Genomic DNA, 113,749 nt, shown 5'->3' with positions numbered 1-113,749 from the left:
TGAGTATTCGCAGCGGTTCGCGAGGGTCTACGGCTCCATTCCCGACCGGACAAACGTGCTCGACGCGCTTGTTGTCTTTCAACGGTCGCTGATCACGCCCGATGCCCGTTTCGACCGCTATCTCAAGGGCGAACGCGAAGCCATCACGACCGACGAAGAGCACGGCTATCAACTGTTCAAAGCGTATGGCTGCGTCGCCTGCCACCAGGGCGCCAACGTAGGCGGCAATCTGTTTCAGAAATTCGGCATCTTCCAGGATCCCTTCGCTCGCCAGAAGACCCTGACCAAGGCGGATCTCGGCCGCTTCGCCGTTACCGGCGCCGAGAGCGACCGCCATGTGTTCCGCGTTCCCAGCCTGCGCAACGTCGCGGTGACGGCGCCGTATTTTCACGATGGCCGCACCGCATCGCTCGCAGACGCGGTGAAGATCATGGCGCGCAACCAACTCGGCCGGGAGCTCGACCAGCGCGATGCCGATCTCATCGTCGAATTCCTCGGGACACTGACGGGCGAGTATCGCGGCCGGCCGTTGACCAGCGCAGCCGATCGTCTGCAGCAATGAAGTCGCTACGCATCCTGGCGCCGATCGTTGCCTGCCTGCTCATCGCCTTGACCTACCTCCTGGTGCAGGGCACGGCTCCCGATGCGGCGCGTCACGAACACACGCTCGATGCGCTCAGGACCGTCATCCTCTATAACGCCGCACTCCAACGCGATGTTTTAAGGGCACGCGCGGGACTGCTGCGCAGCTACGATCCGCTTGTGCGGTCGATCGAGAACCTGGATGAGGCGACGCAGACGCTGCCGGCTGCCCGCGACGTAGCAAGCGGCGAAACACGGGCGGATATCGACAAGCTGATCGCCCAAGTCATCGCCGCGATCCGCGACGAGGAAGCGCTCGTCGAGAGGTTCAAGTCCGATAACGCGCTGCTGCAGAACTCGCTGAACTTTTTCAACTATATGAGCGGTCGTCTCACGAGCGAGGGTGACGGCCTTCGAGCGGTCGAGATAGGAGCCCTGATGGTCGCAATGTCGCGGTTTATCAGCGATCCCCAGCCGGATGCGGCAAAAGCAGTAACCGCCGCACTCGACCGGCTGGCAAGGCCCTCCGTCGATGCCGTGCCTGCAAGCGATGTGCTCTCGCTCGTCTCCCACGGCCGGCTTATCGTCACCAGGCTTCCGGCGGTCGACGATCTCGTCGCCCGCCTGCAGACCGCGCCGACGAGCGAGCGGGCTCGCGCGCTGCAGGACGTCTATCTCGGTGCGCATGGGCGGGCCGCGGCGCGGGCCGAACTGTTCCAGACGCTGCTTTATGTCGCCGCGTTGGGCCTCGTCGGCTATGTCGCCTACCTGTTCGCCCGCCTGCGCCGCAACGCGCGGATCCTGCGCGAGCGGCTGGAATTCGAGGACCTGATCGCCTCGATCTCCACGCAGTTCATCAATCTGCCGCGTGACCGCATCCGCGCCGGCATCAGCAAGGGCCTCGCGCGCCTGGTCGAACATGCCGGGCTCGACGGCGCCCAGATTTTCGTCAGCCACATCGCCGATCCTTCCGGCGGCTACTTCTATCGCCGTCCGGGCGGGAGCAGGCCGGCCCGCCTGTCGAAGGACATGATCGAGCTGGCTTCACGCTGGACGCTGGCCGACCACGAGCGGCAGGGCTGCATCGACGTTCCCCGCGTCGGCGAGCTTCCCGAGGGGCGGGAGAAGGCATCCCTGCAGGCGCACCAGTTTCGATCGTGGCTGTGCATACCGATGTGGCATGCCGGCGAGCGGTTGGGTTTTCTGGCTCTCGATACCGTCACGCACGAAAAGCATTGGGCCGACGACGACATTGCACTGCTGCGCACCGCGGCCGAGATTTTCGCCAATGCCATCGTGCGCGAGCACAACGAACGCGAGCGTGAGGCACTGCAGGCGCGGCTCAATCAGTCGCAACGGCTGGAAGCGATCGGGACGCTCGCCGGCGGCATAGCGCACGAGTTCAACAACATCCTCGGTGCCGTCCTTGGTTACAGCGAGATGGCGCTGGCGGTGCTGCTGAAGGAGTCGCGCGCGCGGCGCTACGTCCAGCAGATCATGCAGGCCGGCAGGCGGGCGCAGGACGTCACCGAGCAGATCCTCGCCTTCGGCCGTCGTCACGAGCGGCAGCATCACGCGCTGCGGGCTGAAGCCGTGGTTTCCGAAGCGATCGACCTGCTGCGCGCCTCGTTCCCCGCCACGCTTTCAGTGCAGACGCGTCTTGCAGCCGCGGATGCGGCGATGATGGGCGATCCGACCGAGCTTCAGCAGGTGGTGATGAACCTCGGCACCAACGCGGCGCAGGCGATGAACAACCGCGGCGCATTGGAAATCGGTCTCGACACGACGGAATTCGTCGAGGCGCGGATGCTATCGCACGGCAACCTGCCTGCCGGGCGCTACCTCCGCCTTGCCGTCAGGGACACCGGCAGCGGCATGGATCAGGCGACGCTCGAGCGTATCTTCGAGCCGTTCTTCACGACCAAGCCGGCAGGGCAAGGCACCGGGCTCGGCCTGTCGACGGTGCACGGCATCGTCATAGCGCACAGAGGCGCGGTCGACGTGAACAGCAAGCCCGGCGAAGGCACGACCTTCGAGATCTATTTTCCGCGGATCGAGGCCGCCGAAGCAACCCAGAACGAGGACGAGAGCGACGCCGCCGAGGTGCCGGTCAAGCATGGCAACGGCGAGACGATCCTCATCGTCGACGACGACACGCCGCTGATGCAACTTGCGGAGGAAATGCTCGCCGCGCTCGGCTACGAGCCGGTCGGGTTCGACCGCAGCCCCGCGGCTCTCAGCGCATTTCGCACCGATCCGGAACGCTTCGACCTGGTGCTGACGGACGAGGTCATGCCCGACATCACAGGGATCGAATTCTCCGGCCGGTTGCACAAGATCCGGCCCGACCTTCCGGTCGTGCTGATGACCGGTTACGGCCGTCAGCTGCGGTCGCGCCAACTGACGGCGGCCGGCATAAGCGAAGTCATCAAGAAGCCGCTGCTGTCGGCCGCCGTCGCACAATGTCTTGCCCGCCATCTGCATTCAGGCTGATCACGGCCGGCCGGATTTCTTCGTTACAACCGTAACCAAAATCCCAGCTGGCTGAAATCGACCCGTAGCCGGGCCAGTCGATGGTCCTCCCGCGCCCAGACCATGATCCCAAAAAACCGGGAACCGGTTTTTTGGGAGGTCATGGTCTCTTGAGGAAGGAGAAATCTTATGGACGCAACCATCACCGAGGTAACGAAACAGGCGAATGACGTCGCAGAACTGTCGCCCGAAAGCCTTATGCAACTCGGCCTCGGCTTCTGGGCATCGAAGACGTTGCTGAGCGCCGTCGAACTTGACCTTTTCACGGAGTTGGCGGCCGGACCCCTCGAAGGGGAAACACTGAGAAACCGGCTCGGACTGCATGAGCGGGGAGCGCAGGATTTCTTCGACGCGCTTGTTGCGCTGCGCATGCTTGAGCGCGAGGGCAACGTCTACTGCAACACGCCCGTGACTGACCGCTACCTTGACCGCAACAAGTCGACCTATGTTGGCGGGATGCTCGCCAGGGCCGGTCAGCTGCTTTACGCGAACTGGGGCTCGCTCACCGACGCGCTCAGGACGGGCAAACCGCAAAACGGCACCCAGGACGGCGAAGATCTGTTCGACATGCTGTTTTCGGACCCGGACAAGGTAAAGATGTTCGCGCAGGCGATGACCGGCGGCAGCCTCCAGGTGGCGGAGGCGCTCGCCCGGCATTTTCCCTGGGCGGACTATTGTACCTTCATCGATATCGGCACAGCCGAAGGCAGGCTTCCGGTCGAGGTCGGCCGCGCCCATCCGCATCTCACCGGCGGCGGTTTCGACCTGCCGCCGATGCGGCCGGTGTTCGAGGCCTATGTGGAGCGGCACGCACTTGCAGACCGGCTTCGGTTTTATCCCGGCGACTTCCTTGCCGAGCCGCTGCCTTCCGCCGACGTGCTGGTGATGGGTCATATCCTGCACGACTGGAACCTGGAGGTGAAGCGCGCGCTGCTGGCAAAGGCCCATTCCGCGCTGCCGAAGCAAGGCGTGCTCATCGTCTACGACCAGATCATCGATGACGAGCGACGGGACAACGCTGCGGGTCTGCTGATGAGCCTCAACATGCTGGTCAACACCAATGGCGGGTTCGACTACACGCGCGCCGACGGCATGGGCTGGATGCGGGAGGCGGGCTTTGCGGAGGTCCGCTGCGAGCATCTCGCCGGGCCTCACTCGATGATCGTCGGCATCAAATAGCAGCGGAGAAGCTGATGACACGAAGAGCTCTCATCGCAATTGCCGCCCTTGGCCTGGCCGCAGCATTCACCGCCGCAACGCTCAACCAGGGTGAGGTCGGCGCGGCGTCCGCGACCGCTTCGATCGAGCACGGTCGATACCTGGTGAAAATCGGCGGCTGCAACGACTGCCACACGCCAGGGTACCTGGAGAAGGCCGGCAACGTTCCGCAGGATCGATGGCTGATCGGCGATTCGCTCGGCTTCAACGGGCCGTGGGGTACGACTTACCCGACCAATCTTCGCCAATTTTTGCGGACCATGGACGAGGACGACTGGGTACAGTTCGCGCGCACGATCGAGACGCGCCCGCCCATGCCATGGTTCAACCTGCGTGCCATGAGCGAGCCCGACCTGCGCGCCATCCACCGATATGTGCTTTCGCTCCCGGCAGACGATACGCCGGTTCCGGACTATGTGCCGCCCGGTCGTCCGCCGAAGACGCCGCATATCGTGTTCGTTCCGCGGGCGCCGAAATCATAGTGGCGTCCGAACGCCGGGCGCAGGGTGGTTCTCCGCTTGCGCGGTACCCCAGGCACGGCGCCTGTTTCAGTCGTAACGCAATTCCCGATTCCGGAAATCACGTTGTAGCACCGATCTCCGATGGTGACGGTCGGGCCCCGGGCGGTCATCAGGCTGCCCAGCGGTCACAAATCCCGGATAAATCGATCATGGAGTCAAACATGTACAATCTGCTTGCCGAACATGCGCCGAAGACCGGCCGTGATCAGAGCCCCATGGATCCGCGTCCCTATGCGTTGGGTTACACGCAAAGCGAATTCAAGCGCCTGGAGCTGCAGGGAGCGCTCATTCACGACCTTACCGAGCATGTCCTGCGCAGTGCGGGCATAGGACCCGGCATGCGCGTGCTCGACATTGGCTGCGGCGTAGGTGATGTCTCCTTGCTGGCCGGAAGGCTGGTCGGACCGGCGGGAAGCGTGCTTGGTGTCGATCGCTCGGCAGAGGCTGTGGACATTGCCGAGCGGCGCGCCACTGAATCCGGCCAGTGTTACTGGACACGTTTCACGACGGCCGAGCTTGATACATTCTCGCCCGACGGGAGCTTCGATGCGGTGATCGGCAGGCTTGTCCTGATGTATCTGCCCGACCCGGCCGCAACCCTGCGCAGGCTTGCCGGTTTCCTGCGGCCTGGCGGCATCGTCGCCGTCCAGGAAATGGCGATGCCGCTCACCCGCAGTTTTCCAGAGGCGCCGCTGTTCGGCAAATGCCGCGGCTGGATCATCGACACGATCGAGCGCGCGGGTTTCGAGGTCGACATGGGTGGCAGGCTGCCCATGGTGTTCGCCGGCGCAGGGCTGCCGGCGCCGCGGATGAACTCCGCCGGCCTCGCCGGCAGCGGACCCGACTCGCCGATCTACGACTATATTGCCGGCACGTTGCGCAGCCTGTTGCCGATGGCCGAGGCAGTCGGTACCGCAACCGCCGCCGAGGTGGAAGTCGATACCCTCGCCGAGCGGCTGCGCAACGAGGCTGTCGAGCAGCAGACGTGCATCATGCTGCCGCCCTTTGTCGGCGCATGGGCGAACACACTGGCATAGAACCGAAGGAAGGACACACGATGCTCGATGCTGCCATCGGCGAGCGCGCGGGACATCTCGTCGACCTGCAACATCGATTTCGCCTGGGAGCCCGACGAGATGCTGGTCTGGCTCAGGGACGAATGAAGCCCGATCGCAGCGCCCGACCGATCTCCTCGGCCACAAGTTCCTGCAACTGCCAGAGATTGCGGTCGCGGATGCCGCAGGCGTCGAGATGGCGAATGGTCTCGAACAGATATTCGGCGCCCGAACCCCAATGGCCGACGGCCGTGGCCAGGGTCGCCGCTATCGCTCGCTTTTCGAGCTTGCCAGCGTAGCGTGGATTGGCGGGATCGACAACGAAACCAAGCGCTTGGCCCGTGCCGTCGCCTGTCCTGACCTGCAGCCAGCGCGGCACGTTGACGGCCGGCAGGATGGTCATCTCGCGGCGCAGCAGCGTTTCGAGATTGGCCGCCACGGGCTCGGCGACCTCGAACACCATGCCCTGGCATTGGCCGCCGCGGTCGAGCGCCATCATCAGGCCGGGCTGCTCGATCGTGCCCCTGAAGCGCTGCACTGTAAAACAGAACGAACGGTGCCAGCCCGTCGCCACGGCCCGTTCGCCACCCCTGACCTCGCCGGCCGGCTTCCACAGCAGCGAGCCATAGGCGAACAGCTTCACCGGCCCGCCCGGCGCGGCGGCCAGCACCTCGTCGCGAATGCGCCCGTAATCGGCATCGGTCATGTAGACCATGCCCGGCGTCGGCCCGGCATCCTCGACCGCCCGCAAGGTGCGGGCGACCAGCGCCTCGGTCAGCGCCATCGGTGTCTTGCGCGGCGAACGCCGTGATGCGGCGGAAATGACCTTGCTCATCCTCATGCTCTCAGCCTTGCCGCCATGTTGCCGAAGGCTGAAGGATTCTCAAGGGCCGAGTACACCAGCGCGGTATCAGGATTCGAACTGTCGTGTACAACAGCTTGACTGGCTTAGTGCGGAGGCTGATCTGGCCGGACGGTGTCGTTGCAGCCGTCAACATAGGGATGGACCGACCACCGGGAGCCGGGCCGGGCCTGTTGCGCCTTGGTGAGCGGATCCTGGGACTGCGCGTAGCCGTCCTGGTAGCCTCGAACGATTTCGTCGATATCGTCGGGCCAGTCGCCGTCCCATGGCCGTCCCAGAATCTGGGCCTGTTGGACCGGATGCAGTTCGTTGTGGCCTTCATGAAAGCTGTCGTGGATGTGTCCGGCATCATAGACCCACCGGCCGGTCACCCCCAGGATTGTCGCTCCGGTTCCGTCGCCCTTGTTGGTCTCGATGCTAGGCAGGCCGGCATCGCTCGGACTAGCGGTGTCCGAACTGCTGAAGGCCGCGCCGAGCAGCGAAGCGAGCAAGGCGAGAAGCGCCAATACGTAGGCGACGACCGCGCCGACGCCCGACATGCATAGCGCCAGCGCTGCCAGGGCGGCGATCAGGGCGAGGATGTTGACGGTCTGCAGGTCATGGATCGATGCCCCTTCGAACTCCACATGCAGCGCCTCTGACTTTACTCCGGTCACCTTGTCCTCCGCCGGGTTCCCCGTGAACAGAAAGCCGTGCGAGGAGGTGATTGCGTTTTCGGCCATCAGATAGCCGAACGGGGCACTGGCGGCGGCAACGGCCTGGGAGACGCCCACCGGGTTGTTCGGCAGCAGCAAATTGAGGCTGTAGTCGGAGTCCAGGCTTCCTGGCCAGGTCTTTTCCGACGGCGGCTCGATGCTGATGACCATGCCGACGATACTCACCGGCTCGCCCAGGCAAACCAGCCGTTTGTTGAGCCACCAGTCGCAATAAGCGAGAATCCACACAATCTCAGTCACCACCAGCGCGATCGGTATGCACCACGGCTCGCCCATCGCGACCACCACCACGACCATCACGGCTGCGAATATGCCGCTGGTAATCGCCGCGCTGATGTACTGGTTGACCGAAATCACCTCGTCGGCGGTCGTGCACTTGGTCCAGGATTTGTCGTCGGTGGCCATCACGGCTCCAAGCTGCTGAGGACGGTCAAGGTGACGCCGCCGCTGGCGCGGTCACCCTCGTCAAACGCATTCAGATTGAGGGCCTGCCGGCCGGTCCAGCCGTCCGGCGGCGTAGCGACCGCCGTGATCGTCACCTGTTCGCCCGGCGCCAGCGACGGCAGGTCAGGCGAAATCTCGACCTTCCAGCCCGGCGGCAGGGGATGAGCTGACGGCAAGTGTGCCGCCAACCGGCGCTTTTGCTCCGCCTTGGCGGTCTCTTCCGTTGGCTGCCGGTCGTCGCGACAGGGGCCGAGCGGCGGAATGGTGTAGGCATCGACGGTGAACCGGTACCGCTGCGGCCGACGGGTAGCGTTGCGCAACTCGAACTGAAATGTTGCTGGCGACTGGGCCAGTCCGACATCGGTATTTTCTTGCCCGAGATTGTTGGCGAAGTTGGCGTCATCGGCCGGGTCGAGCAAAGCTTGCAGGCAATAGTGACCTGCTTGCCGCGGCGTATGCCAGTCGAAGGAGACGAACCCAGGCTGGCTGGCGGATCCGATCACCCCGACCGAGACCGGCCTGGTGGCTATCGGATTCGACACGGTTCCGATGCCAAACGACAGATAGGACAGATGGACCGGCATCTTGACGACGACGGCATCCGGGGAGGCGTTCCAGACGCGAACCCGCACCTCGTAGTCGGTATCCGCCTGCAACCTGCCGGCGGGAACGGGCACACCACCCTGGCGTAGCTCGATATCGGGATTATCCCAGGTGACCGCGAGACCAAGGCCGGTCAGGTAATACTGATCGTAGATCAGCGGGTCAGGCCGGCAGAAAGCAGGGTGATCGATCGGTACGCAATGCGCCCGGGACCCTTTCTGGTCGACCCGGCGGTCGCCCCCTAGCCGCCACCGGCGACAGAAACGGCGAGCCATCTCGATCAGTGCCGGAATCCAGGCGGAGAACAGTGCTCGCAGGATTGCCGCTATTCCTCGCATCGACTTCCCCTCTGAAGCTAACGCAGGGCAACGCTCTGATAACAACGGGATTCGCGCGGCAACAGTGAATTGGCGTGTCAGACGACTGGTGCCGTTTGTACTCTGGTCAGACGAATAAAGCTGGGCTCGAACGGTACGCGGGCTATTTCCGCGCGAAGAAACCGCGCGCGAACTGCACGATGTGCTTGTGGAATGCGAGCTCCAATATTGCGACAACGGCAAGTATGTAGAGAGCTTCGGTCGATCCGTCGCCGCCGTCAGGGGAAATACCAAACCAACTCTCGATGAAATCCATGAACAGATTCCCTCCGCGCAAACTTGCGACCGATGTTCAGCATAGCTCTTCAGCTTGTCCCGGTGTCAAGTAGGGATGCATTGCCATCCACATAAATCCAGTAAAGACCGTTGTGCCGAATTGTCTGCTGCCGAATTGTCTGCTGTTTGTCGATAAACCTGAGAATTTGCCTAAAGATTGCTAAAAAATTGTCGCGGCTTATTGATGCACAACTGAAGGAAAGCTTTGTATCTCGGTCATTTCCGGGTCATTTTGTCGATCATGTGCGAACGATCCAGTCAATGATGGGGTGTCGCCAAACAGGTCCGGACTTGTGCATGGACAGTACGCGGCCCACCACGATCAGAAACGCGGGGTAGCCTGAAAAGCAGCCCGGCATGGCTCATTGGACGCCATTCGGCGGTCGTCTGGCCTGGTTTCAAATGTAGTCAGCTCTCGAACGTGCCCCGCGGAGTCGTCACGCTGTCGGCTGTTGACAGGAAAGAGGCGTTTGAAAAATCACCGGCGGTCGAGGCAGCAAAAGTCACCATGCCGTATTTCGCCCGGGACACCACGATTCCGGCGAGATGCTGGTCTGGATCAGAGCGTCCTGACCGGCAAGCTATCGTACCGGCCGGGCCTTAGCTGGGCCGGCCGGTACGCTTGCCGGTCTGACGAGGGCCGCCGTCAAGCAGCCGGTCGAATGTTTTGGTTCACCCGGAAGAGGTTGTTCGGGTCGTATTTCTTCTTCAGCGTAGCCAGGCGCTCATAGTTGTCGCCATAAGCCGCCTTGAGCCTTGCATCGCCCTCGTCATCCATCATGAAGTTCAGGTAGGCGCCACCCAGATCGAATGGATGCACGGCCTCCCAGTAGGCCTTGGTCCAGCGCGTCACCGGGCCCGCTTTCTGTGGGTCCGGATCGATCCCGGCGATGACCATCGACCAGGTCGCATCACGGTAATTCCAGGGTGTCTCGTCTTTGCCGACGCGATGGACCGCACCATCGATCGGGTAGAGATGCATGAGCGATAGCTCGCTCGGCGTCTTCGCCGCCTGCTCGAGATGGGCGTCGATCGCCTCGTCGGACAGCGTCTTGACGAAATCGCCCCGCCAGTACCACTGCATTCCCTTCGGGTAGAGCCCATCGAACATGCTCTGCACCGCGGGATAGGGCATCGTTCCCATCCAGTTGAACCAGGGCGCGGGCAGCGCATCGAGCAGCGGGGCCAGCGCCTCTCTGCCCTTTTCCTCCGGGCCGTTGTAGCAGCACATCAGCAGACACATCCGCTTTCCCCAAAACTCTTCCGGGAAGGGTGCGCTCGACAGGACGGTCTTGAGCCCGAGGAAGATCCCGAGTTCTTCGGGCGCGTTCGGCAGGAACTCGCGATAATGCTGCATGATGGTGCGGGCGTGGCGCTGATCCCATGCGATCGGCCCCGCAAAGACCATGCTGACCCGGTGGAGCCTGAACACAAAGCTGGTAACGATGCCGAAATTGCCGCCGCCGCCGCGAAGCGCCCAGAACAGGTTGGGGTTCCGTTCCTTGCTGGCGGTGACGAAGCTTCCGTCGGCAAGCACGACATCGGCCTCGACCAGATTATCGATGGTCAGGCCATATTTGCGCGTCAGATAGCCATGGCCGCCGCTCAGCGTCAGTCCGGCGACCCCGGTGGTCGAGATGATGCCCGCCGGTACGGCCAGGCCAAAGGCATGGGTGGCATGGTCGAGGTCGCCCTGAGTGCAGCCCGGGCCTACCCGCGCCGTGCGGGCATCCGGATCGACGCGCACGCCGTTCATCGCCGACAGGTCGATCACCAGACCGTCGTCGCAGCTCCCCAATCCTGGTCCATTATGGCCGCCGCCACGTACCGCAACCAGCAAATTGTTGTCGCGGCCGAAATTCACCGCTGTGATTACGTCGGCGACGTCGACACAGCGGGCGATGATCAGCGGCCGCTTGTCGATCATGCCGTTGTAGAGCTTGCGGGCCTCGTCATAGCGGGCGTCGCCGGCGCGGATGACTTCGCCTCGCAGGCTTGCTGCGAATTTGGTGATGTCTTCATCGTTCATGACATTCCTCCCTGTTATTGGACCTGTCGGCCGGCCGATGAAACGCTAATCCCGTCCGCTGTTCCCGCAAATGTCACATCGTCCATTTCTGTTGCCCGATCGTTCAGAGTAGGATTAGACCGGATGGATAGTTGCTCGGGCGGCCATATTGCCGGATAGTTCGAGATGCCTGGCGGAAAAACTCGTTGTCAAAGGGAGTAGCCGATCGTTTCCGGAGGTGTAGTGCATGGATGTCCTTTCCGATGTGCTCCGAGCCGTTCGCCTCACCGGGGCGATCTATTTCGACGTCGACGCCAGCTCTCCCTGGGTTGGCGAGTCGCCGGGCACGGCCGACATTGCCGCCGCCGTCATGCCGGAGGCAGAGCACATCATTTCCTTTCATGCCGTGATGTCGGGCTCGTGCTGGGCCGCGCTGGGAGACGATTCGGTGCCGCCGGTGCTCGTGAACGCCGGTGATGTCGTTGTCTTCCCCGGTGGTGTTCCGAACGTGTTGAGCTCCTCGCCGGGGGCGCGGGGCGAACCCAATATGGCGATGTATTATCGGCCGATAGACGAGAGCCTGCCGTTCGCGGTGATCCATGGCGGCGGCGGAGACGAGCGGACCCGGTTCATTTGCGGGTATCTTGGCTGCGATGCACGTCCCTTCAATCCTCTCCTGGCCGCATTGCCGGCCATCCTGTGTGCCCGCAAGCCCGCCGATGGAAGCAGCTGGGTTATCGACCTTTTTCGGCTGGCGCTGGCCGAAGGTGGCAGTGGGCGGGCGGGCTGTGAGACGATACTCGCCAAGCTGAGCGAGCTGATGTTTGTCGAGATCATCCGCCGCCATCTCGAGACCCTGCCCGACGATTCGCGCGGCTGGCTGTCAGGCCTACGGGATCCACATGTCGGCGAGGCGCTCCGGCTCATCCACGCTCGCCCCGGGGAGGAATGGACATTGGACCGGCTCGCCCGCGAAGTAGGGCTCTCGCGCACGGCGTTTGCGAGCCGCTTTACCCACTATGTCGAGGTCTCTCCCATGCACTATCTTGCTCGCTGGCGTCTGCAACTGGCAGGACGCTTGCTCGAACGCCCCGAAATGAGCATCGCGCAAGCGGGTGCCGAGGTCGGCTACGAGTCGGAAGCCGCCTTCAATCGCGCCTTCAAAAAGTTCGTCGGCATTCCACCTGGCACCTGGCGAAAGGGACGGTCGGCGTTGCTCGAGGCTCAGAGATTGCCCGCTGGCGTCGTGCAATAGGAAAGAACTGGCAGGGCGTTGACGCTTCGGTCCGCGTAAAGCGTCCCAATGCTCGAAAGCCCCTGCCACAAAGCGGTTGACGATGACCGGCAGCCTCGACGCGTTCGGCGAGGCGTTTCAGGCCTCGCGCCTCAATCCTTCGCGCGCTCGACATAGGCGCCATCGGCGGTCATCACCACCACGCGGGTGCCAGCGCTGATGTGTGGCGGCACCAGGGTACGCACGCCGTTGGACAGCGTTGCCGGCTTGTAGGACGAGGACGCCGTCTGGCCCTTGGTCACCGGCTCGGTCTCGACCACCTCGAAAGTGGCGCGCTGCGGCAGTACCAGCGAGATGGCGATGTTGTTGTATTGCGAGATCTGCACCGGCATGCCTTCCACCAGATAGGGCGCCATGTCGCCGACCACGCTTTCCGGCACCGCGACCTGGTCGTAAGTCTCCGGATTCATGAAGTGAAAGCCTTCGCCGTCACGGTAGAGGAACGTGTGCTCGCGCTCCTCGACATAGGCGCGCTCGACCTGCTCGGTGGTGCGGTAACGCTCGGAAACCTTTACCCCGTCGGAGATACGCCGCATGTCGAGCTGGGTGACCGGCGTACCCTTGCCAGGATGAATGTTTTCGGCAAAGAGGATCACATAAAGCTTGCCGTCCTTTTCGACGACGTTGCCTTTGCGTAAGGAGCTGGCGATGACCTTCACGGGTTTCCATCCTGATAAAATTTGTTGGCGCAAATCGGCTGGAGAGGCCGTTGCGTGCGGCCTAGCGCATCTTGGCCGCAATCGCCAGCCCTCTGTGCAACTCCCCTGAAGCCGATGACCGCCGCCTCGCCGTGGTGGACGCCGCATGTCCACGCCGACCGCCGGCCGCGGCTAATCCTGCGCAATGCCATTGCCGCCGGGATGCGCGACTGGTTCGCCCGCCGCGACTTCGTCGAGGTGGATACATCGGCCCTGCAGGTCTCGCCCGGCAATGAAGCGCACCTGTCGGCCTTTGCCACCGAGGCGATCGGGCCGGACGGGCAGCGCCAGCCGCTCTACCTCCACACGTCGCCGGAATTCGCCTGCAAGAAGCTGCTTGCCGCCGGCGAGGAGCGCATCTTCAGCCTCGGGGCTGTCTGGCGCAACCGCGAGCGCGGCCCCTTGCACCATCCTGAGTTCACCATGCTCGAATGGTACCGTGTCGGCGAGACCTATGAGAGCCTGATGCGCGATTGCGCCGAGCTCGTAGCGCTGGCGGCCGAACGGGCCGGAGCGAAGCGTTTTAGCTTCCGCGGCCGCGAGGCCGATCCGTTCGCCGGGCCGGAACGGTTGAGCGTCGCCGAAGCCTTCATGCGCCATGCCGGCATCGATCTGCTGGCGACGGTTGCAGCCGATGGCAGCACCGACCGCGCGGGGTTGCATGCCGCCCTGGTCCAGGCCGGATTGCGGACCGCGCCCGACGACAATTGGGCCGACCTGTTTAGCCGGGTGATGGTCGAAAAAATCGAGCCAGCGCTGGGGCAGGGGCGCGCTACCATTCTTTTCGGATATCCGATCTCGGAGGCGGCATTGGCCCGGCCGAGCGCCGACGATCCACGCACCGCCGAGCGCTTCGAGCTCTATTGCTGCGGCGTCGAGCTCGCCAACGCCTTTGGCGAATTGACCGATCCGGCCGAGCAGCGCCGGCGCTTTGCCGCCGAAATGGATGAGAAGCAGCGCGTCTATGGCGAACGCTACCCGATCGACGAGGATTTCCTCGCCGCGCTCGCCATCATGCCGCAGGCGAGCGGCGCGGCGCTAGGCTTCGACCGGCTGGTGATGCTCGCCACCGGCGCGCTCAGGATCGACGACGTGATCTGGACGCCGGTGGCTGGTCCCTGAGGAAGGTTGGACAAGCCGATCTCGCCGGGCTTGAAAGCCAGCATTAGATGGTCGGTCCAGGCCGCCGCCGGCTCCGTCGAGCCAGAAGATTGGCGACGACCAGGAGGATTATCGACAGCCCCATCATCAGCGTGGCGGCGGCGCTATTGCCGGGGAGAGCTTTTCGCGCAAGCCGATGAACATTTCGAGCGGCATGGTGCGTTGGTTGGCGCTGGCCAGGAACTGCACCGCGACGACCTCGTCATGTGCGAGACGCTGCAACCGTTCCGTGTGTTGCCACGATCATGGTGGGCCGGCATAGTGCTGGCGGGGTTCTCGGCGCCGCGGAGCTATCGGCCGTCGTACTCAGAATGGCCTTCGGCACGATGCCAGACAAAAACGCGCTGAACGCAAAACATAGCAGCGAATGGACAATGTCCTGGCGCCTGGTCATACTTGCGGCCGTGGCGATTAATGTTGTGATGCTCTTGGCCGCGCTGTTCGTCGCGCAAACTCTTGGTCTGGACGCTACAATCTTCTATCGAGATCCATCTGCAGCCGCGGATGTCGGCTTCTATACGGGGTGGATTTCGTCCCTAGGTGCTTCACTGTGGATCGGCACCGGCGCAGCGACCCTGTTTGCCGGTCTGCTCACGCACCGATGGGATTGCACGTTTCTCGGCGGCCTTACCTTGGTCATGGGCCTCGATGACCTGTTGTTGATCCATGAGGACGTGCTGCCGTTTGTCGCGATACCAGAGATTGTTACGATGATTGCCTACGCCGTCGCCGGGTTGTTCTGGTTCTTTCGGCTGCGACGGAAGACATTCGACGGCTCGATCGTATTTGTGGCCGCAGGCTTCCTACTCGCGATGTCAGCAGCGATCGACCAGCTGGGAGAGCTGTTTCCTAGCCCGGGTTCGGCGGTCGACATCGCGGAAGACGCTGTCAAAGAGCTTGGCATCTTCCTTTGGGCGGCAGGTGCCGTCGGGTACGCGGCGATGGTGACACGGTTGGGCCGCCCGTGGGTGGATCCAGCCGATCCCAACTCTACAGGCTGACGGTCGCACACGCCGCATCTTCGACTCGTCGCCGGCAGCGGTGCCGCCGTCGCGGCTTTCGGTCACGGCCACCTCGGATCTAAGCCGTCCTTTGTGCGTCTGGAAGGACGCACCATCTCTGGGTCGGTCGCGCCGACCTGGGGCTAGATGCCTCCTGATTGTCCGCTTCTCCCATTGCAGAAGCGGCATCGGGACAATAGATGGTGCAGCAGCGGCTGCCCTTCAGCCGGCCGGAAATAACAGGATCATGCGCATGACCGATACGCTCGACGCAGCGAAACTGACCGATCGCGTCGCGGCCCTGGTCGAGGCTGCCAAACGGGCCGGCGCCGATGCCGCCGATGCCGTTGCGGTACGCGGCCGCTCGACCGGCGTGTCGGTGCGGCTTGGCAAGGTCGAAGGCACAGAGGCGTCCGAGAGCGAGGACGTCTCGCTGCGCGTCTTCGTCGGCAAGCGGGTAGCCAGCGTTTCGGCAACAGCGGCATCCGACCCCAATATGCTGGCCGAGCGCGCGGTCGCCATGGCCAAGGTGTCCCCCGAGGATCCCTATCAGGGCCTCGCCGACCCGGCCTTGCTGGTCAAGAAACCGCGCGACCTCGATCTGTTCGACGCCACCGAGGTGTCGGCGGACCAGTTGAAGGAAGCAGCGCTTGCCGCCGAAGCGGCGGCGCTTGCCGTCAAGGGCGTCACCAATTCGGCCGGCAGTGGCGCCAGTGCCGGGCTTGGCGGCCTGGTGCTCGCCACCTCGCACGGCTTCGTCGGCCACTACGTCGCCTCGCGTTTTTCGCGCTCGACCAGCGTGATCGCCGGCGAGGGCACCGGCATGGAGCGCGACTACGAATTCTCCTCGCGCCAGCATTTTTCCGATCTCGACGCGCCGGAAGACATCGGCCGCAAGGCCGGTGAGCGCGCTGTACGCCGCATTGGCGCGCGCAAGGCGGCGACCGGGCCTGTCGACGTGGTGTTCGATCCGCGTGTGGCGCGCGGCATTGCCGGCCACCTTGCCGGTGCCATCAATGGCGCCGCGGTGGCGCGCAAGACCAGCTTTCTCCGCGACATGATGGGCAAGAAGGTGGCTTCGGCCGCAATCACCGTCACCGACGAGCCGCTCCGGCGCCGTGGACAGGCCTCGCGCCCGTTCGACGGCGAAGGCGTCGAGGGCGAAAAACTGTTCATGGTCGACAAGGGCGTGCTCAACCACTGGTTCCTGTCGACTTCGGCGGCTCGGGAACTTGGCCTCGTCACCAATGGGCGCGGCTCGCGCAGCGGCTCGTCGGTCTCGCCGTCGTCGACCAATCTCGCCATCGAGCCCGGGGAAAATACGCCGGAAGAGCTGATCAAGTCGCTCAAGACCGGCTTCTACGTCACCGAAGTGTTCGGCCAGGGCGTCGACATGGTGACCGGCGAATATAGCCGCGGCGCTTCCGGCTTCTGGATCGAAAATGGCGAGCTGGCCTATCCCGTCGCCGAGGTGACCATCGCCTCCAATCTGAAGACGATGTTCCTCAACATGGTTCCGGCGAGCGATCTCGACCGCAATTTCGGCACCGCCGCGCCCACGCTTTTGATCGAAGGAATGACCCTTGCCGGAGCTTGACCCGGCCGTCTCAGCCGGCGCTACTGAAGACCTGCAGCTGTTGCGCGATGCCGCCCGCGAGGCGGGGCTCATCGCCATGCAATACTTCAACAACAATCCGCAAGTGTGGATGAAGGGCGGCACCTCGCCGGTCAGCGAAGCCGATCACGCCGCCGACAAATATCTGCGCGAGACCTTGCTGGCGGCCCGGCCGGATTATGGCTGGCTGTCGGAGGAAACCGTCGACGACCCGGTAAGGCTTGTCGCGCGCCGCACCTTCGTCGTCGATCCGATCGACGGCACGCGCGGCTTCCTCGAGGGCCTGCCCACATGGTGCGTCAGCGTCGCTGTGGTCGAGAACGGCCGAACGCTTGCCGGCGTACTCGACTGCCCGGCGAAGGGCGAAATCTATTGGGCGCTGCCGGGCGTGGGCGCGTTCCTGAACGGCAGGCGCATCAGCGTGCGTCCGCCGGCGGAAACGGCCGAAATCGCCGGACCGAAGGCGATGATCGACCTGATGCCGGCGAAATGGCACAAACGGCTGAAGCGCGTGCCCTATATTCCTTCGCTCGCCTACCGGCTGGCGATGATCGCCGGCGGCCAGCTCGATGCCACCTTCGTCAAGGCCAACGCACATGACTGGGACATCGCCGCGGCCGATCTCATCCTGCGCGAGGCAGGCGGCGCCTTGCTCGATCGGCATGGCCGCGCGCCGCTCTATGCCGGCGAAGTGATCCGTCACGGACCGCTCGCCGCCGGCAGCGGCGAACTCCTCGCCGTGCTCGCCGGCGTCATCGCCGGGCTGACAATTGACCACTATCAATAGTTCCAAAGTCGGCGGCTTTGGTCTAGACCTGTCCCAAACTCACGATATGTGAAGGATCGACATGGCCGCTGAAGACGGAAAGAAGCAGCTTTTGCACCTGGTGTTCGGCGGCGAACTCAAGAAGCTGGGCGGCACCGAATTCCGCGATCTCGACGCGCTCGATATTGTCGGCATTTATCCGGATTACCAATCGGCGCACGCCGTCTGGAAGGCCAAGGCGCAAGCTAGCGTCGACAATGCCCATATGCGCTATTTCGTCGTTCACCTGCACCGCCTCCTCGACCCCGAAAACAAGGCTGTCGGTTGACATCGATGAACCATGAAGCGGTCAAGCGATCAGCCCCGCGGTCGGCGGTCAGACGTCGCAAGCCGAAGACGTTCTGGCGCAAGATCCGCGAACCGCTGGCGCAGTCGCGATTCGTCAAGAATGCGCTTGCCGCGCTGTTTGCGTATTTCGTCCGCCTTGTCCGCTTGACCAACCGCATGGTTGACGGATCGGCCAAGTTTTCCGGCGGCGCCTATGCGCAGCTCGAGCCTGGCATCATCGCGCTCTGGCACGGCCAGCACCTGCTGACCCCGGCCTACTATCCCAAGGGACGGCCGCTGGTTGCCATGGTATCGCGCAGCGCCGATGCCGAGCTCAACGCGCTGATGGTCGAGAAATTCGGCATCGAGGCGGTGCGCGGCTCTGGCGGGCGCGAAAGCGCAAGGCATCTCGACAAGGGCGGGGCCAAGGCGCTCATCGCCCTCAAAAAGTCGCTCGCCACCGGCAAGAATGTCGCCATGATTGCTGATATTCCCCACGGCACGCCGCGCGATGCGGGGCTCGGCGTCGTCCTTCTGGCGCGGCTGTCCGGCCGGCCGATCCTGCCTGCCGCGATAGCCACCAGCCGCCGCAAGGTGATCGAGGGCAGCTGGGACAAGACGACGATCAACCTGCCCTTCGGCCGCTCCTCGATCGTCGTCGGCACGCCTGTCTTCGTGCCGGCCAACGCCGACGCCGCCGAAATGGAACGCAAGCGCCAGGAGGTCACGGCCTCGCTTAATGCCGCGACCGCCGAGGCCTATCGCCTTGTGGACGGTTCGAAATGAGTGTGCGCTGGGCGCGCGCCTTCCTGACCGCATACCGTTTCGCGGGGGCCGCCGCCTACCCGTTGGCCGGGCCTTATGTCGCCTGGCGCACTTCCAGAGGCAAGGAGGATCGCATTCGCCGGCGCGAACGCTACGGCGTCGCTGGACGCGAGCGCCCCGAAGGCCCGGTGATCTGGATCCATGCAGCCAGCGTCGGCGAGACCATCGCCGTCGTGCCGCTGGTCGAGAGCATTCTCGATTACGGCGTCAACATCGTGCTGACGACGGGCACGGTCACCTCGGCGCAGGTCGCCGAAGAACGGCTGGGCGACCGCATCATCCACCAATATGTGCCGCTCGACCTCAAGCCGGCGGTCAGTCGCTTCCTCGATCATTGGCAGCCGGACCTGGCGATCATCGCCGAATCGGAGATCTGGCCGATGACCATCCTGGAACTCGGCGCCCGCCGCGTGCCGCAGGTTCTGGTCAACGGCAGGCTGTCCGACCGCTCTTTCAAGTCCTGGAAGAAGCGCGCCAACATTGCCGAAGCATTGTTCGAAAATCTCGCCCATGTCGTCGCCCAGTCGGATCTCGATGGCGAGCGCTTCCTTTCGCTCGGCGCCCGGCCGGTCACTGTATCCGGCAATCTCAAGGTCGACACCGCGCCGCCGCCGGCCGACGAGCGGGCACTGGCGGCGCTGAAACGCCAGATCGGCGGCCGCCCGACCTGGGCGGCGATCTCGACCCATGACGGCGAAGAGGCGGTCGCCGCCGAAGTTCACGCCATGCTGCACAAGCGCCACCACGGGCTTTTAACGATCATCGTGCCGCGCCATCCCGATCGCGCCGGGCAGCTGGCCGCCCAGATTTCCGGCATGGGCCTGAAGCTGGCGCAGCGCAGCAAGGGCGACAGGATCACCGCCGACACCGATATTCTGCTCGGCGACACGATCGGCGAGATGGGGCTTTATCTGAGGCTGACGGAAATTGCCTTTGTCGGCCGTTCGCTGACTTCCGAGGGCGGCCAGAACCCGCTGGAACCAGCCATGCTGGAGACAGCGGTGCTTGCCGGCCGCAACGTCCAGAATTTTCGCGAGGCCTATCAGCGCCTGCTCGATAGCGGCGGCGCCAAGCTGGTGCGCGACCGCGATATGCTGGCCGGCGCCGTTAATTTCCTTTTGACCAACGAGGCGGCCCGCCATGAGATGATGGCGGCGGGTGCGGCGACGGTCGACGAGATGCGCGGTGCGCTGGCGCATACGCTCAGGTCGCTCGAGCCCTATATCCAGCCGCTGGTCGTCAAGTCGCGCCTGAAGGGCGCGAACGGGCGCTGACGTGACCTCGGAAGCGCCGCCCTTCTGGTGGGAAGAGCCGGACTGGCGGGTCACGGCGCTGTCGCCGCTCTCCGCCGTCTATGCGCTTGTCGCCGGTCGCCGCATGCGGCACGCGCCGCGTGAAAAGGTCGAGGCGCCGGTGCTCTGCGTCGGCAACTTCACCGTCGGCGGCACCGGCAAGACGCCGGTGGCGATCGCGCTGGCCGAGCAGGCCAGGCGCATGCAGCTTAATCCGGGTTTCCTGTCGCGTGGCCATGGCGGCTCCTTCGCGCAGCCGCATATCGTCGATCCGCACCACGATGCCGCCAAGCATGTCGGCGACGAGCCGCTGCTTCTGGCCGAACACGCCCCGGTCGCGGTGACGCCGAACCGGGCCGCCGGCGCCAGGCTTCTGCTGGAGAAGCTCGGCTGCGATTTCCTGATCATGGATGACGGTTTTCAGAGCGCGCGCATCCACATCGACTATGCGCTCGTCGTCGTCGACGCGCGACATGGCATCGGCAATGGCCGCGTCATCCCCGGCGGGCCGCTGCGGGCAAAGATCGTCGACCAATTGGTCTTCACCAGCGCCTTGCTGAAGATGGGCGAGGGCACCGCGGCCGACACGGTCGTGCGCCAGGCAGCGCGCGCCGGCAGGCCGATCTTCGAGGCGCACACTGCCCCGAGCAGCAAGGTGACGCTGGCCGGCAGGCGTTTCCTGGCGTTCGCCGGCATTGGCCATCCCGACAGGTTTTTCGACACTGTCCGCGAGGCCGGCGGCGAGCTTGCGCTGACCAAATCGTTTCCTGACCATCATTTCTATGGGGAGGACGAACTTGCCGAATTGGCGGCGACGGCGCGTAAAGCCGGGCTTGGCCTCATTACCACCGCCAAGGACGCTGCCCGCCTGCGTCACGGCGCGGCGCCGCCGGAATTCCTCGACGGGCTCGATGTGCTGGAGATCGACACCGTCTTCGAGCTCGACCATGTGCCGCAACGCATCATCGACGAGACGCTGGACGCCTGGCGGCAGCGCCGGCTTAAAGGCTGACCAGAAGCTTGAGCACCGAGGCAATGCGGGACTGGAATTTGCAGCTTTCCGCCGGTCGAACGTATTTTGTTCTTGCTTTGTGCCGGCAGCTATGCTAGTAATTTGGGTATGGTGATGATTCGCCGGTGACCCGCCCTCGAGGCGGGTTTTTTATTTCAAGATAGCCTCTAAGGTTTCGGTGTTGCCGGCCTGACGCCGCGGCAGAGGGCGCAGGATCGCAACGGGGCGGCTTCCATTTGCGCTGGACTAGCGTCGGCGGCGCAGTTCCGGATGCGCTTCGATCTCGCGGCGCAGCGAGGCGGCGGCGTTCACATAGGGTTCCTGCCTGGCGACACTCCAGTATTTGAGCTCGTCGAGCGGGATGCTCTCGCCGGTCACCGCGCAGCGCACGAAGGCGCCGGGGCTGGTCACCTGGAAGTCGCCGTCGAGATAGCGGATGCGGGCTTCCTTGCCGCCGGGTCCTTCGAAACGGTTCATCATGGGGTGGTGCCGAAATTCATGACGATGTCATCGCCACAAATTGCGGCGAGGTCAAGCTTGACGTTGATGACGGCCGATCTCCCCCACAAGGGGGGAGATCAGCGCTTGTCCGTCGCTCCTAGCTCTCTACCTCAAGGAACGCTTCGATCTTCTCCGCTGGCAGCCCTGCCTGGACGGCGATGCGCCGGGCAAGCTCGGCGGCGGCGGCGCGCGGGCGCCCCAGCGGCCGGTCGAGCCAGTAGGATATCGGGCTTAGCGCACTGCGCTCGTCTACGGCGACGATGCGGCCCGATTTCAATTGGTCCACCGTCAACGGCGGACGTGCCAGCGCAATACCGAGCCCGTGCGCGGCGGCGTCGAGCACGAGGTTGTAGTCCTCGAAACGGCGGTCGTGCGGCCGCGGCCGATAGTCCATCTCCTGCGCCGCAAACCAGGCGCGCCACGCCGAAGCGTCGGAATCATTGATCACCGGAAATTCGAGCAGCCGGGCAGGATCTCCGCGGCCGATCTCCCTGGCCAGTCCCGGCGAGGCGACCGGGAACACATATTCTTCGAAAAGCTGCACCGAGATCCGGCCCGGAATGCGGCCGCGCCCGCAGCGGATCGACAGGTCGATGCCCTCGTCGGCAAGATCGCCCTGGCGGATGTCGACGTCGAGCACGATACGCAGCTTGGACGGGTGGTTCTCCAGCGCCGCCATGCGCGGCATCAGCCACAGCCCGCTGACCGAAGGGATCGAGGTCAGCCGCACCACCGCCGTGCCGCGCGGCTCGACCCAGCGATCCGAATTGCTGGCGATCAGGGCAAAGGCTTCGGTGGTGCGTAGATGCAGGCGGTTGCCTTCGACGGTCAGCGAGACGCCGCGCGCGCCGCGATCGAAGACTTTCAGCCCGAGCCAACCCTCGAGCTTGGCGATCTGCCGGCTGACGGCGCCGTGAGTGATGTTGAGCTTCTCGGCCGCCGCCGAAAAGCTGCCGGTCCGAGCCGCGGCGTCGAAGGCGCGCAGCGTTTCGAGCGGCAGCATCGGGTCTAAGCTGTGATCCATAGTCACAGGTGATCCTCGATTTGTTCGTTTGTCAACCGACCCGCAATAGCGTTTCTCTACTTCATGGCATTGGATCGCGAGGACACCCAGATGAGCGCTTACACCGGCACGTTGAATACGACACAGCGCATGGATGCCACGGCTGCCATCGCGGTGGCGCTGACGGTGGTCGGCTGGGCCTCCGCCTTTCCGGCGATCCGCGCCGGCCTTGCCGCCTTCGGGCCGCTGGAACTTGGCGCGCTGCGTTTTGCCATCGCCGCGGTTCCGGCGGCGATCTTCCTCGCGGTCAAGCGGCCGGCACTGCCCAGGCTCGATGAACTCTGGCGCTTTGTCTTCGGTGGTGCCGTCTTCGTCGCACTCTACACCGTGATGCTCAATTTCGGCGAGCTGACCGTTTCGGCCGGTGCGGCCGGCTTCATCATCAATGTCAGCCCGATCTTCACCGCCATCATGGCCATGGCGCTGCTCGGCGAACGCTTCTCGGGCCTGGCCTGGGCCGGCACATTCCTGTCCTTCGCCGGTATCGGGATCATCGCCATGGGCGAGGGGCAAGGGCTGCATTTCAACAGCGGTGCGCTGCTTGTCCTCGGCTCGGCGCTGTGCTCGGCCGTCAACACCATCGTCCAGAAGCCGCTGTTTGCCCGCCATCACCCGCTGACGATCTCGGCCTCGAACATGGTGCTTGGCGCGCTCTGCCTGTCGCCGTTCCTGCCGAGCGGTCTGGCGCAGGCGGCGGTCGCCGACACCGCCGGGCTCGGCGCCGTCATCTTTCTCGGCATCGTACCCAGCCTGATCGCCTACGCTGCCTGGGCAACAGCGCTTTCCCGCCTGCCCGCGGCGCGTGCCTCGAACTTCCTCTATCTGGTGTCGCCGATGGCGACGCTGATCGGCTTCTTCTGGCTGGGCGAGGTGCCGACGCTGCTTGGCATCTTCGGCGGCGCGCTGGCGCTGGGCGGCGTCATCGTGGTGAATTTGAAGAGGTGAGCAAAGGGTTTGGGGCTGTGCCTGACTCGAAAAGAGCCGCTGTACAGCGGCTCTTTTCGTACCCCCCACCCCGCTGCTTCGCAGCGACTCTCCCCACAAGGGGGAGGGTAAGCTCCTCGCGAGGCGTCGGCGGGTAGGGCTCCCTACCTCCCCCTTGTGGGGAGGTCGGACCGAAGGTCCGGGTGGGGGCTGCGCCCTGCGAGTTTCTTATCGCCGCCCGAACAATCTCTCGATATCCGCCAGCTTGAGTTCGATATAGGTCGGGCGGCCGTGGTTGCAGGTGCCGGAGCCGGGCGTCGCCTCCATCTGGCGCAGCAGCGCGTTCATCTCTTCCGGTTTGAGCAGGCGGCCGGAACGTACCGAGCCGTGGCAGGCCATGGTCGCGGCTATTCTGTCCAGCCGCTCCTTCAGCGTGTCGACCGTGTCGTTGTCCGCGATCTCGTCGGCGAGATCGCGCACCAGCTGCTGGACGTTGGTCTCCCCGAGCATCGATGGCGTCTCGCGCACCGCGACGGCACCGGGGCCGAAGCGCTCGATGCCGAGGCCGAAGCGGGCCAGCGTCTCGGAATGCCTGGCAAGCCGCTCGGCATCCTCTTCCGACAGATCGACAATCTCGGGCAACAGCAGCATCTGCGACGGCACCGCGCGTGAGTGGAGGGCGTTCTTCAAGGCCTCGTAGACCAGCCGCTCATGCGCCGCGTGCTGGTCGACGATGACCAGCGAATCCCTGGTCTGGGCGACGATATAATTCTCATGCACTTGCGCGCGCGCGGCGCCCAGCGCCGTGCCGAGCAGCGTTTCCGCCGCTTCGTTTTGCCCGGCGCGCGCATCGGCGCTGTGCAGCGGCCCGGCGTCGAAGGCCGCCTGCTCGTCCTCGCCGAACCCGTCGCCCATATCGAGCGGCCGCTGTGGCGAACGGCCAGGATCGAACCCGGCAAAGCCCGATGCCCGATAGGCGGCCTCGTAGCTGCGGTGACCGTTGGCCGGGCCGCCATGCGCATAGGATGCGGCGCCTGGCCGGAACGCCGCCATCATGCCGGCGGCCCCGGTGGTGGCGGGGCGGATGCCGGCATTGGCCAGCGCTTCGCGAATGGCGCCGACGATCAGCCCGCGCACCAGCCCCGGGTCGCGGAAGCGCACGTCTGCCTTGGCCGGATGGACGTTGACGTCGACGATCGCCGGATCGAGCGTCAGGAACAGCACGGTGACGGCATGGCGGTCGCGCGGCAGCACGTCGGCGAAGGCGCCACGAATGGCGCCGGCGATCAGTTTGTCACGCACCGGACGGCCGTTGACATAGGCGTATTGCTGCAGCGCGTTGGCGCGGGTGAAGGAGGGGACCGAGACATGGCCGGCGAGATGCACGCCGTCCCGCATCGCGTCGATGGCGATCGCATTGTCCGGAAAGTCGGCGCCCATCACCTGCGCCACCCGGCGCAGCCGGCCTTCCGGGCTGTCGTCGGTCGCCGGCAGTTCCAGCGTCGAGCGGTCCGGGCCGGCCAGGGTGAAGCGCACGGCGGGAAAGGCGATGGCGATGCGCTTGACCACGTCGCCGATGGCCGTGCTTTCGGCGCGCTCGCCCTTCATGAATTTGAGCCTTGCGGGCGTGGCGAAGAACAGGTCGCGCACCTCGACCGTGGTTCCGCGATTGGCCGCCGCCGGCCTGACCGCGGAGACGCGGCCGCCGTCGATGCCGATCTCGGCGGCGTTTTCACTGGACGCGGTGCGCGAGCGGATCGACAGCCGCGCCACCGAGCCGATCGAGGGCAAAGCCTCGCCGCGAAAGCCGAGCGAGCGGATGTCGTGAATGTCGTCGGCGAGCTTGGAGGTGCAATGGCGCGCAATCGCCAGCGCCAGTTCCTTTTCCGGAATGCCCGAGCCGTCGTCACTGACGCGGATCAGGTTCAGCCCGCCGCCGGCGGTGACGATCTCGACTCTCGCAGCACCGGCATCGAGCGCGTTCTCGACCAGTTCCTTGACCACGCTTGCCGGACGCTCGATGACTTCGCCGGCGGCGATCTGGTTGATCATCGTTTCGGAAAGCTGGCGGATCGGCATGGGGCACTATAGGCGGATTCGTGGTCGATGCGGGAGGGCGGAATTGAGGAAATCCACGCAGCTGATCGCGACTGGCCGCTCGTGCACTTCAACTCATGAGCTTGGGCAGCGCTGCCGCCAGTGCATCGACGGCAAGGCGGACTTTCATCGGCAGATGAGGCGTCTGCAACCAAAGGGCATGAACGTCGTAGAGAAACCGGGATTGTTCCGGCAATAGCAGGACAAGCGCGCCCACCTGGATGCGCTGGCGAACCAGCCAGTATGGCAGCCAGGCGAGCCCCATGCCGGCGGCCGCGGCATCGGCGATGGCATCGAGGTCGTCGAGCCGCAATCTGCTGACTGGCCTGACCTCAATCGCGGGGTGGCCGTTGCGCGGAAACAGCCACGGCTGAACGGCACGCCCGGAACGGCGGTAGATGATCGCGTGATGGCTGCCGAGGTCATCTATTTCCTGCGGCTGGCCGTGCCGGTCGAGATAGGGCGGCGACGCGCAGACGACCATGTGCTGGCGCGCGATGCGAAGCGCCATCACCCCGGCCTGGTCCTCCAGGTCGCCGGTTCTAATGGCAAGATCGCAGCCGTCCTCGGCGAGGTCGGCGATGGCATCACTGAACGACAGGTCAAGTTCCAGTGCCGGATATTGCTGCGCAAGCCCGAACAGGATCGGGGCAACGCAGCGCCGGCCGAAATGCACCGGCATCAGGACACGCAGCTTTCCGCGCGGTTCGGCAAGCTGGTCGGCGGCGAGTGCATCCGCGGCCTCCGCTTCGGCAAGCACCAGCCGGCAGCGTTCATAATAGGCGCGCCCGAAATCGGTCAGGCTTTGGCGGCGCGTGGTCCGGTTGATGAGGCGCACGCTCAGACGCTCCTCGAGAAACCGGACATGCTTGCCGACCATCGGCCCGGACAGATCGAGAGCCGCCGCAGCGGCTGCGAACGAGCCCAGGTCGACGGCTTTGACGAACACGGCCATGCTCGTAAGGCGATCCATATTCAAAACCTACAGTTTCTGCTGATCTACTCAAGTGGCTATTTATCCGCCTGATGAGCGCTGGCATAGCTGATTCAGTTCAAATATTTTGGAGTTTTGACCGATGGCACGTGTCGTTCGCTTTCATGAACTCGGTGGTCCCGAGGTCCTGCGCATCGAGAATGTTGACACGCCTGCGCCCGCGAGCGGTGAGATTCAGATCCGCGTCAAGGCGTTGGGTATAAACCGCGCCGAGGCGCTGCTGCGTTCGGGGACCTACATCCAGACCGCGCCGTTGCCTTCCGGTCTTGGGCTCGAGGCCGCGGGTATAGTCGAGATGGTCGGCGAAGGCGTGGACGGGTTTGCGCCTGGCGATGCCGTCAGCATCGTGCCGCCATTATCGATGGCCCGCTGGCCTGCCTATGGTGAGATTGCCACATATCCGGCCGAGCTCGTCGTCAAGCATCCACCATCGCTGAGCTGGGAAGAAGCCGCCGCAGCGTGGATGCAATATCTCACCGCCTACGGTGCGCTGATCGACATTGCCAACCTCCAAAGCGAGGACTTTGTTGTCATTACCGCGGCCTCGAGCAGCGTCGGACTTGCCGCGATCCAGATCGCCAACATGATTGGCGCGACCCCGATCGCGGTCACACGGACGTCCGCCAAGAAGCGGGCTTTGCTTGAGTTCGGCGCGGCCCACGTCATCGCCTCGGCAGAGGAGGACCTGGAAGCCAGGCTGAAGCGAATCGCCGGCCCGGACGGCGTGCGCGTGGTGTTCGATGCCGTCAGCGGCCCGATTTTCAAGCCTCTGACGGCAGCGATGGCACCGGGCGGCATTCTCATCGAATATGGCGGCTTGAGCCTCGACCCGACACCCTTTCCGCTACCTGCAGTGCTGGCAAAGACACTGACGCTGCGCGGTTATCTCGTCCATGAGATCGTGCGCGATCCGGTCCGGCTGCAGGCCGCCAAGGCGTTCATCCTCGACGGACTGAGCTCGGGTTCGCTGAAGCCGGCAATCGCCAGAACCTTTCCGTTCGACCAGATCGTCGAGGCGCACCGCTATCTCGAATCGAACGAACAGTTCGGCAAGATCGTCGTGACCGTTTGACCGGGCGTTTATCGGCCTCACGCCTGCGCCGCCAGCCAGTCCCGCACCTTGCGGGCGTTGTCGCTGAGTTCGCGGTTCCTCGACCAGATGACATGAAAGCCCTTGCCGGTCGTCATCGTGTGGCCGGTGACGCGCACCAGCAGCCCTGATGCCAGCAGCCGCTCCGCGAGGTGACCCCAGCCGAGCGCGATGCCTTGTCCTTCCATGACGGCCTGGATCACCAGCGCATAGTCGTTGATGCGCAAGCCGCGTCCGGCATCGGCGATGTCGACACCGGCTGAGGCGAACCATTCGTCCCAGCTCGCGGCCTCGCGAAACGGCTCTTCAAGATGAATAAGGCGGTGCGATTGAAGGTCCGCGACACGCTCCGGCAGCCCGAACCGTGCCACATAACTAACGCCGGCAACGGGGAATATCACCTCATCGGCCAGCGGCAGCGAATGATAATCCGTCCATTCCCTGGGCTCGCCGCCGCGGACGCCGAGCGGGATGTCTTCGGCGATGATGTCGAGATCGCGGTCGGCGGTCTGGATGCGCAGGTCGATGCCCGGCAATTCGTCGCGAAACTGCTGCAGGCGCGGCATCATCCAGAACGAGGCAAAGGCGGTCGAGGCGGCGAGTGTCACATGCGCGCCGACGGCGATCTGGCGCAGATCCTCCGCCGACTTGCGAATGTGCGACAGGCCGAGCGAGACGTCGGCATGGAAGCGGTCGCCGGCCTCGGTCAGGCTGACTTGCCGGTGGCGGCGCTGGAAGAGTTTGGCGCCGAGCTGCTCTTCGAGCCCACGGATCGCATAGGAGACGGCAGCCTGCGTCATGCCGAGCTCGCGCCCGGCGGCGGTAAAGCTCGACAGCCGCCCGGCGGCCTCGAAAACGATCAGGCTGCCGGCCGACGGCAGCAGGTGGCGCAAGCTTCGCATAAGCTGAGCTTATACAAGAGATCAGGATTTTCCAGCGTCACAGCCGCATTTTGTCTGGCTAGATTGGTCGAGACAGGAAGATGGAGCCTTCATGAACGCACCGGCCGTTGAAGTGAGCGAACACACCAACCGCCGCAGCGGCGGCCGCCTGGGGCGCAAGGCGCTGCGGGGCGCACCCATAGCGTCGTTTCCAACCCTGGTCCGTCAGATTCCCGTCTATCAGATGGTCCCGGACGAGGCGGTTGAGCTGATCCACCAGGAGTCGCTCTCCATCCTCGAAGAAGTCGGATGCGAGTTCCGCGACGACGAGGCGATCGCAATGTGGAAGGCGGCGGGCGCCGATGTCTCGGAGACAAGGGTCCGGATCGACCGCGCTCTGCTGATGGAGCTCATCTCGAAGGTCCCGTCGGAGTTCACGCTCAATGCGAGGAATCCCCAGCGTTCCGTACGTGTGGGTGGAAACAACTCCATCTTCGTGCCGATGTACGGGGCGCCTTACGTGCGCGACCTCGACAACAACAGGCGCTACGGCACACTCGCCGACCTCAACAATTTCCACAAGCTCGCCTACATGGCGCCGGCGCTGCACTCGTCGAGCTCGATCATCTGCGAGCCGATGGAAATCGCGGTGCCGAAACGTCATCTCCACATCATCCATTCGGCGCTGAAGCACTCCGACAAGCCGTTCATGGGCATCGTGACCTCCAGGGATCGAGCCGAAGACACGATGGCGATGGCAGGCATCGTGTTCGGCGAGGACTATGTCCGCGACAACCCGGTCCTGGTGTCGATCACCAACTGCAATTCGCCGCTGGTGTGGGACGCCACCATGCTGGACGCGATGAAAGTCTATGCGCGCCACAACCAGCCGCTGATCCTCGCCCCCTTCGCCCTTTGCGGCGCCTCGACTTCGGCCTCTGCCGTCGGTGCGGTCGCGCAGGTCAATGCCGAAGCGCTGGCGGGCGTCGCGTTCACACAGCTCCTGCGTCCGGGTTCGCCGCAGATCTACGGACAGTTCATGGTGACGGTCGACATGAAGACCGGCGCTCCCATGGGCGGCACGCCGGAGGCGGCCCAGATGATGTATCTCATGGGCGCGCTGGCGCGGAAGTATCGTCTGCCGTGGCGCACGTCCGGTTTCCATGTCGGCTCGAAGCTGAACGACGCCCAGGCGGGCTACGAGGCGAACATGCTGATGCATGCCGCCATCCTTGCCGGCGCCAACTACATCTGGCACTCTGCCGGTTGGCTCGAGGCCGGCCTGACCTGCGGCTATTCGAAATTTGCCACCGACTGCGAGCAGCTTGTCGGCTGGTACAAATATGCTGGCGGGCTGCCATTCGACGATTTCAAGGAGGCTATGGCGGCTATCCGCGAGGTCGGACCACAGGGCCATTTCCTCGGCACCCAGCACACGCTTGAACATTTCGAGTCCGCCTTCTTCATACCGAGCATCATGGACTTCAATTCGTTCGAACAGTGGAAGGCGGAAGGAGCAAAGGACCACGACACCCGCGGCCGCGAGAAAGCGCGCAACATGCTCGCCGATTATGAGGAGCCGAAGCTCGATGAGGGCATCGCCGATGGTCTCAAAGATTTGATTGCGCGGCGCGAGGAGAAACTGCCGGACAGCGTTAGTTGATCACGGGCGAAGACCCGATGCGAACCATAAGGGAGGAAAAAATGACACTCTTCAGAAGCAACGGCGATCGCGTACCGAGCGCCATCGAAGCAATGGCCAGCGAGGCGCGCGCCGGTCGCGTCGACCGGCGGGAGTTTCTGGCCCTGGCAAGCGCTTTCGGCGCATCAACGGCCCTTGCCTACGGCATGATTGGACTTGCCGTGCCGGAGCGGGCTTTGGCTGAAGAGCCGAAGAAAGGCGGAACGCTGCACGTTTCGATGTCGGTGAAGGCGCAAAAGGACACGCGCACCTACGACTGGGTGGAACTTGCGAACATTTCACGCTGCTGGCTCGAGCCGCTTGTCCGCTACACTCGCCAGTTCACATTCGAGCCGGTTCTGCTCGAAGGCTGGGAGGTCAACGACGACGCCACCGAATACGTGCTGCATGTGCGCAAGGGCATCGCCTGGAACAACGGCGATGCTTTCAACGCCGATGACGTAGCCTACAATCTGACGCGCTGGTGCGAGAAGGCTGCCGCCGGCAATTCGATGGCCGCGCGCGTCGGTGCGCTGATCGATGCAAAGACCGGCAAGGCCAGGGAAGGGGCGATCACCAAGGTCGACGACAACACGGTGAAGCTGAAGCTGAACGAACCGGACATCTCGCTGATCCCGAACTTCACCGACTATCCGGCGCTGGTGGTCCATCGCAACTTCGACGCCGACGGCGCCAATCCGATTGAGAAGCCGATTGGCACCGGGCCGTTCGAACTGGTGTCTTATGCGGTCGGCCAGAAAGCGGTCGTCAAGCGTCGTGAGAATGGCAAATGGTGGGGCGGTGAAGCGCTTCTCGACGGCGTCGAATTCATCGACTACGGAACCGATTTCAACGCCTCGATAAATGCATTCGACTCCGGCGAAATCGACCTCAACTTCGAGACGCCGGCCGACTTCATAGACATCCTCGACAAGATGGGGCTGGTCAAATCGGAGGTCGCGACAGCGACCACGCTCGTCGCCCGGACCAACATCACGAACAAGCCCTATGACGACAAGCGGGTTCGCAACGCCCTCCAGATGGCCGTCGACAACAAAGCGGTGCTCGAACTTGGCTACGCCGGGCGAGGCACTGTTGGTGAAAACCACCACGTCAGCCCGATTCATCCGGAATACTACGCGCTGCCCAAGAAGACACGCGACGCCGCGGGCGCCAGGAAGCTTATGGCCGATGCCGGGCAGGACGACTTCGAGCATGAACTGATCACCGTCGAGGACGATTGGCAAAAGAACACCGGCGACGCTATTGCCGGCCAGTTGCGCGATGCCGGGATCAAGGTGAAGCGCACCGTGCTGCCGGGGTCGACCTTCTGGAACGACTGGACGAAATACCCCTATTCGATGACCATCTGGTACATGCGCCCGCTTGGCGTACAGGTGTTGGCGCTCGGCTATCGCACCGGCGAGGCCTGGAACGAAACCGGCTACTCGAACCCTGATTTCGACGCCAAGCTCAAGCAGGCTCTTTCGCTCATCGACGTGGAAAAGCGCCGCGAGGTCATGAAGGACATCGAGCAGATCCTGCAGGATTCGGGCGTCATCATTCAGCCGTTTTGGCAGAAGCTGTTCAGCCACATGAATGAGAAGGTGAAGAACTACGGTGTCCACCAAACCTTCGAGATGGATCTCCAGGATGTCTGGCTGAACGCCTGAGTTGCCAGCAGACGAGACGTTGCAGGATTTCATGGACCGCAAGAAAGCCGACGGGCAAGATGCGTGGTACTGATAGCTTCCGTCAGTGAACAATCGGGGACACCCATGAAACTGCCACTTTTTGTTGCCGCGCTTTCGATGGCCGTGCCGGCGGCCGCGTTTGCCGGCCCTGCTGCCAACGCCGTGAAGTTCTTTTATGTCCCGTCGGTCAAATTCGAGGCCGATGCGCAATATCGCGACCGCTTCACCGCACCGGTGACGAAACTGTTCGAACTGAACGACAATGCCGCAAAGAACCATCCGGATGAAGTTCCCTGCATCGACTTCGCCCCTGGTCTCGATGCGCAGGACTATGACGAGAAGACCGTGGCCAAGACGCTGACGCTGGCCGAAACGCTGGATGGCGACAGCGCCGAGGTGACGGCGACGTTCAACCTTTTTCCGGAAGGCGATGGTTCCAAACGCGAAATGGTCTGGTCGTTGAAGAAGATCGACGGCCAGTGGAAGGTCGCCGACATTACCTCGAAGACCAGCGGCTGGACCCTGAGTGCGCTCGAATGCCTGGCCGGACAGTCGCCGGAGTGATGCCGTGCTTCGCTGCCGTCCCTGGATTTTGGCGACTGCGTGCCTGCTGGCCGGATTGAGCAGCGCCGCCGCTCAGGGCCTATTCGGCGCGCCGCCCGCAAACGCGCCGGCCGACAGTGCGGCACCTCCGCCGGCAGTTTCGCCGCCGGCAGAAAACGCGCCGGCCGCAGCCGTGCAGCCGGGCTCGCCGACCGCGGTGGTGAAGCCGTTCTACGAGCATGCCGGGCTCGAGGTCGATCCGGCTCAGCGGGGCCATTTCACCGACCCGGCAAAGTCGGTGCTGGACAAGAGCGATGCGCTGCGGAAATCGGGGCAGGGCGAGTGCCTCGATCCCAACATGGCGCTCGACAATTCCGAATACGACAAGGCGGAGATCGACAAGAGCCTGAAAACCATCGAAGCGGTCAAGGGCGACGAGGCCAAGGTCGTCGTCGCTTTTGTCGTCTCCGGCAATCCGCACCGGCTGGAATGGAAGTTCAAAAAGATCGATGGCGACTGGAAGATATCGGACCTGCTCTCGGTGACCGGCGAATGGGCGCTAAGCCAATACCAGTGTGAGTGAGAACGGAACCGATGAAGATCACCAACATCCGCGTCACCCACGTCAACGTCCCGCTCGATGCTCCGTTCTGGTGGACGGCTGGTCTCTACGGCGGCGCCTCGAAATCGATCATCGAGGTCGAGACGGACGAAGGCGTGGTCGGACTGGGCGAGGCGCCATGGTGGCATTTCGGCGAGGTGATCAAGGCCGAGATCGCGCCGGCGCTGATTGGCGCCGATCCGCTCGACATCGCCGACTGCGAGGCGCGCTGCGTGCCGCCCTGGCAGATTACCGCCAACACCGGCGAGAATGCAGCCACGGTGGCGTTCGGCGCCGTCGAACTGGCGCTGTGGGATATAAGAGGCAAGGTCTTCGGCATGCCGCTCTACAAGCTGCTCGGCGGCGCGGTGCGCAAGGACATTCCGTTTTCGGAATATTTCGCCTTTCGCCCCGCTCACGGCGGAGCCGGCGGCGAGATGACCGCCGAAGCGATCGTCGACTACTGTCTCGGCATGCGAGAACAGCACGGCTCGACGATTTTCGAGGGCAAGCTGATCATGGGCGATCCCGAGCTCGAGATCAGGACAGTGCGCATGCTGCGCGAGGCGCTTGGCGATAAAGCCCAGATCAAACTCGATTCCAACATGCAGTGGTCGCTGACCACAGCGCGCTGGGTGCTGCGCGAGATCGAGCCGTTCAACATCCGCAACTACGAGGATCCGGTCGCGACCTTCGAGGAGATGGCTGCGCTGCGCCAGCATTCGCGCATTCCGTTCTCGACGCACATCCCGGATCTCAGACGGGCAGTCGCGCTCGGTGCGCCGGATTACTTCGTCTGCAATTTCGCAGCACTCGGCGGATTGTCGAAAACTCTGAAATTCATCGCCGCCTGTGAGGCGATGGGCAAGGGGTTCTGGTGCTATTCGAACGATCTCGGCATCATGACATCGGCTTATCTGCACGTCGTGGCGGCGACACCGTGGATCACCGAGGCGTCGCAGTCGTTGTTTCGCTGGCAGATCGGCGATGTCATCAAGGACGGTCCTTTTCGCCAGACGGGCAATACGGTGCGCGTGCCGGAGGGTGACGGGCTGGGCGTCGAACTCGATCCGGCGGCAATGAAACGCTGGTCAGCGCACTTTGCCGAACACGGGCCGATGCACCATTTCAGCGACCCGAACAGCCCCAGCCGCTACCGGCGGCTGCCGCTCAACTGATGCGAAGTGCACGTGACCGATCGATGAGAAGAGGTCCTGTCGTGGTTGCTTTATTCGCGGCGGTTTGCGTCCTGGCCTGCGCTGTCACCTGGGAGGCAGGAAGCCACGCGGTGGCCCGCGTGCCTCAGCAAAGCTTCACGCTGCCTGTGGGGTTACCGGTGGAGCGCATCGTTCTGAAGCGGGAGGGCGCGCCCGACCTTGCCGGTTGGGTGGCGGATCGGCAGGACAGTTGCGGAACAATCGTGCTGTTACACGGACGTGGTTCAAACAAGCTGGCCATGGTTCCAAGAGCGAAGCTGCTTTTCGAAAGCGGCTACTCGATCGTGCTGTTCGATCTGTCGGGACATGGCGAAAGCGGCGGCGATATCAGAGGCTTTGGTTACATCGAACGGCAGGACGCCAGCCGCATCCTCGCCTTTGCGCGGCAACGCTTCGCCGGTCGCAAGGTGGCGGCCATCGGCTCGTCGCTCGGTGCGGCTGCTTTTGTATTTGGCGCTCAGCAGGAGCATGCCGACGCCTATGTCCTGGAGCAGCTCTACGCGACTTTGCTGGAAACCACGGCGTTGCGAGCGCCCTTGCCTATGTTGCGCGACGTACAGGCGACCATCCTCTTGGCGCAGATGCAGCTCCGCCTTGGCTTCGGGGTAGATGATGTCAGGCCGGTCGATCGCATCGGCGCGATTGATCGGCCGATATTGCTGCTAGCAGGCAATTCGGATCCGTTTGTCGCTCGCAGCCAGACACTGGCGTTGAAAGATGCGGCAGGCGCTGACGCAAAGCTGGTCTGGTTCGACGGCGCGCGGCATGTTGATCTCTATCGCTATGACCAACAGCGGTACCGCGACGCGGTGATGCCTTTCCTGGAGACCAACCTGTGCCGGACCGGGATCAGGTGAGCCGCTCCGTCCGATCAGCCGCGCCCGCGATAGGGGGCGACGCCGGTGTCGGGCAGCCACACACCTTCCGGCGGCGCGCCGGTTTGCCAGAACACGTCGATCGGAATGCCACCGCGCGGATACCAGTAGCCGCCGATGCGCAACCACAATGGCTTGGTCGCGGCGATGATGCGGCGGCCGATCATGACGGTGCATTCTTCGTGGAAGGCGCCATGGTTGCGAAACGAGGTCATGAACAGCTTGAGCGACTTCGATTCCACCAGCAGCGCATCGGGTGCGTAGTCGATGACGATATGGGCGAAGTCCGGCTGGCCGGTGACCGGGCAGAGCGAAGTGAATTCCGGGCAGGTGAAGCGAACGATGGCCGGCGGGCCGTCGCCGCGCGAAAACGGCACGGTTTCCAGGACTGCCGCTTCAGGGCTCTGTGGCGCCTCGACGTTGGTGCCGAGCTGGGTGAGGTTTTTCGTATCGGTCATGAGCAGGTTCCTTGCTGCATGTCGCCCAAAACTGCGCAGCGATTTTGGGACAGCGACATGCGTAAAAACAAAATTTGCCGCTCATTAGCACAATTTGAAACAGCAGGAAGACGATGACCAGCAACGACCCGCTCCTCCAGCCCTATCAGCTCAAGCATCTGATGCTGAAGAACCGGGTGATGTCGACCAGCCATGAGCCGGCCTATTCTGAGGACGGCATGCCGAAGGAACGCTACCGGCTCTACCATGCCGAAAAGGCCAAGGGCGGCATGGCGCTGACCATGACCGCCGGTTCGGCGATCGTCTCGCGCGACAGCCCGGCCGCTTTTGGCAATCTGCATGTCTATGACGACCGCATCGTGCCGTGGCTCGCCGAGCTTACCGATGCCTGCCACGAGCACGATTGCAAGGTGATGATACAGATCACCCATCTCGGCCGCCGCACCGGTTGGAACAAGGCCGACTGGCTGCCCGTGCTGTCGGCTTCGCCGGTGCGCGAACCGGCCCATCGCGCCTTTCCCAAGACTATCGAGGACTGGGATATCGAGCGCATCGTAGCCGACTATGCGGCGGCCGCGCAGCGCTGCCAGGCTGCCGGCCTCGACGGCATCGAGTTCGAAGCCTACGGCCATCTGATGGACGGTTTCTGGTCGCCGGCCACCAACCAGCGCGACGACGATTTCGGCGGCTCGCTCGACAACCGGCTGCGCTTCACCGGAATGGTGCTCGACGCGGTGCGTGCCGCGGTCGGCGAAAAGTTCGTCGTCGGCATCCGCATGGTCGCCGACGAGGATTTCGAGAAAGGCCTGTCGAAACAGGAGGGCGTCGAAATCGCCAGGCGGCTGGCCGGCTCCGGCAAGGTCGATTTCCTCAACATCATCCGTGGCTCGATCGAGACCGATGCGGCGCTGACCAAGGTCATCCCGGTGACCGGCATGCGGTCGTCGCCGCATCTCGACTTTGCCGGCGAGATCAGGGCAGCGACGAAATTCCCGACCTTCCATGCGGCGCGGATTTCCGACGTCGCCACCGCGCGTCACGCCATCGCCACCGGCAAGCTGGACATGGTCGGCATGACGCGCGCCCACATTGCCGACCCGCATATCGTCAAAAAAGTGATGGAGGGCCGCGAGCACGAGATCCGCCCTTGCGTCGGCGCCACCTATTGCCTCGACCGCATCTATGAGGGCGGCGAGGCGCTGTGCATCCACAATGCGGCGACGGGCCGCGAGGCTGATATCCCCCATATTATTCCGAAAACCGAGGGACCGAAGCGGAAGGTGGTCGTCGTCGGTGCCGGCGCCGGCGGGCTGGAGGCGGCGCGCGTCGCCGCCGAGCGCGGGCACCAGGTGACGGTGCTGGAAGCATCGAGCCAGGCCGGCGGCCAGGTGCGGCTGGCAACGCAAAACCCGCGCCGCAAGGAATTGATCGGCATCATCGACTGGCGCCTGGCCGAACTCGACCGGCTGGGCGTCGAGATCCGCTACGACAAATGGGCGGAGACGGACGACGTGCTGGCGCTGTCGCCCGACGTGGTGGTGGTCGCCACCGGCGGCCTGCCGCAGAACCCGCCTCTGACGGCGGGCGACGATCTCGTCACCTCGAGCTGGGACATCATGGCCGGCAGCGTCAAGCCGGCCGAGAACGTGCTGCTCTATGACGACAATGGCGGCCATCAGGGCATGGGTGCCGCCGAACTGATCGCCAATAGCGGCGCCAGGCTGGAGCTGGTTTCACCAGAGCGCTTCTTCGCCCCGGAAATGGGCGGCATGAATCATGTGCCCTACATGCGCGCCTTCCAGGAAAAGGGTGTCACGGTGACCATCAACACACGGCTACGTTCTGTGCGGCGTGAAGGCAACCAGCTGATCGCCGAGCTCGCCTCCGACTTCGCCGATGGCTGGCGCGGCGAGCGGCGGGTCGACCAGGTGGTGGTCGAGCACGGCACGCTGCCGCTCGACGATCTCTACCTGGCGCTGAAGCCGCTGTCGAAGAACGCCGGTGCGATCGATTACGAAAAACTGATCAATGGCGGCGACATCTTTCCTGCGCGCAATCCGCAAGGCGGTTTCGTCGTCTTTCGCATCGGCGACGCGGTAGCTTCACGCAATATCCACGCTGCGATCTATGACGGCATCAGGTTCGGCTTGCGAATCTGAGGAATATTTTGGATTGATTGGTGGCGCGCAGCCGAACCTCCGTACGGAGAGCCACCACGGTACGTCGGTCCGGTCTGCGCGCCGCGCACGCCGCCGGCCATCGCCGGGCACCGTACGATCTTGCGATTGCGGCAGGACGTTCAAAACATCCTGGCGGTGGCCATGCAGAACACGGTGATGACCAGCAGGCCGCCGGCGATGCGTTCGCCCTTTGTCATCTTGGCGCGCAACTGGGTTTGCTTCGCCGCATCAGCGCCGGCCAACTGCCTGCTGGCGGAACCCACCAGCGCGCCCTGAACCCCGGCGGCGATTAACGCCGTCAAGATGCCGAGCGCCAAGACCTTCTCCATCGAGCCGAAAGAGCCGTTGTGGAAGAAATACCACAGCAGCAAGCCGGTGAGGAAAACCACGCCGGCTGCGCCCATTTGCGGCCGGAAGAAACGTTCCGCCCTGATCTCCGGTTCGCGCGCAACCGCGATAGTGGTGCCGGCCCAGAACACACCCGCCATGACGTGAAGGCCGAGGACGATGATGTAGACATATTGCATGACCGCATTTCCTCTCTTGCCCACCGCCAGGCATATCGATAGATATCAAATGATTAGATGTCAACGCATAAGCTCGAGCCGGTTCCATAGGCTTTGCCCTTGTTCTAGTGTCGGATCATGACGCCCTTTGACCGCCCGCCGATCGGGATGAATCTCGCGCGCACCGCCAAGCTGGTTGCGCAGGCTTTCGACGCTGCCTTGGTCGAGGCAGGCGGCACGCTGCCGGTCTGGGTCACGTTGCTGTCGGTCAAGTCGCGGGAGCTGGCCAATCAACGCGAGCTCGCCGGCATGATCGGCATCCGGGGCGCAACGCTGACCCACCACCTCAACGCCATGGAGACGCAAGGCCTGCTGATGCGCCGCCGCGATCCCGAGAACCGCCGGGTTCACCAGGTGGAGCTGACCCAAGCCGGAGAAGCGCTGTTCCTGCAATTGCGCACCGCCGCGTTAGCCTTCGACAAGCGGCTGCGGAAAGGACTGTCCGACGACAGGCTGGCAGAGTTTGCACAGGTGCTGGCCGCGTTGCGGGCCAATGTCAGTTGATACCGATTGGACCGCAACCCTTGTTCCAAGCCGTCTGCAATGTTATATGACCATGGTAGTCATATGCGAGGGTGGCAACATGCGCGAAATTCAGTTGAAAGACGCCAAGGCGACGCTTTCGGCAGTCGTCGATCAGGCAGTTGCAGGAGAGCCTGCCATTATCACACGCCACGGTCGGAAGCAGGCCGTCATCCTGTCGTTCGAAGATTATCAGCGGCTGTCTCGGGTGCCGAGCTTCGGGCGGCTGCTGGCGGCTTTTCCCGGGGACAAGGACGACATTCCGCCTCGTTCCCGTAAGCCGGCTCGCAAGGTTGCGTTGTAGCGCGGCGACCAGCCCTGATGTTTCTGCTGGACACCAACATCATCTCGGCAATGGCTCCAGCCAGGAAGGTTGATCGGGCGGCGCTGATGGCATGGCTCGATATGGCGAGCGAATACCTGTTCCTATCCGTTGTGACTGCGTCCGAAATCGCGGCGGGGATAGCGAAGGCGGAGCGCGACGGCGCGACCACAAAGGCCGCGCTGCTACGCGACTGGTGGCAGGCAGTCGAGCACCTTTACGGGGCAAGGATTCTGCCCTTCGATTTGCGAGCCGCGCATGCCGCGGGTTCTATTCTTGATCGCGCAAGGGCTCATCGGCCGGGATTTGAAGATATAGCGATTGCTGCTACGGCCGAGGTTCACGGCCTGGTGATACTGACGGATAACGAGCGTCATTTCGCACCACTTGGGGTGCCGATGCTCAATCCGCTGAGAAACCTGCCGCCATTGCAGTAGTTCCGACTTTCCTACGCCCGGCAGCCCTGCAGCACCGTCAGCCTGGCCTTCTTGGGCGTTCGCGCCACCAGCCATTCGCGCACGCTGTCCGGCGGCATCGGGAAAGCGATGGAATAGCCTTGCACCTGGTCGCAGCCGATCGCCATCAGCGAGTCGAGCTCGGCTTCGGTTTCGGCGCCCTCGGCAACGATCGAGATGCCGAGACCGCGGGCGAGCTCGGTGAGGGCACGCACGATCTTGGTGTTGCCGCTGTTCTCGTTGATGTTCTGGACGAACCGGCGGTCGATCTTCAGCCGATCGATCTCGTTTGGATTGACATGGCTGAGCGATGCGTAGCCGGTGCCAAAATCATCGAGCTCGAGATGGATGCCGGCGGCGCGAATGTGCCGCAGCTTTGCCGCGATACCGGTCTTCTCGTCGTCGAGGATGACGGATTCGACGATCTCCAGCGACAGTTTGTGCGCTGGCAGGCCAGCCCTCTCCAGCATGTCGAACAGGAAGACTTCGAAATCTGTCTCGCGCAGCTCCGAGCCGGATACATTGACGGCGATCCGTCCGAAGGCGATGCCTGCGCGGTTCCATTCGGCTGCTTCGTCGATCGCCTTGGCGATGACGATGCGGCCGATCTCGGGCATGAGACCGCATTTTTCCGCTATCGGAATGAACTCGCCCGGCGCGATCATGCCGCGCTCGGCATGTCTCCAGCGAACCAGAGCCTCGATGCCGCTGATGGCGCCGTCCGACAGCGAGACTTGCGGCTGGAAATAGACTTCGAACGCCTTCTCCGAGATAGCGGTCCTGATATCGAGCTCGAGCTGCTTGCGATAATCGAGTTCGTGCCTCAGCTCCTCGGAGAAGAACGACAAGCTGCCGCCGCCCTGCTTCTTGGCGGAATACAGCGCCAGATCGGCATGGACGAGCAGATCCTGCGCATTGTCGGCGTCGACAGGGTAGACCGCAATCCCGGCACTTACGCCCGGATGGATTGTCGTGCCTCGAAAGACGATCGGCTTGTTGAGCTTGGTCAGGATGCGCCGGGCGACGGTATCGATGTCCTCGGTGCTGCCGGCACCGTTGAGAATCATGACGAATTCATCGCCGCCGAGCCGCACGTTGAGATCCGACGTACGGCACGAATCACGCATGCGCTGCGCAGCCGCCACCAGCACATAATCGCCGGCGGCGTGGCCGAACGTGTCGTTGATCTGCTTGAACCGGTCGAGATCGAACTGCACCACGGCAACCCGTTCACGCCGTCGCCGCGCGGCATTGATCAGCGTATCGAAATGCTCGGTCAAAAAGGTGCGGTTGTGCAGGCCGGTTAGCCCGTCATGCACGGCGATAAAGGCCATGGAATTGCGCGCATCGACCAGCTCGCGCGTCCTGCGCAGGATGGCATTCGACATTGGCCTGAAAATGAAAAGCGCCACCAGCACGATGACGCCGATGGTCGAGTAGAACAATGTGCGGTTAAGATCGAGAAGTGTTTCGGATCGCTGGTCTGCAAAGGCACTGATGCGCTGGCCAAGTGCGGCATAGCCCGACAATGTTGCGTTGGCAATGGAAGCGTTCAGGTTGACGCGCTCCTCTCCGCCTTTGTAGCCACCATTGCCGGCCATGTTGAGCCGCGATTCGAATGACGAGATCAGGCGTTCGCCGTTGGCGATAAGCCCGACCGAGAAATAGTCGAGATGGTACGGCTTGGCGAAAAGTACGCTCTCGATCGATCTCGGATCGAACCTTGCCGGCGACGCCGGATCGGCGGCGGTCCGTTCGAGCAGCAGATCGTAGTTCTCCTCGAACTCCACCGTCGCTTGCTTGAGCGCGCTAACCAGGGCCGGCTGCTGGTCGCGTGAGGCGGTACCGGTGGCGCCGGCAAGGAAGACGATGCGCTGCGATAGGGCTTTTTGTGTGCTGACCACATCGAGCAGTGCCTGGTTGTGCTGCTGGGCCGCCATCATCTGCTGCAGCAGGATGAAGGAGGCCACGACCATGGCGGCGATGATCAGCAGAGCCAGCCAGTAGCCGGATTTGATCAGGAGTATGAGCCTGCCCGAAACGGCGTGCACCGGCTGCTGTGACATTTTCTGAGGCGGCCCTCTCGCCAACGAATTCTTGTGCGACAACCTTTGGCTTCAAAGTGTTAACAGGTTTGGGACGGCAGCATGCCGGCGGCGGCGACCGTGGCGAGAAACCCGCAAAGTGGTTATTGCAATCTTTCGCGGCGCCTCCGCATTTGAACATCGTGGCCTCTGCCGTGCCATTGCCGCCACCGAAGCGGTCGCTTTTGCGATGGATTTTTCGTCCGCGCGGCGCGACAGTCCTCATCGATCTCAACAGGGCCTGATCATGACCGAAGCATTCCTTTCCCACATCGACAGCGAGCTTGAAGGACTGAAATCGGCCGGCCTTTACAAATCCGAACGGGTGATAACCTCGACCCAATCGGCCGAGATCGAGGTCGGCGGCGAGAAGGTGCTGAATTTCTGCGCCAACAATTATCTCGGCCTCGCCGACAGCGCCGAACTGCGCGAGGCGGCCAAGCAGGCGCTCGACCGGTACGGCTACGGCATGGCATCCGTGCGCTTCATCTGCGGCACGCAGGAAGAACACAAGCAGCTCGAGGCGACCATTTCTGACTTCCTCGGCATGGAGGACACCATCCTCTACGGCTCCTGCTTCGACGCCAATGGCGGCCTGTTCGAGACGCTGCTCGGCGAGGAGGATGCGGTCATCTCCGATGCGCTGAACCACGCCTCGATCATCGACGGGGTACGGCTGTCGAAGGCAAAGCGCTTCCGCTACGCCAACAACGACATGGCCGATCTGGAAGCGCGGTTGAAAGAGGCGCGCGACTGTCGGTTCCGGCTGATCGCCACCGACGGCGTGTTCTCGATGGATGGCATCATCGCCAATCTGAAAGGCGTCTGCGACCTCGCCGACAAATACGATGCGATGGTCATGGTCGACGACAGCCATGCTGTTGGCTTCGTCGGCAGGAACGGCCGTGGCTCGGCCGAACATTGCGGCGTCGAGGGCAGGGTGGACATCATCACCGGTACGCTGGGCAAGGCATTGGGTGGCGCGTCCGGCGGCTACACGTCGGGCAGGAAGCAGGTGGTCGACTGGCTGCGCCAGCGCTCGCGCCCCTATCTGTTTTCCAACACGCTGATGCCGGCGATCGCTGGCGCTTCGATCCGGGTTTTCGAGATGATCCGCAATGGCGATGCATTGCGCCAGCGCCTATATGCCAATGCGGCGCGGTTTCGCTCCGAGATGGGCAAGCTCGGTTTTACTCTGGCCGGCGCTGACCATCCGATCATCCCGGTGATGCTGGGCGACGCGACGCTGGCGCAGGAAGTGGCGGCGCGGATGCTGAAGCGCGGCATCTATGTCATCGGCTTCTCGTTCCCGGTGGTGCCGAAGGGCCAGGCGCGCATCCGCACGCAGATGTCGGCCGCCCATTCCGGCGCCGACATCGAACGCGCGGTTGAGGCGTTCGCCGCAGTCGGTCGCGAACTCGGCGTGATTTCCTGAGCGGCCGGATCAAGAGATTCAAGCGACTAAGGTTCTGGGGACAAAAGAATGTCGAACATGATGAAGGCGCTGGTCAAGGCCAAGGCCGAGCCGGGCATCTGGATGGAAGAAGTGCCGGTGCCGGAAATCGGTCCGAACGACGTGCTGATCAAGATCAGGAAGACGGCGATCTGCGGCACCGACGTACACATCTACAATTGGGACCAGTGGGCGCAAAAGACCGTGCCGGTGCCGATGGTAACCGGCCACGAATTCGTCGGAACCGTCGCCGATTTCGGCACGGCGGTGACCGAGTACAAACTCGGCCAGCGGGTTTCCGGAGAAGGCCATATCGTCTGCGGCCATTGCCGCAACTGCCGGGCGGGCAGGGGGCATCTGTGCCGCAACACGCTCGGCGTCGGCGTCAACCGGCCGGGCGCCTTTGGCGAATACCTTGCGATCCCGCAGCACAATGTCGTGCCCATCCCCGACGATGTGCCGGACGAGATCGCCGCCATCTTCGATCCCCTGGGCAATGCCGTCCACACGGCCTTGTCTTTCGATCTGGTCGGCGAGGACGTGCTGGTCACCGGCGCCGGGCCGATCGGCATCATGGGTGCACTGGTGGCGCAGTGCGTCGGCGCGCGAAAAGTGGTCATCACCGACATCAACCCGGTGCGCCTGGCACTGGCGAAAAAGCTCGGCGTCCAGCATGTCGTCGATGCGTCGAAGGAAAAGCTGCGCGACGTCATGCCGGCGCTCGGGATGACCGAGGGTTTTGACGTCGGCCTCGAAATGTCGGGTGCCGCACCTGCCTTCCGCGACATGATCGACACCATGAACAATGGCGGCAAGATTGCCATTCTCGGCATCGCGCCGACCGGCTTCGAGATCGACTGGAACAAGGTCATCTTCAAGATGCTGCATCTGAAAGGCATCTACGGCCGCGAGATGTTCGAGACCTGGTACAAGATGATCGCGCTGGTGCAGGGTCCTCTCGATGTCAGCGGCCTGATCACCCACCGCATCGGCATCGACGACTATATTTCGGGATTTGAGGCGATGAAGAGTGGCAATTCCGGCAAGGTGGTGATGGATTGGTGAGGCATATAGGGGTGCAAGATGGCGGATAGTGAGCACGGTCGCATCATTGCCTCGCAGGCAAAGATCGTACTGAAGCCCGCCGGATTTCAACGCAAAGGGAAGTCTCGAATCTGGATCGCCGATCGCGGCTTCTGGCTAAGTGTAGTCGAGTTCCAGCCCAGCTCTTGGTCCAAAGGCACTTACCTTAACGTAGCAGTCCACTGGCTCTGGGGTTCGCTCCCTGAAACAGTTACCTTCGATCGTCCTCAGCGCATTGGACAGTTCGTTCCGTTCGAGAGCCCGGCACAGTTTCTGCTCGCGGTTGATCAAATGGCCAAGAAGGCCGTCGAAATCGATCGGGTTCACCGATCAATGTTCCCTTCCGTGCAGGCGACAGCGACAATCCTCGTGAATGAATTGCAGCCGGGCGCCTACGGCGAGTGGGCGGCCTTCCACGCCGGGGTGGCGGCCGGTTTGGCTGGTGATTTTGAAACGGCAAGGCGGCTGTTTGAAAGCGCTCAGAGACATGCGGCTTCGCAGGCGCAGCTTCTCTTGGGCTACATCGATGGTCCGATAGCATTTCGAAGCCGTGTCAGAGGCTTCATTGTAGCCGAACGCGCCTACTACGGTCTAGGAGCGTTACCTGCCGCAATAGCGATCTGATTTCTACGACGGTCAAACCCATGGAGGATTTCAACCCACTGTGAGTTTTGCCTCCAGCGCCGCTACCCCACTGACAATCGCCGCCCGCTCTTCCGCACCAAGCCTCTCCAGCAGCTCCCGCTCGAACTCCTTCGCCAGCGGCACCATTTCGCGATAGGCGGCAAGCCCCGCTTTGGTCAGCGTCAGATGCTCGACGCGACGGTCTTTCTCGTCTGGCGTGCGGGTCAGCCAGCGGCGCCGCTCGAGTTCGGCGACCGCGCGCGAAACCTTGGTCTTGTGCATGGCCGATTGCTCGCCGAGCGCCGTCGCCGTCATCGTGCCGTGCTGTCCAAGTCCCGCAAGCGTGCGCCATTCGGGCCGGGTCAGGCCGTGGCGGTCCTTGTATATCCTTGAGAATTCGCGGCTGACGGCATCGGCAAGCCGATAGAGCCGGTAAGGCAGGAAGGATTCCAGCTCGAGGATTTCCATGGTTGGCCCTGACTGGCATGCTGGCGGCTCATGCCGAAATCACCGTTGATGGTTACATTTTCAATGGTTACAAATGAAACCGGTATGGTCAACTCGGAGCATCCTTGCGGATGCGCAAACGATGCTCCGAGACCATGAATTCGGGAGGATTCCATGGCCTATTCCTACATGCCGGGTTTCGGCAACGACTTCGAGACCGAGACTCTGCCGGGCTCGCTGCCGCAAGGGCGAAACTCGCCGCAGCGGCCGGCCTACGGCCTCTATGCCGAGCAGCTTTCGGGCTCTCCTTTCACCGCGCCGCGCGGCACCAATGAGCGCTCCTGGCTTTATCGGATAAGGCCGAGCGTCAGGCACACCGGTCGCTTCAAAGCGGCGAATTATCCGCTTTGGAAAAGCGCGCCGAACGTCGGCGACCATCAGCTCGCACTCGGCCAGTATCGCTGGAGCCCCGTGCCGATGCCGAAGGAACCGACCGATTTCATCGCCGGCATGCGCTCGATCACCACCGCCGGCGACGTGCTCGGCCAGACCGGCATGGCGGCACACGTCTATGTCGCCAATCGCTCGATGGTCGACGATCATTTCTTCAACGCCGACGGCGAGTTGCTGGTCGTGCCCCAGGTTGGAGCCTTGCGCTTCGTCACCGAGATGGGTGTTATCGAACTCAGGCCGGGCGAGATTGCCGTGCTGCCGCGCGGCCTGGTGTTCAAGGTCGAACTGGTCGATCCGCAAGTGCGCGGCTATGTCTGCGAAAATTACGGCGCCAAGCTGACGCTGCCGGATCGCGGCCCGATCGGCGCCAATTGCCTGGCCAATCCGCGCGATTTCAAGACGCCCTGCGCCTGGTTCGAGGACAAGGACACGCCCTGTCGGCTGATCGCGAAATGGTGTGGCCAGTTCCATGTCACCGAAATCGACCATTCGCCGCTGGATGTGGTGGCGTGGCACGGCAATTATTCGCCCTACAAATATGATCTTGCGACCTTTTCGCCGGTCGGTGCGATCCTGTTCGACCACCCCGATCCGTCGATCTTCACCGTGCTGACCGCGCCGAGCGGCGAGGAAGGCACCGCCAATATCGATTTCGTCATCTTCCCGCCGCGCTGGCTTGTGGCGGAAAACACTTTCCGCCCGCCCTGGTATCACCGCAACATCATGAGCGAGTTCATGGGCCTGATTCATGGTCAGTACGATGCCAAGGAAGAGGGCTTCGTGCCGGGCGGCATCAGCCTGCACAACATGATGCTGGCTCACGGACCCGATGCGTCTGGCTTCGAAAAAGCCTCGCGCGCGGAGCTGAAACCGGTCAAGCTCGACAACACCATGGCCTTCATGTTCGAGACACGCTTTCCGCAGATGGTGACCCGCTATGGCGCCGAGCTCGAAACCCGGCAGGACAACTACATCGACTGCTGGGCCGGCCTGAAGAAGCGCTTCAACGGCACGCCAGAGGGCGACTGGTCTTGAGCGCCGTCGTATGACGGATCGTCTGGTGCTTCTGGGTTCGAAGGGTGGCCCGGCGCTGCGGCCGGGCGGCCCGTGGCCGAGTTCGTCGCTGCTGGAGATTGGCGGCCGCACCATCGTCGTCGATTGCGGGCTGGGCGTAACGCGCGGGCTGACCGATGCCGGCATCAGCCTGAAGGCGCTCGACCTGATCTTCATCACGCATTTGCACTCCGACCATGTTCTGGAACTCGGACCTCTCATCCACACCGCCTGGACCGCCGGCCTGGCGGCGCCCGTCACTTTGTTCGGCCCGCCCGGCATCGGCCATTATTGGCAGCGCTTTTGCCAGGCAATGGAATTCGATATCGAGATCCGCATCGCCGATGAAGGCAGGCCGGATCTCCGCGACCAGGTTTCGATCGTCGAATTTGGTGAAGGCCAGGTGGCCGAAGAGCGCGGTCTCAAAATATCGGCGCTGCGCGTCGACCACCCGCCGGTGACGGATTGCTTTGCGCTGCGCTTCGATCATGCGGGGCAAGGCATCGTCTTTTCGTCGGATACGGCGTTCTTTCCGCCATTGGCGGATTTCGCCGAGGGCGCCGACATTCTGGTCCACGAGGCCATGCTGGAAGTGGGTATCGAGCGGCTGGTCGCGAAGACCGGCAACGGCGCAAGGCTGAGGGAACACCTGCTTGCCAGCCACAGCTTTGCCGAGGAGGCGGGCCGCATCGCCAGCGACGCAGGCGTCAAAAGACTGGTCGTCAACCACCTCATTCCGGCCGACGATCCCGAGATCGGCGAAGCCGACTGGATTGCCGCCGTCAGGAAAACATGGGCCGGCGACTTGACGATCGCCCGCGACGGCCTTGTTGTGGGGCTTGGGAGTGAGACGTGACCAAAGACAAGCTTTGGGAAGAGGTGGGCAAATCCGAGGAGACATCCTGGGCGCAGCTCTCCTTGTTTCTCGACAGAGTGGAAGACTTGCCGTCTTTTGTCCGGTTCCTCGATGCGTTGAGGAGGGATCGGGAAGACGCCGACCGCAAGGAGACTGCGATGCCGGGACCATCCGATCCCGGCTGGAACGGTTGGTACAACGGCTCGATCAGCACCTTTCTCGAATCGGCAGTCGCCTGGGCCGTCACCTGGACCGAAGACAGTCGGCGCGGCGACCCGGCGTTGCTGGCAAATGACAATCCCTGGAGAGCCGCGGCCAGAATTATCTATGCCGGCAAATACTACGAATAAACGCATAGGGAGGACGCATGAAGCTTGCCACATTGAAGGACGGAACGCGCGATGGAAAGCTCGTCGTCGTCTCGCGCGACCTGACGCGGTTTACCGATGCTTCGTTCCTGGTGCGCACGCTGCAGGCCGCACTCGACGACTGGCATCGCATCGCCCCCCATCTCGCTGCGATGGCCGAATCGCTGGAGAATAATGCGGTGCCGTCCGCCCGCTTTCACGAGCACGACGCCCATTCGCCGCTGCCGCGGGCCTATCAATGGGCTGACGGCTCGGCCTATGTGAACCACGTCGAACTGGTGCGAAAGGCGCGCGGCGTCGAGATGCCGCCAAGCTTCTGGACCGACCCGCTGATCTACCAGGGCGGCTCAGACTCCTTTCTCGCACCGCGCGACCCGATCCGGATGGCCGACGAGGCCTTGGGCATCGATATGGAAGGAGAGGTCGCGGTCATAATCGACGATGTGCCGATGGGCGCAAGCCTCGACGAGGCGAGGGCGGCGATCCGGCTGGTCTTGCTGGTCAACGACGTGACGCTGCGCGGCCTCACCGCACCTGAACTCGCCAAGGGGTTCGGTTTCTTCCAGTCGAAACCGTCATCGGCCTTTTCGCCGGTTGCGGTGACGCCGGACGAGCTGGGCGATGCCTGGGACGGCGGCAAGGTCAGCCTGCCGCTGCTGGTCGATCTCAACGGCAAGCCGTTCGGCCGGGCGAACGCCGGCATCGACATGACCTTCGACTTTCCGGCGCTGATTGTTCACGCCGCAAAAACGCGGCCGCTGGCCACCGGCACCATCGTCGGTTCGGGCACCGTCTCCAACAAGCTCGACGGCGGGCCGGGCAAGCCTGTCTCGGCGGGCGGCGCCGGCTATTCCTGCGTCGCCGAGCTGCGTATGATCGAGACCATCGAAACCGGCGAACCGAAAACGCCGTTCCTGCGCTTTGGCGATAGCGTGCGCATCGAGATGAAGGACAGGGGTGGGCATTCGATCTTCGGCGCCATCGAGCAGAGGGTCGAGAAGTACGAGGGGGCAAGAGAATGACGGGCGAGACATTCTATCTGCTGTGCGGTGTCTGGGCCCTTGTCATGCTGGCGATCTTCATCCTGGCGATCCGCCTGAGCTATCGCATCGAGGCGCGCTCGCCAGGCCTGACCAACCGCAGCGGCTTTCCGCGCAAGGCGATGATGTTTCACACCGTCACCAACACGAATGTCGCGCTGGACCAGGAAACGCAAGCCATGCGGCGGCACATGATCGGGCTGCTGCTGATTGTTTTGGCTGGGTTTGCGCTTCTATGGGCGGGTGTGTCGCTATTCCGGGTCGCGCCGTGAAGTCATGGACCTGCTGAACCATTTCCGGCGCATGGCAGCCAACAATCTGTGGTCCAACGACCGGCTCTACCGCGCCGTGCTGCAGCTTGGGCCCGGCGAATTCGAAGCCGAACGGACGAGCTTCTTTCCGTCGATCAAGGCAACGCTGAACCACATCCTGGCGGTCGATCACCTCTATCTCGATTTTCTCGAAGAGGGCGGCGTCGGCGCCGCGGTCTACGATGAGTTCTTGCTCTTCGACGAAGCGGACGCGCTCTTTGGCAAGCGGACGGAGGCCGACCGGCGGCTGATCGCCTTTTGCGACCGTCTGTCGGCGGACGATCTCGAGCGCCGCGTCGTCACCGATCGGCGCGAGGACGGCATGATACCGGAACGGATCGGCGACCTGCTCGCCCATCTCTTCATCCACGACATCCATCATCGCGGCCAGGTGCACGCGATGCTGTCCGGCACCTCGGTGAAACCGCCGCAACTCGACGAGTTTTTCCTCGATTATGATCTGAAACTCAGGAAAGCCGAGGTCGAGAGGTTGGTGCTCGAAGGTCGCAATTAGTTGTAGTTACGAAAATTATTGACTTAATTATTGTAGGTACATAAATTCTGATGAAGATCGTTTGGGACGAACCAAAACGGTTGGCCAACATTGACAGGCACGGCTTGGATTTTGCGGCGCTTGGTGACGAGTTTTTTCTTGCCTCGACAATCCGCACTGCCAAGGCCGGACGTCTCACGGCAATTGGCGGGATCATCGATGGCATCGTTGCGGTGGTTGCCCGGCTCGGTTCCGAGGGCATCTCGATAATTTCGGTGCGCCCGGCAAGTCCCGCGGAAAGGAGATTGTTCAATGGCAAAGCGTAAGGTGCGCACCGAGTTCGAAGCTGGTCGCGGCTACAGCAAAGAAGATTGGGAAGCCGTTTCGGAGAATCCGGAATGGACAGAGGAGGATTTTCGAAACGCTCGTCCTTTCGCCGAAGCGTTCCCTGAGCTTGCCGAAAGCATTCGCCGTTCGCGCGGCCGGCCGGCTCTCGATAATCCGAAGAAGCAGGTAACACTCCGTCTCGACAGTGACGTAGTCGCCCGCTTTCGTGCCGGCGGCCCCGGCTGGCAGAGCCGCATCAACGAGATTCTGCGCAAAGCCGCCGGCCTCGCCAAATAGACGTTTGCCTGTGACAGCGTCATTTGGCATACCCGTCCCATTCGGGACCGAGTTCGTCAAAATCGTCGGCAATCCTGATTTTGCCCTTCATGGCGCCGACACGAGGCAGGGACTCGGGCACGGCTAACGGCACGAGGCGCGCCGCAACCTTGCCGCGACGGGTAATCACAATCTCTTCGCCAGCTTCCGCGCGGCTGACGAGTTCCGACAGTCTTGCCTTGGCCTCTGCGATAGCAATGTTCATGGCCAGAGTCTGAGCTACTACTGACCGAATCGCAAGAAGTCCGGTGCAGCCTTACTCCGCCGCCTGCACCTTCAGCACGCCGCGCTTGATCTGGTCCTGCTCGATCGATTCGAACAAAGCGCGGAAATTGCCCTCGCCAAAGCCTTCGTCGCCCTTTCTCTGGATGAACTCGAAGAAGATCGGGCCGATCACCGTCCTGGAAAAGATCTGCAGCAGGATCTTGGTCGTGCCGCCGTCGACGACGCCTTCGCCGTCGATCAGGATGCCGTGGTTTTTCATACGTTCGATCGGCTCTTCATGGCCGTTCACGCGGGCATAAGACATGTCGTAATAGGTCTCCGGCGGGCCCGGCATGAACTTCAGGCCGTTGGCGGCCAGCCTGTCGGTGGCGCCGTAGATGTCGTCGGTGCCGACGGCGATGTGCTGGATGCCCTCGCCATTATACTTCTTCAGATATTCGGCGATCTGGCTGGTCTCGTCCTTGGACTCGTTGAGCGGAATGCGGATCTTGCCGCAGGGCGAGGTGATGGCGCGGCTGACCAGGCCGGTGATCTTGCCGTCGATGTCGAAGAAATGGATCTGCTTGAAGCCGAACAGGTCGCGATAGAAATCCCACCATTTGTCCATCTGGCCGCGATAGACATTGTGGGTGAGGTGGTCGAGGTAATAGAAGCCGACGCCTTCCGGCCTGGGGTCACGCTCGCCCAGCCAGTCGAACTCGGCATCATAGGCCGAGCCCTTCTCGCCGTAGGTTTCGATGAAATAGAGCAGCGATCCGCCGATACCGACGATCGCCGGCACATCGAGCGTCTTATCGTTGCCTTCATAGGGCGTCGCGCCCTTGACCACCGCGTGATCGAAGGCATGCCTTGCATCGACCACCCGCCACGCCATCGAGGCGGCGCAAGGGCCGTGCTTGTCGACGAATTTCATGGCATGCGAGCCGGGTTCGGCATTGACGACATAGTTGATGTCGCCCTGTCGCCAGACGGTGATGTCCTTGCTGCGGTGCTTGGCCACCGGCACATAGCCCATGCGGGTGAACAACTCGGCGAGCTTTTCCGGCTCGGCATGCGCGAATTCGACGAACTCGAAGCCGTCGGTACCGGCGGGATTGGTTTTGCTGATCGTGGCGGGCGGTGCGTCGTGCGGGAAGGGACCCATGGCAGTGTCCTCCAAAGCTGTTGTTGGCCGGGAAAAGCCATCTCAACACAATGATAACGCGGACGCGGTGCATGGTGCTTGCATTCAAACGCTTGAAATGATCAGATAATGCGTGAATTGTGCATATGTTTGGAAAAATCCATGGATGACGCGCGCATCGACCAGTTTGACCGCAAGATAATGGCTCTGTTGCAGGGCGATGCACGGCTGACCAACAACGATCTGTCGGAACGGGTGAACCTGTCAGCGTCGCAATGCTCGCGCCGTCGCCAGCGGCTGGAGGAGGACGGTTATATCAAGGGCTACCGGGCGGTGCTCGACCGCGACAAACTCGGCTTTTCCCTGGTCAACGTCATTTCGGTGACGCTCGCCACCCACAACCGCGACAATGCGCGGCGTTTCGGCGAACTGGTGGCGCGGCTGCCGCAAGTGCAGGAAGCGCACGCGCTGACCGGCGAGATGGACTACATATTGAAAGTCGTGACGCCCGATCTCAAATCATTGTCGGAGTTCGTCAACGGCGTGCTGCTGCCGCACGAATCGGTGCAGCATGTGAAGACGGCGATCGTGCTCGAGACATTGAAGGAAACCGGCGCGCTGCCGATTTAGCCCAGACGGCTTTTCGTTAGATATGGCGGAGGGACAGCACCCAGGACAGCACCCCCCTCTGGCCTGCCGGCCATCTCCCCCTCAAATGGGGAGATTGGCAGCTCTGACCTCGCTGCCCACTCCGCAACGCTGAAAATTGGCGAAAGCCAACGCGACATCCAATCTCCCCACTTGAGGGGGAGATGTCCGGCAGGACAGAGGGGGGTGTGAAGGATCGCCACAGTGCGGAACTTGACTTCTTCCGCTCGGAACGTGAGGCCGTTCACCCCTTCGACTGCTTGATCAGCCCATAGAGATTGGTGCAGCGGGCGCCGGAGCGGCAATAGGCGAAGACCGGGCTTTCGAGTTCGTCAAGCGCCTCGGCCTGGTCTTCGACATTCTCGGCGGTGATCTGGCCGCTGATGACAGGGATGTAGCGGAAGGCGAGCCCGGCGCCCTCGACCGCCGCTTTGACGGTGTCGGCCGATGGCTGGCCGGGCTGCTCGTCGTCCGGCCGGTTGCAGATCACGCTCTTGAAGCCGGCGGCCTTGATGGTCGCGACATCCTCGGGCTGGATCTGGCCCGAGACCGAATAGTCCTCGCTGATCTGACGGTATTCCATGGCGGTGTCCTCGCAATCTGGTTAGCGGCAGTCTTGCCACTCCCTGACCCGGTCGGCAACCGCCATTAGATAGAAATCCGGCCGGGCGATTTCAGCCCGACCGGATGGAGTCACTAGACAGCTCAGCTGCCGAGGATCGCGCCTTTGATCTGGGCGATGTTGTTGTGCATCAGGTCGATATAGGTCGCGGCCGGGCCGTCGGGCTGCGACAACGCATCGGAATAGAGCGTGCCGCCCACCTTGATGCCGGTCTCGCTGGCGATCTGCTCGATCAGCCGCGGGTTGGTGATGTTCTCGACGAAGATCGCCGCCGCCTTGTCCTGCTTCACCTGGCTGACCAGCTTGGCGACGTCGGCGGCGGAGGGCTCCGACTCGGTCGACACGCCTTCCGGGGCCAGGAACGTCAAGCCGTAGGCCTGCTCGAAATAGCCGAAGGCGTCATGCGAGGTGATGACGACGCGCTTCTCCTGCGGGATCGACTGGATCGCCGCCTGCACTTCGCCCTCAAGCGCCTCGAGCTTTTGCGTATAGGCGGCTGCATTGGCCTTGTAGCTGTCGCAACCCGCAGCGTCGGCCGTGCAAAAGGCGTCGGCGATGTTCTTCACATAGATCTTGGCATTGGCGATCGACTGGAAGGCATGCGGATCGGTGACCGTCTTGCCGCCATCGGTTTCCGCGCCTTCGGCGGCATCGGCCTCGGCGAATTCGGGTTTGAAATTGATCGGCGTGACCCCCTTGGTCAGCACGGCAATCGAAGCCTTGGTGGCGCTGGCGTCGACCAGGCGCTGCAGAAAACCTTCGAAATGCAGGCCGTTGACCAGCACGATGTCGGCCTTGGCCATCGTCACAGCATCGGCGGGGCTCGGCTCGTAGACGTGGGCGTCGCCGTCAGGCCCGACGATGGTGGTCAGATCGATGCGGTCGCCGCCGACATTCTTGGCGAAATCGGCGATGATCGTGAAGCTGGCGACCACCTTCAAAGGCTCTGCGAAGGCCGAAGATGCGCCAAAGGCGGTTAATGTTATAACGCTCACGGCCAAAGCGGCGCGGATCGATTTCAGCATGGACTAGGTTCTCCTTTGTTGGGATCAGGCAGTTCTGTGGCGGTGATGGACGATGCGGGCGCGCAGGATGCCGCGCGTGCCGAACAGGATCGAGGCGAAATAGACGACGCCGGCGGACAGGATGATGGCCGGGCCGGACGGCAATGACGCATGGTAGGACAACAGCAGCCCGGCAATGCAGGAGGCAAAGCCGATTACTGTGGCCAGCACGCACATCGGCTCGACGCGCGAGGTCCAGAAGCGGGCCGCCGCCGCCGGCAGCATCATCAGCCCGACCGACAGCAAGGTGCCGAGCGCCTGGAAGCCGCCGACGAGGTTGAGCACGACGAGGCCGAGAAAGATGAAATGCACCGGGCTGCCCATCCGGCTGACCGAGCGCAGGAACAAAGGGTCGAGGCATTCGGCGACCAGCGCCCGCCAGAAGATGGCGAGGCTGACCAGCGTCACCACAACGATGCCGCCGATCAGCGTCAGCGCCTCGTTGTTGAGCGCCAGCACGGTGCCGAAGAGCACATGCATGAGATCGACGCTGGAGCCGCGGATCGACACCATGAGCACGCCGATGGCCAGCGAAATCAGATAGAAGGCTGCCATGGAGGCGTCCTCGCGCTGGATGGTGAAGCGCGAGACGGCGCCGGCGCCGAGCGCCACGATGATGCCGGCGATCAGTCCGCCGATGGTCATCGGCAGGATCTCCAGGCCATAGAACAGGAAGCCGGCGGCGGCACCCGGCAGGATGGCATGCGCCATGGCATCGCCGGACAGGCTCATGCGCCGCAGCATCAGGAACACGCCGACCGGGCAGGCGCCGAGCGACAGCATCATCGAACCGGCAAGCGCCCGCTGCATGAAGGCGTAGTCGGCGAAAGGAGCGACGAACAGACCGTAAAGCACCTCCATCATGCCGCCCTCGGCCCGGAGCCGTGATAATGGTCGTGGTCATGGCCGTGCTCGTGGCCACTGTGCTCGTGATCATGCTCGCCGGGCTCACACCATGGCGCGTTGTCCTCCCAGGCTTCGTGGAAGCGGCGCGCGCGCAACAGATTCTCCGGCTGCAGCGTCTCCCTGGTCTCGCCCCAGGCGATCGGCTGGCGCGCCAGGAGCAGTGTTTCGGGGAAATTCTGCCGCACCAGATCGAGATCGTGGACCACAACCATGATCGTGCGTTCCTCGCCGTGCCAGCGCTTGATCAGCGCGATCAGGTCGCCGACCGTCTTGGCATCGACGGCGTTGAACGGCTCGTCGAGCAGGATGAGCTCGGCATCCTGCAACAGCACGCGGGCAAACAGCGTGCGCTGCAGCTGGCCCCCCGACAGTGTGTCGATCGGCCGCTTCTCGAAGCCGCCGAGGCCGACGGCCATCAGCGCCTTGCTGACCGAGTCGCGGTCTTCCCTCGTATAACGGCCGAGCATGCCGCGCCGCGGCCACAGGCCAAGCGAAACCAGGTCGACGACCCGGGCCGGAAAGGAGCGGTCGAGCTCCGATTGCTGCGGCAGATAGGCGGCGCGTACGCCGGGCGCCCGGATCACCGCGCCGGCCATCGGCTTCAGGACGCCGACAATGCCCTTCATCAGCGTCGACTTGCCGGAGCCGTTGGCGCCGACGACCGCCGTCAGCGATCCCTTGCGGATCGTACCATTGAGGTGGTGGACCGCAGGATGGCTATTGTAGCCCAGCGTCAGGTCGCGGAAGGTCAGGCAGGTTTGGCTCATGTGACGATCCATGGGGCGATGATCGGTACTGCAGGGGCGGATTCGATATGTGATGTTATTACATTAGTCAACAAGCCAATCGGGCGGAATTGCGGCCGGGCCGTCTTGTTGTGTGCTTTGGCTTGGCTCAAGAAGTTCCGCTCGAGCGGCCTTGCCCCCGGCGAACCCGGCCCCTAAACAGGCGCAGCGACAAGGGGAGAAGGAATATCCAATGAGCATTCGTCGTATCGATGTAGGCCCGCGCATGAGCCAGATCGTCATCCACGGCAACACCGTCTATCTGGCCGGTCAGGTCGGCAAGCCGGGCGGAAACGTCGGTGCCCAGACCAGGGACATTCTGGCGGCGATCGACGAATTGCTGGCCAAGGCCGGCACCGACAAGACCAAGATCCTGCAGGCGATCATCTGGCTGGCCGACATGAGCACCTTTGCCGAGATGAACGCGGAGTGGGACAAATGGGTACCGCAAGGCAACACGCCGGCCCGCGCCACCGGCGAAGCCAAGCTTGCCGGACCGGAATATCTGGTCGAGATTATTGTTACCGCGGCGATTTGAGAGACGGCTCCTAACCCTCCCCCTCGAGGGCAGGGGAATCGCATATGGCGATTTGGGGGTTGAGTTTAGGCTGAGAAAGGATTCTTTGGAGAGGCAGTTGAGCGAAGGAGCGACTGCCATTTCCTGCCTTGAGAGCTACTTTGGCGCGGTGCCTGATCCACGCGCGCCCAACGCCACACACCGGCTTGGCGACCTGATCGTGATGATGATCGCAGCAAGCCTGTGCGGCGCCAGCAATGCGACGGAATTTGCCCTGTTCGCGCAGGAGCGCAAGCAGGCGCTGTCGCGGCTGATCGACTATGACGCAGCTCCCAGCCACGACACCTTCTCGCGGCTGCTGCATCTGCTCGACCCGGAGGCCTTTGGTCGCGCCTTTGCTGCCTTTGCCGCAGCTTTCGCCCGAGCCAGCCGAGAGACGCCCGAGGTGGTGTCGCTTGACGGCAAGGCTTTGCGGCGAGCCTACGAGAAGGGCTTGGCAGCCAGTCCGCCGTTGACGGTGTCGGCCTTCGCCGCCGAGACCCGGCTGTGCCTGGCGGCAGTCTCGCCGAGCGATGGTGAGAACGAAGTCGAGGCCGCGCTCAAAGTCGTCGAACTCATTGATCTTACGGGCAGATTGGTCACCGCCGACGCGCTCCACTGCCACACCCGCATGGCTGCGGCCATTACCCAAAGAGGTGGCGATTACCTGCTTGCGCTGAAGGGCAACCGTCGTCATTGGCTGCGCCGTGCCAACCTGCAACTGGCCGACGCCACCCCTTCCATTGCCGAGCGGACCGAGACCAGCCACGGCCGCAACGAGTGGCGGCAGGCCGAGATCGTGGCGGCGGCCGAGCCGCTGATGCCCGGCCACCTGGCCTTCATCCGCATCACCAGCCGACGCGATCAGGCCAAGCCGTTGATGCGCCTGTTCATGGCCTCCACGCTCATGTCGCCGCAGCGGGCGCTCGACCTCACTAGAGCTCATTGGCAGATCGAGAACGGCCTGCATTGGATGCTCGATGTCCATCTCGATGAGGATCTCAGCCGTGCCCGCAAGGACAATGCCCCCGCCAACACGGCCCTTCTCAATCGCCTCGCCAGAAACATCCTTCAGGCCGCCGATGCTGCCAAAGTTCCCATCAGCCATCGCATCAAGAAATGCGCCTGGAACGACGACTATCTCATCAATGCCATCACTCATATGCGATAGCCCTGCCCTCGAGGGGAGGGTCGGCGAGTGGTCGGAGCGAAGCGGAGACTGCGAGACGGGGTGGCGTCGGCGAGGTTGCACCGACCCCACCCCGCGTCACAAAATGCCGCCATGCGGCAATTTGCTCCGCGACCCTCCCCTCGAGGGGGAGGGTTACCCCCTTGACGGCGTGAACCGCGCCACCAGCGTGTGGTTCTCTGCCGCATAGGTGAAGCGGACATGGGTGACGGGGTGCTCGGCGCTCCATGTCCGCCGCTCGATCACCAGGCACGGCGCACCGGTCTGGATGTCGAGCGCCGCCGCGATGTGCTTTTCGGCGGCAACCGCGCGAATGCGATGCTCGGCGGCACTCCACGGCACGCGCCCGATCAGCCACGGACCGGGCGCCGTGTCGAAAAACGCCTCTTCGGCAGCCTCCGGCACGGCGGCCAGGTTGATCAGCCGCTGCTCGTGGGCGAACGGCCGCTTGCCGGCGAAATGCCGGCATTCCAGCACCAGCACCGGCCCGGCGACGTCGAGTTCCAGCAGGGCGCGGTCGTCGGCGCTGCTGCGCCTTCTGTTTCGCGCCATGCGCTCGTAGCGGTAGGGCAGGCCAAGTGCCTCGACCTCGATCCGGATGTCGTGGATTTCGAGAACGGCTGCCTGCGACTGCGGCTGGCGGACAAAACTGCCGGAGCGACGCCGGCGCTCGATCAGCCCGGCCTTGGCCAGTTGCGACAGTGCCTTGTTCACTGTCATGCGCGAACATCTGTATTCGGCCGTCAGTTCATGCTCGAACGGGATGCGGTGGCCGGGCGCCCAGGCACCCGACAGGATCCGTTCGCTGATGTCCGACAGGATGCGCTGGTGCAGCGAAAGAACCTCGCCGCCGTCCGCGCTTCCGGAATCCGCGCTTATTGTCCCGATTATGCTCATGCCGAAAGCGCCGTCATCACCTTGCGGAAGCGCTCGGCGATGGCATCGCGCCTGGCATGCCTGCCGCCGCTGACCAGTTTCTTGCCATGCACCCAGACGCAATCGACCTTGGTGCCGCTGGCAAAAATCCAGGCATCAAGGATTGCATCGCCCGTCTTGCCGGCCAGCGATGGATGCTTGCCGTCGAGCGAGACGAAATCGGCCGAGGCACCTGCTGCGATCTGCGAGAGGCCGGCGCCCAGCGCGGCACTGCCACCATCGAGCGCTGCATCGAATAAAGCACGGCCGGTCGAGCCGCCGGCCACCGCCAGCACGTTGCGGGCGCGGTGGGCGAGGCGCTGCGAATACTCGAGCTGTCGCAACTCGTCCGGCAGGCCGATCAGTACGTTTGAATCCGAGCCGATGCCGAAGCGGCCGCCATGCTGCATGAACAAGGACGCGGCAAAGGTGCCGTCGCCGAGATTGGCCTCGGTGATCGGGCAGAGGCCGGCAACGGCGCCGCTTTTCGCCAAATCGGTCGTCTCGATGTCGGTCATGTGGGTGGCGTGGATGAGGCACCAGCGCTGGTCGACCTTGGCATTGGCAAGCAGCCATTCGACCGGCCGCGCCCCGGACCAGGCAAGGCAGTCCTCGACCTCCTTCATCTGCTCGGCGATGTGGATGTGGATGGGCCCCTCTGGTGCGATCACCATGATGTTTTCCAGTTCCTCCGGTGTCACGGCACGCAGGCTGTGCGGGGCGACGCCTACGACGCTTTGATTCAGCGCGCGAATGGATTCGCGGCATTTCTCAACAAGCCGCGAGAACTGGTTCACATCGTTGATGAACCGGCGCTGGCCTTCATTTGGCGCAGCGCCGCTGAAAGAGGAATGCGCGTAGAACACCGGCAGCAAAGTCAGCCCGATGCCTGTCTCGGACGCTGCGGCAACAATGCGCTCCGCCATCTCGGCGATGTCAGTATAGGGTCGGCCGTCACGGTCGTGGTGGAGATAGTGAAACTCGCCGACGCGCGAGAACCCGGCCTCCAGCATCTCGACATAGAGCTGGGCCGCGACCGCCTCGACCTGGTCCGGCGTCATCGACAGCGCGAATCGGTACATCACCTCGCGCCAGCTCCAGAAACTGTCGGCGGAAGGGCCGCGCAATTCAGCAAGGCCGGCCATGCCGCGCTGGAAGGCATGGCTATGCAGGTTCGGCATGCCGGACAAAAGGATGGCACGGCGCTCGTCGCCAGGCAGGAGCGAGGTATTCGCCTTGACCGTGGCGATCCTGCCGTCGGAGATGACGATCCGCACATTGCTGTGCCAGCCGTCGGGCAGAAGCGCCTGTTCCGCAAAGATTGCTGTCACGTTTTTCTCCAAATCCCGGTCTGCCGTGCGATGATAGCGCTTGCAGTGCCTTTTCATATGTATATACATAATCGCCACCTATTGAAACGGAAAAGATGATGGCTGCAGAGAGCAAAAGCCGGGCAGGGGAGGTTCGCCTCTGGCGCAATGCGCGCCTCGCGACCATGGCCGAAAGCAGCCCCGGGTCAGGCGTTGTCGAGCACGGTGCAATCGCCGTGCGCAACGGCCGGATCGTCTATGCTGGGCCGGAAGCCGACATGCCGGCAGCACTTAGCAAAGGCGCCGAGGCGATCGACTGCGAAGGCCGCTGGATCACGCCCGGCCTGATCGACTGCCACACTCATCTGGTCCACGCCGGTAACCGTGCCAATGAATTCGAGATGCGGCTGGCCGGCGCTAGCTATGAAGAGGTTGCCAAGGCCGGCGGCGGCATCGTTTCCTCGGTCAAGGCACTGCGCGCCGCCAGCGAGGACGAGCTGGTCGCCCAGTCGCTGCCGCGCCTCGATGCGCTGATCGCCGAAGGCGTCACCACCGTCGAGATCAAATCCGGCTACGGTCTCGACCTCGAAAACGAGCAGAAGTCACTGCGCGCCGCACGACGGCTGGGCGGTGAGCGGCCGGTGACGGTCAGGACCACTTTCCTCGGCGTTCATGCACTGCCGCCCGAAGCAAAAGGCGACAAGGACGCCTTTATCGATCTTGTCGCCAACGAGATTTTGCCGGCCGTCGCTGCCGAGGGCCTGGCCGATGCCGTCGACGGTTTTTGCGAAGGCATTGCCTTTTGGCCGGAGCAGATCGCCCGCGTGTTCGATGCCGCGAAGGCGGCGGGCCTGCCGGTCAAGCTCCATGCGGACCAGCTGTCCAATCTGCATGGCGCCGAACTTGCGGCGCGCTATGGTGCGCTATCGGCCGACCACCTCGAATACACCGACGAGGCGGGTGCGGCGGCGATGGCGAAGGCCGGAACCTTGGCGACCATCCTGCCCGGCGCCTACTACTTCATCCGCGAGACCAAGAAGCCGCCGATCGCCTTGTTTCGCCAGCATGGCGTCAGGATGGCCGTTGCCACCGACAACAATCCCGGCACGTCGCCGCTGACCTCGCTGCTGCTGACCATGAACATGGCCGCGACGTTGTTCGGCCTGACCGTCGATGAATGCCTTGCCGGCGTTACCCGCGAGGCTGCCCGCGCGCTCGGCCTGCTTGGACAGACCGGCACGCTGGAGGCCGGAAAATCCGCCGATCTGGCCATCTGGAACGTCGAGCGCCCGGCCGAACTCGTCTACCGCATGGGCTTCAACCCGCTGCATGCCCGCATCTGGAGGGGACAATGACCGAACTCAAGCTAAGACCGGGCAATGCCACGCTGGCCGATTGGCGCGCCATCTATCGCGGCGCCGCACTGAGGCTCGACGATGCCTGCCGGCCGAAGATCAAGGCCAGCGCCGAGGCCGTCGCCAGGATCGTTGCCAAGGGCGAGCCGGTCTATGGCATCAATACCGGCTTCGGCAAGCTGGCCAGCGTCCGCATCCCCGCCGCCGATCTGGAAACGTTGCAGCGAAACATCGTGCTGTCCCATGCCGCCGGCGTCGGCGAGCCGATGCCCGTCGCAATCTGCCGGCTGATGATGGTGCTGAAGCTGGCCAGCCTGGCACAGGGCGCCTCCGGCGTGCGGCCGCGGACGATCGAGCTGATCGAGGCGATGCTGGCCAACGACGTTATCCCCGTGGTGCCGGCGCAAGGCTCGGTCGGCGCTTCCGGCGACCTTGCGCCGCTGTCGCACATGACCGCCGTGATGATCGGCGTCGGCGAGTGCTTTACCCCGCATGGCCGCTTTCCCGCCAAGGTCGCCTTCGTTTCGCACGGCCTGGAGCCGGTGACACTGGGCGCCAAGGAAGGCCTGGCACTGCTCAACGGCACCCAGTTTTCGACCGCCTATGCGCTTGCCGCTTTGTTCGAGGCGGAAGTGCTCTACCAGTCGGCACTGGTCGCCGGCGCGCTGTCGACCGATGCCGCCAAGGGCTCCGACGCTCCGTTCGATCCACGCATCCATCTGCTCAGGAAACATCGCGGCCAGATCGAGACGGCCGAGGCGTTGCGCAATTTGATGGCCGGCAGCGCCATCCGTGAATCGCACCGCGTCGGCGACGAGCGTGTGCAGGATCCGTATTGCCTGCGCTGCCAGCCGCAGGTGATGGGCGCAGCACTCGACGTGCTCCGCAAGGCCGCCGAGACGCTCGGCACCGAGGCCAACGGCGTCACCGACAATCCGTTGATCTTTGCCGAGGACGACTCCGCACTTTCGGGCGGTAATTTCCATGCCGAGCCGGTCGCCTTCGCCGCCGACATGATCGCACTCGCCGTCTGCGAGATCGGCTCGCTGTCGGAGCGGCGCATCGCTATGCTGGTCGATCCGGCGCTGTCGGGCATGCCGGCCTTTCTCACGCCCAAGCCGGGTCTGAATTCCGGTTTCATGATCCCTCAGGTCACGGCGGCAGCGCTGGTTTCTGAGAACAAGCAAAAGGCCTATCCGGCCAGCGTCGATTCGATCCCGACCTCGGCCAACCAGGAAGACCATGTCTCGATGGCGGCGCATGGCGCGCGCCGCCTCATCGGCATGGTCGAGAATGCGACGGCCGTGATCGGCATCGAATTGCTGGCCGCCGCGCAAGGCTGCGATTTCCACGCACCGCTGGCCTCGAGCGCGGCACTGGAGGCGGTGCGCCGGCTGGTCAGGGCAGAGGTGCCGCATCTCGACAACGACCGGCACTTCCACCCCGACATGGAGAAGGCCATCGCCATGATACGCAGCGGCGCGGCGGTCGAAGCGGCAAGCGCGGTAAAGCTGCCGGGGGTGACGTCGTGAGACGGTTCACCGTCACAGGCCGCGTTCTGTCGCGCCCCCCTCTGTCCTGCCGGACATCTCCCCCTCCAGGGGGGAGATTGGCTGTCGTCTCGGCTTTCGCCAATCTCCAGCGTTGCAGGACTGAGCGAGGCGCCGAAGCTGCCAATCTCCCCACTAGAGGGGGAGATGTCCGGCAGGACAGAGGGGGGCGCTGTCCCGCCAACCTCAGCCCGGCAACAAAAAACCCGCCTCGAGGGCGGGTCGTCGGGCCGAATCAGCACCATACCGAATTTAGTAGCATAGCTGCCGGCACAAAGCAAGAACAAAATGCGTTGCGAGCGATAAAAACCGAAGTCGGTGTTCAAGGACGATTGCAAAGTCGCGTTCCTTCGCGCGGAGACTTCCGATGACCTCACCCTCCTGGCTCACCGTCACCCAAGGCACAGCACCCCTGCTGGTTTCGATCCCGCATACCGGCATCGATCTCGCCGGCCTCGACAGCCGGCTGGTCTCGCCCTGGCTCGGCCGCCGTGACGCCGACTGGTGGATCGACAAGCTTTATGACTTCGCCGAGAGTCTCGGCGCGACGGTCGTGCATACGGCGATTTCGCGCACCGTTATCGACGTCAACCGCGATCCGTCCGGCGTTTCGCTCTATCCCGGCCAGACGACGACCGGGCTCTGCCCGACAGAGACCTTTGACGGCGATCAGCTCTACCGCAAGGGTGAAGAGCCGGGACCGTCGGAGATCGACGAGCGCCGCGAAAAATTCTTCGTACCCTATCATGCTGCTCTGCAGGCCGAGATCGACAGGCTGCGCGCTTTGCATGGGAAGGTCGTCGTCTATGACTGCCATTCGATCCGCTCGGTGCTGCCGCGCCTTTTCGAAGGCAAATTGCCGGTCTTCAATCTCGGCACCAATGACGGCAAGAGCGCCGATCCGACGCTGCAAGCGACGGTTGGCCAGATCCTCGCCGAAACCGGCGAGAGCTACGTCGTCAACGGCCGCTTCAAGGGCGGCTGGATCGCGCGCCATTTCGGCCAGCCGCAAGCAGGCGTCCACGCGCTGCAGATGGAACTCTCCAACCGCGGCTATATGCGCGAGCCCGAAGGCAAGGGCGAACCGGCTAACTGGCCGGTGCCTTACGAGGCCGAATTCGCGGCGCCGATCCGCGTCACGCTGAAGAAGATCCTGGAAACCGCGATCGCCTGGGCCGAACGCTGACGCGCGGTACACCTCACTCGAAAGGGACAATCATGACCGATCCTCGCCACAACATCCGTGAAGTGCGCAGCCCGCGCGGCAGCGAGCTCAACGCCCGCACCTGGCTGACGGAAGCGCCGTTGCGCATGCTGATGAACAATCTCGACCCAGACGTCGCCGAAAACCCCAACGAGTTGGTCGTCTATGGCGGCATCGGCCGGGCGGCGCGCACCTGGAACGATTTCGACCGCATCGTTGCCTCGCTGAAGACGCTTGGCGACGACGAGACGCTGTTGGTGCAATCGGGCAAGCCGGTCGGCGTGTTCCGCACTCATCCTGACGCCCCGCGTGTGCTGATCGCCAATTCCAACCTGGTGCCGCACTGGGCGACATGGGAGAAATTCAACGAGCTCGATAGAAAGGGCCTGATGATGTACGGCCAGATGACGGCCGGCTCGTGGATCTACATCGGCACGCAAGGCATCGTGCAGGGCACCTACGAGACCTTCGTCGAAGCCGGCCGCCAGCATTATGGCGGCAATCTCAGGGGCAAATGGATCCTGACCGGCGGCCTCGGCGGCATGGGCGGTGCCCAGCCGCTCGCCGCGGTGATGGCCGGCGCCTGCTGCCTGGCCGTCGAATGCGATCCCGACCGCATCGATTTCCGGCTGCGCACCCGCTATGTCGATGAGCGCGCCGACACGCTCGACGAGGCTCTGGAAAAGATCGAGCGCTGGACCAAAGCCGGTGAGGCGAAATCGGTTGGCCTGGTCGGCAACGCCGCCGACATCCTGCCGGAACTGGTGCGGCGCGGTGTGCGCCCTAACATCGTCACCGATCAGACCTCGGCGCATGACCCGCTCAATGGCTATCTGCCCAAGGGCTGGTCGCTGGCCGAGTGGCGCGAGAAACGCACCTCCGACCCGAAGGCCGTCGAAAAAGCTGCCCGCGCGTCGATGCGCGAGCATGTCGAGGCGATGGTGGCGTTCTGGAACGCCGGCGTGCCGACGCTCGACTACGGCAACAACATCCGCCAGGTGGCGAAGGAGGAGGGGTTCGAGAATGCTTTTGCCTTCCCGGGTTTCGTGCCGGCTTACATCCGTCCGCTGTTTTGCCGCGGCATCGGCCCGTTCCGCTGGGCAGCGCTTTCCGGCGATCCCGAGGATATCTACAAGACCGACGCCAAGGTGCGCGAGCTGACCCCCGGCAACACCCATCTGCACAACTGGCTCGACATGGCGCGTGAGCGCATCGCCTTCCAGGGCCTGCCGGCGCGCATCTGCTGGGTTGGGCTTGGCGATCGCCATCGGCTCGGCCTCGCCTTCAACGAGATGGTCGCCAGGGGCGAACTGAAGGCGCCGGTGGTCATCGGCCGCGATCACCTCGATTCCGGCTCGGTCGCCTCGCCGAACCGCGAGACGGAGGCGATGAAGGACGGCTCCGATGCCGTCTCCGACTGGCCGTTGCTCAATGCCTTGCTCAACACGGCGTCCGGCGCCACCTGGGTGTCGCTGCACCATGGCGGCGGCGTCGGCATGGGCTTTTCGCAGCATGCCGGCATGGTCATCGTCGCCGACGGCGCGCCCGAGGCGGCCAAGCGCCTGGAGCGGGTTCTGTGGAACGATCCGGCGACCGGCGTCATGCGCCACGCCGATGCCGGCTATGAGATCGCGATAGAGTGCGCCCGGGAGAACCAGCTCAACCTGCCCGGCATTTTGGGCTGAGCCGCGCCTTGCACATCCTTCGGGCAGCCGAATACCGCTCGATGCCGTGGAAGAACGGCGGCGGGATGACGACGGAGATTGCCGTCTCGCCGCCAGGTGCCGGGCTCGACGATTTCGACTGGCGCGTCTCGATGGCGCGCGTCGAGAGCAGCGGACCGTTCTCCGGCTTCGCCGGCGTCGATCGGACCTTGGCGTTGCTGGAAGGCGAGGGCATGATCCTCGGCATCGCCGGCCGGCTACCGGTCGAAATCACCAAGGCTTCCGCACCGCTTGCCTTTCCGGCCGACGTGCCGACGCAAGCCACGCTGATCGCCGGTCCGATCACCGACATCAACGTTATGACCCGCCGCGCCCGGGCGATCCACACGGTCGAGCGCCTGCTGATTTCGGCTCCGACGAAGATCCAGGCCGAAGCCGATGAAACACTCATCCTGTGCGTCGACGGCGAACTCAGCGTGGCCGGCGCGGCGCCCATGCAACTTGGGCCGCTCGACGCGCTGTTGCTCGGGGCGCAAGCGCCGGAACTGCGCCTCGATCCGGTCCGGCCGGCCATGCTGTTCGTGATCCGCATCGACCGCATTGCCGGCAACGATTAACGTCTGTTTCCAAACATGATCGTGACGCCGGCCAAATATCGCGTAAGCTGGTCGCTGCATCACGAAAAAGCCTGAATCTTCCGCCGATCAGAAGCCGAAACGATGCTCATAGTGCCCGCCTGGAAGTTGTCGAAAAACGGCATCTTGTCGTGGTGCGGAAACAAACGTTCGGCCAAGTGTTGCGATGCAACCAATTGCATTTGGACCGGTTTTAGGGACATTGCCGTGGCGGTGACGCCGCACTGCGTCCCCAACACGGAACCTTAGATGAATATCCAGACCAATCTCGCACAGATCGAAAAGACGAGCGCCAGCTTCCCGGCTGTCACCGACGAGCCGATACGCTCCAATTTCCTGCCGGAAGATCGCCTGCGCGCTTTGGGCGCAGCCCTTGCCAATGGCGATGCCAAGGATTTGTTCGGTCTGACGCCTTTCGATTTTCAGGCGCGCATCCGCGACAGCGCCAGGAAAATTCTCGATGTCTACCGTTCCACCAACGCTGCCCAGGCGAGGGGCGAAACGATCACGCCCGCGGCGCAGTGGCTGCTCGACAACAACTACCTGGTCGAGGAGACCATTTTTCAGGTCAAGCGCGACCTGCCGCGCCGCTTCTACCGCCAGTTGCCGACGCTGAAACTGTCGGATGGATCCAGTGTGCCGCGCGCCCTGGCGGTCGCGTGGACCTATGTCGCGCATTCCGACAGTTCCGTCTCGTCGGCCATGTTCAAGGCGATCGTCGAAGGCTTCCAGTCCGTCGAGCCGCTGAAGATCGGCGAATTATGGGCGCTGCCGTCGCTGCTGCGCTTCGTCCTGATCGAGAACCTTCGCCGGATCGCGGTCCGCGTCAATCGCACGCGGGAACTGCGCCAGATCGCCAACGAGGTCGCCGACCGTGTGCTGGCGACGGACGACAGCGCCGACCGGCAGGCGATACTTTCCCACTACAGCGCCCATGCGCAGGACACCACCTTCGCCACCCAGTTGCTCTACCGGCTGCGTGACGGCTCGCAAAATGCCGGCAGGGCGCTGGAATGGCTGGAGGGCGAGCTGGAACGGACCGGCTCCGACGCCGAGGAGATCATCCTCAGCGAGCACCACACGCTGTCCAGCGGCAACGTGACCACCGGCAACATCATCCGCGGCCTGCGCCTGATCAACGACATCGACTGGACGGTGTGGTTCGAGGGCGTCAGTCGCATCGACACCTTGCTGCGCGAACGCACCGATTTCGCCGCGCTCGATTTCTTTTCCCGCGACCAGTACCGGACTGCGATCGAGGAGCTGGCGCGCCGTTCCGATCTCTCCGAATTTCGCGTTGCCGAAAGGGCGATCGAGCTCGCCGGCCATGCTGCCGCTGCACCGGGCTCCGAAAGCGGTCCGATCGCTCACACCGACGTCGGCTTCTTTCTAGTCGGCCCGCGCCGGCAGGAGCTCGAGCGGTCGATCGGCTACCGGCCGACCATCGGCAAGACGCTCAACCGGACCTTCCGCAAGACCGGATGGCTGGGCATCGTCGTGCCGGTGTTTGCGCTGACGGTCCTGCTTCTGGTCGTTTCCGGCAATGCGCTTGCCAATCTCGGCCTGTCGGTGCCGTCGATCGTCCTGATGCTGGCCTTGTTCGCGGTGCCAGCCAGCGAAGGCGCGCTCGCATTCTTCAACACCGTCGTCTCGCTGTTTTTGAAGCCGACGCGTCTCATCGGCTATGATTTCAGGCACGGTGTGCCGCCCGAGGCGCGCACGCTGGTGGTGGTGCCGTCGCTGATCGGCTCGCGTGACGATGTCGAGGAGAACATCCGCAACATCGAGGTGCATCACCTCGCCAACACGGCGGGCGAAGTCTATTTCGCGCTGCTTTCCGACTGGCCGGACTCGAAGACCGAGATCGATACGGCGGATGTCGAAATCCTCGAATTCGCCCGCGCCGAAATCGCCAGGCTGAACGCCCGCTATCCCTCGGAAGGGGCGCCGCGCTTTTATCTGCTGCATCGGCGCCGGCTCTACAACGCATCGCAAGGCGTCTGGATGGGCTGGGAGCGCAAGCGCGGCAAGCTGCACGAATTGAACCTTCTGCTGCGCGGCGACAGCGACACCACCTTCCTGCCGTTGGAAGTGCCATTGCCGGAGAGCGTCGTCCACGTGATGACGCTGGACGCCGACACCCGCACCACCCGCGACGCCGTCGCTGCGCTGGCCGGCAAGCTTTGCCACCCGCTCAACCGTCCGCATTTCGATGTCGCACGGCGCGAGGTTACGGCAGGTTATTCCATCCTGCAGCCGCGCATCACCGCGTCGCTGACCAGTGGCGACGAGGCGTCGTTCTTTCAGCGTGTCTTTTCCGCCAATCGCGGGCTCGACCCGTACGTCTTTGCCGTGTCGGACCTCTACCAGGACATCTTCGGCGACGGTTCCTTCACCGGCAAGGGTCTTTACCATGTCGACGCCTTCGAGGCGGCGCTGGAGGGTCGCATCGAGGAAAACACCATCCTCAGCCATGATCTGCTCGAAGGCGCCCTGGCGCGCTCGGCCTTGGTCACCGACGTCGAACTGGTCGAGGACTATCCGACCCGCTATTCGGTCGATGCGTCGCGCCACCATCGCTGGGCACGCGGCGACTGGCAGCTTCTGGGCTTCATTCTTGGCCCACGCTCAAACGTGCCGGCGCTGTCGCGCTGGAAGATGGTGGACAATCTGCGCCGCTCGGTGACGCCGATCTTCTGGGTGATGGCCGCGATCGCCGGCTGGACGTTGCTGCCCTTCACGCAGGCCGCGCAATGGCAGGCGCTGCTGATCCTTACGCTGTTCATGGCGCCCACTTTCGACATCGTCAACGCCATCCTGCCGAAGAGCGGCGATCAGACGCCGCGCGGCCATTTCTCGGCACTGGCACGCGACGTTGCCTTCGGCACCGCCCTGGTGGCGCTGAAGATCGTGCTGATGGCGCATCTTGCCTGGATGATGGGCGACGCGATCATCCGGACGCTCTACCGCCTGTTCGTCAGCCGCCAGAACCTGCTCGAATGGCGCACCGCCTCGCAGGCACACAAGGGCGGCGACAACGATCTCGGCTCCTACTACAGCATCATGTACGGCGCGGTGATCATAGGCGTCGTCGGCCTCGCCGTCCCGGTGCTGGCCGATTCCACCGGCGCCTTCGTCGCCTTCTTCTTTGCCTTGTTCTGGATTGGCTCGCCCGCCATCGCCTGCTGGATCAGCCGTTCGGCCGAAACCGAGGACCGCCTGCGCATATCGGCCGCCGACATCCACGCGCTGCGCACCGTGGCGCGGCGTACATGGCACTATTTCGAGACCTTCGTGACGGCCGAGCATCACCATCTGCCGCCGGACAATTTCCAGGAAAGCCCGGCCCCCGTTGTGGCGCCCCGCACCTCGCCGACCAATATCGGCGTCTACCTGCTGTCGGTGATTTCGGCACGCGATTTCGGCTGGATCAGCCTCTCCGACGCCGTCAACCGCATCGACGCGACCATGTCGACCATCGAGAGCATGCCGCGCGACCGCGGCCATCTCTTCAACTGGTATGACACGACGACCCTGAAGCCGCTCTACCCGCTGTACATTTCGGCGGTCGACAGCGGCAATCTCGCCGGCCATCTGGTGGCCGTGGCCGCTGCCTGCGCCGAATGGGCCGAAGCGCCGTCGGTGCATGTGCAGGGCGACTTCGAAGGCATCCTCGACACCGTCACCATCCTCGACGAAAGCCTTGAGGAACTGCCCGACGACCGGCGTCAATTGCGGCCCTTGCGCCAGCGGCTCGCCGACCGTCTCGACGGCATGCGGCGGGCGGTCGAATTGATCAAGGCGCAGCCGGAGATGGCGTCGATCCGTACCATCAACCTGGCCGTCCTGGCCGGCGAGATACGCAAGCTCGCGACAGCCATCCACACCGAGGCCGCGTCGACCCAGAGCGACACCATCGCCGATTGGGCGGCCAGGCTCGAAGCCACCTGCGAGGCGCATGTGCACGACGCGCACAGCGACGAAAACGCGGTCGCGGCGTTGCGGGCCAAGCTTCTGACCTTGCGCGAGCGCACGCGCCGCTTCGCCTTCGAGATGGATTTCTCGTTCCTGATGCGGCCCGAGCGCAAGCTCCTGTCGATCGGTTACCGGGTCGAGGAGCATCAGCTCGACGAAAGCTGCTACGACCTTTTGGCGTCCGAGGCGCGGCTGACCAGCCTGTTCGCCATCGCCAAGGGCGATTTGCCGACCGAGCACTGGTTCCGGCTCGGCCGGCCGATCGTCGAGATCGGCTTCCAGGGCGCACTGATGTCCTGGTCCGGCTCGATGTTCGAATATCTGATGCCGCCGCTGGTGATGAAGGAGCCGCAAGGCAGCATTCTCAACCAGACCAGCAAGCTCATCATCAAGCGCCAGATCCAGTATGGCCGTTCGAAGAACGTTCCCTGGGGGATTTCGGAAGCGGCCTACAACGCCCGCGACCGTGAACTGACCTACCAGTACACCAATTTCGGCGTGCCCGGGCTCGGCCTGAAGCGCGGCCTTGGCCAAAACACGGTGATCGCGCCTTACGCGACCGTGCTGGCAGCGCAGTTCACGCCGCATGAATCCGTGCAGAACCTGGCTAGGCTGAGGCGGCTGGGCGCACTGGGCCGGCACGGTTTTTACGATGCGGTGGATTTCACGCCGCAACGCGTCCCCGAGGGCACCGACCACGCCGTCGTGCTCAACTACATGGCCCACCACTCCGGCATGTCGATTGCCGCAGTTGCCGATGCGATCTTCGAAGGGCGCCTGCGCGACCGCTTCCACAGCGACCCGGTGATCGAGTCGGCCGAATTGCTGCTGCAGGAACGGGCGCCGCGCGACATCCCGACTGCGACCGTCCGGACCGAGGCCGACGAGCGCTCGAAGGACGAGACCGAGCTGGAAAGCCCGGATACCCGCATCGTGCTCGATCCGCTCAGGGCGCTGCGCTCGACCAGTGTCATGTCCAATGGCCGCTATTCGGTCATGGTCACCGCCACCGGCTCCGGGTACAGCCGCTGGGGCGAACTTGCCGTCACGCGCTGGCAGCCGGATCCGACCGAGGACCGCCTTGGTTCCTATATTTTCCTGCGCGACGCCAGCAACGACGACTGGTGGTCGGCCACCGCCGAGCCGAAGCGCGCCGCCGGCGAGCGTGCGCAGACGCTGTTCTCCGACGACAAGGCGAGCTTCGTCAAATCGATTGGATCGCTGCGTTCGGAAGTCGAGTGCATCGTCATCTCGGAAGGCAATGGTGAGGGCCGACGGGTGACGCTCCACAATGATGGCCCCGCCGACCGGCATATCGAAGTAACCTCGTTTGCCGAACTGGTGCTGGGCTCCGAGCCCTCGGATAATGCCCATCCGGCTTTTTCGAAGATGTTCGTGGAAACCGAAATCGCGCCGAACAACGGCGCGATCTTCGCCACCAGGCGCAAGCGCGAAAAGGACGAACCCGACGTCACCATGGTGCATTTCGTCACCGACCCGTCTGGATCGGCGCGAGACGCCGAGGCGGAAACCGACAGGCGCGCCTTCATCGGCCGCGGCCGCACCATCACCGAAGCGGCGGCCTTTGATCCCGGCGCCAAGCTTGGCGGCCATTCCGGCTTTACCCTGGATCCGATCGCATCGCTTCGCCGGCAGGTGCGCGTGCCGGCCAACAAGAAGATTTCGCTGACGTTCTGGACCGTCGTCGGTACCCATCGCGCCGAATTGGATGCCGCCATCGCACGGCTCGACCATCCCGAAAGCTTCGCCCGCCAGGCGATGCTCGCCTGGACGCGCTCGCAGGTGCAGACCCGGCACCTTGGCCTCAGCCTGTCCGACGCCGCCAATGTGCAGAAACTGGCGCGCTATCTGATCTATCCCGATCCGTTCCTGCGCCTTCCGGGCGAATCCATCGTCTCCGGGCTCGGCAGGCAGTCCAGCCTGTGGCCGACCAGCATATCCGGCGATTTTCCGATTTTCCTGGTCAGGATCGCCGATGTCGCCGATCTGGAGATCGTCGCCCAGGCGCTTCGCTTCCAGGAATACATGCGCGCCCGCGGCATGATGATCGATTTTGTCGTCGTCAACGAGCAGGCGTCATCCTACGTGCAGGACCTGCAGCGCGCGGTGGAGACGCTGTGCGAAAACAGCCGATTGCGCGGCAAGGAGCTCGGACCCCGCCAGCACATCTTCGCGGTGCGCCGCGATCTGATGGAGGAAACGACCTACCGGACCTTGCTCGCCGTCGCTCGGGTGGTGCTGCATACGCGCAACGGCACCATCTTCGACCAGATCGAGCGCGCCGAGGCCGCGGCATTGCAGGCGCGGGACGCCGCCCTCCAGCCGGCAGACCTTGCAGCGCTTCGCGAGCCGTCCTTGCCGGTGCCGACGTCGCAAGCATCGGCCGCCCAGGCACTGATCGAGGGCCGCGTCGACGGCAGCGGGCTCGACCAATGGAACGGGTTCGGCGGCTTCGACGGCGGCGGACGCCACTACGTCGTGCGTCTTGCCGGCCGGCGCACGACGCCGCAGCCGTGGATCAACGTCATCTCCAACCCATCGTTCGGGTTCCACATTTCGGCTGAAGGCGCTGCCTTCACCTGGAGCCGCAACAGCCGCGACTATCAGTTGACGCCATGGTCGAACGATCCGGTCACCAACCGGCCGGGCGAGGGCATCTACATCTACGATCACGCCAGTGGCAGGGCGTTCTCGCCAATGGCTGCCGTGGTGCGTGATCCGACAATGACCTACGAAACCTGGCACGGGCAGGGTTTTTCGACGTTCCGCTCAAAACGCGGGCCGCTGTCGATGGACCTGACCCATGTCGTCGATCCCGTCGATCCGGTGAAGATATCGCGGCTGCGCATCCAGAATTCGGGTTCGGTGCCGATGCGGCTGCGCGTCTACGCCTATGCGGAATGGGTTCTTGGCGGCCATCGCTCGCGCACCGCTGCAAGCATCGTTCCGTCGAGGGATGCCGCAACCGGCGCATTGCTGGCGCAAAATCCCTATGGGCTCGATTTCGGCGAGCGGATCGCCTTTCTGGCCGCCGACGGTGCTGTGCATTCGGTCACCGCCGATCGCGGCGAGTTCATCGGCAGGCAAGGCACGAGCGAGTTTCCGCATGCCGTGCTGAGCGGCGCCGGCCTGTCCGGCCGTGTCGAGGCCGGCGACGATCCCTGCGCGGCCATCGCACGCGACATCGACATCGCTGCCGGCGGCGACGTCACGCTGCTCTGGCTGCTCGGCGACGCGGCCTCACCCGAGGCGGCCAGCGCGCTGGTGCAGACCCATCGCTCCAGGGATTTCGATCAGCGGCTGGCCGACAACGAGCGCACATGGCGCGGCTTTCTCGACACCATCCAGGTCGAGACGCCGGACAAGGCACTCGACGCCATGGTCAATCACTGGCTGCCCTATCAGAGTCTGGCCTGCCGCATCCGTGCCCGCTCTGCGTTCTATCAGGCGAGCGGTGCCTTCGGCTTCCGCGATCAGTTGCAGGATACCTTGGCCTTGCTGGCGCATGACCCCAAGCTGGCGCGCGATCAGATCCTCAACGCGGCGCGGCGGCAATTTCCCGAAGGCGACGTACAGCATTGGTGGCTGCCGCGCACCGAGGCCGGGGTCCGCACCATGATCTCGGACGACGTGGTCTGGCTGGCCCACGCCACGGCCCGTTACCTGCTGGTGACCGGCGACACCGCGATCCTGAAGGAGCAACTGCCCTTCATCGAAGGGCAGGCGCTGGGCGAAGGCGAGCACGATGCTTTCTTCATCCCGGAAATCTCGAAGAAGACAGCCTCGCTCTACGACCATTGCGCGCGGGCGCTCGATCTTGCCGTCAAGCGCAGCAGCCCAGCCGGGCTGCCGCTGATCCTCGGCGGCGACTGGAACGACGGCATGAACCGCGTCGGCGAGCACGGCAAGGGCGAGAGCGTGTGGCTGGGCTGGTTCCTGCTGAAGACGCTGGGCGACTTTGCCGCTGTCGCCAAGGCGGAGCGCGATGCCAAGCGCGTGCAGGCCTGGACGAAGCACGCCGAGGTGCTGAAGCGGGCGCTGGAAAGCACCGCCTGGGATGGCGAGTGGTATCGGCGCGGCAGCTTCGACGACGGCACGCCGCTCGGCTCGCGCAAGTCGGACGAGTGCAAGATCGATTCGATCGCCCAGTCCTGGAGCGTGCTTTCGGGCGAGGGCGACCCGGCGCGGTCGACCACGGCAATGGCGCAGGCGATGAAAGCGCTCGTCGACGACGACCTCAACATCGTCAAACTGTTCACCCCGCCCTTCTCGAAGACGGAAAAGGACCCGGGCTACATCAAGAGCTATCCGCCGGGGGTCCGTGAAAACGGCGGCCAATACACGCACGCGGCGACATGGTTCGTCATTGCGCTGGCCGAGATGGGTCGCACCGACGATGCCTACCGCTGCCTTTCAATGCTCAATCCGGTCTACCATGCTCTCGATGAAGCCGCGGCGGAGCGCTACCGCGTGGAACCTTATGTCGTCGCGGCCGATGTTTATTCCGGGCAAGACAAGGGCGGCCGAGGCGGCTGGACCTGGTATACCGGGTCGGCGGGCTGGCTTTATCGCGCCGCGGTCGAGAGCATTCTCGGCATAGAGCGCCGCGGACAGCGCCTCCAGTTCACGCCGAGACTTCCCAGCCATTGGGACGGCTATTCGGCAACTCTGAAGATGCTGGGCGCCGAGATCAAGGTACGCGTCGTCCGCGACAAAAAGGCCCGGGCCATCTCACTTGAAGTGAATGGCACGAAGACCAAATCTTCGTCCTTCGAGCCAAAAGCCGGAGATAGTGCCGAGGTGGTCGTCAGAATACCGGCCTAGATTCAAGGGCTTGGAGCGTCGCTTAGCGTTCCCAGGGCACGCACGGGCGCTCCAAGTGCCTCTACCGGTTATATTTGCGTTTGACCTTGCTGAATGCCTGCACACGACTTTAGACGTCGTGCCCAGGGTCTTGCTGATTAAAATTGTGGCAGTGCTTTCGAGCTGCCATGATTTTGCCGCAACGCTGACATTTCACCTTTTATCTCAAACTGTTAGACGATCACGGCAAATTTCGAAGCGTCGTCATCTTTTGTTCGCGGAATGGGAACGGAAGAGCTAGACGAGCATTGTTTTGCGACGCGTCAACCGATACGAGTCAAAAAATGACGCACTGCACCATAAATAATTGGCGGAGTAGCTGAAGTGTCACTTCTGCAAATCTACTGGCGAGCCCTTGGTTATCTCGCTGCCGACAGGAAACGCGTTGCGTTTATCTGCGGGGCGAATGTCGCGCTTGCCATTATCGCCATTCTCGAGCCGATCATGTTCGGCCGGGTGATCGATGCCATTTCGGACCGCGGCTCGGTATTCGCGACGCTCGCAATGTGGGCCGGCCTCGGCGCGTTCAACATCATCGCCTTCGTGCTGGTGGCGCGCGGCGCCGACCGCTTTGCCCACCAGCGGCGCAGCGAGGTTCTTTGCCAGTCGTTCGAGCGCGTGATCACCATGCCGCTTGCCTGGCATCATCAGCGCGGCACCTCCAATTCCCTGCACACGCTCCTGCGCGCGGTCGAGACTTTGTTCAGCCTCTGGCTGGAATTCATGCGGCAGCATCTGTCGACGGCGGTTGCGTTGGTCCTGCTGGTGCCCACCGCGCTCAGCATGGATATCCGCATGTCGATGGTGCTGCTGGCGCTTGGCGCGCTCTATGTCGGCATCGGACGGCTGGTGATGCGGCGCACCAAGGAAGGCCAGGCGGCCGTGGAGCGGCACTACCACAAGGTATTTGCGCATGTGACCGACTCGGTCAGCAACGTCGCCGTCCTGCAGAGCTACAACCGCATCGGCCATGAGACCGAGGCGCTGAAGTGCTACGTCAAGAACCTGCTCGACGCACAGAATCCGGTGCTCGACTGGTGGGCGATGGCCAACGCGCTGCACCGCCTGTCGTCGACGATTTCGATGATGGTGGTGCTCTTGATCGGCGCCTATCTGGTGACGCACGGCCAGTTGCGCATCGGCGACGTCATCGCCTTTACCGGCTTTGCCACGCTGCTGATTGCCCGGCTCGACCAGATGTCGGCCTTCGCCAACCAGATTTCCGAGGCGCGCGCCAAGCTCGAGGAATTCTATCATCTCGAGGACTCTGCATCCGACGCCGCCGAGCCCGATGGGCTGCGCGATCTCGTCAACGTCACGGGTCATGTGCGTTTCGAGAATGTCTGCTTCGAGTTCGGCAATTCCGGGCAGGGCGTCGACGACGCGTCGTTCGAGGTCCAGGCCGGCCAGACCGTCGCCATCGTCGGCCCGACGGGCGCCGGCAAGACGACGCTCATCAACCTTCTGCAGCGCGTCTTCACCCCGTCCAGCGGCCGTATCCTGATCGACGGCATCGACACCCGCACGGTGACCCGCAAGTCGCTGCGCCATTCGATCGCCACCGTCTTCCAGGATGCCGGCCTGCTCAACCGCTCGATCGAGGACAACATCCGCGTCGGCCGCGCGGAGGCGACCTATGACGAGGTCCATGCCGCGGCCAATGCCGCCGCCGCGCAGGATTTCATCCTGTCAAAGAGCGAGGGCTACGACACGGTCGTCGGCGAACGCGGCGGACAGCTGTCCGGTGGCGAGCGCCAGCGCATCGCGATCGCCCGCGCCGTGCTGAAGGACGCGCCCATCCTGGTTCTCGACGAGGCGACCAGCGCGCTCGACGTCGAGACGGAAGACCGCGTCAAGGACGCCATCGACGAATTGCGGCGCGGCCGCACCACCTTCATCATCGCCCACCGCCTGACCACCGTTCGCGATGCCGATCTGGTCGTGTTCATGGACAAGGGCCGGGTGGTCGAGATGGGCGGGTTCACCGAACTGTCGCTGCGCAACGGTCGCTTCGCCAGCCTGCTGCGCGCCGGCGGCCTGCTCAACGACGAGGAGGTCCGCCGCCTCAGCCGTCCGGTGAACGAAGCCGCTTGAGCAGCGCGGCTTGCCTTCTCCCCTATGGGAACCACAAGGGGGGCAGCGCCATCGCAGGTGGAGAGCCGAGGCTTTCGCTCTACGATGTACCCCCACCCCTAACCCCTCCCCACAAGGGGGAGGGAGACTTCCGTTGGCGCTGACCTCGGCAAATTTGCCTGCCTTTCGGCGCCAAAAGGGGAAGTAAGGGCATGCGGCAGCGTTCCCTCCCCCTTGTGGGGAGGGTTAGGGTGGGGGTCCATCTTCGTAAGAATCCAAATGCGATTGTGTCCGCCGCTCCGCTAAACACGGGGGCTGCGCGGCGGACACGCCAACGTCAACGCAATGCCACGCCATTTTGCAGAACTTGACGCACACAACTTGCCCCGCCGTTCACGGGGAGAACGGGAGACGCCGTACCGCCGCTGCGGTTGCCGCAACTCCGCCGGCGGTCTATGTAAGGCGGCATGAGCGACACGACTTCACGCCTCTCCGGCTGGATGGACCTTGCCAACCCGACGCGGTTCGTCGGGCTGGCCGACAAGGTCGTGCCGTGGCTGGCGAGCGTTGCCGCCATCATCCTCGCTGTCGGCCTCTACATGAGCTTCACGGCGCCCGAGGACTTCCAGCAAGGCATCACCGTTCGCATCATGTATATCCACGTGCCTTTCGCCTGGCTCGCCATGATGTGCTACACGCTGATGGCGGTCTCGGCACTGGGCACGCTGGTCTGGCGCCATCCGCTGGCCGACGTGGCGCTGAAATCGGCGGCACCCATCGGCGCCGTCTTCACCGCCCTTGCACTGATCACCGGTTCGATCTGGGGCAAGCCGATGTGGGGCACCTGGTGGGTATGGGACGCGCGGTTGACCTCGGTCTTCATCCTGTTCCTGATGTATCTCGGCATCATCGCGCTGACCCGCGCGCTCGACGATGCCGGGCGCGCCGCGTGGGCCGCCGCCATCATCACCCTGGTCGGCTTCATCAACATTCCGATCATCAAATTTTCGGTCGACTGGTGGAACACGCTGCATCAGCCGGCGTCGGTGTTCCGGCTCGGTGGCCCGACCATCGACTCAAGCCTGTTGTGGCCATTGCTGGTGATGGCACTCGGCTTCACCGTGCTTTTCTTCGCGCTGCACCTAGCGGCGATGCGCACGGAAATCCTCCGCCGCCGAGTCATTTCGATGCGCCGCGTCGCGGCAAGGCAGGCTAACTGACCGCCGTCGAGTTCCTTCGCGCTCCCCTCTGTCCTGCCGGACATCTCCCCCTCAAGGGGGGAGATTGAATGTCACGTATCGTTTCGCCAATCGCGAATGTTGAAAGAGAGGCGAAGCTACCGATCTCCCCCCTTGAGGGGGAGATGGCCGGCAGGCCAGAGGGGGGGTGCTGTCCCTCCAGCGTTTGAAGGATTTTGTACCTGAAGCGCACGCGCTCCAGCTGGACTCACCCCATCCGCCCGCGTGCTGCCACCGGCAGCGTTTCCAGCACCTTGTCGCCTTCGATCAGATGCACCTCGTCGAACAGGTTGGTGACGACGCAGCAATGGTCGGGCACGACGCGCACGCGCTCGCCGATGCGAAGCTCGGCGCCGCCTGACAGCGTGACGTTGCCGTGCTCTTCGCTGAGGCTGGTCACCCTTGCGCCTGAAATGCCCAGCAGCTCACCGAAATCGGCGAGCCCCAGTGTGTCGCTGGACAGGGCCTTGCTGCCGGCGTCGAGGATCGCGCGTGTCGGCGTTGGGTGGCTGACCACCGTCGACAGCACCGTCAGTGCGCAATCGTCGAGGCTGCCGACGCCTTTGGCGACCTGGTAGCGGTCGAGATAGATGTAGGTGCCGGGCCGGTATTCGGTAACGACGCTGTGCTCGCCGGAACGCCACATATCGGGTGTGCCGCCGCTGGAGATGCGCTCGCAAGCAAGGCCGGCTGCGGCAAGTGCTTGCCGCGCTTCGGCGAGCCACGCCTCGGTCTCGGCGGCGCGGCCGGCCCCCGGGTAGGTCATCAAGCCGCCGAAGACGAGCCCCCGAACCTTGTCGATCTCGCTCGCCAGCGCGACTGCCTCGCCGGCCGACTGCACACCGCAGCGGCCCATGCCGGTGTCGCATTCGACCAGCACCGGCAGGCGGTGGCCGGGATCGGCAAAGGTGGCGGCAAGCCCCATCAGCGTGTCCATGCTGTCCGTTGTCACCGACAGGGTTACGCGGCCGTGCAGCGCCTTGAGGCGCTCCAGCTTGGCCCGCCCGACGATATTGTAGGGCAGAAAGATGTCGGTCAGTCCGGCATCGGCCATGACCTCGGCCTCGCCGATCTTCTGGCAGGTGATGCCGACGGCGCCCGCCGCGATCTGCTTCTTTGCCCAGTAGGGCAGCTTGTGGGTCTTGACGTGCGGCCTGAGCTTCAGCCCGTGCCGGTCGGCATGGGCCTGCGCCCGCGCGATATTGGCTTCGGCGCGGTCGGCATCGATCAGGATCGCCGGCGTATCGAGGTCGTCTATGCTGCGCATGGTCTCACCATCGGAAAATTGGTTGACCTTATGGCCCTGATCGGACCGCATGTCATGGGGCCAGCGACAGCAGTTTGCATCGACACCGGATGGACGTTCGGCTATTGCGGTTTGAGCAATTCCAGGAAAAGTGTGAAACGGTTTTCCGTCCGGAATTGCGTCCAAAAAAAGATCGAGCGGTTCGGCGTTTCCGTGAAACGATGAACCGTTCTAGCGCTCGCAAAGCGACGGGAAGGAACCACGATCATGAAACGCTCCGCCATCAACGACATCATCCGCGACGCCGACGCCTTCATCCGCTCGTTCGGCTACATCATGCCGCCCTTCGCCTACTGGTCGCCGGAAGAGATGAAGGCGCGCCGGCAGGATTCGTCGGCAATCTTCTCGTCGCGGCTTGGCTGGGACATCACCGACTACGGCCAGGAGAAATTCGACGAGCTCGGCCTGTTCCTGTTCACCGTTCGCAACGGCCGCTACGAGGACATGAAGAAGGGCATGGGCATGCTTTATGCCGAAAAAATCATGATCTCGCGCAAGGATCAGCTGTCGCCGATGCACCGCCACAACATCAAGGCCGAGGACATCATCAACCGTGGCGGCGGCAAACTGGTGCTGGAGCTGTTCATGCATGATCGCGATGGCGGCATCGATCCGAAGGCCGAAGTATCGGTGCCTGTCGACGGAACCATCCACAGGCTGCCCGCGGGTGGGCTGCTGAAGCTCGACCCAGGCCAGAGCGTCACTTTGCTGCCGGGTGTCTGGCATGCCTTCTGGGCCGAGGGCAAGGACGTGCTGATCGGCGAGGTCTCGACCGTCAACGACGATCTCACCGACAATGTCTTTCGCGAACCAATCGGCCGCTTCGCGGACATCGACGAGGACACAGCACCGCTGCATCTGCTGGTGTCCGACTACGAGAAGTGGGTGGGATAGGGCAGGAGAGTCGGCAGGATTGTCGAAAAACGACCACGAATTCAATTCGTGCGATTAGCAATTCCACGTAGCCTGCGGACTTCGGCGATCAGGCGAGGGATGTCCTGGCGAGCGGCGGCAATGAAATCCTGGTCGGCAATCGTCGCGCCAGTCATTTCGATGTCTTCACCTCTATCCGGTCCTTGGCCGGTTTGGATGAAATTCGATCCTCCAGAAAAATCCCGGCCCTCGACCCACGATTTCCACGGGCCGGTCTGGGCCGCGGCAACTCGGGCTTCCATCTCTTGAAGTTCAAGCTCGGATAGAGATGTGTTCATGACAGCCTCGTGGAGCGTTGTTACCGCGCATGCTTGTCAGCCCTGCGGTTGCCCAGCAGCAGCTTGCGCTCGAGATGCGCCCGTAGCTCGCCGTAGTAAGCCGTCAGGAACGCGCGTGCGTCATGGGCTTGGGGTGCCGCGCCGATCTTGCGTCCGATCGTTTCGGCCACCGTCCGCAGGGCGAAATAGTCGTCGCGGCGCAGCACCTCTTCCAGCTTGTGGAGTTCGGCAATCCCGTAGGCATCGAGCTGGGCGTGGCTGAACCGGAAGGCGCCGGCCGCCGGATCCTGCCGTGCCGACAGGTCTTCAAGCAAGGCGCGCTTCGGCGCCTCTACCACCCAGGTCCCCGCCAACAGATCACCGATCCGCATGCGGTCGCGATTGAACAGCGGGAACAAGGCAAACAGCAGCGTCCACACCAGTCCGAACACCGTCGTCAACGTGTCGGCGAGGTCGGTCCCGCTGCGTCCAACGATGATCGACAGCGGCAGGAACACCTCGATCTCGCGCATCAGGTTGCGGGCGATGACCTGGTCGATCGACAGGCCGTCTCCGCTGCGCGACGCGACCCGGATGCCGACGATCCGCTTGCCGGGCGTAGCCGCGCGCCGGCCCGCTTCGAAGACGATGAAGTAGGCGTTGCGCAGAAAGAAGATCAGGATGATCCAGACGACGAAGAGCGGCTGAAATCCCTCGCTGCCAAGGCCTCCCACCCCGAACAGCGCGACGATCGTGATCACGATTGCAGCCACGGCGATGAACACGATGTCGAGCAGGAAGGCGGAGGCCCGCGTGCCGGCGTCGGCCAACTTTATCCGGAGATCGACGCCTTCGGGCGTGATCAGCGGCCGTACAGCCGCGAAGGCGGCGCGTTTAACGATCGCCATGCCGCACCGCCCGGAACAGGTAGAAATAACCGATCCACAGCACCAGCATGCCCCCGCCAATGCCGTAGCGCGTGACGTCGCTGGTGATGGTCTGCCTGCCAATGCCCTCGAGCAGCCCGGCAAACAGCAGCATGACCGAGACCCCGACCATGGCGTTCGCGGCGATGCGTCCGGCGCGAGCCGCTGCCGCCATGCGTGTCAATTCGCCGGGAAAGGCGATGCTGGTGCCGATGCGCATGCCCGCCGCGCCGGCCAAAGAGATTGCGAACAATTCGGTGGTGCCGTGGATGGCCAGCCAGCCGCCGAGCTCCATGCCAAGCCCCTTGGACCAATAGACTTGGAACAACGCCCCGATCATGCAGCCGTTGTACAGCATCAGCAGCACCGTCGGCACCGCGAAGGCGAAGCCAAGGGCGAAGGCCAGGATTGCGACCTGGACGTTGTGCGTGAACAGATAGGCGGCAAAGCCTGAGAGAAAGCCATTGTCGCCATCATAAAGCATGCCTCGCAGCAGCTCGGCCGAGGTGTCGGGGCCGCGGCCTCCTGCCAGGCCGGGCGGGATGATCGCGTCGAACCAGCTCTTGTCGGATGCCACCAGCCAGGCGCCTGCACCAATGCCGATCACCATCAGCGCGACCGACGCCAATGTCTCGCGCCACAGGTCGCGAATGGCTTCGGGCCAGTCATGCAGGAAGAAATCGGCGAGGCGCTGCCGCAGCCCGCGGCGCGCGCCGTAGAGATAGAAATAACCGCGCAGCGACAGCGCTTCGAGATAGCCGACCAGCGCATTATCGAGCGATGTCGCGCGCGCCACCGACAGGGAAGACAGCGCCGATCGATAGAGCAGCGGCAGCGACAGCAGCTCCTCTTCGGAAAGCGTCCGCGGCGCACGCTTCTCGACACGCGCCAGCAGCGCCTCGAATGCCTTCCAGTCGGCCTCGCGCTCGCGGCGGAAGCTGGCCAGCGACTGGCGTACCGCGTCGCCGCGCACCGCATTGCCGCGTACCGGCGCTGTCACAGCAAATCCTCCTGCTTGAACTGCAGATAGCGCTCGACCAGCGCCGGGCCGAGCCGGTTGTGGTCGGCTTCGATCACATGCGCCCCGAGCAGGCGCAGCCGGCCGATGACGACCTGCCTTTCGCGCAAGAGCCCTCCGGCAACGACCGCGCGGGCAACATCCTCGCCGGAGCGTGGCGGCAGGTCGGCCAGGCTCTCCAGTTCGGTGTCCTTCATCATCATGAACAGCACGAGATGCCGTTCGGTGAGCCGGCCCACGGTGCGCAGCATCAATTCCGCACTGATCGGATCGACGAAATCGGTGAAGATGATGACCAGCGAGCGGCGGTCGAGCCGCGCCGCCAGCGTCGTCAATGCCAGCGTGAAATTGGTCTCCTCGCTGGAGTAGTCGATCTCGGCGGCCCGTTTCTGGATCATCGCAAAGCTGGCGGGGCCGCGCACCGCGCCGCTCGAAATGCGCGGCCTTGCATCGAAGCCGAACAGGCTGACCATGTCACCGCCCTTCAGCGCGATGAATGCCGACAGCAGGGCGGCCGTCACCGCCCGGTCCACCTTCGGCACCCCGTCGACCGGTTCGCACATCAGGCGTCCGCTGTCGATGGCCAGCACGATGTTGTTGTTCTCCTCGATGCGGAACTCGAGCGCCAAAAGCTTGCCGTGGCGGGCGCTGCGCTTCCAGTCGATCATCCGCCGGCCCATGCCCGGCTGGTAGTCCTTGAGCGCGTCGAACTCGCGGCCTTGACCGGCGCGGCGCTGCGCATGGCCTTCGGCAAGCGCCGCATGTTGCAGCAGCGTGATCGCCTCGCCGCGGGCGCTGCTGACGTCGGGCAGCACCGCAACCTTGCTTTCCACCGGCAGCACGACCTGGTTCCAGACCAGCCCGAACGGCCCGCGCCAGCGCACCCAGAGACGGTCGAAGCTGGCGACGCCGCGCCGCAGCGCCTGGAAGCGGAGGTTGAGCGAGCCGCCTCCGGCGGTTGGCAGCAAGGCGCCGCCGCTGCCGTCCACCGGCGCCAGACGCGCATCGTGGCCGACGCGGGCCTCCGCTGCGCGCGGCCCCGAGTGACGGGCGGTGATTTGCACGCCGAATTCCCCGCCGACACCGGCCTGCTGCGGCGCATCGATGCTGGCATTCAGCGATGCCCGTCCGCGTCCGGCTGCTGCATCCACCGCCAGGAAGGCAAGCAGCAGACAGCTCCACAGCAATCCCAGATACCAGAACGACGGCAATGCCAACGCGACCAGGAAGGCCGGCACCGCGCCGGCCGCAGCTGCCCATACCGCTCGGCCGCTGGGATAGATCAACGTGGTGCTTCCGTCTGGTCGACCAGGTCGGAGACGATCTGCTCGACCAGCCGGCCATCGATCTGTGCGGCAGGCGAAAGGATGACCCGATGACGCAGCGCCGGCACCGCCAGCGCCTTGACATCGTCGGGGATCACATAGGCGCGTCCGTCCAGCGCCGCCCGGGCACGCGCCGCCCGCGCCAGCATGGCGCCGGCGCGCGGACTGGCCCCGACCTCCAGATCGGCATTTTCGCGCGTAGCCCGAACCAGCGCCGCTATGTAGCCGACGACATCGTCGACAAGGGTGACGGAGCCGACGACTTCAAGGGCCTCCTGCAGCGTCTCGCGGTCCGTCTGCGCCTCGATGCCATATTGCGCGATGTCGTGCGAGGCGGAGCCGCCGCCATGATGGACGATGATGGCTCGTTCTTCCTCGGGGCCGGGATAGCTGACGCGGTGCTTGAACAGGAAGCGGTCGAGCTGCGCCTCCGGCAGCGGATAGACGCCCTGGTGCTCGATCGGATTCTGGGTCGCGACGACCATGAAATTGCGGCCGAGCGAATGCGTGGTGCCGTCGAAGGTGACCGCATGCTCCTGCATCGCCTCGAGCAGTGCGGCCTGCGTCTTGGGCGGCGTGCGGTTGATTTCGTCGGCAAGCAGGAGATCGCAGAAGATCGGGCCGCGCGTCAGCGTGAACTGCCCGGTCTGGAAGTTGTAGATGTTCGACCCGACGATATCGCCGGGCATCAGGTCCGGCGTGAACTGGATCCGCCCGTAGGCGATCCCAAGCGCCTGGGCGAAGCAGCGCGCGGTCATGGTCTTGGCCGTGCCCGGAGGACCTTCCAGCAGGATATGCCCGCCCGCAAACAAGGCGGTCAGCATCAGGTCGACCGTATCGTGCTGCCCGGTGATCGCCTTGGCCACTTCTTCCCTGATCCGTGTCGCCAGGGCCTTCACATCATCGACGTTCACCGAGCCTCCTTGCCGTCCAGTCATGCAGCCGTTCTGCTGCCTGTTGCATCTGTGTCAGATTCTTCGCCTCGCCGGCCGCTTGCGAGCGCGTCGTGAAGCCGCCGGCTTGCTCCTTATCGCGAGAGTCGAGCCAGTGGTCGAGCGCTTTGCCTTGCAACCCTTGCGGTGCCCCGAGCAGCGCGCCGGCGCGTACCCGCATCAAGGCCGCATAGCGGCCTCCCAGTTCGTCCAGCCGGCCGGCACGCCGCATGAGCATCGCCGTCGTATAGACCCACCCCCCCGATGGCGAGGGGATAGCGCGCGGGGGGGGAAACCGGGGGGCGGACCCCCCCACGCCCAGGCGGCACCCCCCCCGCCCCCCCGAGAGCCCATCGCCGGCTTAGCCCCCAGCCCCCGCGGCCTGACGCCAATCGGGGGGGGGTTTATACGCGGCGGGCCGAACCGGCCAAGGCCATGCAGGAACGCCAGCGCCGCAGCGATCAGGATCGTCAGTGTCAGCGCCAGGAACGGCGGCTCGACCAGAAGCTTGGCGAGGTCATATTTCCGCGCCCCGCCGTGCAGTGTCAGATCGAACATGACCAGACCCTTGCCAGGCCGCAGCCATTGGATCAGGTCGCGCGCCGCGGCCGCCTTGTCGGCATCTCCAAGCGCGGAATTGTTGATTAGGTCGGGGTCGGTCAGGATGAAAAAGGGTTTGTCTTGGAATTCGACGAGGACGGCCTTGCCGCTGCCTGCCGCAATGATCGGGTGATCGTCGGCAACCCATTGCATGTCTTGCGGCGCGGCGACGAGATGGCCCCGGATCTCGAGTTGCTCGACCGTGCTCCTGCCGACACCGAGCTTGGCCTTGGCGATCCGGCCGAGCCAATTGTTGACTACGGTGTCGGGCAAACGCTCGATTTTCATCTTCCATCCCTCATGCTGCTGGAGGGGCAAGGTCTGCCATTTGGGCAGCACGAAGAGAGTCTCGCGGTCATCGCGAAGCTCAAGAATGCGGTCAAGCGCCTCCGGATCGCTGTCGGGCGAGATGGTGACGATCAGCAGTATATCTCTGGCAAGATCGTCTTCGGTCCGCGCCATCAAGGGCGCTTCGCCGGTGAGCCGCAGCCATTCCGCCAGGCCGGCGTAGCCGACGCCGCTTTTCGACAGCGGCGTGGCGCCGCCATTGCCGGGTTGCCGGAAATCGGGAGCATAGGTGGACAGCAGGAAGAAACCGGCTGCCGCAAGGAGGCTGGCGAAAATCCCCCAAAACAGTGTCTTTCGATTGAACGGCTCCTGTGCCTCGACCGCCGGTGCGCTCACGTCCAGGCATCCCGGAAGGCGAAACGTTCATAGGCGCCGCGCGCCTGCCGCCAGCCTTCCGCGCCGACCGGCCGGCGCGCGAACAGCGCCGCCTCGACAATGCGGGCGATCTCGGTAAACGCATGGCGCGCCCTTCCCGGCAGGGAAGGGGCATTGGCGATGTCGCGCGCGGTGAGCGACGGGCGCAGGAAGTCCGGCAGCCGGCCGGCAATATCGGCGACGCTGCGCCGAAGCAAAAGGTGAACCGCCTCGTCATAGTCGCCGCGTGCGGCCAGCGCATCCGCTTGCGACAGCAGGATCTGCGCGGCGCCGGCGTCGGGGCGCCAGGCTTCTTCGTCTTCGACTTCGGGTCGGGCGCGCTGCCACGGCAGCCGCCAGGCGATGCCTTTCACCTCAAGGAAGACCAGAAGCAGGATGATTGCGACGCCCGATATCACCGCCCCCCAGAACAGATAGATCATGTAGGGACCGAGCCACGACAAAAAATCCTGTAGCGGTTTCAGCCATTCGGGCGGCTTCGGCGGCACATAGGCCGGCAGGTCGAACTGGATCGACTCATCGGCGATCAGCTGCTTGTGCAGATTGGTCAGCCGTTCGGCTTCCGCTGTGCCTGGCTGTGCCACCGCCACCCTCTCCCCTGCAACCTGTGGTTCCCCAGCCGACACTGGCAATGCGGCAAGACAATTGCAAGTGGACTAGACGTCGACCTCCAATGTTGGCACATTTAATGCGGGGATCACCAGCCGATATGCGGTGATTAGGCGGGGGACGCATCATGGTTTCAACGACATTGGAACGGTCGGACAAGTTTCGCATCGGCAGGGTTTTCAGCAACAGTTTTGCGGTTATCGGCCGCAATCCGGGTCTGTTGGTCGGACTAGCGGCTCTTTTTTCCGCCCTTCCGGCACTGGTGCTTAACCTTTGGAATTACAGCAATTTTGCCAACATCAATATTGCTAGTCCCGAAACTATGGCTGTTGCCGATCCCTCGGCGATTCTACGCAACTCGTTAATATCGGTGGCTTTTGGCTTGATATATCTTGTGCTGGCTTTGTTGTTTCAATCATCACTGGTGAGGGCGACGATAGAAGACTTGAACGGCAAGCGCCCGGCAATCGGTGACTGCATCCAAATAGCTTTGCGCTGCATATTCCCGACGCTTGGCATCGGGCTGGTGGTCTTTTTCGTCATGGTCCTCGGGGTTGTTGCGATTGCCGTCGCAGGGCTGATTATCCCGATCTTCGGGACGATCATCGCGTTCGTGATGCTGCTTGTTCCCGGCATCATGTGGTTGCTTGGTATATCGGTTTCCGTACCCGTGCTGATCCAGGAGCGCCTTGGCGTGTTTGGCTCGATGTCGCGGAGCCGCGCCCTGACGAAGGGCAGCCGCTGGTCACTATTCGGTCTTTTGCTGATTCTGTTCTTGGTGGCGATTGCCTTCCAAATGGCATTCGCTTTGGTGTTTGGATTGGCTTTCGCCCTTACCGGCAGCCTCTCGACCGTTGGCCTGATTGTGGGCGCGATTGGAAGCGCCGTTGTGTCAACGGTCGTGTCGACGGTAATATCGGTTGCCATCGCCGTTAGCTATGTCGAGCTACGCCAGGTCAAGGAAGGCACCAGCGTCGAAGACTTGGCGGAAATCTTCTCGTAGCGGCAAGGGATTTGCTGCCTTCATCGCGTCAGGATCGGTCTGGACTGGATAGGTAATATCGTGGCGTCAATAACGCTGGACCAGCCCAACACATTTCGTATCGGCAGGGTTTTCGGCGCCAGCTTTGCGGTCATCGGCCGCAATCTCGCGCTCTGCCTCGGGCTTGCCCTGATTTTCTACACCTTGCCCAGATTCGTGTTTGCGCTCTGGTTCTGGAAATCCGTTACGAATATCGAGCATGGCGTTGCGGAATTCTCGGTTCAACGGCTCGTGCTCACGGTCATTGGCGCGATCGGCTATGTGGTCCTTATGGCTTTCCTGGAGGCGGTGCTGACGCGCGCTGCGATCGAGGATTTGAGCGGCAAGCGGCCGTCGATGCGAGATTGTATGGGGACAGCCTTGGCGCTGCTGCTGCCGGCAATCGGCATTTCGCTGATTGTCAACATCGGCTTCACAGTCGGCCTCGTGCTGCTCATCGTTCCGGGATTGTTGTGGTTGGTTCTCTGGGTTGTAGCGATACCGGTTCTGATACAGGAACGTTTGGGAGTATTCGCGAGTTTGGGCCGCAGCCGCGACCTTTCCAAGGGGAGCCGCTGGCGTCTGCTCGGTCTCTGGTTTCCCCTATTCGTGGCTTCGGTCGCAATCAATTTTGCGTCGGACCGCGTCCTACCTTCCCTAGGCATTACGCTCGGGTTCTTCCTGGACGCCTTGCGGGGCGCAGTCGAGCAAGTCGTATTGTCGATCGCCGCAGCGGTCAGCTATGTCGAATTGCGACAAGTCAAGGAAGGCACCAGCGTCGAAGACTTGGCGGAAATCTTCTCCTGAGGACGGGTGGAGGCTTTTCATCGACGGCTCGGCTCTCGCGTTGCGCTCGAGCAGCCGAGCTTGTTCACAAACCCTGTGTCTGCGCCGGTAACGCTGCGGCCAGCCGCTTCGCCCATTCTTCGATGCCGGAGCGGCCCGCCAGCAGGTCCTGCCTGATCTCGATGAGGACGGCCTGAATGCCGCGATCGTCGCCATGGACCGGTATGGCGTAGTCGCCGTCGCGGCTGATCGCATAAGGCTCGTTTGCCGCGGCGTTGAGCGCACCGTCGGCGCGCAGGCCGGCAAGCACTGCCTGGCCGAAATCGACTGCCCGGTCGTAAAGCACGCCGGCGTGCCAGGGCCGCGCAATGCCGAGGAAGACCGGCGTGAAGGAGTGGACCGTCGCGATCCGCGTCGGTCTGCCCTGCTTCGCCCGGTCGTCGAGATGGGCGGCCACGCGGTCATGAAACGGCGCGAACATGATTTCGGCACGCCGGCTTCGCTCCTCCGGATCGAGGCCGACATTGCCGGGGATGCCGGTGTCCTCCGATAGCGCCGGAATGCTGCCGCTGGAACCAAGCGGCCGGTTGAGATCGATCAACAGCCGCGAATAGGAGCTGAGGAAAGCCGGAGCATCGAGCAGTTTCGACAGAGCGCGGGTCACTTCGGCGGCGCCGATATCCCAGGCGATATGGCGCTGCAAATGGCGGCTGTCGAGACCGAGCCGCGCATACTCGGCCGGAATATGATTGGACGCGTGCTCGCATATCAGAACGATATCGGAACGCCCCGTTTCGTTGATTGCGTCGACCGCGGGTGGCCAACCTTCCGGTAGGATGGCGTTGGCAACCGGCTCAGCCATCAATACAGCGTCCGGTAGAGATCGCAGACCGCCACTGGGTCGAGACCGGCGAGGCGCTCGGTCTCATGCCGCTTGAGGCCGACAAAGGTCTCGACGAACACCGGCGCGAACCATCCGGTGACGGTCTTGTCGGCAACGAGCGCGTCGAGTGCCGCAGGCAGCGTTTCCGGCAGCCGCACGAGGCCAAGCTTCTTGCGCTCGGAACCGCTCATCAGCGTCGGGTCGCCCGAGACAAGCGGCGGCGCCGGCAGCTTGGCCTTCAGCCCCTCCAGCCCGGCGCGCACGATCGCTGCCAGCGACAAATAGGGATTGCCGGTGGCGTCGGCTGCCCGGTATTCGATATTGTATTGCCGCGCCGGATCGCGCCCGCCGATCGTCACCGTCGGGCAGATGCGCAGGCTCGCCTCGCGGTCGCGATCGGCAAGCCAGGTGTAGGACGAACTCCAGCTATGCGGCTTCAGCCGGTAGTAGGACGACACACTCGCCGCCGTCATGGCGGTGATCGCGGGCAGGTGGCGCAGCACACCGGCACAGAACGAAGCGGCCTGGCTGGAAAGGCCGCCCGGCTGGGCCGGGTCGTAGGTCGCCGGCTGGCCGGCGTCGTCGACGAAACTGAAATGGATATGGACGCCGTTGCCGACGGCATCCGGCGCGATCTTCGGCGCGAAGCTCGCCCGCCAGCCGGCGCATCGCGCGATTTCGCGCGTGATCTCGCGGATGGCGACGGTGCGATCGGCCGCGGCAAGCGCATCGGTTGGCGCGCACGTCACCTCGAACTGGTCGGTGCCGAATTCGGCGATCACCACTTCGGGCGCGACGCCGGCTTCCGCCAGCGCCGCCATCAGATTGGCGGCAAACGGGTCGGCGCGGCGCAGTGCGGCCAACGACATCGAATGGGCCGGCCCGAAGTCGCCCTCGATATGGAATTCATGCTCGAAGGCGGCGATGACGGAAAGCCCGGCCGCCGCCTTCAACTCCGCCAGCGCATCCTTGAGCATGGTCCGCGTACAGCCGACCCACGGGCTGCCGTCGAGTTCGACGATGTTGCCGGCGACCATGTCGAAAGCCGTCGCCGATCCGGTCAGCGCCGTGCGGAACCGCGCGTTGAGATCGGGAACGAGCCGCACATCGCCGGACGAACCCCAGGGATTGGGATCGACGATCGAGTTGAACGGCGTCAGCGACAGATTGGCCTGCAGCCAGCCGACACCGGTCGCGGCGATCTTCTGCAGCTTGCTTTCGACGACCGAGCGGCCGCGCGTGATCGCCGACAGATCGGTGGTGACGACGGCAACCAGCGGTTCGACGGTCGATGTCATGCAGCTTTTCCCAAGGCTTCGAAACGGCCCGTAACGGTGGCGGTATCAGTGACCCAGCAATAGCCACCGAAAGCCTCGAGCGCACCGTGATGGCGCTCCTGCGAGGCGGCGGCGCAGGCATCCGATACGCAGGTGACAAGGTAGCCGCGATCGGCGGCATCGCGCACCGCCATGTCGACACACTGGTCGGTCATGATGCCGGCGACGATCAGATAACGCACGCCGAGGTTTTTCAAGACATAGTCGATGTTGGTCGAGTTGAAGACGCCCGACGATGTCTTCGGCAGCATGATTTCGTCGCCGACCGGCGCCAGCGACGGCACCGGCAGGCCTTCCGGCAGGCTGGGCGCGATATGGATCGGCGTCAGCTTGTGGTCGAGCGAGCGGTCGCGGCCGTCCTCGGTCAGGCTCTGGATGATTGTATGGATCACCTCGACGCCGTTGGCTCGCGCCGCCGCCAGCAGGCGTTCCTGGTTGGGGATCGTTTGCGACGCCGTCTGCCGGTAGAAATAGTGATCGGGCCCGCGCTCCGGATGCGCCGGATCAGCACCCGGCTCCAGCCAGACCCGCTGCATGTCGACCAGCAGCAGCGCGGTTTCGCCGGCCCGGAACGGCTCGTTTCGTTTCGGCAATGATGGCGTCATGCTTTTTGGTCCTGTGTTGCTGATCACAATCCGGCTGATCTAGCTGATTTTGGTCCACGCGTCCTGCGTGGCGGACACACTTATTGGGAGTATTCGAAGTCGCTAATTTAAGGTAAGCTTTGTTTTCGGGCGTGGAGACGGGGGGTCTCTGGCATGATCGATTCAGATGTGTTCGACTTTGTCGAACGCTGCAGGAAGCACACAGCTACCGGGCCGCTTCTGGGCGACCTTCTCGAAACCGTGCGGAATCTCGGCTTCGAGCACCTTATCCTGAGCGGCGTGCCGCTCGGTGGCCAGAAGCTTGCCCCGATGGTTGAACTGAATGGCTGGCCGACCGGCTGGTTCGAACGCTATGTCGAGGCCGAGCATGCCGCGGCTGATGGTGTCTGCATCTATTCGGCAAAGACTTTGAAGCCGTTCCTGTGGTCCGAAGTCCCGGCAAAGTGGTCGGATACGGAGGGCTCACGACGCGTCGCCGGCGAGGCGACGGAGTTCGGCATCTGTAGCGGCTTCGCCGTACCGATGCTCAGCGTTCATCACTGGCAATCCGTGCTGTCGTTCGCCTCTTCCGCGAAGGCCTGCACCCTGTCGCCGCGCCATCAGGTGCAACTGGTGACGATGGCGGTCTATGCCGGCATGTCGATCCAGGCCTTGGCGAATGACGATGATGACCATGAAGGTCTGCTGACCGACCGGGAAAAAGAGGTGCTCTTGTGGGCCGCGGCCGGCAAGACATCGTCTGAGACATCCCAGATTCTCGGCCTGACCGAGCGTACTGTCAAATGGCATTCGACACGGGCGCGCGAGGCTTTTGGCGTCGCAACGACCACGCAAGCGGTCGTCGAGGCGGTGCGCCGGCGCCTGATCCATCCCTGAACGCGTCAACTGTCCCATCGGACAGGTGACGTATATTAGCGCGACTGCGAGTATCCCTGCGAGAAACGATCGGGGGATCGCGCCATGATAACGGCCCACGTAGTCAATGCGCATAACAAGCATCTCTACGAAAACGAATTCGACGAGTTTCTGCGCCGCCGGCACGATTTCTTCGTGCACCAAAAACGCTGGCGCCCTCCGAGCCCGGATGGTCGCGAACTGGATCAATTCGATACAGACGCGGCGACATACCTGCTGGGCATTGAAGACGATCGCGTAGTGACTTCGGCTCGATTGATCCCAACGAGCGAGCCGCACATGGTCTCGGAGGTTTTTTCTCACATGTGTGAAAAATCGGGCGTCCCAAGACGTCCCGATTGGGCCGAATGGACCCGCACATTCGTCGTTCCCGACAAACGAACTGCCGGACTGAGGGGAACACTGACGCAGCTGTGCTGCGCGGTGATGGAATACGCTCTCGACGAGGGCCTCAGCGCCGTCGGCGGCATCCAGGAAACCTACTTCATGCCGCACCACGGCGCGCTGAAGTGGCGCGCCGAGCCGATGGGCATGGCCAGGGAAGAAAACGGCGAGTGGTACATCGTCGCGTATATCGAGGTGAACGAGGCGGCGCTCGCGAGCGTCCGCAAGATACTGGGGATTGAGCATTCATTATTGATGAGGCGAGGGACGCAAATGGCATTCCTCCAGAAAATCAGAGGCATCATCAAAATTATTTAGCAACTTGGTTGAATAACGTTGGCACACGAAAGCCTTCGCCCCTATGTTGTTGAACCCACAGTTCAATAAAAAACACATTCGGGACAAAACTAAAAGAAAAATACCGTGCAAGGGAGGGAATTATGCGTCGCATGACTTTAGTTTCGCTGCTAACAACAGCGTGTATTTCGATTCTTCCACTACAAGCAGCCGATCCGATCACGGACGCAGTTCTCGGTGGAATAGAGCATAAGGCGCAGTCCATCTTAGATCGTGCAAAGGATGACGCAAACGACGTTGTCAATAACGCCGCTATCCGAGCACTGAGTATAATCGAAGCCTGGAAAAAGGCGAATTCCGAATTGCTGAATCAGGGATTTGATAGAATCGATGAGACAACAAAAAATTTCTTTAATAATATGAGTACTGATCTTGATCGTTTGGAGAAAGGCGAAGAAAAAACTGCAAAAGATATCCAAAAAATCACAAATCAATGGAGTTCAACCATTAAAGATCTTCCTTTCACAAATAAAGATCCAGAGGTGGTGGACTATTTTCCAAGAGTCTTTCTGCCAATTGGTGATGAGCAGATACCGGTGCACATAGTGGGTCCTAAGGTGTCCACCGCAGAATCGAAACTGACGGTCGGCGATGCTGAGCAGCCGGCGAACCGTGCAACGGATAACGAGCTGCTGTCCCTCATAAAGCGGGAGGGCCTGCAATTCGATGAAGCCAAATCAAGACTTCAAACGATGAAAGGGCATTTCACCTGGTCCACTTCGACTTGGTGGAAACCCTCGACTTGGGGGTCAACAGCGTCGATAGACCGCGAGATGACTTTTCTGCTCCTGCCGAAAAGGATGGCCAAGATCAAGGTTGTGCCGCAACATGATACCATATCAACCGAAACCAACGCGTACACAGTGGCCAAAGGAGGAAAAGGAAGAGACAGCACATACGATCAAGGAGTGCCTCTACCTCCCGATCTTGATGCAGGAGGATGGGCATTTGATGTAGATGCTATTGTAGCTAAACCATCTGGATTTAGTGCCGTCGACATAGGTGGCGACCATGCTAGTTGCGGTTCAGTTTTGCGTGAGTCGCTTACACCGAAACTCTTCACGTTCCGCATCTATTTGGGACACAAGACGGACAATTGGGGACGTAAAAGTGATTCTTGGGTAAATTGCAGGTTGTCGGTACCCATAGTAAAGAGGACGACAACTTTACAAGATGCGGTCGCCATAGAATTCGATATGGATTGGACAGTGGATAAACGGCAAGTTCTTTCGGATGATACTAAATCGTATTTCACAGAAGTGACAATGTTTAATGGCCGTGTTTACCAACTGACAGAGCAGTCAAAGGAGCCATTTGGCTTTATCGAAGTTGAGCGGGTGAACGATAAAACACTTATCTTCCATCCGAGGCCACCGTCTGATTTTTAGGAATCTACGAGTGAACCGCCATGCAACGGCTGTCAATCTGCGTCGTCTTTGTTGTGCTAGCGAGTACGGTACACGCCGAAGACTATACGACAACATGGGTCGATATCGGGCAAAGCGTCGATATTTACTGGGAGTACAACCTGTCTGGCCGAGCGTTCATCGTAGCGGATGTCGGTGGTACTCCGGCATGCTTGGATTACTGGTGGGTAGCATGGCCCTTTGGACAGGTGATCGACGAGGGCAACGCTTGTGGCAGAGCGACTTTCGAACTTCCCGGAGTCTCGAGCTTCGCGTTCGGGGGCACCCTACGCGCAGGGCATGCTGCTTCGAAGACCCGTGTTCGTGGAACTTCCGATGAAAGAATCGCTCATCGAATCCCGGACATCAGCTTCTGACGAGAGGCCTTAGAGGAAGCCGCTTTGGCCCTCCAAGGCTCGAACCAAGTGCAATTTCAGAAAATCGTGCACGGAACCGTCAAAGACCTCAAAGAAGCCGTTGACCGCTTGCTTTTGTCGTTTGGTTACGGTGACAGTGCACTAATTTCTTTTCGCCGTGTGCCTCGTTTTCCGGGTTCTCACGGCTTTGCCGATTTGCCCGGCGACGCTCTCGGCCCACCGGTGCATCGATAACCGCGACATCGGCGCCGCGGCAATACTCGATGAGCAGTTCTTGTGAAACCATAGTCTTCGGACGTGAAGACGCTTTGGCACGCCCGTACGGTGCTGGGGATGCGACAGACCGAGAACGCCGGCAAGGTGCACCATGCGGCGGGGGCCACATGGTAAAAAGTGCACTCACCGTAATTCTGATCTATACTCCGGACACCAGCCCGAACGCCTACGGCAAGGGCGGACGAAGCGCTTGATAGAGTTCTCTTTTTCATGTGGCGATGTTAAGATGTTAGCCTCCGACCTGACGAAATTTATCGAGCAGGATCATCTGGCTCTGGATGCCTTCGTAAAGGGCGATCCTGAGCCCTTGAAAAACCTCTACTCGCGACAGGACGACGTCATTATTGCCAATCCCTTTGGCCCGCCGGCGAAGGGATGGAGAAAGGCCGCTGAGACCATGGAACGGGCCGCCACCAATTACCGGCACGGCAAGGCCATCGGCTTTGAGCGCATCTCGGAGTATGCGACAGCCGACTTGGGATACATCATCGAGGTCGAGCGGTTCCAATCCAAGGTCGGTGGTGGCAACAAACTGGTGCCGATTGCGCTTCGAGTCACCACCATATTCCGGCGCGAGGAAGGCGCGTGGAGGATCGTCCTTCGTCATGCCGATCCGATAACCTCGGCACGCCCGCCGACGTCCATTGTCGGGGAGTAGAAGGGTTGCCGGAGAGGTTTTAGGAATTGCGGTGACAGTGCACTAATTTCTTTTCGCCGCCGGGCTCGTTTCCCGGGTTCTCACGGCGTTGCCGATTTGCCCGATCTCGGTCCCAAGGGGTGCATCAAAATCGTAACATCGGCGACGCGGCAATACTGGAGAGGGCGACACGGGAAACGTGCACTGTCACCGTAATTCGACCACCGTAATTCGACGGAAGTTATTCCCGGAGGAGCGGATTCGGTAGCTAAGTAATTGAAATTGCTTGGCTGGGGAACCTGGATTCGAACCAGGACTAACGGAGTCAGAGTCCGTGGGTCTACCGTTAACCTATTCCCCAGCAGGCGCGGCCGTTGAAAACCACACGGGCAGGGCGACGATGTCGCCGCGCGTGCCTTGTAGCCGCCGCCGGAAAATAGTCAACCCTGCCGTAGGCATTTCAATCGGCGCGGTTGCTTCAGATTTGCCCTATCGTCACTCCTGCCGGCGTTTGCGCTGCCCCTCACCCTCTCCCCGTTCTTCACGGGGAGAAGGGTCCCGGCAGGGGGTTGAGGGGCGGCGCCTACATTGAGGATTGATCTTCTCACGGTCGTCATCAGGCCTGACGCGATTGCCAAGCTTCAACTCTCGCTGCGGCTGTATTGCGAGTGCTCGAAGAACAGCACCACGCCGAGCGCGATCAGCAGCGGGATGATCAGGTAGAACAGCCGGAACACCAGCAGCGCCGCCAGCACGCCGACCTGGTCCATATGTGACAAGCCCGCGAGAAACACCACCTCGAACACGCCCAGCCCGCCCGGCGCATGCGAGATCTGCGCGATCGAGAACGACACCAGGAAAACGCCGAGCACGATGAAATAGCCGGGATTGCCGGTGGCGGGCAGGGCGAAGAAGATGATCGCCGCCGCCGCCAGCAGTTCGATCGGGCCGACCAGCAATTGCCGCGCCACGATCGGCAGCGCCGGATAATGCAGCTGAAAGCTGCCGATCCTGAGTGGTCTCAGATGCAGCCAACTGCCGAATATGTAGGCCGCCACCACGAGCAGCATGGCGAGCCCTGCTGCTTGCGACAGCCGGTGATGCGGCGTGCCGGAAAACCGGTCGATCACGTCGGGCTCGAGCAGCAGCACGATGCTTGAGACGAACAGCGTCGACAGCACGAAGGTGATCCAGCAGATCGCCACCAGAATGCCGACGTCCTGCCCGGTCAGGCCCCTGGTGCCGTAGGCGCGGTAGCGGATCACCGCACCGGAAAACACCGAGCCGCCGATATTGTGCGACAGCGCGTAGGTGGTGAACGAGCAGAAGGTGACGAACAGCCACGATACTTTCTTGCCGATGTGCAGCAACGCGATGTGGTCGTAGCCGGCGAGCGAGGCATAGGCGATGACCGAGCTCAGCGCCGCCAGCACCCAGCCGCGCGCCGGGATGGCGATTATGCCGGCCCAGACATCGTCAAGCGAGATGCCGCGCAATTCGTGCAGCAGCAGCCACAGCGAGAACACCACCGCGGCGATGCCGATGACGGGCCAGAAATAGCGCCTCCAGTTCATGGCATGACGATCATGCGTTGCAGCCCGTACCGTTTTCCGGTTCGCAGCAGGCAAACCGCCCGCGTTGCCGAATGATTTACCCTCCATGTCAGAAATGCCTCATTGAAGCCGGCTATTCAACCGGGAAGGCGCGTTGTGGCGCTCGCGCCTTCCCTTCTCCCAAGGGGACAAGGGCTCACCGACGTCGCCGCCTTCACGCCGCCGGCAAAATTCGCCGCGAGCGCTCTTGGTGATCCGGCGCGGCGCTGATAGTCTGGCGGCAACTTGAACATGTAAAAGCGCCTGCTGCGTCCGGTCTCCGGTTCGCGCGGCGCCGGAAGGAACGACAGTGGAAGACCACGAAGCCGGCGCTGGCGCGCCGGAAGTGGGCGTGTCCAGGGGTTCGCCGACGCCGTCCGGCCAGGCAAATCCATCCACCGGACGCTACGGCCGTCAGGTGCAACCCTGGTCCGGCAATGGACAGGCTGGCGACACGTCCCACGACCACAAGGGCCAGAACGGCTCGCATCAGAACGGCAAACCCAAGAAACGGCGCAAGCGCCGGCGCGGGCGCAAGGTTTTCGCACGCGACGAGACTCGTCCGCTGGCGGCCGGCGCTTCGGTGCCCGCCGCCAACGAGGCCCCGGCCGCGCGCCCGCCCCAGCCAGCGGCTTACGCGCCTCCGCCCTCAGCTCCGCCAAGGCCGGGGCAAGGTGCCCGCACACCGCCGCCGCTGCAGGAATTGCCGGTGTTTGCCGCGCTCGATCTCGGCACCAACAATTGCCGGCTGCTGGTCGCGGTGCCGACGCGCCATGGCCAGTTCCGCGTCATCGATGCCTTCTCGCGCATCGTCAGGCTGGGCGAGGGCCTTACCGCCAATGGCCGGCTCGGCGACGCCGCAATGGACCGCGCGGTCGAGGCGCTGAAGATCTGCGGTGACAAATTGCGCAACCGCAAGGTCAGGAAAGCCAGGCTGATCGCCACCGAGGCCTGCCGCACCGCCGCCAATGGCGTCGAGTTCCTCGAGCGCGTCGAGCGCGAGGCCGGCCTGAAGCTGGAGATCATCGACCGCCAGACCGAGGCGCGGCTGGCGGTGTCGGGCTGCGGCTCGCTGGTCGAGCGCGACACGCAAGGCGTCGTGCTGTTCGACATCGGCGGCGGCTCGTCCGAAATCGCGCTGATCGACCTCACCGGTCAGCGCTCGCCAAGGCTTGCCAACCATATCGTCTCGTGGACGTCGCTGCCGGTCGGCGTCGTCTCGCTGGCCGAGCGTTTTGGCGGCCGCACGGTGACACGCGAGATCTTTGGCGCCATGGTCGAGGATGTCGCAATGCGGCTGCGCGCCTTCGACGGGCGCGACCGGCTGAGCCACCTCCTGGCCAGCCCGAAATTCCATTTGCTCGGCACATCGGGCACGGTGACGACGCTGGCCGGCGTCCATCTCGATCTCGAACGCTATGACCGCCGCCGCGTCGACGGGCTGTGGATGGATCGCGACAGCGTCGACCGCATGGTCGAAAAACTGGTCGGCTGGGATTTCCAGCAACGCGTCGCCAACCCTTGCATCGGCGCCGACCGCGCCGACCTGGTTCTGGCCGGCTGCGCCATATTGGAGGCGATCCGCGCCGTCTGGCCGTCGGAGCGGCTGCGTGTCGCCGACCGCGGCCTGCGCGAGGGCATATTGAGCGAATTGATGGCCGATGACGGCGTCTGGCGGCGAGGCAGAGCATGATCCCGAAAAGTGGCTGCCGGTTTTCGGACAAGATCATGCTCAAACAAGCAATCAAGCAATGACCAAGAAACCGGAAAGACCGAGCTCCGCCGGCATTCGCGTGCTGAAGACAAAGATCAAGAAGAAAAGCGGCTTGAAGGAATCGTCGCGCCGCTGGTTGCAGCGCCACATCAACGATCCCTATGTCCAGCGCTCGAAGGCCGACGGCTATCGCTCGCGCGCCGCCTACAAGCTGATCGAGATCGACGACAAGCACCATTTGCTCAAGCCTGGCATGAAGGTGATAGACCTTGGTGCGGCGCCCGGCGGCTGGTGCCAGGTCGCCGCCGCGCGTACCAAGTCGACCGCGGAACACCCGAACGTCGTCGGCATCGACTATCTCGAGATGGACGCCGTGCCGGGCGCGCCGGTGCTGCTGATGGATTTCCTCGATCCGCAGGCGCCGGAGAGGCTGGCCGAGACGCTGGGCGGCCAGCCCGACATCGTGCTCTCCGACATGGCCGCACCGACCACCGGCCACAAGCGGACCGACCACATCCGCACCATGCATCTTTGCGAGGTGGCGGCCGATTTCGCGCTGTCGGTATTGAAGCCTGGCGGGCATTTCCTGGCCAAGACGTTTCAGGGCGGCGCCGAGAACGAATTGCTGGCGAGACTCAAGCGGAATTTCCGCTCGGTCCATCACGTCAAGCCGCCGGCCTCACGCGACGAATCGGTGGAGCTGTATTTGCTGGCGAAGGATTTCAAGGGCGGAAACGGCACAGCGTAAAAGTCGCTCTGTAGCGATCCTTCGCACCCCCGTCTGTCCTGCCGGACATCTCCCCCTCAAGGGGGAAGATCGGATGTCATCGCGGCCTTCGCAAACCTTCGACCGTGAAGAGTGAGTGCAGTGCCGAAGCTGCCAATCTCCCTCCTTGAGGGGGAGATGGCCGGCAGGCCAGAGGGGGTGCCGTCCCGCCGGCGGTGGAGGGCGCCACTCCTCAACTCCCCGGCGGGCTCACCGGCTCCAGCGTCTTCGGCGGCGTCAACCGGCCATGTCCAGACACGGCATTGCCGGCGTCCGGGGCCAGCCGCATGAACGACAGCGAGGCTGCCGCCGACACCGCCGCTACGATGAAGAAGGCGGTGTGGAAGTCGCTCAGCGTCAGCGGGCCACCATGGATCTTGGTTGACACTTCCAGGATGCCGCCGGCCAGCGCCACACCGAGCGCGATCGCCAACTGCTGGAACACCGCGGTGATCGGCGTCGCCTTGCTGGTGTCGGCGGCCGAAATCTCGGCGTAGGCAAGCGCATTGATGCCGGTGAAGAACATCGAGCGGATAAAGCCCCCGGCGAGCAGCATGGCGAGGATCAGCCCGTAGGGCGTGTCGGGTGTGAACAGACCGTTGATGGCGATGGACGCGGCAGCGATGAGCGAGCCTGAAATCAGCACCCGGCGGAAGCCGGCGACCCTGAAGATCAGCGCGGTGACGAATTTCATGCCTATGGCGCCGATCGCCGAGACGAAGGTGATCATGCCGGACTGGAACGGCGTCAGCCCGAAACCGATCTGGAACATCAGCGGCAACAGGAAAGGTACGGCACCAATGCCGATGCGGAACAGTCCGCCGCCGAGCACCGACGAGCGGAACACCCGATTGCGAAACAGCTCGAGCGCCAGCAGCGGGTTCTTGGCGCGGCGCGCGTGCAGCAGGTAAAGCACCGCCGATGCCAGCCCGACGGCAACGGTGATAAAGCCGGCAACGGGCGGCAGAGCCGGCAGGCTGACCACTGACAGGCCGAACACGATGCCCGATGCCGCCAGCCCGCTCAGCACGAAACCGATGAGATCGAGCGGCGGCGTCTGCGCGGCGTCGGTCTTCGGCAGGAAACGCGTGGCCAGCCAGATGCCGATCAGCCCGATCGGCACATTGATCAGAAAAATCCAGTGCCAGGAAAAATAGGTCGTGATGAAGCCGCCGACCGGCGGGCCGACCAGGGGGCCGACCAGAGCCGGGACAGTCAGCCACGACATGGCGGCGACGAGCTCGCTTTTCGGCGTCGCGCGTACCAGCACCAGGCGTCCGACCGGCGTCATCATGGCGCCGCCAATACCTTGCAGGAAACGTGACACCACGAAAGCCGGCAGCGAATTGGACATGGCGCACGCGACCGAACCGACGATGAACACGGCGATCGCGGCACGGAAGACATTCTTGGCGCCGAAGCGGTCGGCCATCCAGCCGCTGATCGGAATGAAGATCGCCAGCGATACCAGATAGGCGGTCAGCGCCAGCTTGAGCGCGATCGGGCTGGTGTGGATGTCGATGGCGATCGCCGGCAACGATGTCGCAATGACGGTCGAATCCATATTTTCCATGAATAGAGCGACCGCCAGGATAAGCGGAATGGTGCGGTTCACGATGGATCCGGCCTTGAAATGTGCGTCGCGATTGCTTGCCGGCCCTGGGGGCCAAACCGACAGGTAGGGCGGTTATCATGGCTTGGCCCGGATGTCGCATTAATTTGCTGTCACGTTTGTGCGACCGCAAGTCTCGCAGCCCCTGGGGCAAAATGCAGCTTCGCCACTACACAACCATCGGCTTTTCAACGGCCACGGGACGTGTTACGAGCCAGCGCCAATCCTGAAAGGGAAGAAGACGAGTCGGCGCTGTCCATCCAGGGCGAGCGCCTTTCCTGCATTCCGAGGGCTGGCCATGGCAAAAATCATCGAGACGTCCACCGGCGCATTGGCGCTGACCTTTGACGACGTGCTGCTGCAGCCGGGCCATTCCGAGGTCATGCCCGGCGAGACCGACATCCGCACCCGCATCGCCGGCGACATCGACCTCAACGTGCCGATCCTGTCGGCCGCCATGGACACGGTAACCGAGGCGCGGCTCGCCATCGCCATGGCCCAGGCCGGCGGCATCGGTGTCATCCACCGCAATTTCTCGCCGGCCGAACAGGCCGAGCAGGTGCGGCAGGTGAAGAAATTCGAGTCCGGCATGGTGGTCAACCCTGTCACCATCGGTCCCGAGGCGACGCTTGCCGATGCGCTGGGTCTGATGCGCACCTACAGCATTTCGGGCATTCCGGTGGTCGAGAACGGCGGCACCGGCGGCCACACGGTCGGCCGGCTCGTCGGCATCCTGACCAACCGCGACGTCCGCTTCGCGTCCGATCCGGCGCAAAAGGTCTATGAGCTGATGACCCGCGAGAACCTGATCACGGTCAAGGAGAACGTCGATCAGGACGAGGCCAAGCGGCTGCTCCATCAGCACCGCATCGAGAAGCTTGTTGTGGTCGATCGGGACGGCAATTGCGTCGGGCTGATCACGGTCAAGGACATCGAGAAGTCGCAGCTCAACCCGCACGCCACCAAGGATGCGCAGGGGCGTTTGCGCGCCGCCGCCGCCACCAGCGTCGGCGATGACGGTTTCGAACGCGCCGAGCGCCTCATCGACGCCGGCGTCGACCTTCTCGTGATCGACACCGCGCACGGTCATTCGCAGCGCGTTCTGGATGCGGTGACGCGGGCCAAGAAACTGTCCAACTCGGTTCGCATCCTGGCCGGCAACGTCGCCACCGCGGAAGGCACCTTGGCGCTAATCGATGCCGGCGCCGACGCGGTCAAGGTCGGCATCGGACCAGGCTCCATCTGCACCACCCGCATCGTCGCCGGCGTCGGCGTGCCGCAGCTCTCGGCGATCATGTCGGCGGTCGAGACGGCGCAGAAATCCGGCGTTTCGGTCATTGCCGACGGCGGCATCAAATATTCGGGCGATCTCGCCAAGGCACTGGCCGCCGGCGCAAGTGCTGCGATGATCGGCTCGCTGCTGGCCGGCACGGACGAGAGCCCGGGCGAGGTCTATCTGCACCAGGGCCGCTCCTTCAAAGCCTATCGCGGCATGGGCTCGGTCGGCGCGATGGCGCGCGGCTCCGCCGATCGTTATTTCCAGGCCGAGGTGCGCGACACGCTGAAACTGGTCCCGGAAGGCATCGAAGGGCAGGTGCCGTACAAAGGACCTGTGTCTGGCGTGCTGCACCAGCTTGCAGGCGGCCTGAAAGCCGCTATGGGTTATGTCGGTGGCCGCGACCTTGCCGATTTCCGCGAGCGCGCCACTTTTGTGCGGATATCCAATGCCGGACTTCGTGAAAGCCACGCCCATGACGTCACGATTACCCGCGAAAGCCCGAATTATCCTGGCGGAGCCTGACCGTCATGCGTCTTGGCGCAATCTGGCGGCAATGATCCTGCGGCTGTCGCGCCACGCGGCCGCACTCTGTGTCGCCACCGTGGCGGTTTTCATCATCATGACGGCAATGGAGTTCCTCTATTTTCGCCAATTGAGCGGCGGTCTGCCGTCGCTCGACATGCGCTATGCCGGTTTCACCCCGGATGAGGGCATGGCCTGGCTAACAGCCCTCGGCCGGCGCGGCAGCGAAATTATTCTCGTCTGGCATTACCTGACCTTCGACCTGCTGTTCCCGGCGCTGCTGTCGCTGACGATGGTCAGCCTGATCCTGGCCACGGGCCGGCGGCTGAAGAATTTCCGTGCACTGCCTGCGCAAACCCAGTCGATATTCGCGGTTGTGCTGGTGCTGCCCTACCTGCTTACCGACTATGCCCAGAATATCGCCGTGGCTCGTCTTTTGTCCGATTTTCTGTCGGCCAATCCGGATTCGCTATCCTTCGCCTCGGCGCTGATCGTCACCAAATTCGCCCTACTGGCGATACCAGTGACCGTCACTGCGGCTTTCACTCTGATGGCTCAGAAACGGTCTTGAAGGCTGGGTGACAAAGACAGGGGGCATCTTGAACCAGACCGCGATCTTCTGGCCGATGCTGGCGCAGGTGCTGCTGGTCTATATCGTCTACGTCGTTATGGGCCGGCGCCGCCATGGTGCGGTCAGATCGGGCGAAGCCAAGGCCGGCCAGTTCAAGACGCGCTCGACGGAGCCTGGTTCCAGTGTCACCGTCGCCGACAATCTGAGCAACCAGTTCGAACTGCCGGTGCTTTTCTACGTCTTATGCTTGACGCTGCACGTGACCAATGGCGTCAATTATCTGACCTTGGCACTGATGTGGATCTTTGTCGTCTCCCGCTATCTTCACGCATCGGTCCACTTGACCAGCAATCAGCTGATCCTGCGCAGCAGGGCATTCTACCTGGGCGCGGTGGTTCTTGCACTTGGATGGATATGGCTAGCGCTGCATCTGCTCGGCTTGGTCTGAGCAAGCTCAAGGCTACAAATCGAACACAGCGATCTTGCGCTTGTCGAACCTGATGGCGAGTTCACCGCGCACCAGCTTGAGCGCGGCCTCGCCGAAGACGGCACGCCGCCAGCCTTGCAATGCCGGCACGTCGGCTTCCTCGCCCTCGGCAGCGATGCGGTCGATGTCGTCACTGGAGGCGAGTACCTTCGATGCGACGCCTTCCTTTTCGGCAACGATCCGCAGCAGCACCTTCAGCAACTCCGCCGCGGCGCTTGACCCCTCCGGCGGCTGGAAGCTCTTCGGCAGCTTCGGCATCTCTTCCCTGGGCAGGGCAAGGGCAGCGTTTACCGCGCCAAGCAGTGCCGTCGCCGTCGACGAGCGCTCCCAGCCCTTCGGCGTGGTACGCAGCTTGCTCAGCGCCGCAGCGTCGCGCGGCGCCTGCTGCGCCACTTCGTAGATCGCATCGTCCTTGAGCACCCGGCCGCGCGGCACGTCGCGCTCGCGCGCTTCGCGTTCGCGCCAGGCGGCCACCGCCTGCACGATCGCCAGTTCCTGCGGCTTGCGCAGCCGCATCTTGAGCCTCTTCCAGGCATCCTCGGGATGCGGATCGTAGGTCTCGCGCGAGGTCAGCACGTCCATCTCCTCGTTCAGCCAGTGGGCGCGGTTTTCCCGCACCAGCTCGGCGCTGAGATGCTTGTAGACCTCGATCAGGTGGGTGACGTCGGCGAGCGCGTAGTCGAGCTGCTTTTCGGACAGCGGACGGTGGCGCCAGTCGGTGAAGCGCGAGGACTTGTCGAGCCGCGCTCCGGTGATGCGCTGCACCAGCTGGTCGTAGGAGACGCTGTCGCCGAAGCCGCAGACCATTGCCGCGACCTGGGTGTCGAACACCGGATGCGGCACCAGATCGCCGAGATGCACGATGATTTCGATGTCCTGCCGCGCCGCATGGAAGACTTTGACGATCGCCTCGTTGGCCATCAGCCTGAAGAACGGTTTCAGGTCGATGTCGGGCGACAGCGGATCGATCAGCGCGGTCACCCCGGGCGCTGCCATCTGGATCAGGCACAGGATCGGCCAGAAGGTCGTTTCGCGAATGAATTCGGTATCGACGGTGACGAATTCCGCCTTTTCGAAGGCGGCAATAGCGGTCTCGAGTTCTTTCTGGGTGGTGATGACGTGCATCAAATCGCTTTTGGCAAGGGATAGGGTCTCTTTCAATTTCAGCCGCGCGCGCTTTCGTCAAGCGCAAGCACCTCTATCCAGGCTTTGCGGGTTCATCGGGATCGGCATTCCGCTTCGCCAGCCGGGCAAAAACCGTCGAAGTGCGCAAAAGCGCCGTAAAACGGCTGCGATGGGTGGCCGGCACGGCGGAGCGCGCCTGCATCCGGTAAAGGATGACGGCCACGAAGATCGCATAGACGGTGGCGCTGAACACGAACAGCGCGCTCGGCCCGAAAAATTGCATCACCGTCGAGGCTGCGAACGGCCCGCCGATGGCGCCGAAGGAATAAAACAGCATCAAGGCAGCGTTGATCAGCACGAACTCGCCCTTGTCGGCGCGGTCGTTGGAATGCGCCGCTGACAACGAATAGAGCGGCATGGCGAAGCAGCCGAAGATGAAGACGAGCAGGAAGTTGAGAAACGGGCTGCCGCCTGCCACGAATGCCAGCGCCAGTGCCGCCACCATCGCACAGCACGTCGTCATCAGCAGCACCGAGCGCCGGTCCCAGCGGTCGGAGAGATAGCCAAGCGGGTATTGGATGATGGCGCCGCCGAAAATGCCGACGCTGACGAAGGTGACGACGTCGGCGACCGACATGCCGATCTGCTCGGCATAGACCGGCGACAGGGTGCGGAAGGCGCTGTTTGTGACGCCGACGGCGATACAGCCGAAGCAGCCGAGCGGCGAGATCCGCCAGACGCGCGCCAAATCGAGCTTGACGTCTTCCGGCGGCGTCGGATTGGAGCGGTCGCCGAGCGAAACCGGCACCAGCGAAACGGTGATCATCATCGACATGATGGCGAAGATGGCAAAGCCGCCGGCGCCGAAGATCGGGATCAGGAACTGGGCGCCCGTCACCGAGCCGATGTCGACCATCCGGTAGATGGCAAGCACCCGCGCCCGGTCGGTGTTGGTGACGCCGGAATTCAGCCAGGCTTCCATGATGGTGAACAGGCCGGCAAAGCAGAACCCGCCGGCAAAGCGCACGGCGCACCACATCACCGGATCGATGACCAGCACCAGAAGCAGCGTTCCCGCCGAGGCGATCGCCGCGAGTGCCGAAAAGGCGCGCACATGGCCGACGGACTTCATGATGCGGGTCACGGCAAGGCAGCCGAGCAGGAAGCCGGCGAAATAGAACGTGCCCATCAGGCCGATCGAGGAAGCGGGAAAACCTTCCTGCGCACCACGCAGCGCAATCAACGTGCTCTGCAGGCCGTTGCCGCCGAGCAGGATGCCGGCGGCGATCAGGAGGGGAATCAGCGGGCGGATGGAGGACATGAAGGAAAGCCTGTCGTTGATCCTTCTTGAACCATCGGCTTCGCCAATGCCAGCGGCAATTCCCGGTGGCGTTGGGGCCAGCCGGGGGCCTTAATGCATGTCGCGCAAAAGTGCAGCGGTTTTGCGATAACGACATGTATAAAAACAAGGACCTAAAGCGCGTCGCATGAGGCCGATCGAACGCGACACGTTTTAGGTGCATTACCGCGGGAGAACTTGCGCTACCGCGTGGCGCCGGACCCTCCGTGTTGGGAACCAAGGCGTATCTTTGTAGTTCAGTGCTGGTGGGCGAATACGCGTCTTGTGAGCCGCCGGTGTGCGGAGACGGTGTCAGCATCGACGTCGTTTCTGCTGCCCGGCCTGAAGCTCCAAAGGGAGGTCCGCCATCATGAAATTTCATTCCGCATTTGCGGCATTTGCCGTGGCCGCAGTTCTGGCGGCCGGGCCGGCGCGGGCTGTCGACCTCGCCATGGTGTCAGGAGATACCGGCAACGGCCAGAGAATCCTTCGCGAGATCCTCGATCAATACGAGAAGAAGACCGGCAACAAGGTTAGCGTCGTTCCGCTGCCCCCCTCGGCGACGGACCAGTTTGGCCAATACCGGCTCTGGCTTGCCGCCGGAAGCAGCGACGTCGACGTCTATCAAACGGACATCATCTGGGCCCCCCAGCTTGCAAGGCAGTTCATCGACCTGACCGAAGCGACCAAGGATGTCGTTGGCGCCCATTTCCCATCGATCATCAAATCGCAGACCGTGGACGGCAAGCTCGTCGCCTTGCCGATATTCACCGACGCTCCGGCGCTCTACTACCGCAAGGATCTCCTCGACAAATACGGCGCCAGGGTCCCGGCCAGCTGGGCTGAACTTGCCGATACCGCCAAGCTTGTCATGGATAAGGAGCGCGCGGCCGGCAACAAGGACATGTGGGGTTTCGTTTTCCAGGGCAACGCCTATGAGGGGCTGACCTGCGATGCACTCGAATGGGTGAAGTCGAACGGCGGCGGCCAGATTATCGAGCCGGACGGCACCATCTCCATCAACAATCCGCAAGCAGCTGCGGCGCTGGAAATGGCGAGGAGCTGGGTGGGAACCATCTCACCGCCCGGCGTTCTGGCCTACCAGGAAGAAGAGTCGCGCGGAGTCTGGCAGACCGGCAACGCCGTCTTCATGCGCAACTGGCCCTACGCCTACGCGCTTGGCAACAGCGAAAGCTCCCCCATCAAAGGCAAGTTCGAGGTGACGACGCTGCCGCCGGGGTCTGGTGAGGGCGCGCACCCGGCAGCAACGCTTGGCGGCTGGAATCTCGCGGTTTCCAAATATTCGAAGAACCCGGATGCAGCGATCGAGCTGGTCAAATGGATCGCCTCGCCTCAGATGCAGAAGTACCGCGCCTTGAAGGGGGCATATCTGCCGACCATCCAGGCACTCTATGACGATGCCGACATCGCCAGCGCCCAGCCGGTGATTCCGCGCTGGAAGGAAGTCGTCCTCAACGCGGTGCCGCGTCCCTCGGCCCAAGCCAAGAGCCGGTACAATGAGGCATCGAGCGAGTTCTGGACCGCCGTCCACAACACCATTTCCGGCGAGGGCACAGCCGCCGACAACCTTGCCGATCTGGAGTTCTCCTTGACCAGGCTCAAGGGCACCGCCTGGTGACCTCGCCGCGCTCAGGCTCGCTGCTGGCGCGTCAGCGTGTGCGCTCGGCATGGCTGCTGCTTGCTCCGATGCTCATCGTGCTCGCCGCCGTTGCCGGTTGGCCGTTGATGCGCACGATCTATTTCGGCTTCACCGACGCCTCGCTCGCCGACCTCGAAGCCCGCCGCTGGGTTGGCTTCGCCAACTATTTCTCCGTCGTGCAAATGCCGAGCGGCCGCGTCGTCTATGACGGGCTGCTCGCCAATCCGGTCTGGTGGCGCGCCGTCTGGAACACGGTGCGCTTCGCGGTGATTTCGGTGACCTGCGAGACGGTGCTCGGCATGATCGTCGCGCTGGTGCTCAACGCCAGGTTTCGCGGCCGCGGTATCGTGCGCGCCGCGATCCTCATCCCTTGGGCGATCCCGACGATCGTCTCGGCGAAAATGTGGCAGTGGATGCTCAACGACCAGTTCGGCATCATCAACGACGTCCTGCTCAAGCTCGGCCTGATCAGCACCAAGATCGCCTGGACGGCCAGCGCCGACACGGCGATGGTCGCCGTCCTTGTTGTCGACATCTGGAAGGCAACCCCCTTCATGGCGCTTCTCATTCTCGCCGGCCTCCAGATGCTTCCACAAGAAATCTACGAGGTCGCCAAGCTCGACGGCGTCGGCGCGTGGAGAATTTTCTGGAAGATCACTTTGCCGCTCATCCGACCGGCGTTGATGGTGGCCATGATCTTTCGCGGTCTCGATGCCCTGCGCATCTTCGATCTGATCTACGTGCTTACGCCAAACAACATACACACCAAGTCGATGTCGGTGTTTGCCCGCGAGAGCCTGTTTGAGTTCGACAAGTTCGCTTCCGGTTCCGCCGCCTCGACGCTTCTCTTCCTTATCCTCGCTCTGCTGACCATGCTCGTTCTTTGGCTCGGCCGGATAAGACTGGACAAGGACTATTGACCATGGGGGACTACTGACCATGTGGATCGTCAAGCGCACGGCTTTCTACCTCCTCGTCGCCGTTATCGTCGTCGTCGCGGTGTTCCCGTTCTACTACGCCATCATCACCAGCCTGAAATCGGGGACGGCGCTCTTCCAGATCGACTATTGGCCGAAGACGATTACCTTCAGCAACTACAGGACCGTGTTCACCGAGGGGACCTTCCTGCGCAACCTCGTGAACTCGCTTTTCATCTCGAGCGCCGTTGTCGTCATTTCGCTGTTCCTCGGCGTCACCGCCGCCTATGCGCTGGCGCGCATCCGCTTCCGCGGCCGCTCGGCTCTGCTCCTCACTATCCTGTCCGTTTCGATGTTCCCGCAATTGGCGGTGCTTGCCGGGCTTTTCGAGCTGATCCGCATCTTCGGCCTCTACAATTCGCCGTTCGCGCTGATCTTGTCCTACATGATCTTCACCTTGCCGTTCACCGTCTGGGTGCTCACCGCCTTCGTTCGCGACCTGCCGATCGAGCTGGAGGAAGCGGCGATCCTCGATGGCGCCACGCCCTGGATCATCATCAGCCGCGTCTTCCTGCCGCTCATGTGGCCGGCGCTGGCGACCACCGGGCTTCTCGCCTTCATCGGTGCTTGGAACGAGTTCCTGTTCGCCCTGACGTTTACCTCCAGCAACGAGCAGCGAACCGTGCCGGTGGCGATCGCGCTGCTCTCCGGCAGCTCGCAGTTCGAGATCCCGTGGGGCAACATCATGGCCGCATCGGTGATCGTCACCGTGCCGCTCGTCGTCCTCGTTCTCATCTTCCAGCGCAAGATCATTTCCGGTCTCACGGCGGGCGGGGTGAAGGGGTGAGTGCATAGTTGAACTGCGGGCACAGAGCAGCGAACTCAGATTGACGCCTCGAGCATAAATTGATGCCGGTGGGAAAGGGGCGGGAAGAACGCGAACTCGACCCGGCTGCCGCTTGCCTTGACAAATGCACCCTCTCATGTGCTTTTCGCGCAAATTTTCAGGCTGGGCCATCATGCCTTGGCCGCAACCCAACATCCGGACTTTAAGAATGACAATGCATCGTTACCGCAGCCATACCTGTGCCCAATTGAGGAAGCTCGACGTCGGCTCGACCGTTCGCTTGTCGGGCTGGGTGCATCGCGTGCGCGACCATGGCGGCCTGCTGTTCATCGATTTGCGCGACCATTACGGCCTGACCCAGATCGTCGCCGATCCGGATTCGCCCGCCTTCAAGATTGCCGAGACCCTGCGCGGCGAATGGGTCGTCCGCGTCGACGGCGAGGTCAAGGCGCGCCTCGCCGACACCGTGAACCCTAATTTGCCAACCGGCGAGATCGAAGTCTTCGCGCGCGAGATCGAGGTACTGTCGGCCGCCAGGGAATTGCCCCTGCCGGTCTTCGGCGAGCCGGATTACCCAGAGGACATCCGCCTCAAATACCGCTTCCTCGACCTGCGCCGCGATACCCTGCACAAGAACATCGTCGCGCGCACCAAAATCATCGCCGAGATGCGCAAGCTGATGGGCGAGGTCGGCTTCACCGAATTCTCGACGCCGATCCTGACCGCCTCGTCGCCGGAAGGGGCGCGCGACTTTCTGGTGCCGTCGCGCATCCACCCCGGCACTTTCTATGCGCTGCCGCAGGCACCGCAGATATATAAGCAGCTGATCATGGTGTCCGGCTTCGACCGCTACTTCCAGATTGCGCCGTGCTTCCGCGACGAGGACCCGCGCGCCGACCGTCTGCCGGGTGAATTCTACCAGCTCGACGTTGAGATGAGCTTCGTCGAGCAGGAGGATGTGTTCACCACCATGGAGCCGGTGATGCGGGGGGTGTTCGAGACCTTTGCCGCCGGCAAGCCGGTGACGGAGAAGTTTCCGCGCATTGCCTATGATGTCGCCATGCGCAAATACGGCACCGACAAGCCGGACCTGCGCAACCCGATCGAGATGCAGGCCGTCTCGGATCATTTTCGCGGCTCTGGCTTCAAGGTATTTGCCAACATCCTTGCCAACGATCCGAAGGCCGAGGTCTGGGCCATTCCGGCCAAGACCGGCGGGTCGCGCGCCTTCTGCGACCGCATGAACTCATGGGCGCAAGGCGAGGGCCAGCCCGGCCTCGGCTACATCTTCTGGCGCAAGGAGGGCGAGAAGCTTGAAGGCGCCGGGCCGCTGGCCAAGAACATCGGCGAGGAGCGCACCGAGGCGATCCGACAACAACTCGGCCTCGCCGATGGCGATGCCGCCTTCTTCGTCGCCGGTGATCCGAAGAAGTTCGTCTCCTTCGCGGGAGCGGCGCGCAGCCGCGCCGGCGAGGAGCTCAATCTTGTCGACCGCGACCGCTTCGAATTGTGCTGGATCGTCGACTTCCCGTTCTTCGAATGGAACGAGGAGGAGAAGAAGATCGACTTCGCGCACAATCCTTTCTCGATGCCACAAGGCGGCATCGATGCGCTTAACGGCGAGGATCTGCTCGGCATCAAGGCGTTCCAGTACGACATGGTCTGTAACGGTTTCGAGATCGCCTCCGGCGGCATCCGCAACCATCTGCCCGAAACCATGGTCAAGGCGTTCGAAACCGTCGGGCTGGACCGCGCGACGGTCGAAGAGCGCTTCGGCGGCCTTTATCGCGCCTTCCAGTATGGCGCGCCGCCGCATGGCGGCATGGCGGCCGGCATCGACCGCGTCGTCATGCTTCTGGTCGGCGCCAGGAACCTGCGCGAAGTGACTATGTTCCCGATGAACCAGCAGGCCCACGACCTGTTGATGAGCGCGCCGTCGGAAGCCAGCCCGCAGCAGCTTCGCGAATTGTCGCTGCGCGTGGTGGCGACGAAGAAAGAGGTTTAAAAAACGCTCCGAACCGGTGCTGTTGATTCATAAAAAAGCCCGGCATCGCTGCCGGGCTTTTTGCTTGAAGCCTGTCTCGGTCAGTCTTCGTTTGCCGTAACCGTCACGCCGAGCGTTTTCGGCAGGTCGAGCGGGTTGGACATGGCGCCCGCCATGATCAGCGCGAACGGCACCGCTGCCGGCGGCTCGGCTGAGACCTCGATGCTTTGCGGATCGTCGAGGAACTTGTTGACCGCGGCCGAAACCTGCGCGGTCAGTTCCGGATTGTTGAGCTGCGCCATGCCGAAGGGCACGATCGCCTTGGCCTGGTTGGCGATGTCCTTGCCGGACATGCCTTGCTGCTTGCCGGCATAATCGAGCACCTTTTTGGTCAACGAATCGTCGTCGAAGCGGATCGAGGCGCTGTTGAACGAAAGCTGCTGCAGCAGCCCGAGCATGGCCATGCCTTGCGCCGAATTGTCCGCGCCTTCGGGCTGCGCTGCCATCTTCTTCTGCATCTCCTGCAGTGATTTGATGACGTCCAGCGTGTAGCCGCCGAGATCGAAGGTCATGCCGAGCGTGCCGGCATTGCCGACCGATATTTCGTATTTCGACAAGTCCATCCTGCCGTCGGTAGGCTGCCAGGTGCCTTCCATCTCAAGATTGCCTGTTATGTTCTGGTAGCCGAGTGCGTTGATGACTTCCTTGGATTTCGGATCTTCGACCAGGGTCAGGTCGGCAGCGAATTTTTCCGTAGTGCCGGAAAACGCCATGGCCTTGCCGTCGGCCGGCGGCGTGATTGCGATGGCAAGCCCGTCCATCGAGAAAGCAGTTTTGTCAGCCACTTTGACTGTCATGTTGTCGAGCTCGGCCGATTTGTACATCATCAGCGAGCCCAGCGGACCGGTTGCGCCTTCGGCCGGAACCGTCATGTCGTGGATGACGAAGGGGCTGAGATTGAGCGTGACGCCATCTTCGCTGTGTTCGAACGGCGACGTCGATACGGTCGCGATTTGATAGCCG

General features: G+C 63.2%; 106 protein-coding genes and 1 tRNA gene (2 of these 107 cut by a window edge). 64 read left to right on the top strand and 43 right to left on the bottom strand.

Annotated elements, in window-relative coordinates:
* From NKH49_RS12045 to NKH49_RS12025, 5 genes are all read left to right on the top strand, one after another.
* Positions 1-562: the 3' portion of a cytochrome-c peroxidase gene (locus NKH49_RS12045; protein WP_352926192.1), read on the top strand. 353 nt of this gene lie to the left of the window's left edge; the window shows 562 of its 915 coding nt (coding positions 354-915); its start codon lies beyond the left edge, outside the window; the stop codon is at positions 560-562.
* Positions 559-3,075, top strand: a complete 2,517-nt coding sequence (locus NKH49_RS12040) for a two-component system VirA-like sensor kinase (RefSeq protein WP_352926190.1) — start codon at positions 559-561, stop codon at positions 3,073-3,075. Before NKH49_RS12045 ends, NKH49_RS12040 begins: the two co-directional genes overlap by 4 nt.
* 168 nt (positions 3,076-3,243) lie before the next feature.
* On the top strand, positions 3,244-4,293 hold the full coding sequence (locus NKH49_RS12035; protein WP_352770873.1) for a methyltransferase: 1,050 nt from the start codon (positions 3,244-3,246) through the stop codon (positions 4,291-4,293).
* Between the two features lie 14 nt (positions 4,294-4,307).
* Positions 4,308-4,814: a hypothetical protein gene (locus NKH49_RS12030; protein ID WP_352474406.1), complete on the top strand. Its 507-nt coding sequence runs from the start codon at positions 4,308-4,310 to the stop codon at positions 4,812-4,814.
* Between the two features lie 188 nt (positions 4,815-5,002).
* Positions 5,003-5,890: a class I SAM-dependent methyltransferase gene (locus NKH49_RS12025; protein ID WP_352474404.1), complete on the top strand. Its 888-nt coding sequence runs from the start codon at positions 5,003-5,005 to the stop codon at positions 5,888-5,890.
* A 112-nt stretch (positions 5,891-6,002) separates the two neighbouring features.
* On the opposite strand, the gene NKH49_RS12020 is transcribed toward NKH49_RS12025, so the two are convergent.
* The 5 genes from NKH49_RS12020 to NKH49_RS12000 all read right to left on the bottom strand — a co-directional run bounded on the left by NKH49_RS12020 (position 6,003) and on the right by NKH49_RS12000 (position 11,215).
* Entirely contained in the window at positions 6,003-6,743 is a 741-nt protein-coding gene (locus NKH49_RS12020; RefSeq protein WP_352873252.1) for a gamma-glutamylcyclotransferase, read from the bottom strand.
* A gap of 113 nt (positions 6,744-6,856) precedes the next feature.
* On the bottom strand, positions 6,857-7,891 hold the full coding sequence (locus NKH49_RS12015) for a hypothetical protein (protein WP_352541565.1): 1,035 nt from the start codon (positions 7,889-7,891) through the stop codon (positions 6,857-6,859).
* Positions 7,891-8,871, bottom strand: a complete 981-nt coding sequence (locus NKH49_RS12010) for a hypothetical protein (protein WP_352771568.1) — start codon at positions 8,869-8,871, stop codon at positions 7,891-7,893. Before NKH49_RS12010 ends, NKH49_RS12015 begins: the two co-directional genes overlap by 1 nt.
* A gap of 142 nt (positions 8,872-9,013) precedes the next feature.
* Positions 9,014-9,166, bottom strand: a complete 153-nt coding sequence (locus tag NKH49_RS12005) for a hypothetical protein (RefSeq protein ID WP_352926187.1) — start codon at positions 9,164-9,166, stop codon at positions 9,014-9,016.
* Between the two features lie 666 nt (positions 9,167-9,832).
* On the bottom strand, positions 9,833-11,215 hold the full coding sequence (locus NKH49_RS12000) for an FAD-binding oxidoreductase (protein WP_352541563.1): 1,383 nt from the start codon (positions 11,213-11,215) through the stop codon (positions 9,833-9,835).
* A 226-nt stretch (positions 11,216-11,441) separates the two neighbouring features.
* On the opposite strand from NKH49_RS12000, the gene NKH49_RS11995 reads away from it, so the two are divergent.
* Positions 11,442-12,449, top strand: a complete 1,008-nt coding sequence (locus NKH49_RS11995) for an AraC family transcriptional regulator (protein ID WP_352926185.1) — start codon at positions 11,442-11,444, stop codon at positions 12,447-12,449.
* 131 nt (positions 12,450-12,580) lie between these two features.
* Here the strand turns inward: NKH49_RS11995 and efp are convergent, their stop codons facing one another.
* Positions 12,581-13,147, bottom strand: a complete 567-nt coding sequence (efp, locus tag NKH49_RS11990) for an elongation factor P (RefSeq protein WP_023674374.1) — start codon at positions 13,145-13,147, stop codon at positions 12,581-12,583.
* 114 nt (positions 13,148-13,261) lie between these two features.
* Here efp and epmA point away from each other — a divergent pair, with 114 nt between their 5' ends.
* Entirely contained in the window at positions 13,262-14,308 is a 1,047-nt protein-coding gene (gene epmA / locus NKH49_RS11985; RefSeq protein ID WP_352770886.1) for an EF-P lysine aminoacylase EpmA, read from the top strand.
* Between the two features lie 126 nt (positions 14,309-14,434).
* On the opposite strand, the gene NKH49_RS11980 is transcribed toward epmA, so the two are convergent.
* Positions 14,435-14,569: a hypothetical protein gene (locus tag NKH49_RS11980; RefSeq protein WP_352474393.1), complete on the bottom strand. Its 135-nt coding sequence runs from the start codon at positions 14,567-14,569 to the stop codon at positions 14,435-14,437.
* Positions 14,570-14,658: 89 nt separating this feature from the next.
* On the opposite strand from NKH49_RS11980, the gene NKH49_RS11975 reads away from it, so the two are divergent.
* The 7 genes from NKH49_RS11975 to lpxK all read left to right on the top strand — a co-directional run bounded on the left by NKH49_RS11975 (position 14,659) and on the right by lpxK (position 21,185).
* A complete protein-coding gene (locus NKH49_RS11975) occupies positions 14,659-15,348 on the top strand; it encodes a DUF8692 domain-containing protein (protein ID WP_352685493.1) in 690 nt (229 codons plus the stop codon).
* A 253-nt stretch (positions 15,349-15,601) separates the two neighbouring features.
* On the top strand, positions 15,602-16,945 hold the full coding sequence (locus NKH49_RS11970) for a TldD/PmbA family protein (RefSeq protein WP_352457105.1): 1,344 nt from the start codon (positions 15,602-15,604) through the stop codon (positions 16,943-16,945).
* The gene (locus NKH49_RS11965; protein WP_352926183.1) at positions 16,932-17,750 is read left to right on the top strand and encodes a 3'(2'),5'-bisphosphate nucleotidase CysQ; all 819 of its coding nucleotides are present in this window, start codon (positions 16,932-16,934) and stop codon (positions 17,748-17,750) included. The genes NKH49_RS11970 and NKH49_RS11965 overlap by 14 nt, the downstream gene beginning before the upstream one ends.
* 61 nt (positions 17,751-17,811) lie before the next feature.
* Entirely contained in the window at positions 17,812-18,057 is a 246-nt protein-coding gene (locus NKH49_RS11960) for a DUF4170 domain-containing protein (RefSeq protein WP_023674378.1), read from the top strand.
* 5 nt (positions 18,058-18,062) lie between these two features.
* The gene (locus tag NKH49_RS11955; RefSeq protein ID WP_023717166.1) at positions 18,063-18,842 is read left to right on the top strand and encodes a lysophospholipid acyltransferase family protein; all 780 of its coding nucleotides are present in this window, start codon (positions 18,063-18,065) and stop codon (positions 18,840-18,842) included.
* Positions 18,839-20,155, top strand: a complete 1,317-nt coding sequence (gene waaA / locus NKH49_RS11950; RefSeq protein WP_352474386.1) for a lipid IV(A) 3-deoxy-D-manno-octulosonic acid transferase — start codon at positions 18,839-18,841, stop codon at positions 20,153-20,155. Before NKH49_RS11955 ends, waaA begins: the two co-directional genes overlap by 4 nt.
* Position 20,156: 1 nt before the next feature.
* The gene (lpxK, locus tag NKH49_RS11945; protein WP_352685490.1) at positions 20,157-21,185 is read left to right on the top strand and encodes a tetraacyldisaccharide 4'-kinase; all 1,029 of its coding nucleotides are present in this window, start codon (positions 20,157-20,159) and stop codon (positions 21,183-21,185) included.
* A gap of 246 nt (positions 21,186-21,431) precedes the next feature.
* Here lpxK and NKH49_RS11940 read toward each other — a convergent pair whose 3' ends face one another.
* Together NKH49_RS11940 and NKH49_RS11935 are read right to left on the bottom strand one after the other, a co-directional pair.
* On the bottom strand, positions 21,432-21,665 hold the full coding sequence (locus NKH49_RS11940) for a DUF2093 domain-containing protein (RefSeq protein WP_031211156.1): 234 nt from the start codon (positions 21,663-21,665) through the stop codon (positions 21,432-21,434).
* 118 nt (positions 21,666-21,783) lie between these two features.
* Positions 21,784-22,710 (bottom strand): LysR family transcriptional regulator, encoded by a 927-nt coding sequence (locus NKH49_RS11935; protein ID WP_352541556.1) that lies wholly within the window; start codon positions 22,708-22,710, stop codon positions 21,784-21,786.
* Between the two features lie 90 nt (positions 22,711-22,800).
* Between NKH49_RS11935 and NKH49_RS11930 the strand changes: the two genes are divergently transcribed.
* Complete coding sequence (locus NKH49_RS11930) at positions 22,801-23,694, top strand: DMT family transporter (RefSeq protein WP_352817380.1); 894 nt, start codon at positions 22,801-22,803, stop codon at positions 23,692-23,694.
* 207 nt (positions 23,695-23,901) lie between these two features.
* Here the strand turns inward: NKH49_RS11930 and mutL are convergent, their stop codons facing one another.
* Both mutL and NKH49_RS11920 read right to left on the bottom strand, forming a co-directional pair.
* Positions 23,902-25,752 carry a DNA mismatch repair endonuclease MutL gene (gene mutL, locus NKH49_RS11925; RefSeq protein ID WP_352926180.1) on the bottom strand — a complete coding sequence of 617 codons (1,851 nt, stop codon included), beginning with the start codon at positions 25,750-25,752 and terminating at the stop codon, positions 23,902-23,904.
* 88 nt (positions 25,753-25,840) lie between these two features.
* On the bottom strand, positions 25,841-26,743 hold the full coding sequence (locus NKH49_RS11920) for a LysR family transcriptional regulator (protein WP_352926179.1): 903 nt from the start codon (positions 26,741-26,743) through the stop codon (positions 25,841-25,843).
* 103 nt (positions 26,744-26,846) lie between these two features.
* Between NKH49_RS11920 and NKH49_RS11915 the strand changes: the two genes are divergently transcribed.
* Positions 26,847-27,836, top strand: coding sequence for a zinc-dependent alcohol dehydrogenase family protein (locus NKH49_RS11915; RefSeq protein WP_352922625.1), 990 nt, complete (start codon positions 26,847-26,849; stop codon positions 27,834-27,836).
* A gap of 17 nt (positions 27,837-27,853) precedes the next feature.
* Here the strand turns inward: NKH49_RS11915 and NKH49_RS11910 are convergent, their stop codons facing one another.
* Positions 27,854-28,756 carry a LysR substrate-binding domain-containing protein gene (locus tag NKH49_RS11910; RefSeq protein WP_352682156.1) on the bottom strand — a complete coding sequence of 301 codons (903 nt, stop codon included), beginning with the start codon at positions 28,754-28,756 and terminating at the stop codon, positions 27,854-27,856.
* Between the two features lie 91 nt (positions 28,757-28,847).
* Between NKH49_RS11910 and NKH49_RS11905 the strand changes: the two genes are divergently transcribed.
* The 6 genes from NKH49_RS11905 to NKH49_RS11880 all read left to right on the top strand — a co-directional run bounded on the left by NKH49_RS11905 (position 28,848) and on the right by NKH49_RS11880 (position 35,328).
* A complete protein-coding gene (locus NKH49_RS11905) occupies positions 28,848-30,398 on the top strand; it encodes a trimethylamine methyltransferase family protein (RefSeq protein WP_023674389.1) in 1,551 nt (516 codons plus the stop codon).
* A 41-nt stretch (positions 30,399-30,439) separates the two neighbouring features.
* On the top strand, positions 30,440-32,089 hold the full coding sequence (locus NKH49_RS11900; protein ID WP_352747024.1) for an ABC transporter substrate-binding protein: 1,650 nt from the start codon (positions 30,440-30,442) through the stop codon (positions 32,087-32,089).
* A gap of 105 nt (positions 32,090-32,194) precedes the next feature.
* The gene (locus NKH49_RS11895) at positions 32,195-32,674 is read left to right on the top strand and encodes a DUF3828 domain-containing protein (RefSeq protein ID WP_352542343.1); all 480 of its coding nucleotides are present in this window, start codon (positions 32,195-32,197) and stop codon (positions 32,672-32,674) included.
* A 4-nt stretch (positions 32,675-32,678) separates the two neighbouring features.
* Entirely contained in the window at positions 32,679-33,236 is a 558-nt protein-coding gene (locus NKH49_RS11890) for a hypothetical protein (protein WP_352724502.1), read from the top strand.
* An 11-nt stretch (positions 33,237-33,247) separates the two neighbouring features.
* Complete coding sequence (locus tag NKH49_RS11885) at positions 33,248-34,432, top strand: mandelate racemase/muconate lactonizing enzyme family protein (RefSeq protein ID WP_352542345.1); 1,185 nt, start codon at positions 33,248-33,250, stop codon at positions 34,430-34,432.
* 110 nt (positions 34,433-34,542) lie between these two features.
* Positions 34,543-35,328 carry an alpha/beta hydrolase gene (locus NKH49_RS11880; protein ID WP_352617767.1) on the top strand — a complete coding sequence of 262 codons (786 nt, stop codon included), beginning with the start codon at positions 34,543-34,545 and terminating at the stop codon, positions 35,326-35,328.
* A gap of 14 nt (positions 35,329-35,342) precedes the next feature.
* Here NKH49_RS11880 and queF read toward each other — a convergent pair whose 3' ends face one another.
* Positions 35,343-35,804, bottom strand: a complete 462-nt coding sequence (queF, locus tag NKH49_RS11875; protein WP_023674394.1) for a preQ(1) synthase — start codon at positions 35,802-35,804, stop codon at positions 35,343-35,345.
* 113 nt (positions 35,805-35,917) lie between these two features.
* Between queF and NKH49_RS11870 the strand changes: the two genes are divergently transcribed.
* On the top strand, positions 35,918-37,963 hold the full coding sequence (locus NKH49_RS11870) for an oxidoreductase (RefSeq protein ID WP_352473628.1): 2,046 nt from the start codon (positions 35,918-35,920) through the stop codon (positions 37,961-37,963).
* Between the two features lie 140 nt (positions 37,964-38,103).
* Here NKH49_RS11870 and NKH49_RS11865 read toward each other — a convergent pair whose 3' ends face one another.
* Positions 38,104-38,511: a hypothetical protein gene (locus NKH49_RS11865; protein ID WP_023674396.1), complete on the bottom strand. Its 408-nt coding sequence runs from the start codon at positions 38,509-38,511 to the stop codon at positions 38,104-38,106.
* A 117-nt stretch (positions 38,512-38,628) separates the two neighbouring features.
* Here NKH49_RS11865 and NKH49_RS11860 point away from each other — a divergent pair, with 117 nt between their 5' ends.
* From NKH49_RS11860 to NKH49_RS11850, 3 genes are all read left to right on the top strand, one after another.
* On the top strand, positions 38,629-39,054 hold the full coding sequence (locus tag NKH49_RS11860) for a MarR family winged helix-turn-helix transcriptional regulator (RefSeq protein WP_352473629.1): 426 nt from the start codon (positions 38,629-38,631) through the stop codon (positions 39,052-39,054).
* A gap of 79 nt (positions 39,055-39,133) precedes the next feature.
* Positions 39,134-39,376, top strand: coding sequence for a type II toxin-antitoxin system Phd/YefM family antitoxin (locus NKH49_RS11855; protein WP_352473667.1), 243 nt, complete (start codon positions 39,134-39,136; stop codon positions 39,374-39,376).
* 17 nt (positions 39,377-39,393) lie between these two features.
* Positions 39,394-39,831: a type II toxin-antitoxin system VapC family toxin gene (locus tag NKH49_RS11850; protein ID WP_352473630.1), complete on the top strand. Its 438-nt coding sequence runs from the start codon at positions 39,394-39,396 to the stop codon at positions 39,829-39,831.
* A gap of 11 nt (positions 39,832-39,842) precedes the next feature.
* Here NKH49_RS11850 and NKH49_RS11845 read toward each other — a convergent pair whose 3' ends face one another.
* Positions 39,843-41,915 (bottom strand): putative bifunctional diguanylate cyclase/phosphodiesterase, encoded by a 2,073-nt coding sequence (locus NKH49_RS11845; protein ID WP_352926176.1) that lies wholly within the window; start codon positions 41,913-41,915, stop codon positions 39,843-39,845.
* A 265-nt stretch (positions 41,916-42,180) separates the two neighbouring features.
* On the opposite strand from NKH49_RS11845, the gene NKH49_RS11840 reads away from it, so the two are divergent.
* Genes NKH49_RS11840 through NKH49_RS11830 form a run of 3 tightly spaced genes read left to right on the top strand, consistent with a single transcriptional unit; the run spans position 42,181 to position 45,093 of the window.
* On the top strand, positions 42,181-43,368 hold the full coding sequence (locus NKH49_RS11840) for a glycine C-acetyltransferase (protein WP_352473632.1): 1,188 nt from the start codon (positions 42,181-42,183) through the stop codon (positions 43,366-43,368).
* Positions 43,369-43,416: 48 nt separating this feature from the next.
* Positions 43,417-44,451 (top strand): L-threonine 3-dehydrogenase, encoded by a 1,035-nt coding sequence (gene tdh / locus NKH49_RS11835; protein WP_352452270.1) that lies wholly within the window; start codon positions 43,417-43,419, stop codon positions 44,449-44,451.
* An 18-nt stretch (positions 44,452-44,469) separates the two neighbouring features.
* Positions 44,470-45,093: a DUF4304 domain-containing protein gene (locus NKH49_RS11830; protein WP_352926173.1), complete on the top strand. Its 624-nt coding sequence runs from the start codon at positions 44,470-44,472 to the stop codon at positions 45,091-45,093.
* A gap of 30 nt (positions 45,094-45,123) precedes the next feature.
* Here NKH49_RS11830 and NKH49_RS11825 read toward each other — a convergent pair whose 3' ends face one another.
* Positions 45,124-45,561, bottom strand: coding sequence for a MarR family winged helix-turn-helix transcriptional regulator (locus NKH49_RS11825; protein ID WP_352473669.1), 438 nt, complete (start codon positions 45,559-45,561; stop codon positions 45,124-45,126).
* A gap of 153 nt (positions 45,562-45,714) precedes the next feature.
* Here NKH49_RS11825 and hmgA point away from each other — a divergent pair, with 153 nt between their 5' ends.
* From hmgA to NKH49_RS11785, 8 genes are read left to right on the top strand one after another with little or no spacing between them, the layout of a single operon-like run.
* The gene (gene hmgA, locus NKH49_RS11820) at positions 45,715-47,028 is read left to right on the top strand and encodes a homogentisate 1,2-dioxygenase (protein WP_352501450.1); all 1,314 of its coding nucleotides are present in this window, start codon (positions 45,715-45,717) and stop codon (positions 47,026-47,028) included.
* 10 nt (positions 47,029-47,038) lie between these two features.
* Positions 47,039-47,902, top strand: coding sequence for an MBL fold metallo-hydrolase (locus tag NKH49_RS11815; protein WP_352926171.1), 864 nt, complete (start codon positions 47,039-47,041; stop codon positions 47,900-47,902).
* Complete coding sequence (locus NKH49_RS11810) at positions 47,899-48,252, top strand: hypothetical protein (protein ID WP_352682142.1); 354 nt, start codon at positions 47,899-47,901, stop codon at positions 48,250-48,252. Before NKH49_RS11815 ends, NKH49_RS11810 begins: the two co-directional genes overlap by 4 nt.
* Before the next feature lie 17 nt (positions 48,253-48,269).
* Positions 48,270-49,292 carry a fumarylacetoacetate hydrolase family protein gene (locus NKH49_RS11805; protein ID WP_352617751.1) on the top strand — a complete coding sequence of 341 codons (1,023 nt, stop codon included), beginning with the start codon at positions 48,270-48,272 and terminating at the stop codon, positions 49,290-49,292.
* Positions 49,289-49,582, top strand: coding sequence for a hypothetical protein (locus tag NKH49_RS11800; protein WP_352617748.1), 294 nt, complete (start codon positions 49,289-49,291; stop codon positions 49,580-49,582). Before NKH49_RS11805 ends, NKH49_RS11800 begins: the two co-directional genes overlap by 4 nt.
* 4 nt (positions 49,583-49,586) lie before the next feature.
* Positions 49,587-50,135, top strand: a complete 549-nt coding sequence (locus tag NKH49_RS11795) for a DinB family protein (protein WP_352926168.1) — start codon at positions 49,587-49,589, stop codon at positions 50,133-50,135.
* Between the two features lie 50 nt (positions 50,136-50,185).
* The gene (locus NKH49_RS11790) at positions 50,186-50,440 is read left to right on the top strand and encodes a BrnT family toxin (protein ID WP_352926166.1); all 255 of its coding nucleotides are present in this window, start codon (positions 50,186-50,188) and stop codon (positions 50,438-50,440) included.
* On the top strand, positions 50,427-50,738 hold the full coding sequence (locus NKH49_RS11785; RefSeq protein WP_352457131.1) for a BrnA antitoxin family protein: 312 nt from the start codon (positions 50,427-50,429) through the stop codon (positions 50,736-50,738). Before NKH49_RS11790 ends, NKH49_RS11785 begins: the two co-directional genes overlap by 14 nt.
* A gap of 19 nt (positions 50,739-50,757) precedes the next feature.
* On the opposite strand, the gene NKH49_RS11780 is transcribed toward NKH49_RS11785, so the two are convergent.
* Positions 50,758-50,982 (bottom strand): type II toxin-antitoxin system Phd/YefM family antitoxin, encoded by a 225-nt coding sequence (locus tag NKH49_RS11780; RefSeq protein ID WP_352636607.1) that lies wholly within the window; start codon positions 50,980-50,982, stop codon positions 50,758-50,760.
* 51 nt (positions 50,983-51,033) lie between these two features.
* Positions 51,034-52,146 (bottom strand): 4-hydroxyphenylpyruvate dioxygenase, encoded by a 1,113-nt coding sequence (gene hppD / locus NKH49_RS11775; protein WP_352926164.1) that lies wholly within the window; start codon positions 52,144-52,146, stop codon positions 51,034-51,036.
* A 141-nt stretch (positions 52,147-52,287) separates the two neighbouring features.
* Here hppD and NKH49_RS11770 point away from each other — a divergent pair, with 141 nt between their 5' ends.
* Positions 52,288-52,755 carry an Lrp/AsnC family transcriptional regulator gene (locus NKH49_RS11770; RefSeq protein ID WP_352525401.1) on the top strand — a complete coding sequence of 156 codons (468 nt, stop codon included), beginning with the start codon at positions 52,288-52,290 and terminating at the stop codon, positions 52,753-52,755.
* A 262-nt stretch (positions 52,756-53,017) separates the two neighbouring features.
* On the opposite strand, the gene NKH49_RS11765 is transcribed toward NKH49_RS11770, so the two are convergent.
* The 4 genes from NKH49_RS11765 to aztA form a co-directional block, all read right to left on the bottom strand.
* Positions 53,018-53,356, bottom strand: coding sequence for a protein tyrosine phosphatase family protein (locus tag NKH49_RS11765; RefSeq protein WP_352473646.1), 339 nt, complete (start codon positions 53,354-53,356; stop codon positions 53,018-53,020).
* Positions 53,357-53,478: 122 nt separating this feature from the next.
* Positions 53,479-54,420 carry a zinc ABC transporter substrate-binding protein AztC gene (aztC, locus tag NKH49_RS11760; RefSeq protein ID WP_352473647.1) on the bottom strand — a complete coding sequence of 314 codons (942 nt, stop codon included), beginning with the start codon at positions 54,418-54,420 and terminating at the stop codon, positions 53,479-53,481.
* A 24-nt stretch (positions 54,421-54,444) separates the two neighbouring features.
* The gene (gene aztB, locus NKH49_RS11755; protein WP_352457155.1) at positions 54,445-55,320 is read right to left on the bottom strand and encodes a zinc ABC transporter permease AztB; all 876 of its coding nucleotides are present in this window, start codon (positions 55,318-55,320) and stop codon (positions 54,445-54,447) included.
* Positions 55,320-56,132, bottom strand: coding sequence for a zinc ABC transporter ATP-binding protein AztA (gene aztA, locus NKH49_RS11750; protein WP_352900776.1), 813 nt, complete (start codon positions 56,130-56,132; stop codon positions 55,320-55,322). The genes aztB and aztA overlap by 1 nt, the downstream gene beginning before the upstream one ends.
* 211 nt (positions 56,133-56,343) lie before the next feature.
* Here aztA and NKH49_RS11745 point away from each other — a divergent pair, with 211 nt between their 5' ends.
* Together NKH49_RS11745 and NKH49_RS11740 are read left to right on the top strand one after the other, a co-directional pair.
* On the top strand, positions 56,344-56,688 hold the full coding sequence (locus tag NKH49_RS11745) for a RidA family protein (protein WP_023674415.1): 345 nt from the start codon (positions 56,344-56,346) through the stop codon (positions 56,686-56,688).
* Positions 56,689-56,785: 97 nt separating this feature from the next.
* The gene (locus NKH49_RS11740; RefSeq protein ID WP_352926162.1) at positions 56,786-57,877 is read left to right on the top strand and encodes an ISAs1 family transposase; all 1,092 of its coding nucleotides are present in this window, start codon (positions 56,786-56,788) and stop codon (positions 57,875-57,877) included.
* 153 nt (positions 57,878-58,030) lie between these two features.
* Here the strand turns inward: NKH49_RS11740 and hutC are convergent, their stop codons facing one another.
* Both hutC and NKH49_RS11730 read right to left on the bottom strand, forming a co-directional pair.
* Complete coding sequence (gene hutC, locus NKH49_RS11735; RefSeq protein WP_352820526.1) at positions 58,031-58,792, bottom strand: histidine utilization transcriptional repressor HutC; 762 nt, start codon at positions 58,790-58,792, stop codon at positions 58,031-58,033.
* Complete coding sequence (locus NKH49_RS11730; RefSeq protein WP_352926160.1) at positions 58,789-60,141, bottom strand: formimidoylglutamate deiminase; 1,353 nt, start codon at positions 60,139-60,141, stop codon at positions 58,789-58,791. The genes hutC and NKH49_RS11730 overlap by 4 nt, the downstream gene beginning before the upstream one ends.
* A gap of 98 nt (positions 60,142-60,239) precedes the next feature.
* On the opposite strand from NKH49_RS11730, the gene hutI reads away from it, so the two are divergent.
* The 8 genes from hutI to NKH49_RS11690 all read left to right on the top strand — a co-directional run bounded on the left by hutI (position 60,240) and on the right by NKH49_RS11690 (position 78,680).
* A complete protein-coding gene (hutI, locus tag NKH49_RS11725) occupies positions 60,240-61,475 on the top strand; it encodes an imidazolonepropionase (protein ID WP_352926158.1) in 1,236 nt (411 codons plus the stop codon).
* Positions 61,472-63,007 (top strand): histidine ammonia-lyase, encoded by a 1,536-nt coding sequence (hutH, locus tag NKH49_RS11720; protein ID WP_352926156.1) that lies wholly within the window; start codon positions 61,472-61,474, stop codon positions 63,005-63,007. Before hutI ends, hutH begins: the two co-directional genes overlap by 4 nt.
* A 385-nt stretch (positions 63,008-63,392) precedes the next feature.
* Positions 63,393-64,211 carry an N-formylglutamate deformylase gene (gene hutG, locus NKH49_RS11715; protein WP_352926154.1) on the top strand — a complete coding sequence of 273 codons (819 nt, stop codon included), beginning with the start codon at positions 63,393-63,395 and terminating at the stop codon, positions 64,209-64,211.
* Between the two features lie 32 nt (positions 64,212-64,243).
* Positions 64,244-65,914: a urocanate hydratase gene (gene hutU, locus NKH49_RS11710; protein WP_352926152.1), complete on the top strand. Its 1,671-nt coding sequence runs from the start codon at positions 64,244-64,246 to the stop codon at positions 65,912-65,914.
* Between the two features lie 8 nt (positions 65,915-65,922).
* Entirely contained in the window at positions 65,923-66,510 is a 588-nt protein-coding gene (locus tag NKH49_RS11705; RefSeq protein ID WP_352926150.1) for a HutD/Ves family protein, read from the top strand.
* 267 nt (positions 66,511-66,777) lie between these two features.
* Complete coding sequence (locus NKH49_RS11700; protein WP_352926148.1) at positions 66,778-75,348, top strand: glycoside hydrolase family 94 protein; 8,571 nt, start codon at positions 66,778-66,780, stop codon at positions 75,346-75,348.
* A gap of 363 nt (positions 75,349-75,711) precedes the next feature.
* Positions 75,712-77,481, top strand: coding sequence for a glucan ABC transporter ATP-binding protein/ permease (locus NKH49_RS11695; protein ID WP_352614164.1), 1,770 nt, complete (start codon positions 75,712-75,714; stop codon positions 77,479-77,481).
* Between the two features lie 446 nt (positions 77,482-77,927).
* Positions 77,928-78,680: a heme ABC transporter permease gene (locus NKH49_RS11690; RefSeq protein ID WP_352926146.1), complete on the top strand. Its 753-nt coding sequence runs from the start codon at positions 77,928-77,930 to the stop codon at positions 78,678-78,680.
* A gap of 226 nt (positions 78,681-78,906) precedes the next feature.
* On the opposite strand, the gene NKH49_RS11685 is transcribed toward NKH49_RS11690, so the two are convergent.
* Positions 78,907-79,965 carry a D-TA family PLP-dependent enzyme gene (locus NKH49_RS11685; protein WP_352682109.1) on the bottom strand — a complete coding sequence of 353 codons (1,059 nt, stop codon included), beginning with the start codon at positions 79,963-79,965 and terminating at the stop codon, positions 78,907-78,909.
* Between the two features lie 246 nt (positions 79,966-80,211).
* On the opposite strand from NKH49_RS11685, the gene NKH49_RS11680 reads away from it, so the two are divergent.
* Positions 80,212-80,898, top strand: coding sequence for a D-lyxose/D-mannose family sugar isomerase (locus NKH49_RS11680; RefSeq protein WP_023674428.1), 687 nt, complete (start codon positions 80,212-80,214; stop codon positions 80,896-80,898).
* Positions 80,899-80,939: 41 nt separating this feature from the next.
* Here NKH49_RS11680 and NKH49_RS11675 read toward each other — a convergent pair whose 3' ends face one another.
* From NKH49_RS11675 to NKH49_RS11640, 8 genes are all read right to left on the bottom strand, one after another.
* On the bottom strand, positions 80,940-81,215 hold the full coding sequence (locus NKH49_RS11675) for a hypothetical protein (RefSeq protein ID WP_352449242.1): 276 nt from the start codon (positions 81,213-81,215) through the stop codon (positions 80,940-80,942).
* Positions 81,216-81,235: 20 nt separating this feature from the next.
* Entirely contained in the window at positions 81,236-82,024 is a 789-nt protein-coding gene (locus tag NKH49_RS11670; RefSeq protein WP_352457151.1) for an RDD family protein, read from the bottom strand.
* Between the two features lie 64 nt (positions 82,025-82,088).
* Positions 82,089-83,120, bottom strand: coding sequence for a stage II sporulation protein M (locus NKH49_RS11665; RefSeq protein WP_352820539.1), 1,032 nt, complete (start codon positions 83,118-83,120; stop codon positions 82,089-82,091).
* The gene (locus NKH49_RS11660) at positions 83,117-84,424 is read right to left on the bottom strand and encodes a DUF58 domain-containing protein (RefSeq protein ID WP_352926144.1); all 1,308 of its coding nucleotides are present in this window, start codon (positions 84,422-84,424) and stop codon (positions 83,117-83,119) included. The genes NKH49_RS11665 and NKH49_RS11660 overlap by 4 nt, the downstream gene beginning before the upstream one ends.
* On the bottom strand, positions 84,421-85,377 hold the full coding sequence (locus NKH49_RS11655) for an AAA family ATPase (protein ID WP_352449246.1): 957 nt from the start codon (positions 85,375-85,377) through the stop codon (positions 84,421-84,423). The genes NKH49_RS11660 and NKH49_RS11655 overlap by 4 nt, the downstream gene beginning before the upstream one ends.
* Positions 85,364-85,576: a hypothetical protein gene (locus NKH49_RS11650; RefSeq protein WP_352926142.1), complete on the bottom strand. Its 213-nt coding sequence runs from the start codon at positions 85,574-85,576 to the stop codon at positions 85,364-85,366. Before NKH49_RS11650 ends, NKH49_RS11655 begins: the two co-directional genes overlap by 14 nt.
* Positions 85,576-86,679: a DUF4350 domain-containing protein gene (locus NKH49_RS11645; RefSeq protein ID WP_352926140.1), complete on the bottom strand. Its 1,104-nt coding sequence runs from the start codon at positions 86,677-86,679 to the stop codon at positions 85,576-85,578. The genes NKH49_RS11650 and NKH49_RS11645 overlap by 1 nt, the downstream gene beginning before the upstream one ends.
* Positions 86,676-87,302 (bottom strand): DUF4129 domain-containing protein, encoded by a 627-nt coding sequence (locus NKH49_RS11640; protein WP_352458749.1) that lies wholly within the window; start codon positions 87,300-87,302, stop codon positions 86,676-86,678. Before NKH49_RS11640 ends, NKH49_RS11645 begins: the two co-directional genes overlap by 4 nt.
* A gap of 152 nt (positions 87,303-87,454) precedes the next feature.
* Between NKH49_RS11640 and NKH49_RS11635 the strand changes: the two genes are divergently transcribed.
* Complete coding sequence (locus NKH49_RS11635) at positions 87,455-88,330, top strand: DUF7847 domain-containing protein (RefSeq protein WP_352926138.1); 876 nt, start codon at positions 87,455-87,457, stop codon at positions 88,328-88,330.
* A 66-nt stretch (positions 88,331-88,396) separates the two neighbouring features.
* Here the strand turns inward: NKH49_RS11635 and NKH49_RS11630 are convergent, their stop codons facing one another.
* On the bottom strand, positions 88,397-88,594 hold the full coding sequence (locus tag NKH49_RS11630; RefSeq protein ID WP_352590448.1) for a hypothetical protein: 198 nt from the start codon (positions 88,592-88,594) through the stop codon (positions 88,397-88,399).
* Between the two features lie 6 nt (positions 88,595-88,600).
* Between NKH49_RS11630 and NKH49_RS11625 the strand changes: the two genes are divergently transcribed.
* A complete protein-coding gene (locus NKH49_RS11625) occupies positions 88,601-89,155 on the top strand; it encodes a hypothetical protein (RefSeq protein WP_352926136.1) in 555 nt (184 codons plus the stop codon).
* A 64-nt stretch (positions 89,156-89,219) separates the two neighbouring features.
* Here NKH49_RS11625 and NKH49_RS11620 read toward each other — a convergent pair whose 3' ends face one another.
* The 3 genes from NKH49_RS11620 to NKH49_RS11610 are packed head-to-tail and all read right to left on the bottom strand — an operon-like array spanning position 89,220 to position 91,959.
* Entirely contained in the window at positions 89,220-89,996 is a 777-nt protein-coding gene (locus tag NKH49_RS11620; RefSeq protein ID WP_352770131.1) for an N-formylglutamate amidohydrolase, read from the bottom strand.
* Positions 89,996-91,315 carry a glutamine synthetase family protein gene (locus NKH49_RS11615; protein WP_352926134.1) on the bottom strand — a complete coding sequence of 440 codons (1,320 nt, stop codon included), beginning with the start codon at positions 91,313-91,315 and terminating at the stop codon, positions 89,996-89,998. The genes NKH49_RS11620 and NKH49_RS11615 overlap by 1 nt, the downstream gene beginning before the upstream one ends.
* Positions 91,312-91,959 (bottom strand): cysteine hydrolase family protein, encoded by a 648-nt coding sequence (locus NKH49_RS11610; protein ID WP_352926132.1) that lies wholly within the window; start codon positions 91,957-91,959, stop codon positions 91,312-91,314. Before NKH49_RS11610 ends, NKH49_RS11615 begins: the two co-directional genes overlap by 4 nt.
* A 153-nt stretch (positions 91,960-92,112) precedes the next feature.
* Here NKH49_RS11610 and NKH49_RS11605 point away from each other — a divergent pair, with 153 nt between their 5' ends.
* The 4 genes from NKH49_RS11605 (at position 92,113) to NKH49_RS11590 (ending at position 96,332) form a co-directional block, all read left to right on the top strand.
* Positions 92,113-92,835, top strand: coding sequence for a helix-turn-helix transcriptional regulator (locus tag NKH49_RS11605; protein ID WP_352926131.1), 723 nt, complete (start codon positions 92,113-92,115; stop codon positions 92,833-92,835).
* Positions 92,836-92,919: 84 nt separating this feature from the next.
* Complete coding sequence (locus NKH49_RS11600; protein ID WP_352926129.1) at positions 92,920-93,576, top strand: acyl-homoserine-lactone synthase; 657 nt, start codon at positions 92,920-92,922, stop codon at positions 93,574-93,576.
* Between the two features lie 122 nt (positions 93,577-93,698).
* A complete protein-coding gene (locus tag NKH49_RS11595) occupies positions 93,699-95,003 on the top strand; it encodes a hypothetical protein (protein ID WP_352926127.1) in 1,305 nt (434 codons plus the stop codon).
* Between the two features lie 897 nt (positions 95,004-95,900).
* Positions 95,901-96,332, top strand: a complete 432-nt coding sequence (locus NKH49_RS11590) for a YybH family protein (protein ID WP_023674442.1) — start codon at positions 95,901-95,903, stop codon at positions 96,330-96,332.
* A gap of 266 nt (positions 96,333-96,598) precedes the next feature.
* Here NKH49_RS11590 and NKH49_RS11585 read toward each other — a convergent pair.
* Positions 96,599-96,672 (bottom strand) — tRNA-Gln (locus NKH49_RS11585).
* Positions 96,673-96,952: 280 nt separating this feature from the next.
* On the bottom strand, positions 96,953-97,885 hold the full coding sequence (locus tag NKH49_RS11580) for a lysylphosphatidylglycerol synthase domain-containing protein (protein WP_352501488.1): 933 nt from the start codon (positions 97,883-97,885) through the stop codon (positions 96,953-96,955).
* Between the two features lie 328 nt (positions 97,886-98,213).
* Here NKH49_RS11580 and NKH49_RS11575 point away from each other — a divergent pair, with 328 nt between their 5' ends.
* A complete protein-coding gene (locus NKH49_RS11575) occupies positions 98,214-99,596 on the top strand; it encodes a Ppx/GppA phosphatase family protein (RefSeq protein WP_352926125.1) in 1,383 nt (460 codons plus the stop codon).
* Between the two features lie 58 nt (positions 99,597-99,654).
* Positions 99,655-100,365, top strand: a complete 711-nt coding sequence (locus tag NKH49_RS11570) for an RlmE family RNA methyltransferase (protein WP_352926123.1) — start codon at positions 99,655-99,657, stop codon at positions 100,363-100,365.
* 211 nt (positions 100,366-100,576) lie between these two features.
* On the opposite strand, the gene NKH49_RS11565 is transcribed toward NKH49_RS11570, so the two are convergent.
* On the bottom strand, positions 100,577-101,998 hold the full coding sequence (locus NKH49_RS11565) for an MFS transporter (RefSeq protein WP_352926121.1): 1,422 nt from the start codon (positions 101,996-101,998) through the stop codon (positions 100,577-100,579).
* A gap of 295 nt (positions 101,999-102,293) precedes the next feature.
* On the opposite strand from NKH49_RS11565, the gene guaB reads away from it, so the two are divergent.
* From guaB to NKH49_RS11550, 3 genes are read left to right on the top strand one after another with little or no spacing between them, the layout of a single operon-like run.
* Positions 102,294-103,796, top strand: coding sequence for an IMP dehydrogenase (gene guaB, locus NKH49_RS11560; RefSeq protein ID WP_352458563.1), 1,503 nt, complete (start codon positions 102,294-102,296; stop codon positions 103,794-103,796).
* A gap of 31 nt (positions 103,797-103,827) precedes the next feature.
* Positions 103,828-104,367: a hypothetical protein gene (locus NKH49_RS11555; protein ID WP_352542392.1), complete on the top strand. Its 540-nt coding sequence runs from the start codon at positions 103,828-103,830 to the stop codon at positions 104,365-104,367.
* A 28-nt stretch (positions 104,368-104,395) separates the two neighbouring features.
* On the top strand, positions 104,396-104,815 hold the full coding sequence (locus tag NKH49_RS11550; protein WP_352472046.1) for an MAPEG family protein: 420 nt from the start codon (positions 104,396-104,398) through the stop codon (positions 104,813-104,815).
* A 12-nt stretch (positions 104,816-104,827) separates the two neighbouring features.
* On the opposite strand, the gene rnd is transcribed toward NKH49_RS11550, so the two are convergent.
* Positions 104,828-105,979, bottom strand: a complete 1,152-nt coding sequence (gene rnd, locus NKH49_RS11545) for a ribonuclease D (RefSeq protein ID WP_023674454.1) — start codon at positions 105,977-105,979, stop codon at positions 104,828-104,830.
* Positions 105,980-106,052: 73 nt separating this feature from the next.
* Positions 106,053-107,300, bottom strand: coding sequence for an MFS transporter (locus NKH49_RS11540; protein ID WP_023674455.1), 1,248 nt, complete (start codon positions 107,298-107,300; stop codon positions 106,053-106,055).
* Between the two features lie 388 nt (positions 107,301-107,688).
* Between NKH49_RS11540 and NKH49_RS11535 the strand changes: the two genes are divergently transcribed.
* The 4 genes from NKH49_RS11535 to aspS all read left to right on the top strand — a co-directional run bounded on the left by NKH49_RS11535 (position 107,689) and on the right by aspS (position 112,747).
* On the top strand, positions 107,689-108,957 hold the full coding sequence (locus NKH49_RS11535) for an ABC transporter substrate-binding protein (protein WP_352926119.1): 1,269 nt from the start codon (positions 107,689-107,691) through the stop codon (positions 108,955-108,957).
* Positions 108,958-109,025: 68 nt separating this feature from the next.
* Entirely contained in the window at positions 109,026-109,898 is an 873-nt protein-coding gene (locus tag NKH49_RS11530; protein WP_352926238.1) for a carbohydrate ABC transporter permease, read from the top strand.
* A 19-nt stretch (positions 109,899-109,917) separates the two neighbouring features.
* Positions 109,918-110,742: a carbohydrate ABC transporter permease gene (locus NKH49_RS11525; protein ID WP_352472041.1), complete on the top strand. Its 825-nt coding sequence runs from the start codon at positions 109,918-109,920 to the stop codon at positions 110,740-110,742.
* 214 nt (positions 110,743-110,956) lie between these two features.
* Positions 110,957-112,747, top strand: coding sequence for an aspartate--tRNA ligase (gene aspS / locus NKH49_RS11520; protein ID WP_352926237.1), 1,791 nt, complete (start codon positions 110,957-110,959; stop codon positions 112,745-112,747).
* A gap of 80 nt (positions 112,748-112,827) precedes the next feature.
* On the opposite strand, the gene NKH49_RS11515 is transcribed toward aspS, so the two are convergent.
* Positions 112,828-113,749: the 3' portion of an aq_1923 C-terminal domain gene (locus NKH49_RS11515; protein WP_352926117.1), read on the bottom strand. Its footprint extends 293 nt past the window's final position; the window shows 922 of its 1,215 coding nt (coding positions 294-1,215); its start codon lies off the right edge, out of view — the gene reads right to left on this strand; the stop codon is at positions 112,828-112,830.

It is taken from the genome of Mesorhizobium sp. M1088, from assembly GCF_040318575.1.
Taxonomy (GTDB): Bacteria; Pseudomonadota; Alphaproteobacteria; order Rhizobiales; family Rhizobiaceae; genus Mesorhizobium.
Note: the sequence above shows the minus strand (reverse complement) of the source record. Positions and strands in the feature narration are given on the sequence as shown.

Bases quoted from the DNA above. Each gene is read 5' to 3' on its own strand.
- NKH49_RS11770 (WP_352525401.1), top strand. From the start codon at position 52,288: ATGGATGACGCGCGCATCGACCAGTTTGACCGCAAGATAATGGCTCTG.
- NKH49_RS11570 (WP_352926123.1), top strand. From the start codon at position 99,655: ATGACCAAGAAACCGGAAAGACCGAGCTCCGCCGGCATTCGCGTGCTG.
- NKH49_RS11795 (WP_352926168.1), top strand. From the start codon at position 49,587: ATGGACCTGCTGAACCATTTCCGGCGCATGGCAGCCAACAATCTGTGG.
- NKH49_RS11555 (WP_352542392.1), top strand. From the start codon at position 103,828: ATGATCCTGCGGCTGTCGCGCCACGCGGCCGCACTCTGTGTCGCCACC.
- NKH49_RS11700 (WP_352926148.1), top strand. From the start codon at position 66,778: ATGAATATCCAGACCAATCTCGCACAGATCGAAAAGACGAGCGCCAGC.
- NKH49_RS11935 (WP_352541556.1), bottom strand. From the start codon at position 22,710: ATGGATCACAGCTTAGACCCGATGCTGCCGCTCGAAACGCTGCGCGCC.
- NKH49_RS11920 (WP_352926179.1), bottom strand. From the start codon at position 26,743: ATGGATCGCCTTACGAGCATGGCCGTGTTCGTCAAAGCCGTCGACCTG.
- NKH49_RS11860 (WP_352473629.1), top strand. From the start codon at position 38,629: ATGACGCCCTTTGACCGCCCGCCGATCGGGATGAATCTCGCGCGCACC.
- NKH49_RS11675 (WP_352449242.1), bottom strand. From the start codon at position 81,215: ATGAACACATCTCTATCCGAGCTTGAACTTCAAGAGATGGAAGCCCGA.
- NKH49_RS11970 (WP_352457105.1), top strand. From the start codon at position 15,602: ATGACCGATACGCTCGACGCAGCGAAACTGACCGATCGCGTCGCGGCC.
- NKH49_RS11540 (WP_023674455.1), bottom strand. From the start codon at position 107,300: ATGTCCTCCATCCGCCCGCTGATTCCCCTCCTGATCGCCGCCGGCATC.
- epmA (WP_352770886.1), top strand. From the start codon at position 13,262: ATGACCGCCGCCTCGCCGTGGTGGACGCCGCATGTCCACGCCGACCGC.
- hutH (WP_352926156.1), top strand. From the start codon at position 61,472: ATGACCGAACTCAAGCTAAGACCGGGCAATGCCACGCTGGCCGATTGG.
- hutU (WP_352926152.1), top strand. From the start codon at position 64,244: ATGACCGATCCTCGCCACAACATCCGTGAAGTGCGCAGCCCGCGCGGC.
- NKH49_RS11595 (WP_352926127.1), top strand. From the start codon at position 93,699: ATGCGTCGCATGACTTTAGTTTCGCTGCTAACAACAGCGTGTATTTCG.
- NKH49_RS12005 (WP_352926187.1), bottom strand. From the start codon at position 9,166: ATGGATTTCATCGAGAGTTGGTTTGGTATTTCCCCTGACGGCGGCGAC.
- NKH49_RS11930 (WP_352817380.1), top strand. From the start codon at position 22,801: ATGAGCGCTTACACCGGCACGTTGAATACGACACAGCGCATGGATGCC.
- NKH49_RS11530 (WP_352926238.1), top strand. From the start codon at position 109,026: ATGCTCATCGTGCTCGCCGCCGTTGCCGGTTGGCCGTTGATGCGCACG.
- NKH49_RS11815 (WP_352926171.1), top strand. From the start codon at position 47,039: ATGACGGATCGTCTGGTGCTTCTGGGTTCGAAGGGTGGCCCGGCGCTG.
- NKH49_RS11600 (WP_352926129.1), top strand. From the start codon at position 92,920: ATGATAACGGCCCACGTAGTCAATGCGCATAACAAGCATCTCTACGAA.
- NKH49_RS11605 (WP_352926131.1), top strand. From the start codon at position 92,113: ATGATCGATTCAGATGTGTTCGACTTTGTCGAACGCTGCAGGAAGCAC.
- NKH49_RS11845 (WP_352926176.1), bottom strand. From the start codon at position 41,915: ATGTCACAGCAGCCGGTGCACGCCGTTTCGGGCAGGCTCATACTCCTG.
- NKH49_RS11995 (WP_352926185.1), top strand. From the start codon at position 11,442: ATGGATGTCCTTTCCGATGTGCTCCGAGCCGTTCGCCTCACCGGGGCG.
- NKH49_RS12030 (WP_352474406.1), top strand. From the start codon at position 4,308: ATGACACGAAGAGCTCTCATCGCAATTGCCGCCCTTGGCCTGGCCGCA.
- NKH49_RS11635 (WP_352926138.1), top strand. From the start codon at position 87,455: ATGGTTTCAACGACATTGGAACGGTCGGACAAGTTTCGCATCGGCAGG.
- NKH49_RS12015 (WP_352541565.1), bottom strand. From the start codon at position 7,891: ATGGCCACCGACGACAAATCCTGGACCAAGTGCACGACCGCCGACGAG.
- queF (WP_023674394.1), bottom strand. From the start codon at position 35,804: ATGACCGATACGAAAAACCTCACCCAGCTCGGCACCAACGTCGAGGCG.
- tdh (WP_352452270.1), top strand. From the start codon at position 43,417: ATGTCGAACATGATGAAGGCGCTGGTCAAGGCCAAGGCCGAGCCGGGC.
- NKH49_RS11620 (WP_352770131.1), bottom strand. From the start codon at position 89,996: ATGGCTGAGCCGGTTGCCAACGCCATCCTACCGGAAGGTTGGCCACCC.
- NKH49_RS11955 (WP_023717166.1), top strand. From the start codon at position 18,063: ATGAACCATGAAGCGGTCAAGCGATCAGCCCCGCGGTCGGCGGTCAGA.
- hutI (WP_352926158.1), top strand. From the start codon at position 60,240: ATGGCTGCAGAGAGCAAAAGCCGGGCAGGGGAGGTTCGCCTCTGGCGC.
- NKH49_RS11830 (WP_352926173.1), top strand. From the start codon at position 44,470: ATGGCGGATAGTGAGCACGGTCGCATCATTGCCTCGCAGGCAAAGATC.
- NKH49_RS11910 (WP_352682156.1), bottom strand. From the start codon at position 28,756: ATGCGAAGCTTGCGCCACCTGCTGCCGTCGGCCGGCAGCCTGATCGTT.
- aztC (WP_352473647.1), bottom strand. From the start codon at position 54,420: ATGCTGAAATCGATCCGCGCCGCTTTGGCCGTGAGCGTTATAACATTA.
- waaA (WP_352474386.1), top strand. From the start codon at position 18,839: ATGAGTGTGCGCTGGGCGCGCGCCTTCCTGACCGCATACCGTTTCGCG.
- NKH49_RS11840 (WP_352473632.1), top strand. From the start codon at position 42,181: ATGACCGAAGCATTCCTTTCCCACATCGACAGCGAGCTTGAAGGACTG.
- NKH49_RS11895 (WP_352542343.1), top strand. From the start codon at position 32,195: ATGAAACTGCCACTTTTTGTTGCCGCGCTTTCGATGGCCGTGCCGGCG.
- NKH49_RS11805 (WP_352617751.1), top strand. From the start codon at position 48,270: ATGAAGCTTGCCACATTGAAGGACGGAACGCGCGATGGAAAGCTCGTC.
- NKH49_RS11785 (WP_352457131.1), top strand. From the start codon at position 50,427: ATGGCAAAGCGTAAGGTGCGCACCGAGTTCGAAGCTGGTCGCGGCTAC.
- mutL (WP_352926180.1), bottom strand. From the start codon at position 25,752: ATGCCGATCCGCCAGCTTTCCGAAACGATGATCAACCAGATCGCCGCC.
- aztA (WP_352900776.1), bottom strand. From the start codon at position 56,132: ATGAGCCAAACCTGCCTGACCTTCCGCGACCTGACGCTGGGCTACAAT.
- NKH49_RS11870 (WP_352473628.1), top strand. From the start codon at position 35,918: ATGACCAGCAACGACCCGCTCCTCCAGCCCTATCAGCTCAAGCATCTG.
- NKH49_RS11580 (WP_352501488.1), bottom strand. From the start codon at position 97,885: ATGAACTGGAGGCGCTATTTCTGGCCCGTCATCGGCATCGCCGCGGTG.
- NKH49_RS11960 (WP_023674378.1), top strand. From the start codon at position 17,812: ATGGCCGCTGAAGACGGAAAGAAGCAGCTTTTGCACCTGGTGTTCGGC.
- NKH49_RS12025 (WP_352474404.1), top strand. From the start codon at position 5,003: ATGGAGTCAAACATGTACAATCTGCTTGCCGAACATGCGCCGAAGACC.
- NKH49_RS11865 (WP_023674396.1), bottom strand. From the start codon at position 38,511: ATGCAATATGTCTACATCATCGTCCTCGGCCTTCACGTCATGGCGGGT.
- guaB (WP_352458563.1), top strand. From the start codon at position 102,294: ATGGCAAAAATCATCGAGACGTCCACCGGCGCATTGGCGCTGACCTTT.
- NKH49_RS11975 (WP_352685493.1), top strand. From the start codon at position 14,659: ATGGCCTTCGGCACGATGCCAGACAAAAACGCGCTGAACGCAAAACAT.
- NKH49_RS12010 (WP_352771568.1), bottom strand. From the start codon at position 8,871: ATGCGAGGAATAGCGGCAATCCTGCGAGCACTGTTCTCCGCCTGGATT.
- NKH49_RS11800 (WP_352617748.1), top strand. From the start codon at position 49,289: ATGACGGGCGAGACATTCTATCTGCTGTGCGGTGTCTGGGCCCTTGTC.
- hppD (WP_352926164.1), bottom strand. From the start codon at position 52,146: ATGGGTCCCTTCCCGCACGACGCACCGCCCGCCACGATCAGCAAAACC.
- NKH49_RS11680 (WP_023674428.1), top strand. From the start codon at position 80,212: ATGAAACGCTCCGCCATCAACGACATCATCCGCGACGCCGACGCCTTC.
- hmgA (WP_352501450.1), top strand. From the start codon at position 45,715: ATGGCCTATTCCTACATGCCGGGTTTCGGCAACGACTTCGAGACCGAG.
- rnd (WP_023674454.1), bottom strand. From the start codon at position 105,979: ATGCACGTCATCACCACCCAGAAAGAACTCGAGACCGCTATTGCCGCC.
- NKH49_RS12040 (WP_352926190.1), top strand. From the start codon at position 559: ATGAAGTCGCTACGCATCCTGGCGCCGATCGTTGCCTGCCTGCTCATC.
- NKH49_RS11885 (WP_352542345.1), top strand. From the start codon at position 33,248: ATGAAGATCACCAACATCCGCGTCACCCACGTCAACGTCCCGCTCGAT.
- NKH49_RS11855 (WP_352473667.1), top strand. From the start codon at position 39,134: ATGCGCGAAATTCAGTTGAAAGACGCCAAGGCGACGCTTTCGGCAGTC.
- NKH49_RS11745 (WP_023674415.1), top strand. From the start codon at position 56,344: ATGAGCATTCGTCGTATCGATGTAGGCCCGCGCATGAGCCAGATCGTC.
- NKH49_RS11915 (WP_352922625.1), top strand. From the start codon at position 26,847: ATGGCACGTGTCGTTCGCTTTCATGAACTCGGTGGTCCCGAGGTCCTG.
- NKH49_RS12035 (WP_352770873.1), top strand. From the start codon at position 3,244: ATGGACGCAACCATCACCGAGGTAACGAAACAGGCGAATGACGTCGCA.
- NKH49_RS11615 (WP_352926134.1), bottom strand. From the start codon at position 91,315: ATGACATCGACCGTCGAACCGCTGGTTGCCGTCGTCACCACCGATCTG.
- aspS (WP_352926237.1), top strand. From the start codon at position 110,957: ATGCATCGTTACCGCAGCCATACCTGTGCCCAATTGAGGAAGCTCGAC.
- NKH49_RS11900 (WP_352747024.1), top strand. From the start codon at position 30,440: ATGACACTCTTCAGAAGCAACGGCGATCGCGTACCGAGCGCCATCGAA.
- NKH49_RS11590 (WP_023674442.1), top strand. From the start codon at position 95,901: ATGTTAGCCTCCGACCTGACGAAATTTATCGAGCAGGATCATCTGGCT.
- NKH49_RS11850 (WP_352473630.1), top strand. From the start codon at position 39,394: ATGTTTCTGCTGGACACCAACATCATCTCGGCAATGGCTCCAGCCAGG.
- NKH49_RS11610 (WP_352926132.1), bottom strand. From the start codon at position 91,959: ATGACGCCATCATTGCCGAAACGAAACGAGCCGTTCCGGGCCGGCGAA.
- hutC (WP_352820526.1), bottom strand. From the start codon at position 58,792: ATGAGCATAATCGGGACAATAAGCGCGGATTCCGGAAGCGCGGACGGC.
- NKH49_RS11685 (WP_352682109.1), bottom strand. From the start codon at position 79,965: ATGCGCAGCATAGACGACCTCGATACGCCGGCGATCCTGATCGATGCC.
- NKH49_RS11780 (WP_352636607.1), bottom strand. From the start codon at position 50,982: ATGAACATTGCTATCGCAGAGGCCAAGGCAAGACTGTCGGAACTCGTC.
- NKH49_RS11650 (WP_352926142.1), bottom strand. From the start codon at position 85,576: ATGCGGGTACGCGCCGGCGCGCTGCTCGGGGCACCGCAAGGGTTGCAA.
- hutG (WP_352926154.1), top strand. From the start codon at position 63,393: ATGACCTCACCCTCCTGGCTCACCGTCACCCAAGGCACAGCACCCCTG.
- NKH49_RS12020 (WP_352873252.1), bottom strand. From the start codon at position 6,743: ATGAGCAAGGTCATTTCCGCCGCATCACGGCGTTCGCCGCGCAAGACA.
- NKH49_RS11940 (WP_031211156.1), bottom strand. From the start codon at position 21,665: ATGATGAACCGTTTCGAAGGACCCGGCGGCAAGGAAGCCCGCATCCGC.
- NKH49_RS11790 (WP_352926166.1), top strand. From the start codon at position 50,186: ATGAAGATCGTTTGGGACGAACCAAAACGGTTGGCCAACATTGACAGG.
- NKH49_RS11525 (WP_352472041.1), top strand. From the start codon at position 109,918: ATGTGGATCGTCAAGCGCACGGCTTTCTACCTCCTCGTCGCCGTTATC.
- NKH49_RS11690 (WP_352926146.1), top strand. From the start codon at position 77,928: ATGAGCGACACGACTTCACGCCTCTCCGGCTGGATGGACCTTGCCAAC.
- NKH49_RS11765 (WP_352473646.1), bottom strand. From the start codon at position 53,356: ATGGAATACCGTCAGATCAGCGAGGACTATTCGGTCTCGGGCCAGATC.
- aztB (WP_352457155.1), bottom strand. From the start codon at position 55,320: ATGGAGGTGCTTTACGGTCTGTTCGTCGCTCCTTTCGCCGACTACGCC.
- NKH49_RS12000 (WP_352541563.1), bottom strand. From the start codon at position 11,215: ATGAACGATGAAGACATCACCAAATTCGCAGCAAGCCTGCGAGGCGAA.
- NKH49_RS11905 (WP_023674389.1), top strand. From the start codon at position 28,848: ATGAACGCACCGGCCGTTGAAGTGAGCGAACACACCAACCGCCGCAGC.
- NKH49_RS11535 (WP_352926119.1), top strand. From the start codon at position 107,689: ATGAAATTTCATTCCGCATTTGCGGCATTTGCCGTGGCCGCAGTTCTG.
- NKH49_RS11825 (WP_352473669.1), bottom strand. From the start codon at position 45,561: ATGGAAATCCTCGAGCTGGAATCCTTCCTGCCTTACCGGCTCTATCGG.